We start from the raw sequence: 111156 nt of genomic DNA on the forward strand, positions 1-111156 counted from the left end.
CCGGCAGGGCAATGAGGGGCGGCGCCAACGCCTGCAGGCAACTGCCGCCTTCTCCAGGCCCGCCACGACTGTTCCGGTCCCCTCAATATCCAAGCGCCAAGCCATCCTTGCGCGGATCGGAAGCGCCGGTCAGCGTCCCCTTCTCCCAGTCGATCAGCACCACCTGTCCGCCGCCCAGCGGATGATGCGGTTCGGCAATGCGGTGGCCGCGCCGGCGCAGGCCCTCGATCGCCTCGGCGGGAACGCCACGCTCGGCCTCCACCGTGTCGTCATTGTAGAACACCCTGGGCGCATCCAGCGCCTGCTGCGGGTCCATGCCGAAGTCGATCATGTTGGTCAGCAGATGGACATGCCCGAACGGCTGGTAGCCGCCGCCCATGACGCCGAACGGCATCACCACGCGGCCGTTCTTCGTCGCCATGCCGGGCATGATCGTGTGCATCGGCCGCTTGCCGGGCGCGATCGCGTTCGGGTGCGCCGGATCGAGGCGGAAGCTCGAGCCGCGGTTCTGCAGCACGATGCCGGTCTTCGGGCCGACGACGCCGCTGCCGAACGAGTAATAAGTCGAGTTGATGAAGGAGACCGCGTTGCGGTCGCGGTCGACGATGGAGATGTAGACCGTGTCGCTGCCGGGCAGGTCCACGCGCGGCAGATGCGTCATGGCGCGTTCGCGGTCGATCTCGGCGCGCAGCCGGTCGGCATAGGCGCCGGATAGGAGCTGCTTGACCGGCACCGGAACACGGTCCTGGTCGCCGACATAGCGGTCGCGGTCGCGATAGGCCAGCCGCCCGGCCTCGATCTCCAGATGCAGGCGCTCGGCGCCATTGGGATCGAGTCCGCCAAGCTTGAAGCCCGACAGCACGTTCAGCATCAAAAGCGCCGTCAGCCCCTGATTGTTCGGCGGCATCTGGTGGATGTCGTGGCCGCCATAGGCGGTGCTGACCGGCGCCACATAGTCGCCTTTGGTCGCGGCGAAATCCTCGGCCGAATGAAGCCCACCCAATTCGTTGAGCCGGCGCACGATATCGTCGGCGACAGCACCCTCGTAGAATCCGGCGCGGCCATGCCTGGCGATGATCCGCAATGTCGCCGCCAGTTCTGGCTGCCGGTGGATGTCACCGGCCTTCGGCGCCTTGCCGCCGGGCAGGAAGATGCGCGCGGCATGCTCGTCGGCCGACAGATCGGTCTCCGGTTCGGCCCAGTCGAAGGCGACGCGGTCATGCACGACATAGCCGTTTTCGGCATAATGGATGGCCGGCGCCAGCGCCTCGGCAAGGCCCTTGCGGCCATGGTCCTCGAGCAGGCGGCTCCAGGCATCGACGGCGCCCGGCACGGTGACCGCATGCGGACCCTGCAGCGGGATGCGGTCGAAGCCTTTTTCGAGATACCAGTCGACCGTGGCCCTGGCTGGCGCCCGCCCCGAGCCATTGAAGGCCAGCACATTGCCTTGGCCTGCCGGGCTATAGAGCACGAAGCAGTCGCCGCCGATGCCGGTCGACTGCGGTTCGACCACGCCCTGCACGGCGGCGGCGCAGACCGCGGCATCCATGGCGTTGCCGCCGGAGCGCAGCATGTCGATGGCGGCAAGGGTTGCAAGCGGATGCGACGTCGCCGCAACCGCCTCCGTGGCACGAACCGGCGAGCGGCCGGGAAACTGGAAATCACGCATTCTGTCTGGATATCCCCTGGTCAGTTCTGCGAATTGGTCACTTGAAATCAATGCCGCCGCCCGAAGATCTGCGCAACCGACAACAGCACGACCGAGAGCACGATCAGGCAGGTCGAGATGGCGGCGATCGTCGGGTCGATCTGGTCGCGCAGCGCATTGAACATGCGGCGCGTCAATGTCGTGGTCTCGCCGCCCGAGATGAACAGCGAAACCACCACTTCGTCGAAGGAGGTGATGAAGGCAAACAGCGCCCCCGAAACGATCGAGAAGCGGATCTGCGGCATGGTCACCTGCCAGAAGGCGGCGACGCGGCCGGCGCCGAGGCTGCGCGCCACCCGCTCCTGGTTCATGTCGTAGGAGCGCAGGCCCGACAGCACGGTCAGCACCACCAGCGGCAGCGCCTGCACCGTATGCGCGATGACCAGCCCGGTCAGCGTGTTGTTGAGCCCGATGTGCGCATAGAGGAAGAAAGTGCCGATGCCGATCAGGATCACCGGCACGATCAGCGACGCGGTCAGCAGCGCGTTGATGGTGCCGTTGAAGCGCAGCGTGCCCCGGTTGATGGCATAGGCGGCGGCAGTGCCGAGCGGTGTCGCCACCAGCACTGTCATAGCAGCCACCTTGACCGAGACGATCGTGGCGTCGCGCCATTCCAGCGACTGGAAGTAGGTCTGGTACCAGCGTAGCGACCATTGCTGCGGCGGGAATTGCAGCAGCGTCGAATCCGAAAACGACATGATGACGATGATGATCGACGGCGCGATCAGGAACAGCAGCACGAGGCCGCCGAGGCCGTAGAGCCACAGGCGTTGCCGGTGTGAGATCGGCAGGCCGATATCCTCGCTCATCGCGAACTCCATACACCGGTGGCGCGCGCGCCGAGCAGCCACTGGAACAGGCCGAGAAGCGCCAGCGTGACCACCAGCAGCACCACGCCGAGCGCGGCACCCGCACCCCAGTTGGAATAGAGGCTGGTGGTTTGTTCCATGCGCATCGCCCACATGATGACCTTGCCGCCGCCCATCAGCGCAGGCGTGACGAAGAAGCCCAGGCAGAGCACGAAGACGATGACCACGCCCGAGGCGAGGCCGGGCAGCGACAGCGGAAAGAAGATCTGCCGGAAGGTCGCGGCCGGACCGGCGCCAAGGTTCATGCCGGCGCGCAGGCAGTCGGTGTCGATGGTCTTCATCGAGGCGTAGAGCGGCAGCACCAGGAACGGCAGCAGAATGTGCGTCATGCCGATGACGACGCCCGACAGATTGTTGGCGAGCGACAACGGCTGGCTGATGATGCCGAGATCGATCAGCCAGCTGTTGATCAGGCCCTTGCGCTGCAGGATCACCAGCCAGGCATAGGTGCGCACCAGAACCGATGTCCAGAACGGCAGGATGACGAAGATCAGGCAGATCGACGCCGCCCGGCGCGGCAGCTGCGACAGCATGTAGGCCAACGGATAGCCAAGCAGGACGCAGGCGCCGGTGACGATGAAGGCGACCTTGAAGGTGGTGACGAAGGTCTTGATGTAGGAGGCCTGCTCGAAGAAGCGCGCATAATTGGCGGCGCTCAGCGCGCCGGCCTCGTCGAACAGCGACAGCCAGAACAGCCAGCCGATCGGCACGATGATGATGGCGAAGACGAGGAACAGGCTTGGCGCCAGCAGGGCCAGCAGCCGCAGCGACTCGCGCCGTGCGTCGGCGCGCAGCGCGTGTGCGTTCAGGGACTGATCCGCGCGGGCAGTCTCTTGCATGAGGGCGGGCTGCGCGCGCATCACTCGGCCGCCACCAGGATCGTGTCCTGCGCGTCGAGGCCGAGGCTGACCGGCTGGCCGGGAGCCGGCATCCTGGCCAGCACGTCGCTGCGGCAATAGTCGCGCAATGTCAGCTGGCGGCCATCGCGCAGCACTGCGTAGCAGACGAAGCTGTCGCCCTGGTAGATGATGTCGCTGAGCGTCGCATCGAGCACGTTGACGCCGTTTGGCTGTTCGGCATTTGCTGCCAAGAGCCGCAGCTTTTCCGGCCGCACCACCATAAGGTGCTGGCCTGATGCCGGGGTCGGCGCTGCGGTGTGGATTCTGCGGTCCTCGTACCAGACGGAGCCGTTGCGGCACTCGACCGGAATGAAATTCGATTCGCCGATGAAGCCGGCTACAAACCGCGTTTGCGGCGTGGCGTAGAGGGTTTCGGGCTTGTCGAGCTGTTCGATGCGCCCGCCGTTCATCACCGCGATGCGGTCAGACATGGTGATCGCTTCGCGCTGGTCATGAGTGACATAGACCGTGGTCATGCCAAGCCGGCGATGCAGGGCGCGCAGTTCGATCTGCATGTGCTCGCGCAGGCCCTTGTCGAGCGCCGACAGCGGTTCGTCCATCAGCACGATGCGCGGCTCGAAGACGATGGCACGCGCCAGCGCCACGCGCTGGCGCTGGCCGCCGGAAAGCTGGTCGACCCGGCGCTCGCCCAGCCCCTGTAATTTCACAAGATCCAGCGCCTTCTCGACACGCTCGGCCGTCTCGGTGGCGGCGACGCCGCGCTGCTTCAGCGGAAAGGCGATGTTGTGGAAGACGTTCATATGCGGAAACAGCGCGTAGGTCTGGAACACCATGCCGATGTTGCGCTTGTGCGGCGGCGTGGTGATGATCTCGTCGTCACCGACCCTGATCGAGCCGGCATTGGCTCGCACGAAGCCGGCCAGGACCATCAGCAGCGTCGTCTTGCCGGAACCGGAAGGCCCGAGCAGCGTCAGGAATTCGCCGGCCTCGACATCGAGGTTCAGATCGCGCAGCACCGGCACGCTGCCAAATCGTTTCTCGATCCGGCGCATGCTGATCGGCAGCGCGGATGGCGCAATGGACAAGATTTTTCTCTCCTTAGAGCAATTCCAGGAAAAGTGTGAAGCGGTTTTCCGTCCGGAATTGCGTGAAAACAAAGAGATAGAGTGGTTCGACGTTTCCGAGAAACGGTGAACTGCTCTAGCCGGCAAACAAGAGGTGGCGAGGCAGGTGCTGGTTGCGCCGCCCCGCCATAAGTCTATGGCCGCAGCCTATTGCTGGATCAGATTGTTGAACTTTTCCGTCGCCTCGACCAGATTGTCGCGCCAGAATTCGGCATCCTGCAGCACCTGCTTCTTGACGTTTTCGGGTGCCGAATTGATGTCCTTGATCCTGTCCTGCGGGATCTTGCCGGTCTCGAAAGCCTTCTCGTTCACCGGGCCATTGTCGACATAGAGCGGCAGATTGGCCTGCAATTGCGGACTGACGAACATCGCCAGCGCCTTCATGGCCGCCTCCTTGTTCTTCGCGCCCTTGGGGATGACCATGCAGTCGGCGGTGAGCACGCCCTGGTCGAAGGAGAAGCTGACCGGCGCGCCTTCCTTCTTCAAGGTGCCGGCGCGGCCGTTCCAGATGCTCGCCATGTCGACTTCGCCGTCCTTCACCAGTTGCATGGCCTGGGCGCCGGAGGTCCACCAGGCGTCGACATGGCCGCGGATCTTGTCGACGGACTTCAGCGCGCCGTCGATATCGACCGGATAGACCTTGTCGATCGGAATGCCTTCGGCCAGGGCCGCGACGCTCAGCGTTTCCGTCGCCTGGCTGCCGCTCAGCGCGCGCCGTCCCGGGAATTTTTCCACGTTCCAGAAATCGGCCCATGTCTTCGGCCCTTTGTCGCCAAAAACATCGGTCCGGTAGATCAGCACGACCGAGGTGTAGGAAATGCCGACCCAGTCGTCATGGACGAGTTTCGGGTTGATGCCGCTCTTGTCGATGATGCCGTAGTCGAGCTTCTCGAACAGCCCTTCCTTCGAGCCGCGCGCGCATTCGTCGGCGCCAAGTTCGGTGATGTCCCACTTCACCGCATTGCCGGTCACTTGCAGCCGCACGTCGTCGAGGCCGTTGGTGGTGTCTTCCTTGATGGTGATGCCGAGCGCATCGGCGGTCGGCTTGAAGAACGCCTTGGTCTGCGCCTCCTGATAGGTCCCGCCCCATGAGGCGACGGTGATGGTGTCGCCCGCCATGGCGGGGGCGGCGAGCGAGGCCATGAGGCCCGCAATCGCAACAACGCTAACGCTTCTGGTCCTGTTCATTTTCGGCTCTCCAACCGGTGTTCCCATTGTTTTTGATTTCGCATGCTATTTTGTATACAATTTTGAGTGTAGCTTGGAGATCGTTGATGTCAACACCATCCGGCGCGATCGAATTTACGCGTTTCGCGCCGGACAGGTTGGAGAGGGGCGGGGTCGCCGGGGGCGTGGCAAATTGCGCCGACTGCGGCTACAGCTATGCGTGTCCCGGCTGAAAGGCCGGAGAACTGGGAACGGAACCTTGGCCAAGGAAACCAAAAATACGCTGCGCGACTCGGTCTACTCCGCGCTCAAGGCGATGATCGTGACCGGCCAGATTCCGCCGGGCTCACGCGTCACCGAAAACGACATCGCGGCGAAGCTGACTGTCAGCCGCACCCCGGTGCGCGAGGCCTTCAACCGCCTCGAGCGCGACGGCCTGGTCACCGGCCGGCCGCGCCAGGGCTATGTCGTGACCGAGTTCGACATCAACATGTTCCGCGAGGCCTTCGAGATCCGCGAGCTGCTCGACGGCCATGCGACGGAACTGGCGGCGGCTGCGGCGACGGAAGCGGACAAGGCGCGGCTGCGCGCCATGCTGGCCGAATGCGAGCGGCTGGCCGCCATTCCGGAGCGCACCAACAGGGAGAAATTCCAGGAGCTCGAGGTCGGCATCGACCTGCATCGCGTCATCGCCGAAATCAGCGGCAATGTGATGCTGCACGGCATGCTGTGCGGCATCCTCGACAAGTGCCAGCACTATGTCTGGACGGAACTGCTCTGGCTGGACGAATGGAAGATCGCCCGCGATGAGCACGCCGAAATCGTCGACGCCATCTGCGCCGGCGACGCCAGCCGAGCCGGCACGCTGGCGCGCGCCCATGTGCGCGGATCGCGTGACAATGTTCTGCGCCTGCTGCAGGCCAAGTCGGACTATCGGAATTTTCTGGCCAAGGCGTCTTAAGGGGCGAGGAGCTTGAACGAGGCCTGCCCGCCGACTGACCCTGACGACAAGCGCCTTTGAGTCTTCAGCCCTTGCGCTCCTGAAGGCTGTTGCCGCCGTCGACCACCAGCAGGGCGCCGTTGACATAGCTGGCGCCTTCCGATGCCAGGAACACGACCGCCGCGGCCACCTCGTCGGGTCGCCCGGCCCGCGCCGGCGGCGTATGCAGGGCGGCTTGCCGCTCCATCTCGCTCGACGAACCCGTTTCGATCCAGCCGGGGGCGACGGCATTGGCCGTGATGCCGCTTCTCGCCACTTCGAGCGCCAGCGTGCGTATCAGGCCGACCATGCCGGCCTTGGCGGCGGAATAGGCTGATGTGCCTTCGAAGGACACCAGCGGCCCGGTGACCGACGCCACATTGACGATGCGCCCATAGCCCGCTTCGACCATCGCCGGCAGAAACGCCTTCGTGACGAGGAATGCGGTCTTCAGGCTGACGTCGATCCCCTGATCCCAGTCGGCCTCGGTCATGGCAAGAAACGCCTTGTCGACCGAAGGCGATGCGAGCGAGCCCATGCCGGCGTTGTTGACCAGGATATCGACCGCGCCGACATCAGCCCGCAGCCGCGCGACATCAGCAGCGATGGTGAGATCGGCGATTGCGGCTTTGGCATCGATACCTTCGCGGCAAAGCTCAACGGCGCGATCGAGCACACGCCCACTGGCGCCCGTGAGGAAAACGGCATGGCCGGCTTGGCCGAGCTGCCGGGCAATGGCAAAGCCGATGCCGTCGGCCGCACCGGCTCCGGTGATCAAAGCGCGCTTGGTGCGGGTAGGAAACATGGTCAAATCAGGCTCCGCTGGTTACATGAATGGTTTTGGCGCACCGGAGAGGATGAAACTGGGCGCCGTTATGTCATTGTTACGCCTATTGATTTCTAAGATCACCTCTCGGAGCGGAGTGACGGCTTTGCGCCACAACCGGACTCTCGAGCCGATTACCGACCTGGTCTCGCACCACGGCGGACACCGCGACGCTGCCAGGCTTGGCGATGCTCTCGACACGCGCTGCAACATTGACGCCATCGTCATAGATGTCACCGTGGTCGAAGGTGATGTCGCCCACGTCCATCCCGATGCGGAACTCAATCCGCCGCTCTTCCGTCCACTACTGCGCGCGGCGTGCTAGCGAACGTCGGGCTTCTGGCCGCGCTCCTGCTACTACTCCTGATTGGCTTGAGCTGACTTTATACACGCGCGACAGCGGAAGGCGTTTCGTCCCGCTATCTCAACCATCAAATACGCCCCTCCTAACCTCCGAGAATGCTACTTCACCGGGCCACGTGTGATGGACGTGAGTTCCACGATCACGTCAAACGCCTTGATGCTCAACGTCGGGTCACCTTTCATCTCCGCAATAATTGGCCCGTCCACGAAGGCCTGCACTGCGGCGTCATTGTCGAATAGGTAGATTCCCCCGGCTTCGCTTTGGGCCTCGTTTATGATCCAGACCTTCCAGCGCAGGCCAGGTATGTCCGCGATGGGTTGAGCATATGGCAGGTTTTCTTTCTCGTACTCGGCCCTCGGCTCGTTGAGCTTGTAGTTGATTTGCAGAATTTTGGCCGACATGTCTTTCCTCCCTATTCTCTGTCGTAGGCGTTGCACGGCCACCCCGGATGAGGCTGCAACCTCGGTACGGTTTTCAAGAAAGCGGGACGATTCCCTCAAGCGCCGCATAGACCGAGGTTCGTAGCCAACGGTCCATGTTGCGGGCAAGGCCGGGGTCACCGCTCAGGAAAAGGCCGCCTCTTTCTTTCTCACGCTCGATGCTGGAACGGCCCTCCAGGATGGCCCCAAGCGAAACAACGCTGGTCTCGACGTAAAGGTCGACGTCCCGGCGGGGGTCGAGCGAGCATAGCTCGGGCAAGTCCGCGCCTGGCTCGACCACAAACCAGTAATGGGGACACTTCGGTGGGGGATCGTCGCGGAAATGGAAGCGGATGACGGCGCGCCGCCGCGGCAGTTCAGCGAGGTCGATCTTTCGCCGCACGACCCACATGAGGGTCGAAACATCTACGTCTCCAAGCGCGATTTCCGCCTCGATGTTGCATTGCGCCCATTCCGCCAGCGCGTTCATCGCCGGCTCGAGCTTGATCGACTTCTCGGTGCGGAAATAGCCGATGGTGCCCGTCGCCTCGTCCTCGACGCGCTCGACCAGGCCCAACGCTTCCATCTCCTTGAGTCGCCTCGACAAGAGGGCGGACGAGATGTTGCCCACCCCCTTGCGAATGTCATTGAAGCGGGCCGAGCCGTTCCAGAGCTCGGTTAGGATTTGGATCGTCCAGCGCGGCTCCAGGAACTCGCAGGCGCGCGAGATCGGGCAGACCAGTCCGTAAGGCCGTCGCGCCATGGCTGAGCGCTCCTTTGCCGCAGGTTAGGCCTTGCGGAGGTCTAAGGCCAGTTCACAATCTGAAGCGGAACGCTTCCGAAGCTGCCCTGGCGCCTTCCCGCCTTCTGCCGTCATGGTGATCGCCATTCGAGCATCCCGACCAACGGAGGTTACCATGACCTGGCATAACATGACGCAATCGACATTAGGCCAGACTGCACGGCGCGTGCCGGGCACTTTTCTTGATCCTCCGCTCGAACGCCTGCTGGCCCTTGTCCATGAGTGGCGGACCCGCCGCAACATAGAGCGCGAGCTTGGTCACCTGTCCAACTCCCATCTGCGCGATGTTGGCTTAACCAAAGCTGACGTCGAAGCGGCCTGCGCCGACAGCCTCGATCAATCCGCCTCTCACGCGCTCAAGAGCGCAGCGCAGAACCGCACGGGCAATTGGTGAGAAGGGAATTCCAGACGGTTCTCAAAGTCGACTGGGGTCGCGGGCGAGAATTGAGCAATTTCAATGTATTGCGAATGGCGCGCCCGAAGAGATTCGAACTCCTGACCCCCAGATTCGTAGTCTGGTGCTCTATCCAGCTGAGCTACGGGCGCGCAACAGGCCATGCTTTCCATGACCCCGCGATCCGATCGTGAACGACCGGTCGCGACGAGACGTGTTCCCTAGCGACTGAATTTCGGAAAAGCAAGCCGATCCGGCAAAAGTTTTGTCACAAGTGCCGGGCCGGCGACGGCGGCGCGGATCCCGGCGCTTGGAAACGACCAGGAAGTCGGCCCTATTCGGGGGCAAGGGAAGTATCGGACTTGAAAAGCAGCGGAAGAACACGGGACCTGGAGGCACGAGCATCGGGCGACACAGCGCCCGAACCATCATGCCGGGCGGCGCAGGCCGTTGCGGGCCTGGTCGAGCCGGACCGGCTGGTCGGGGATGGTGACCGCGAATGTGGTGCGCCCGCCAATGCTCTCGACCAGTTCCACCGTGCCGCCATGCGCGCGGATCAGTTCGTGCGCGATCGCTAGCCCAAGGCCGGTGCCGCCGCTGCGCGCCGAGCCGCGAAAGGCCGCGAACAGGTTTTCGCGCGCCTTCGGTGGCAGGCCGGGGCCGGTGTCGCTGACGGCAATGCGGCTGACGCTGCCCAGGCGCACGGCCGACACCGCCAGGCGGCGCACCAGGGCGCTTTCACTGTCTGCCGCCATCGCCTGCACCGAGTTGCGGCACAGATTGGTCAGCACTCGGAACAGCTGATCGGAATCGGCGTCGACCTCGAAAGCCGGCTCGACGGAATTGACGAACTCGATGCCCTGCTCGATGTCGAGCAGGCCGTGCACGTCCTCGACCAGCTGGCGCAGCCTCAAGCGTCGGCGCGCCGGCGGCGGCTCCTGCGTGCGGCCATAGGCGAGCACGCCTTCGGAATAGGACACGGCGCGGTCGAGCGCGCGCAGCAGTTTCGGCGCGAAGGCCTGCACGGTGGGGTCCTTGACCTGGCGCAGGCGGTCCGACATCAGCTGCGCCGAGGCCAGGATGTTGCGCATGTCATGGTTGATCTTGGAGACGGCAAGGCCGAGGTCGGCAAGGTGCTTCTGCTCGGAGAGCATTTTTTGCAGCCGTTCCTGCATCTGCGACAGCTCGCGCTCGGCAACGCCGATCTCGTCGGCGCGGGCGGCCGGATGGATGATGCGCCCGGGATCGTCGGGCGCTTCGGAGAAGGACAGCATCGAGCGCGTCATCGTCCGGATCGGCCCGATCATGATCAGGTCGATCGCGGCATAGACCAGCATTGCGGTGAACAGCGAGATCAGCAGCGAGACGAAGGCGACGTTGCGCGAATATCGCAGCATCGCATTGCGCAGGCTGTTGTCCGGCATGATCAGCTCGAACTCCTTGTCCGAGTCGCCGACCGGGCCGAAGACGCGCAGCATCCGGTCGCCGCCGAAAAACAGCGTGTCGAGCGCGCCGGTCATGCCCTTGATCATGCCGATCGAGGCGATATCGATGTGTTCGTCGACCTTCGGCGGCATTTCGGCCACCACCAGCAGCCGCGAGACGCCGCCGTCGCGCACCGCGATCGCCTTGGCGCCGATTGCCATCAGCACGTCGTTCTGGGCCGTGCGCGACAGCGAGGTGGGTTCACCCTGCACCAGCACGATCGACACCGCCGCCGCCGTGCTCAGCCGCTCCTTCAGCCAGTTCAGCCGGTAGCTGGCGATCCAGGGTAGGAAGATCAGCACTTCGGCCAGCAGCACGAAAACAATGGTGAGCAGCAGCAGCTTGGTCGACAGGCCGCGCGACAGCGGCACCGTGCGCACGATGGTTGGCTCCGCCGTGCCGATCCTTTCCTGCGCTTGTATGGTTTCGCTCATGCGGTCCATGTCTTCACAATCACTTGATCAACGCAGATTAGGCGATTACGGCTTTTTTGCCAATTTCATCCTTGGCCGGAAACATAAACCGGCCTGAACGGCGCCGGGCTTCGGCCCGACGACTCCGGATTGACTTCCAAAAGCCTTCTTTCTATAAGCCCGCACACGCTCGGGCCATTCGTCCCGGCGCGGTTTCGATCGCGCCAAAGCCGGCCCGGCAAAGCTCCTGTTACACAGTGACAGAATCAAGAAGGGCCGCACCCCGCGGTATTAAAACAAATGAAGCGTACCTACCAACCGTCTAAACTCGTCCGCAAACGTCGGCACGGCTTTCGTGCCCGCATGGCCACCAAGGGTGGTCGCGGCGTCGTCGCAGCTCGCCGCAATCGCGGCCGCAAGCGGCTCAGCGCCTGAACGGAAGACGAGATCGTTGCCCGCATCCGGCAAGCCAGTGGGACCAAATCCCAAGCGGCTTCTGAAGCGCGCGGAATTCCTGGCCGTCCGTCGTGGTGAAAAGCGACGCGGGCGGCTTTTTCTCGTTGAAGTTCTCGACCGCGGCGACGGCCTGTCGCCGCGCGTCGGCTACACCGTCACCAAGAAGGTCGGCAATGCGGTTGTCCGCAACCGCGTCCGGCGGCGGCTGCGAGAAGCCGTCCGTACGCATGCGGCAAGTGACATGGCGCCTGGCAATGACTATGTCATCGTCGGGCGTGAAGACGTGCTTACCATTCCGTTCGGCCAGTTGAAGGCCGAACTCTCCCGCCGACTGCGCGGAACACGATAGGCCAAGGGCTTTCGATGGAAAACAACCGGAACTTCTTCATCACCATCGCGCTGTCGGTGCTGATCCTGGCGGTATGGCAATATTTTTACGTATTGCCGCGCAGCGAAGCCCAGCGCGAAGCGGCCCGCGTCGAACAGCAGCGCGTCGAGGAGCAGAAGAAGGCCGCCGGCACCAATCCCGGCGCCGACACCGGAACGCCTGCCGCGCCTGGCGCCATTCCGAATGCACCCGGCACCGATGCCGTGACGCCGGCCGGCCGCGAACAGGCACTCGCCACGACCACCCGCGCCAAGATCGATACGCCGAGCCTCGAGGGTTCGATCAACCTGACCGGCGCCCGTCTCGACGACCTCAAGCTCAAGCACTACACCGAGACGGTCGACAAGAATTCGCCCGAGATCAGCCTGCTCAACCCGGCGGCACTGCCCAATGGCTACTATGCCGAGATCGGCTTCGTCGGCAACGACAAGACAGGCGCGGTGCCCGGTCCGGAGACCGTGTGGGCCGTCGACGGCAATGCGACGCTGACGCCGACAACCCCGGTCACGCTGACCTATTCGAACGACAAGGGCCTGACCTTCAAGCGCACCTTTTCCGTCGACACCAACTACATGTTCACGGTTTCAGACACGGTGCAGAATTCGGGCACGGCCGCCGTCTCGCTGTCCAACTACGGCCGCGTCACCCGTTTCGACAAGCCCGCCGTTGCCAGCACCTATGTGCTGCATGAGGGCCTGATCGGCTTCACCGGCACCGAAGGCCTGCAGGAACACAAATACGCGTCCATCGAGAAGGACAAGCAGTTCACGCCGGGCAAGTCGACCGACGGCTGGCTCGGCATCACCGACAAATACTGGGCGGTGACACTGGTGCCGACCGAGAAGCAGCCGTTCCAGCCGCGCTACGCTTATTTCGAGGACGGCCGCCATCGCTACCAGTCCGACTTCCTGACCGACCCGATCACCGTCGATGCCGGTCAGTCGGCGACGGTGGAGAGCGAAATCTTTGCCGGCGCCAAGGAAGTCGGCAAGATCAACGCCTATGCGGAAGATCGTCATATCAAGCGGTTCGACCTGCTGATCGACTGGGGCTGGTTCCACTTCATCACCAAGCCGATGTTCTGGCTGATCGACACGCTCTACAAATTCTTCGGCAATTTCGGCCTGGCGATCCTCGCCACCACCGTCATCGTCAAGGCCATCTTCTTCCCGCTTGCCAACAAGTCCTATGCGTCGATGGCGAACATGAAGAAGGTGCAGCCCAAGATGCTCGAGATCCGCGAGAAATACGCGGACGACAAGATGAAGCAGCAGCAGGCGATGATGGAGCTGTACAAGACCGAGAAGATCAATCCGCTTGCCGGCTGCTGGCCGGTGGCGCTGCAGATCCCGGTCTTCTTCTCGCTCTACAAGGTGCTCTACATCACCATCGAGATGCGGCACGCGCCGTTCTTCGGCTGGATCCAGGATCTGGCGGCACCAGATCCGACGTCGATCTTCAATCTGTTCGGCCTCGTTCCGGTCACCTTGCCGCACATGCTGATGATCGGTGTCTGGCCGCTGATCATGGGCGTCACCATGTTCCTGCAGATGCGCATGAACCCGACGCCGCCGGATCCGACGCAGGCCGCGATCTTCACCTGGATGCCTGTCATCTTCACCTTCATGATGGCGGGTTTCCCGGCCGGCCTGGTCATCTACTGGGCCTGGAACAACACGCTGTCGATCCTCCAGCAAGGCGTGATCATGAAGCGCCAGGGCGCCAAGATCGAGCTGTGGGACAATCTGATCGCACTGTTTCGAAAGAAACCGTCACCGGCGGAATAGAAGGCGCTGCCTTTGCGAAATCAAAAAAGCCCCGGTGGGGCTTTTTTGTTGGCGGGATATCCCATTCGATGCATTTCCGCTCGCCGGTGAAACTTTGGCGCGCCGCGCCTCGTAATTGCGCGTTGCCATCCTGCGGCCTGCGCTTCGGTACGCCTTGCGGTGGCCATGGATTTGCGTCGTTGCGGACCACCGCGTTTTCGCGACGCCGGCAAGATACGCTTGCCAAGACGGCTTCCGGCGCAAAGGCGCCGGTGTTTGGGAGGCCGTAGCGGCAGACCGGGGTCCTGTTGGCCTCCACGGGGCCCCGGTTCTCTTGCTTACTGGAAGGTTATGCAGGCTGCGGCTTGTGCCGGCAGACGGGATCGCCGCCAGACATCATCACTCCATGACGGCGCTGTGGTCGACCTTGGCTGGCGTCGCAGGCTTGCGCAGCAAGAGAACCAGCGGGATGGCGGCAAGCGACAGGATCATCATCAGCTTGAAGTCGTTCATGTAGCTGATAACAGTCGCCTGCAGCGTCACCACGCCGTCGAGCGCGGCCCGGCCGGCGGCGCTGTAGGGGTTCATCGCCTGGAAGATCGCCGGATTGCCGAACGCCTGGTTGTAGGGCGTCACATAGGTGGCGATGTTGGCGTGGTTGATCTGCACGTTCTGCGTCAACAGCGCGGTGACGACGGATATGCCGACGCTGGAGCCGATGTTTCGCGACAGATTGTACAGCCCTGTGCCTTCCGCGCGCCGCTCCGGCGCCAGCGTGGCGAAGGTGATGGTGGTCAGCGGCACGAACAGGAAACCCAGGCCCGCGCCCTGGATGAAGCCGGTGCTGATGATCGTCCATTGCGAGACATCAGGCGTCCAGCCGGTCATGTCGTACATCGCCCAGGCGGTGACCAGCAGGCCGGTCAACAGCAGCCAGCGCGTGTCCACCTTGCCGATCAGCCTGCCGACCAGGAACATGCACGCCATGGTGCCGAGACCGCGCGGTCCCATGACGATGCCGGCCGTCACCACCGGATAGCCCATCAGCGTCTGCAGATAGGGCGTCATTAGGGCCAGCGAGGCCAGATAGGTGATGCCGATGATGAAGATGAAGATCATGCCGACGGCGAAATTCCGGTCCAGGAAGAGCCTCGGGTTCACGAAGGTGTTGCGGGCGGTGAAGGTGTGGACGAGGAAGATGTAGAAGGCCGACGCGCAGATCAGCGCCTCGACGATGATCTCGGACGACGAGAACCAGTTGAGCTGCTCGCCGCGATCGAGGAACATCTGCAGCGATGCGATGGTGACACTGAGCATGCCGAAGCCCAGCCAGTCCAGCCTCGCCTTGAGGTCGGTCTTGGTTTCCTGGACGAACATCGACACGCCGGCGAAAGCCAGGGCGCCGATCGGGACGTTGATGTAGAAGACCCAGCGCCAGCTGACATTTTCGGTCAGCCAGCCGCCGATGACCGGCCCGAGCACCGGCCCGACCATCACCGAAACGCCGAACAGCGCCATCGCCGAGCCGCGCTCTTCGACGCTGTAGATATCGAGCAGGATGCTCTGCGCCAGCGGCACCAGGGCCGCGCCGAACAGGCCTTGCAGCAGGCGGAAGCCGACGATCTGCGGCAGCGACTGCGCGAAGCCGCACAGCACCGACGCGACGACAAAGCCGGTGATGGAGATCAGCAGGATGCGCTTGCGGCCAAAACGATTGGCAAGGTAGCCCGAAGGCGGCGTCATGACGGCCGCCGCGACGATATAGGACGTCAGCACCCAGTTGATCTGGTCGGCGCTCGCCGAAACGCTGCCCTGGATATAGGGAAGCGCCACATTGGCGATGGTGGTATCCAGCGCCTGCATGATCACGGCCAGGATCACGCAGGCGGTGATGGCGCCGCGATTGGCGATCACGCCACCTGTCGCGGACGCGCCGGTCATGACTTTTGCCCGAACCGGTTGATGAGATCGGTCACGAAGTCGGGCAGGCCGCGGGCATGGCCGGTATCGATACCGACCACGACGCTCATTCCGCCGCGCAGCGGCGGCTTGCCCTGGAGATCATCGACCGTCACGCGCAGCGGAATGCGCTGCACGACCTTGACCCAGTTGCCGGTGGTGTTCTGCGCCGGAAGCAGCGAGAAGCTCGACGATGACGCCGGGCTGATCGAGGCGACCGTGCCGTGCCAGACGGCACCCGGATAGCTGTCGACGCTGATCGTCGCCGTCTGTCCCGGCCGCACATAGGTCAGTTCGGTTTCCTTCGGCTCCGCCGCTATCCACAAATCGGTCGCCGAAATCAGTCTGAACGCCGGCTGCGAAGCCGGCAGATACTTGCCGACCTGAAGCGCGTCGACATTGGTGACGATGCCGTCGAACGGCGCCTTGACGATGGAATCGGCAAGATTACGCTGGGCGTCGTCCACCGCCGACTGGGCCTGAAGGTAGAACGGGTTCTTCTCCACGGGCTGGTTGGCGTCGCCGCCGAGCTGGGCAAGTGTCGCCAGCGCCTGCGCCTCGGCAACGGACACTTTCTGGCGGGCGGCAATGAGATCGTGCTGGGCGCTGTCGAAGGTCGCCTTGGAGGACGTGGAAGTCTTGAGCAGATCCTGCTGGCGCTGGAAAGCGGCCTCGTAATAGGGGATGTCGGCCTGCGCCTGCTCGATCAGCGCCTGCGACTGCTGGTAGCTCGCCTGCAAGGTCAACACCTGGTTGCGCACCGTTCCGAGCTGCGCCTGGGCCGCGGCAAGGGCGGTTTCGAAAGAGGCCGGCCGCAACCGGAAAAGCACCTGGTCCTTCTTCACCGCCTCGTTGTCGTGCACGTCGATCTCGAGCACGGTGCCGGAAACGTCGGTGGACACGCCGAGCGACTGCGCCTGGATGTAGGCATTGTCTGTCGTCATCACCTGGCCGCCAACAACGTAGTAATAGCCGCCGACGACAAGCGCGACCGGAAGCAGGGCAAACAGGATCGGCCGCGTCAGGCTGCGTCTGGGTTTGACCGGCGCCGGCGGCGCAACAGCGACCGTGGCTTGCCGCGGCTCTTTGGACGGAGCCTCGAGTGCCGCCGGCGCCAGGGCAACAGGTGCATCCAGTTCGTGATCGTCGATGACGGTGTTGGCTCGCCTCTGCTCGCGTTCGCTGTCCAGCCGGATGATCTGGTCGCTCGTCCGGTCGGCGGCGGGTCCGTCTTCTTCGGCGGGTTTCTTGGGTGAGGTTGATTCAACCATGTATTTTCTCCCGGTCGACGGCTGGCTGGGCGCAAGCCTCGAGCAGATTGGATTTGATGAGGGACAGAGTTTGCAGCAGATGCAACTGGGCATCCGCGGAAAGGCCGACGAAGGCCTCGTCACGCGTTTTCTGGCCATTGCTGCGCATGATTTCGATCAGCGGATGGGCTTGCGGCGTCAGGTAAAGCAGCCATGCCCTGCGATCGGCAGGATTGGGCCGGCGCTCGATGAAGCCGCGTACTTCCATCTTGTCGAGCAGCCGGGCGAGCGTGATCGGCATGATCTCGATCAGGTCGGCGAGCTTGTTCTGGTGGATGCCTTCATGCAGGGACAGATAGGCCAGCACCTGGGCGCGGGTCAGCCCCGACGCCCGCGACCGCTGCTCGAACCGCTTTCGAAGCAGGCGCGCGACATCGTGCAGCACGAAGCTGATGTTGGGTGACGATGGCATGGGAGGTACTGGGGTTTTCGGCGCGACTTTTAGTGAGCATGCTTATTATCATCATGCACATAATCCCGCTGGACGCGGTGCGCAAGACGGACTAAGTCCGCCTGGAAAAAATGACGCATGGGCTGCGACGCAACAAAAAGACCGGGTGACTGGCTGTTGCCGGGCGAGGGCATGACGATGAATTGGTTGAAGATCGCGACCGTGGCGGCTCTCGCAGCATGGCCTGGAATTGCGCTCGCAAAGGACGCCGTCAGCTGCGGTGGCGCCGCCATGCTGGGCGGGGCACAATTGAACTGCAGCCACGTCGAACCCCAGGCGCCGCCTCAGTTTTGCACCTATAGCTGGGCTCTGCACACGCTCGCCGGCGATCAGAAAATCGTCGAAGGCACCTTCATGCTGCCGCCCGGCGCCTCGAATGTCACCGTCTATCAGGGCAGCGGTTTCGACAGTGCGCTGTCCGATCCGATCGTGATCTGCCGCGGCAGCAAATGAGCAAAGCCGCCAAGGAAAGCTCGCTCGTCAACCGATTGGTGCTATAGGGCGGATCACGCTATTTTGAACAGGCGCATGCGGGTTCTGGATGCGCCTGGCGGCCATTTCTTTGACGGGCCCCAATTCTTTAACGGACATCGACATGGACGGACCCAACCCCAACATCAAGCACCCGATCCCGATGCACACCCGTGTCGGCTTTCTCAAGGGACTGGTTAACGCGCCGAACATCGAGATCGGCGATTACACCTATTATGACGATCCGGACGGACCCGACAAATTCGCCGAAAAATGCGTGCTCCACCATTATCCCTTCATAGGCGACAAGCTCATCATCGGCCGGTTCTGCGCCATCGCCGAGGGCGCGCGCTTCATCATGAACGGCGCCAACCACGCCATGTCCGGCTTTTCGACCTATCCGTTCAATATTTTCGGCCATGGCTGGGAAAAGGGTTTTGACCCGGCGACGTGGTCGAAGGAGGTTCGCGGCGACACAATTGTCGGCAACGACGTCTGGATCGGCATGGAGGCGGTGATCCTGCCCGGGGTGGAAATCGGCCACGGTGCCATAATTGCCGCGAAATCGGTGGTGACGCACGACGTGCCGCCCTATGCGATCGTCGCCGGCAATGCAGCCAAGGTGGTGAAGATGCGTTTCGACGACCGAACGGTCAGGCGGTTGCTGGCGGTGGCGTGGTGGGACTGGCCGGTGGACAAGGTCAGCCGCAACCTCGATGCTATCCGGGGCGCCAATATCTCTCTTCTGGAGGCAGCAGCTTGAACGCTCTGAACAGCAGCATAATCGGCACCGAACTGTTTACGCGAGGGTGGATCTTCATCCGCGGCGTGCCGGCAATGAAGTTCCTGCCGCCGGAAGGACCGCCGGAAATAGCCTTTGCCGGCCGCTCGAATGTCGGCAAGTCGTCGCTGATCAACGCGCTGGTCAACCAGAAGGGTCTGGCGCGCACTTCCAACACGCCGGGGCGCACGCAGGAACTCAACTATTTCGTGCCGGACGGATTTTCGGGCGAGGGCGCCGACCTGCCGCCCTTGGCGCTGGTCGACATGCCCGGCTACGGCTACGCCACCGCGCCGAAGGAGAAGGTCGACGAGTGGACCAAGCTGGTCTTCGACTATCTCAAGGGCCGCGTCACGCTAAAGCGGGTCTATGTGCTGATCGACGCCCGCCACGGCATCAAAGCCAAGGACGATGAAGTGCTGTCGCTGCTCGACAAGGCGGCGGTATCCTACCAGATCGTGCTGACCAAGACCGACAAGATCAAGGCTGCCGGCGTGCCGCGGCTGATCGAGGAGACGCTGGCAAAGATCAAGAAGCGGCCGGCGGCGTTCCCGTTCGTTCTGGCGACGTCTTCGGAAAAGGCCGAGGGCCTCCAGGAATTGCAGGCTGCCATCGTGCTTGCCGCCAATGGCGGCTAAGCATCTACACCTTGGAGCATAGCCTAGGGCTTGGCTTCGATAGCAATCGTCTGATGGCCTTCTTCCGCCACAAGCCTTTCGGTGCCGTATGCCTTCAGGAACATGCTGACGCCTGACCTGACGATGTGGTCGATCTCGTCCTGGCTCGGGGCTTTGGTGCGATAGGCGAAGATGCACTGGCGGAAGAGACCGGCCAGGCACAGTTCGGTGAACTGATAGGCGGCAAGATCGACATCGTCGATCCGCAGCAGGTCGCGCTCGATGGCGGCATTGAGAAACGCCGCGACCTTGTCGTGACCACGTTTGGGACCGCGCTCGTAGAAACGCGCGCCCATGTCGGGAATCCGGTCGGATGCGCCGATCACCGTGCGCTGCGCCTGGATCACCTTGGCCGACGTGATCTTGAGGGCCAGCACCTTGCCGAACTTCACCAGCGTCTCGCGCAGGTCGTCGGATTTGTCCAGCACGTCATACATGTTCTTGAAGATCGTGCCGCGCTCTTCCTCGATCAGCGCTTCGAACAGCTCTTCCTTGTTGGCGAAATAGACATAGATCGTGCCCTTGGAGACACCGGCCTCACGGGTGATGTCGTTCATCGAGGCGGCTTCGAACCCCTTGTCGATGAAGACACGACGGGCGCCGTCGATGATCTGGCTGCGCTTGACCGGATCCTGCCCGGCCGCCGGGCGGCCACGGCGCAAGCTGTCCAGCAGGTCGCCACACTGGTCGGTTTCAACGTTGGGCGGTGTCTCGGTCATGAAAGTCACACCTCGAAAATAATTCGAACCAACCGGTTCGATTGCCCTTGATATGGTCCTCTTTACGCGCTATGTCAACGCCCGGATCGAACCGAACGGTTCAGTATTATATTATAATTTTAGAGAGATGTCATGTCCTCGAACGCGCCGACCACAGCCGAAGTCCGTCCCTTCCCCAATGCCAAGGTTGCGCCGGCGACGGAAGCACCGCAAGTGCCTACCCAGCCCGTCTCGTCGCCGCCGGCAGAAGCTCCGGCCAAGAAGAAGCGTTCGGTGCGCTCCTTTCTGCTGCCGATCATCGGCGTTGCCTTGCTGAGCGCCGGCGCCTGGTACGGTTACGATTACTGGACCACTGGCCGCTTCATGATCTCGACGGACGACGCCTATGTCCAGGCCGACATGGCGTTCATCTCGCCCAAGATTTCCGGCTATGTCGATCAGGTGAAGGTGAGCGAGAACCAGTCGGTCAAGGCTGGCGATCCGCTGCTCGTCGTCGATGATGGCGACTACAGAATAGCCGTCGCCCAGGCAGAGGCGCAGATTGCTACGCTGAGCAAGACGCTCGACCGTATCGACGCCCAGACCGAAGCAGCGCGCGCTGCGCTGCAGCAGGCACAGGCGCAGAAGGTCGCTGACCAGGCCGCGGCTGACAATGCGGCCAAGGTCGCGGCGCGTGCCTCGCAGCTGCTCAAGACGCATGTCGGCACGCAGGCACAGCTGGACGACGCCCAGACGGCGGTGCAGCAGGCCAATGCAGCCCTTGTCGGCGCCGACGCGCAGATCGCCGCGGCGCAGGCCAATATCGGCGTGCTGCAGGCGCAGCGCGCCGAATCGGCAAGCACGCTGGCGTCCTTGCAGCTCAGCCGGGACAAGGCCGAGCGGGATCTTTCCTTCACCGTGCTCAAGGCGCCTTATGACGGCGTCGTCGGCAACCGTTCCGTGGAGCAAGGCGATCTCGTCAGCCCCGGCCAGAAGCTCGCCGTCATCGTGCCGATGGACAAGCTCTACATCGTCGCCAACTTCAAGGAGACGCAGCTTGCCCGGCTGGTTCCCGGCGAGAAGGTCAAGATCTCGGTCGATGCAACCGACGGCCAGGACTTCGAGGGCACCGTCTCGTCGCTGGCCCCGGCTTCCGGTGCCGTGTTCTCGCTGCTGCCGCCCGAAAACGCCACCGGCAACTTCACCAAGGTGGTGCAGCGCGTTCCGGTTCGCATCGATGTGCCCGCCGACGTGCTGAAGAGCGGCAAGCTGCGCGCCGGCCTGAGCGTCGTCGTCGCCGTCGACAGCCGCACCGCCCCATCCGGGTCGGCATCAGCGGCGGCATCGAACTGAGCGGCCGCCGGGGAGCAATGCCATGGCAACCGCAACCCTGACAGCAGGAGCGCCGCCGGCAAGGCCGGCTGTGCCTGACACCATTTCGACGCGGCGCGTCATCGCTTTCCTGGCGATGGTGTTCGGCATGTTCATGGCCATCCTGGACATCCAGATCGTCTCCGCCTCGCTGGCCGAGATCCAGGCCGGCCTGAGCGCCAGCTCCGACGAGATCCCGTGGGTGCAGACCGCCTATCTGATCGCCGAAGTGGTGATGATCCCGCTGTCGGGTTTCCTCAGCCGGATGCTGTCGACACGTGTGCTGTTCACGATCTCGGCGGCAGGCTTCACCGCGGCCAGTGCGCTGGCGGCGACCGCCACCAACATCGACCAGATGATCGTCTACCGCGCCGTCCAGGGCTTCATCGGCGGCGGCATGATCCCGAGCGTCTTCGCTGCCGCCTTCACCATCTTCCCGCCCTCGCGCCGCGCCGTCGTCTCGCCGATGATCGGCCTGGTGGCGACGCTGGCGCCGACCATCGGCCCGACCGTCGGCGGCTATATCAGCCATGCCATGTCCTGGCATTGGCTGTTCCTGGTCAATGTCGTGCCCGGCATCCTGGTGACGACGGCGGCCTGGACGCTGATCGACTTCGACAAGCCCAACCTCAAGCTGTTCAGCAAGTTCGACTGGTGGGGCCTCGCCGGCATGGCAGCCTTGCTGGGCTGCATGGAATATGTGCTCGAGGAGGGCCCCAACAATGACTGGCTGCAGGACCAGGGCGTGTTCATCTGCGCCATTGTCATGACCATTGGCGGGGTGCTGTTCTTTTGGCGGGTGTTCACCGCCGAGGAGCCGATCGTCGACCTGAAGGCGTTCACCAACATCAACTTCGCCTTCGGCTCGCTGTTTTCCTTCGTCATCGGCATCGGCCTCTACGGCCTGACCTATCTCTATCCGGTGTTCCTCGGGCGCATCCGCGGCTACGATTCGATGATGATCGGCGAGGCGCTGTTCGTCAGCGGACTGGCCATGTTCTTCACCGCGCCGATCTCGGGCATCCTGTCGAACAAGATGGACCCGCGGCTGATGATGATGATCGGCTTCTTCGGCTTCGCCACCGGCACCTGGTGGATGACGCATCTGACCGCCGATTGGGATTTCTACGAACTGCTCATCCCGCAGATCCTGCGCGGCTGTTCGATGATGCTGTGCATGGTGCCGATCAACAACATCGCGCTCGGCACCTTGCCGCCCGAGCGGCTGAAGAATGCGTCGGGCCTGTTCAACCTCACCCGCAACCTTGGCGGCGCCGTTGGCCTTGCCCTGATCAACACCGTGCTGATCGACCGCAATGCCTTCCACTACGCAAGGCTCTCCGAGCACGTGCAATGGGGCAGTGCCGCCGCGCAGACCAAGCTGCAGAACATGACGCTCAATTTCGAGCAGACCCCCGGCCTCGACGCGACAAGTGCCGCCATCTCCAAGCTGTCGGGCATGGTCCAGCAGCAGGCGGCGCTGCTGTCCTTCATGGACGTGTTCTTCATGCTGACGGTGCTGTTTGCGACGCTTGGCCTGTTCACCATGCTGATCCGCAAGCCGGCCGCGTCGGGTGGCGGCGGCGGCGGTGGGCACTGATACGTGGGCAGCTGTTTCGGGAAGCTCCTCCAGTCCACGCCCGAAAAGCTCTGACCGCGCAAAAAACTCCGGGCCGCAAGCCCGGAGTTTTTCGTTTCCAATTGGATCAGGTGTAATTTCCAGATATTTGACAAGCCCCGCCGTCGCGTAGGAATCGAGCGGAAGTCAAATGCCGGCAGCACGAATGATTAAAACATCTCCTGATATCTTATTTTGATGGAGACTTGGGTTCTAGCCATCTTGCTGGTGGCGTGTGCGATCGGCTGTCCATTGTGGGTTCGCGTTTGTTTGGCGAACTTACGTCGATGGTCTGAGGCTGGCGTTGTCAGCCAACGCACTGGCAACGTTTCCCGAGATACCCAGCCTGTCCGGTTCTACTACTTCCTTGCCATGATGGTGCTAGGCGCTGTGTTGCCACTTGTCGTAACAATCGCTTTGGCCGTTCGACTCATCTTCGAGTAACTAAGCCAGCAATAGAGCGGTTCTGCGTGTCCGCGAAACGATGAACTGTTCTAGGCGGTGGCGGGCTTGAAGGTCAGCGCCACGCCGTTGATGCAATGGCGCAGGCCGGTCGGCGCCGGGCCGTCGTCGAAGACGTGGCCGAGATGGCCGCCGCAACGGCGGCAATGCACTTCGGTGCGGGTCATGCCGAGCGACCTGTCCACGGTCTTGCCGATGCCGTTGGCGATCTCCTGCCAGAAGCTCGGCCAGCCGGTGCCGGACTCGAACTTCGTCTCCGACGGGTAGACCGGCAGGTCGCAGCCGGCACAAGCGAAGATGCCCTTGCGGTGTTCGTTGAGCAGCGGGCTGGTGCCGGGATATTCCGTGCCTTCCTTGCGCAGCACGTCGAACGCGGCCGGCGACAGGATGGCTTTCCACTCGGCGTCGGTCTTGGTGACCTCGAACTTTTCGGCGGCCTGCGCGGCCTGCGGGTTGCTCATGCGCAGCACTGTTGCCGCGGCCCCGACGACACCGATGGCGGCGACGCCGCTCAAAAGAAAGTCGCGACGGTTCATGACCAATTCCTCCTGTTGTCTCTTTGCCAAACTATACCGCCAACCGGAAATCAAAAGCCGGTGACGGTGGCCCTCGAACGAACACTCCGCGCCGTCCCACATCTGAACGTGGACGACGCGGAGTGCGCGGGTCAATTGCGGATCACGGGAGCGAGACCATGCAATCGACGGAGGGTCCTTGCTGCAAGTTCGCCGGCAGCAAGCCCCTTGTTACATCTTAGGCAAAAGAACCTTGTCGATGACGTGGATGACGCCGTTGGACTGCTCGACATCGGCGATCGTCACATTGGCGACATTGCCGTTCTCGTCGGTGACGGTGACCTTGCCGCCGTCGGCCTTGAGCGATAGCTCGCAGCCGCCAACGGTCTTGACCTTGTGAGTGCCGCCGTCAGCCTTGGCCATCGCGGCCACGTCCGCCCCCATCGCCTTGGCGCCGATGACATGGCAGGTCAGGATCTTGGTGAGCTTGTCCTTGTTCTCGGGCTTGAGCAGGGTCTCGACCGTGCCGGCCGGAAGTGCCGCGAAGGCGTCGTTGGTCGGTGCGAACACGGTGAACGGACCGGCGCCCTGCAGCGTTTCGACCAGGCCGGCAGCCTTCACGGCGGCGACCAGCGTCGTGTGGTCCTTCGAGTTCACGGCGTTTTCGACGATGTTCTTGTTGGCAAACATGGCGGCGCCGCCAACCATCGGGTTTTCGGCATAGGCGGCAGTGGCAAGAGCGGAAATGGCGATCGTGCCGGCGAGCAAAAGGGTGGCGTATCTACGCATGATGTCAAACTCCTCGGGTTTTTCTCTTCCCATCTTTGGGAACGCGAGGAGATACGGAGCAAAAATGCGCAAGTTTCAAAAATATTGGGATTTTTAATTTTTATGCGTAGTCCGAGAGATTTGTCAGCGCAACCGGTTGCCGGCTAACATGCTTTCCATTGGCGTGTTCGGCCAAGGATAGACTTAAGATAGTCCATTTTGAATTTGCAGGTGTGCTGAACCTTTCAGATGCCCTTCAGATCGCCCGCGGCGACCACCGGTCCAGTCGGCTGGCCGGTCGGCGAACCGCCTGCCGGCTCGAGGCTGACGGCAAGCACCGCGCCCTGGGCAAGCTTCTGCTGGGCCGCCGGCGAGACGACGATATGCGCTGTCGCGCCGGCCGGAATGACGCCCATCGAGACCGGCGGGTTCTTGCCCTCGATCATCCACAGTTCGAAGTCCTTGCCTGCGGCACGCTCACCGGAGACGTGCGACAGGCCCACTTCGTGATGCGCGGCATCGTAGACGGCGAGATATTTGACATCGCTGCCCTCGGCGGCGAGCGAGGCGACGAGGCGCGCCTGCTGCTGCTCGACCGGCGGGTTGAGGATGGGCACGGCGACGTAGATCGCCAGTGCTGCAACCGCCGCCGCGGCAAGGCCACGCCAGAAGGCCAGGCTGGACCATAGCCCGCCGCGAGATTCAGCGGGCGTGGTCACGGAAGCGGTGGACGCGAACAGGCGGCGATCGATCGCAGGCTTGATCGAAGCCGGCGGCTCGATTTCCGGATAGGCGGCAGCGAGCGGCGAAAAATTGACCTCCCAGCCGTCGACAAGGCGGGCGAAATCCGTCTCGGCATCGATGCGGCGGGAGGCGATCTGGCGTTCGTCGGCAGCCAGCACGCCGAGAACGTATTCGGCGGCGAGCAGGTCGTCGCCTCCACGTTCCGGTCCTGTGTCTTCTGCCAGCGTCATCTTTCCAGACATTCTCTGAGTTTCAACAGGCTGCGGCGCAGCCAGGTACGCATCGTGTTCAGCGGCACGCCGTGGCGCTCCGCCAGTTCGGCATAGCTTTCGCCCTTGAGATAGGCGCCCCGAACGGCCGCCGCCCGGTCCTTCTCCAGCTCATCGAGACAATGGTGGATGCGTTCGGATTCGTCGCCCGCCACCACCATCGCTTCAGGCCCCGGCGCCGGATCGGCCACGTCGAGCGCGGCATCGATATCGGCGGCAGGCTTGCGTCGCGCCCTGACGCGATCGATCGCGTGGTTGCGCGCTATCGCCACCAGCCAGGAGATCGGGCTTAGATCGGAGACGGCAAAACGATCCGCCTTTGTCCATATCTTGACGAAGACTTCCTGGAGCGCTTCTTCCGCATCTCCCCGGTCGTTCAATACACGAAGACAGACACCGAAAAGTTTCGCGCTGGTCTGCCGGTAGAGCAGATCGAACGCAGCCCGATCCTTCATCGAAGTCCGGACGATCAGCTTGGTGATGTCCTGCGGCGTCATCTCAGGCAAATTAGGCGATTGCAATGTATTTGCAACGGCGGAAATAACCTTGTGCACGCCGAAGCCTTGCATGTCGCCAGCCCGGATCCGTCCGTCGATTGCCAATGAAGTCGCCACTGGCTAGCCTGTCGGCAGTGACGGGGGGAGCGTGCATGTCGATTGAACATACATTGTGGGCGCAAGACGCAACCGGCCTCGCCGACCTGGTCCGCAAGGGCGACATTTCGGCCGTCGAGCTGACCGAAGCCGCGATCGCCCGTGCCGAGGCCACCCGCCCCGACATCAACGCCACGGCCGAGCCGCTCTACGATGCCGCGCGGGCGCGAGCGAAGACCGTCGACCGCTCGCTGCCGCTGGCCGGCGTTCCCTTCGCCATCAAGGATCTCGGCATCGCCATCAAGGGTGTGCCGACGCATGGCGGCAGCCGCATTCCGGCATGGCTGGCCGATGTCAATTCGGTGCTTACCGACCGCTATCTCGCCGCCGGGCTCATTCCGATCGTCACCTCGACGTCGCCGGAACACGGGCTGCGGCTGATGACCGAATCCAAGGCCTTCGGCATCACCCGCAATCCCTGGAACACCGGCCACACCAGCGGTGGCTCGTCGGGTGGTGCGGCGGCACTGGTCGCCGCCGGTGTGGTGCCGGTGGCGCATGCCTCGGATGGCGGCGGCTCGATCCGCGTGCCTGCCGCCTGCACCGGGCTTGTCGGCCTGAAGACGTCGCGCGGCCGCACACCGCTGACGCCCCTGGTGAGCGAAAGCTGGTACGGCATGGTGGTCGATCATGCGCATACCCGTTCGGTGCGCGATTGCGCATTGCTGCTCGACCTCACCCACGGTCCCGACCTTTTGTCGCCCTATGCCGCGCGGCCGCCGAAAGGCACGTTCGCGGCAGCTGCGGCGCGCGATCCCGGCAAGCTCAGGCTGGCCGTTTACCGCAAATCGCCGCTTGGCCTGCCGATCTCGGACGAGACGCTCAAAGCGCTCGACACGGCGGTGGCGCTTGCCCGCGAGGGCGGCCATACGGTCACGGAGATCGATCTGCCCTCTATCGGGCGCGATTTCTTCGCCGACTTCTGCAGGACGGTTGCCTCTGCCGTCGCCGGCACGATGCGTGCGGAAGCGCTGCGTGTCGGCCGTTCCGTTTCGGGCGACATCGAGCGCGCCACGCGCATGCTCGCCCGCTTCGGCGAAATGGTGTCGGCCGGCGAGACCTATGCAGACCTGCAGCGGCTGCATGCCGCCGCGCGGCAGCTGATCGCGGAGACCGCGCAGTATGACGCCGTGCTGATGCCGATCATTGCCCACCCGCCGCTCGCCTGCGGCGCCATGGATCCGAAAGGCGCCGATGAGCTCATCGAGAACCTGCTAGACAAGCTTCACCTGACGGCCTTGCTGAAGCTGAAGCCGTTCTTCGGCCAGCTGATGGACAAGAGCCTTTGGTTCACCCATTGGCCGGCGATCCAGAATGTCAGCGGCCAGCCGTCGATCGCGCTGCCGGTCCATGTCACCGACGCCGGCCTGCCGATCGGCATCCAGGCAGCGGGCCGTCCGGGCGACGAAGAGACGCTGCTGTCGCTCGCCGCGCAGATGGAGAAGATCTCGGGTTGGCTGGGTCGCAGGGCGCCGCTGATGGCGCCGTCGTGATGACGAGGTCGTGAGGCGCTCGAATATGACAGCAAAGCCATTTGCGGGCAGCGCCAATTCCCGCTAAGACGCCGCCGTCCTTACCGATCTTCAGGGAAACAAGCCGATGACGGAAATAACCGCCACCGCCGAAATGCAGGCCGCCCTGCTGTCGCGGGCGCTGCCCTACATGCAGCGTTACGAGCACAAGACCGTCGTGGTGAAATATGGCGGCCACGCCATGGGCGATATCGAACTCGGCAAGGCGTTTGCCCGCGATATCGCGCTCCTGAAGCAATCCGGTGTCAACCCTATCGTCGTCCATGGTGGCGGCCCGCAGATCGGCGCCATGCTGGCCAAGATGGGCATTGAATCCAAGTTCGAGGGCGGTCTTCGCGTCACCGACCAGAAGACGGTCGAGATCGTCGAAATGGTGCTGGCCGGTTCGATCAACAAGGAGATCGTCGCGCTGATCAACGCCGAGGGCGAATGGGCGATCGGCCTGTGCGGCAAGGACGGCAACATGGTTTTCGCCGAAAAAGCGCGCAAGACCATGATCGATCCGGACTCCAACATCGAGCGCGTGCTCGATCTCGGCTTTGTCGGCGAGCCGGTCGAGGTCGACCGCACGCTGCTCGACCTTCTGGCGCGTTCCGAAATGATCCCGGTGCTGGCGCCGGTGGCGCCGGGCCGGGACGGTCACACCTACAACATCAACGCCGACACCTTCGCCGGCGCCATTGCCGGCGCCTGCCAGGCGACACGGCTGCTGTTCCTCACCGACGTGCCCGGCGTGCTCGACAAGAACAAGAAGCTGATCGACGAACTGACCGTGGCCGAGGCCAAGGCGCTGATCAAGGACGGCACGGTGTCGGGCGGCATGATCCCCAAGGTCGAGACCTGCATCGAAGCGATCGAGCGCGGCGTCGAAGGCGTTGTCATCCTCAACGGCAAGACGCCGCATGCGGTGCTGCTCGAACTGTTCACCGAACACGGCGCTGGCACGCTGATCGTGCCCTGAGCGGCGAACGGCCGCTTGGCCGCTCGCCGCCGATCGATCAGGCGGCCTGAGGAAGGCGCGCGATGACCTTTATCTCGAAATCGAAGCCCGCCAGCCAGTTCACGCCCACCGCGGTCCAGTTCGTGTAAGGCGGTTCACCGAACGCCTTCAGCCGAACGGCGTCGATCGCCTCCCACTGCGCGGCCGGATCGGTGTGGAACGTGGTCACGTCGACGATGTCGTCGAACGTGCAGCCGGCGGCCTTCAGCACGGCCGCGAGATTGTCGAAGGCAAGCTGCACCTGCTTTTCGAAGACCGGCTCGGGCGACCCGTCCTCGCGGCTGCCGACCTGGCCCGAGACAAACAGCAAGTCTCCTGAGCGGATCGCCGCCGAATAGCGGTTGATTTCATAGAGAGCCTGCCGGCCGGCAGGGAAGATCGCATCGCGTTTGGTCATTTTCCATCCAATTAACAAGGCAGGCCGATCTCCAGAGCGATCGCGACCTGCGCTTCACACTGTCCGAGGCATTTTACATACGCCCCGTATGTGGGATGTGGATACATACGTTGCGTATGTCAATGCGCATACGTCGCGTATTTTTCTGAGATTGCCCAGAGCAGGTCAGGCGCCCGGTGAAATCGAGACGACGGTTCCGGCCGGCTTGCGTGGCGGACGCGCGACGGTCATCGATTCCTCCTCGGCGTCCTGCGGCGCACCCCAGAATTCGGCCAGTGTCGGGCCGTCTTTCACCCTGATGTCACGGACCAGAAATCCCCAGACCTCGCGGAACCAGACGCGGCGGCCCATCTGCGTGTACCAGCGCATCGAGTGGCGCTGCTCGGGATCCCTATGGAACAGGATGCGCGCCAGCGCCTTCGGCCGCGACTGCACCGCCAGCTCGATCAGCTTGACGCTGAAGAACAGCATCCACGGCTTCAGTCGCGTCATCTGCAGCACCTGGTGCTTGTAGTCCCACAGGCGCGCGTCCTGCTGAATCACCTTGCGATCCCGGGCGATGCGGAAGAACGGCGTCCAGCGATGCGGCGTCACATAGAGCGCCTGGATCTGGTCGGGGTCGTAGGCGATGAGCTGCCGGAAGCCGCGCCAAAGGTCACGAAACCCTTCATCCTCGAAGCCGGCCACCCAGGTCGCCATCGACAGGATGCCATGCAGGCGCAGCAGCCTTATCGCTTCGCGGTCGGATGAGGTGCTGCCGCCCTTGCGGATCAATTGAAGCGTCTGCTCGTCGGTGTTTTCCATGCCGAGCAGCCAGTGGATGACACCGGCCTTGCGGTAGAGATGCAGCATGTCGGCATCGCGCACGATGTCGTCGGCGCGGGTCGAGCCGACGATCAGCACCGGCACGTTCTCGGCGATCATCGCATCGAGGAAGGCGCGCCAGGCTTTCTTCGAGACCGTCGGATTCTCGTCGGCAAGATTGATCAGCTCGACGCCGTATTCGCGGTGCAGCCAGGCGATTTCTTGCGCGAATTTCACGGGATCGCGATGCCGCCAGCGGGTCCAGAAGCCGCGCTGGCCGCAATAGTTGCACAGATGCGGACAGCCGCGCGAAAACTGCATGACCACGGCCCGCTTGCCGCCCCAGTAGCTGTAATTGATATGGTCGATCAGCTCCCAGCCGACGCGATAGGCGTCGAGGTCGGCGATGGTCATGGCCGGCTGCGTAGCGAAGGGACGGCGCAGATCGTCGCGAAAGGCGATTCCGGCCACGCTCGCCGGCGGCTGGCGCATCTCCAGCGCCTCCACCAGCGCCACGACGGTCGCCTCGCCCTCGCCGCGCACGATGAAGTCGAAGGCATCCGTTGCGGTCAGAATGTCGCGCCAGTGATAGGTCGGAAAGACGCCGCCATAGATGATGATGGTCGCCGGCTCGCGCTCCTTGATCATGCGTGCGAGCAGCAGGGCGGTCGGATGCGCCGAGGTCGAGCCGGAATGGCCGATCAGGATGAAGTCGGGGCGGTCGGCGAGCGCGTTGCGCACCACACTCTCGAGCGGCATCGGCCCGAATTCGGCGTCGACGAGCCGCACCTCATGGCCGGCATCGATCAGCGGGCCGCCCAGCGCCAGCAGGCCGAGCGGCGGCAGATGATCGTCGGGCACGCGGCTGCCGATGGCGGTGTGCGGCGGATTGATCAGGACGATTTTCATGGCGGACCTCCTGGGCAGTTGGTCCGCGCAAATTGGCCGGCGATGTGGACACGCGCTTGGCCCATTTCAGCAGTTTGCGTGCAGCTTTCCCGCAAGAATGCGGGGCACCATCACCGCCTGAGGTGGGCGAGCGGCACGTGGCCGGGTCCCTTGATGTTCTGTAGCACGAGTTGGGTGTGGACGTCGCGCACGCCGTCGAGCCGCATCAGCCGGTGCATGACGAAGGCGTTGAGCTCGTCGACCGACGGCACCATGACATGCAGCAGGAAATCGTGGTCGCCGGTCATCGTCCAGCACGACGACACCTCGTCCATGCGCTGCACGGCGGCAATGAAGCTTTCGGGCGAGCCGTCGCTGTGGCTGACAAGACGCACCTGGATGAACACCTCGACCATCAGCCCGACCGCGCGGCGGCTGATAACCGCGGCAAATCCCTTGATGATGCCGGCCTCCTGCAGCGCCTCGAAGCGCCGCGCGCACGGCGTCGTCGATAGGCCGATCTCTTGTGCCAGTTCGGACACCGGCTTGCGCCCGTCACGCTGCAGGACATCGAGCATCTTGATCTCGAACTCATCGAACTGAGGCATTTTCACTCCTTGGAGATGATTTCTGAGGGAATATTATCTCGAATTCTGCCTTCGAGCCATCATCAAAATCGATTTGCCTCGGCAAATCCGGCTAGCCTTTCGGCACGTCAGCCATTCATGATTTGCGAGGGAGAAAAACCATGACGACGATGAGCGTTGCCGAATACGCCCGCGACTGCGCGGCGCAAGGATTGCGCGGCGACTACTCGGTCTGCCGTTCCGATTTCACCGTGGCGCAGGGTTATGCTTACAGCGCCGAAGAGCAGGCGGTGTGGCGCACGCTGTGCGACCGCCAGACCAAACTGACGCGCAAGCTCGCCCACCATTCCTATCTCGACGGCGTCGAGAAGCTCGGCCTGCTCGACCGCATCCCCGATTTCGAGGCGGTCAGCGCCAAGCTGCGCAAGCTGACCGGCTGGGAGATCGTCGCCGTGCCGGGTCTCATTCCCGCCGCCCCCTTCTTCGATCATCTCGCCAACCGCCGCTTCCCGGTCACCAATTGGCTGCGGACCAGGCAGGAGCTCGACTACATCGTCGAGCCCGACATGTTCCACGATTTCTTCGGCCACGTGCCGGTGCTGTCGCAGCCGGTGTTCGCCGATTTCATGCACATGTATGGCCGCAAGGCCGGCGACATCATTGCGCTGGGCGGCGACGAGATGATCACCCGGCTCTACTGGTACACGGCAGAATATGGCCTGATGCAGGAGGCCGGTCAGCCGCTGAAAGCCTTCGGCGCCGGCCTGATGTCGTCGTTCACCGAATTGCAGTTCGCCGTCGACAGCAAGGACGCCCATCACGTGCCCTTCGACCTGGAAACGGTGATGCGGACCGGCTACGAGATCGACAAGTTCCAGCGCGCCTATTTCGTGCTGCCGTCGTTCGACGCCTTGCGCGATGCCTTCCAGACCGCCGACTTCGAGGCAATCGTCGCCCGCCGCAAAGGCCAGCCGGCGCTCGACCCGGCAACGGTCTAGCTTCCGCAACAGCGTGTCGCGATCTCCCGCCCTCAATGGGGGCGGGAGCCATCGGCACTCCTATCGCCCGTTTAGAGTGTCGGACCCCTCGGCCTTCAGCCGCGCCAGCTGGTCGCGCTGCAGGCCGAGTGCGGCGTTGACGAAGCGCGATATGGTGACGAGCTCCGCGTCGCCGAAGCTGGCGATGACCTTTTCGCCTTCGCGCGCGATGGCGCCGTAGTAGCGCGCCGACAGCTCCCGCGTCGCCTCGGTCGCCTCTATCACCACCTTGCGCCTGTCCTCGAGACTGCGCATGCGCGTCAGCAGGCCGCGCGCCTCCAGCCGGTCGATCAGCGCGGTCACCGCAGCCGGCGTCAGCCCGGTCGCTGTAGCGATCGCGCCGGCCGATTGCGGGCCGCCATGGAGCAGCCCGATGCAATGGCGTTCGGCCATGTTCAGCCCGAGCCTCACCCCCACCGCTTCGTCATAGGCCTGCGTCGCATCCTGCCATTGCATGATGGCAAGGCCGATGGAGGCAGTCAGTTCTGCACGATTCTGGGTTGACGAATTTACTTCGCTCATCTAACTATCAATCTGTCTAACATTTCGACTATCGCAGCAATATGCGGCCGCACTGCCTGCAAGGCAAGAGCCGGCCGCCGACAAGGAGTGAAAAATGAGTTTGATTCAGCAGCGCGCGCCCCTCTCGCATGAGGAGGAGTTCAAATACGCCAAGCTGGCGATGGAATGGTATGGCTGGGGCTCTCCCATCGGCCTCGGCATTCTGCTCGTCTCGCTGGCCGCAGCCGCCGTGCTGGTGCGCATCGCCGTCTACGGCTTTTGAGCTATACCGCGCATCCGCCGGCGCCATCACTCGCGCCGGCGAATTTGCCGTGGGGCCGTCAGACGGTGACCACCTTGCTCAGATGGTCGCCCAGCCGGCAGGCCAGCGCGGTGATCGTCGTCGTCGGGTTGCATTGGCCCGATGTGCAGAACACCGAGGAGCCGCCGACATAGAGATTGTCCATGCCGTGCACCTTGCAGTTGGCGTCGACCACGCTCTTGCTGATGTCGGTGCCCATGCGCGTGCCGCCCATATGATGATGGCCCGCCGTCTCGTCATTGGTCGGATAGTCCTGGCCATTGCTGATCCAGTCGGCAATGCGCACCCGGCCGAGATTCTTCTCGATCAGCGTCGTGCCGAACAGTCTGAGCCCTTCGAGAAGGGTGCGATGTTCCAGCTCGGTTTTCTTCCAGTGCAGCTCGATGCGCGGTGCGCCGGCATGGTCGACATCGGTCTTCGACAGCTCGATCTGGTTGGAAGCCAGCGGCGCCTGTTCCCAGGCGACGTAGAGCTGGGCGGCGCAGCGCAGTCTCTGGCTGAGCTGGTAGGACATCCATTCCGCCATGCTGGGCGCCGTGCAGGCGAGATCGGCGATAAGGCTCTTGACCCCCGGATACGGCGTCTCGATCAATCTGATGCCGAAATTCATGATCTGCAGCCGCTCCATGGCGGCAAGCGTCGGCGAGAAAAAGGCCTCGTTGACGGCATCGACCTCGAACGCGTTGTAGTCGGCCAGGATGGCATTGCCGCCTTCGAAGGTCGGATGCTCCATCCAGTAGCGGCCAAGCGCTGTCGCATTCGGCACGACGCCGCCATTCGAGCGCTGGTTCGACCACAGAAGCAGCCGCGAATTCTCCAGTCCGCCGGTGCAGATAATGAAATAGTCGGCACTGAAGGAACCGGCATCCTGGCCGTTCGACCACAGTCTGGCGCCCGTCACGCGTTTGCCGTCGCCAGCGAGTTCAGTGACGCATGTGTTGAGCACGACCGCTATGTTCTTGGCTTTGTCGAGTTCGTCGCCGAATTTCTCGGCGAAGCGCACAGCCGGGCTCTTGATCAGCTGCACCCAGCGAATGTCGTCCGAGATCGGCATGTCCGGTCGGAAGGCCGGAAGGTCGAGAATATCGCGCACTTCCGGTAGATAGGGCTCGATGTCGGTGCGGCGGATCGGCCAGCCCGTATCGGGCACCCAGGCCTTCGGCTCGAAATCCTGTTTGTCGAGCACGCGGCACCAGCCGGCCCAGTGGTTGGAACTGCCACCCATGAACCGCAGCCGGGTGATGTCGAGATCGAAATAGAAATCGCCGACCGTGGTGCCACGGTAGAAATCCTGCGACTCGTCGCTGAACTCACGCGAGCCGGCCTCCAGCACCACGACCGGAATGCCGGCGGCGCCAAGCTTGCGGGCAATGGTGGTGCCGGCCGGGCCGGAGCCGAGGATGCAGACCTTTGGGGTGAAATTCGCGGCGCGATACGCCTCGTAGCTGTCGAAGATCATGCCAGGTCACTCCGCCTGAGGATCCAGCCATTGACCTCGACGATCTCGTTCGGGTCGGCCCGGGACGCACCGGTATGAGATGGATCGGCCCGGGATGGATCGGCATGGGAGGCATCGGCATCAGGCAGCTTGCGGAACAGCGACAAAGCAGGCAGCGCGATCAGCGCCTGCACGATCGCGCGGCGTGACATTTTTTTGATGAAGAAACTCATGACGGTCTCTCGGGTGGGGGCTTCGACAATGCGTGGCATTCCTGGAACGGCAGTTCCCGGAACGACACATGCATCGCCGCAGAAGCCAGTATCGTGCCAAGTCTGGCCGCAAAGCAGTGAAAACCCGGCTAAACGGTGCAACCGAGTGCAAACAGCGTTAGAATTTCCTTAACGAGCTGGTTGTGGCGATCGGATCACGCCGCTGCGGAGATGTCCGTATCGAGGATCGTCAGGTTTCGGCCCTGATGCTTGGCCTGGTAGAGGCGCCGGTCGGCGGCACGCATCAGGTCCGATACGCTGACATCGTCGCCGCAGACGGTGCCGCCGATGCTGACCGTGAGCGGAATGGTCCGCTCGTCGACGGGCCGGAAGCGGATCAGCTCGACTTCGCGGCGAATGCGCTCGGCGACGCGCTTGGCCTCCTGCTCGGTGGCGCCGATCAGGAAGGCGCCGAACTCCTCGCCGCCGATACGGCCGAGCACATCGCCGCTGCGCACGCCGCGCTGGATCGCGCTGGCGATCAAAAGCAGCGCGTCATCGCCGGTCAGGTGGCCAAAATTGTCGTTGATCTTCTTGAAGTGGTCGGCGTCGATGATCAGCAGCGCGCCACGATCGGACTTGCGGCGCGAACCGTCGAGCGCGGCAAAGAAGCTTTCCCGGTTGAGCATGCCGGTCATGTCGTCGCGGCTCGCCTTTTCCGCCAGGCGGCGATGCGCGGCGGCGAGCTGGGCATGGGCCCGGGCAAGCTCGCGATGCGCATTTTTCAGCCTGTCGCTTTGCCAGAACGTGCTTGCGCTGGCGACCCATGCCAGCACCAGCGGACAGAGCGTGGAGGTCAGCCAGATCGTGCGGTTGACTGGAAATCCCATCGCCGGAACGATGATCAGCGTCAGCAGGAGAGAGGCTGCGACAGAGGCGAAAGCAATGGCGGCGGATTTCAAAATTATGCTGTTCATCGCTTGCTCCCACAGGACTTGTCTCTGTGCCAGCAAGCCCTGAAGGCCACCTTTCCCGGATGCATAAAATTTGAATCGTGAGGCGATTTACGCAACCTCAACGAGCAGAAGTTGTGGATAAAGTCTCTTTCAGGATGCTTGTTTCATGTCATAAGGAGCGCATGACCACGCTCCCCGATCCCGCGCGCTTCGCCCATGTCACCGACTGGGTGTTCGATCTCGACAACACGCTCTATCCGCACCATTCGAATCTGTTCTCGCAGATCGACGTCAAGATGACCGCCTATGTCGGCGAACTGCTGGCGCTGCCGCGCGACGAGGCGCGCAAGCTGCAGAAGGAACTCTACCGCGAATATGGCACGACGCTGAACGGGCTGATGACGCGTCATGGCATCGACCCCGACGATTTCCTCGAGAAGGTGCATGACATCGATTATTCATGGCTGGTGCCCGATCCCGTTCTCGGCACCGCCATCCGCCAGCTTCCGGGCCGCAAGTTCATCTTCACCAACGGCGACCGCAGGCATGCCGAGCGCACCGCGCGCCAGCTCGGCATTCTCGAACATTTCGACGACATCTTCGATATCGTCGCCGCCGGACTCAATCCCAAACCGGCGCGCCAGACCTACGAGAAGTTCGCCGAGCTGCACGCCGTCACCGGCCACAATGCGGTGATGTTCGAAGACCTTGCCCGTAACCTTTCGGTGCCGAAGTCGCTGGGCATGACCACGGTGCTGGTGGTGCCGCGCAATTTCGAGCCGACCTTTGCCGAGATCTGGGAGCGCGACCCGACGCAGGAAGACGACGTCGATTTCGTCACCGACGATCTGGCGGGGTTCCTGACGGCGATTGTGGAGGGGAAGGAAGGGCAGGGAATTGAAGAACTGAAGAACTGAAGAACTGGGGAATCGATCCGGAGCGGGAGACAGTAACTCCCTTCATTCTTCAATTCATCAGTTCTTCAATTCCCCAGTTCTCCGATTCCCAGCCCTATTCCCCTAACTTGTAGAACCGGCTGATGATCCCCCAGGCCTCGTCGGCGGTGTCGACGAAGTCGATGATGTCCTGATCGCCCGGGCTGATCGTGCCCTGTTCGGCGAGGAAATCGAGATCGATCGCCCGTTTCCAGAAGGATTTGCCGAACAGGATCACAGGCACGCGCTCCATGCGTCCGGTCTGGATCAGGGTCAGCGTCTCGAAGAACTCGTCCATCGTGCCGAAGCCGCCGGGAAACACCGCCACGGCCTTGGCGCGCATGACGAAATGCATCTTGCGGATGGCGAAATAGTGGAAGTTGAAGCAGAGCTCCGGCGTCACATAGATGTTCGGCGCCTGCTCATGCGGCAGGACGATGTTGAGGCCGATCGACGGCGCGCCGACATCGTCGGCGCCGCGGTTTCCCGCTTCCATCACGCCGGGCCCGCCGCCGGTCACCACGACATATTCGCGGTAGTATGAAGCAGCCGACTGCTGCGAGCAGAGGCGGGCGAACTTGCGTGCCTCCTCGTAGTATTTGCTGTTTTTCTCGAGGTTCTTCCTCTGCGTCTCGTTCTTGGCCGCCCAGGCCTCGCCGCCGGGTTCGGGCAGGCGTGCGCCGCCGAACAGGATCACCGTCGAACGGATGCCGCGTTCGGCCAGGATCATCTCGGGCTTCAAGAGTTCGAGCTGCAACCTGACCGCGCGCAATTCACGCCGCGTCATGAAGTCGGGATCGTTCCAGGCGAGCCGGTAGGTCTCGGCACGCGTCTGCGGCGTGTCCGGCACGCTCTTCGACCGCTCCAGATCCTCGTCCGAATGCGGCAGCGGCGTCCATCCCGCCTTTTCCATAGGAGTCATATGTTTTACCCGTCCAGTTCTTTTCCCTTGCGCCGTCCCATGACGCACCCGCGATTGACCCTCACCAAGGCTTCACATAAGCAGGTTCCGCAAAAGTGTCCGGCGGTTTTGCGACAAGAACCTGCTACATGCAAAGACCCAGGCAGGCAAAGCCTGCCAAGGGGTCCGCGCGACTTTCAAAACAGGTTAAGGCGCAGCCCCTTAACAGCTTGGTAATGGAGCGAATTCATGTCGAAGCCCGATCTGGCGAACCTCGAAAAGACCATTGAGAAGGCCTTCGAGGAACGCGACGCGATTTCGACGGCGACGCGCGGCGAAACGCGTGACGCCATCCAGTCGGCACTCGACCTGCTCGATCGCGGCGCCGCCCGCGTCGCCGAGCGGCAGGCCGACGGCAAGTGGCATGTCAACCAGTGGCTGAAGAAGGCCGTGCTGTTGTCGTTCCGGCTCAATCCGATGGAGATCATCAAGGGTGGTCCGGGCGAGGCGGTGTGGTGGGACAAGGTGCCGTCGAAGTTCGACGGCTGGAGTGCCGTCGACTTCGAGAAGGCAGGCTTCCGCGCCGTGCCGTCGTCGATCGTGCGCCGTTCGGCCTATGTCGCGCCGGGCGCCGTGCTGATGCCGTCCTTCGTCAATGTCGGCGCCTATGTCGATACCGGCACCATGGTCGACACCTGGGCTTCGGTCGGCTCCTGCGCCCAGATCGGCAAGAACGTCCATCTGTCCGGCGGCGTCGGCATCGGCGGCGTGCTGGAGCCGATGCAGGCCGGTCCCACCATCATCGAGGACAATTGCTTCATCGGCGCGCGCTCGGAAGTGGTCGAGGGCTGCATCGTGCGCGAAGGCTCGGTGCTCGGCATGGGCGTCTTCATCGGCCAGTCGACCAAGATCGTCGACCGCGCCACCGGCGAAGTCTTCTACGGCGAAGTGCCGCCCAATTCGGTTGTGGTGGCCGGCACAATGCCGGGCAAGAACGTGCCGGGCGAGAACTGGGGTCCAAGCCTCTACTGCGCCGTCATCGTCAAGCGCGTCGATGCGAAGACCCGGTCCAAGACATCGATCAACGAATTGCTGCGCGATTGATCTTTGCGCAAAGCGAGCGCACCTTCCGCCGGCGCGACAATCGGTCGCGCTGGTTCAATATGGAGGGGTGACATGGACTGGAAATATCTGCTCACAAGCTTTGATGGTCGCATCAACCGTGGCAAGTTCTGGGCCGCGATTGGGGTTTTCATCGTCATTGGTATCGTTGCCTTTATTCTCGATGCGATCCTCGGCACACGCATCTCCACTGCCAGCGGCGCCCAGATCGGCATCATCGGCATTCTCGTCGCTCTGGCCTCGATCTATTTCGCACTCGCAGTCTACGCCAAGCGCTGGCATGATCGCGGCAAGTCGGGCTGGTGGAGCCTGATCATGCTGGTGCCTTTAATCGGTCCGATCTGGTTTCTGGTGGAATGCGGCATTCTCGAAGGCGCCAGGGGCGCCAATCAATATGGACCGGACCCGCTTGCCTGACAGATCAGATCTCACCTGGCTTTTCTTCAAAACATCGGGCCGCGTCAGTCGCGCGGCCTATTTTCTTGGCGGGTTGCTCGTCGCCATCATCCAGGCCTTTCCGCTCTACCGCTTCACGCTGGTGCCGGAAGGTTCGGCCGAGAGCAACATGTGGTCGTTCATCTTCTTTGTCGCCTTCATCGCCTCGCTGTGGTCCAACATCGCACTGGCGGTCAAGCGCCTGCACGACCTCGACAAGCCGGGCATTGCCGCGCTGATCCTGTTCGTGCCGGTGGTCTCGATCGTCGCCTTCCTTGTGTTGTGCCTGTTTCCAGGGCAGCCTGGGCCCAACCGCTATGGCCGGCGCACCAACGAGCCGGCACAACCCTGAGGGCCGATCGGACATGCGCTACCGCACGCTTGATCCGAAACTGATCGTCGAAACCGCCGAGCGGCTGGAAGCGCGGATCGCCGACCGTTTCCCCGAAGCGGGATTGCGTGGGGTCGCCGCCGAACTGGTCTCGCTGTCGCGCGATCTGGCCAAGGCGGCTCAGGCGCTGGAAGCGCCGATCTGGTGGCTGCGCGGGCTGATCATCGCCGCCGTCATCGCCGGTGCGCTGATCTTCCTGTTCGTCGGCACCATCCTGCCGCTCATCCACATCTCCCAGGCCGACGATGCGGTGCAGTCGGTGCAGGGCATCGAAGCCACGATCAACATGATGATCCTTGCCGTGCTCGGCTTCCTGGCGTTGATCCGCACCGAGGAGCGTATCAAACGCAAGCGGGTGTTTCGCCAGCTGCACGGCCTGCGCTCGCTGATCCATGTCATCGACATGCACCAGCTGACCAAGGATCCGGCGGCCCTTTCGGCCAATTTCAAGCCGACGGCGCACTCGCCGGCCCGCATCACCAATGCCGCCGACCTGGCGCGCTACCTCGACTATTGCTCGGAAATGCTGTCGATCACCGGCAAGATCGCAGCGCTGTTCGCGCAGTCGGTCAATGACGACGTGGTCATCGACGGCGTCAACGACATCGAAAACCTGGCGTCCAACCTGTCCCGGAAAATCTGGCAGAAGATCACGTTGATCGACGGCCAGCCGGCGACGCAAAGATCTGCTCCGGCGCCAGGCCCGGCGAGCCAAGCCGCTCCGCCTCCGCCGCACGCACCAAAGCGGTGATCCGCTGGACCATCGGCGCCGGCGTGCCGGCCTTTTCCGCCAGCCGCAGGACGGCGCCCTGCAAATCATAGATCTCCGTCGGCCGGCCGCGCTGCAAATCGTCCCACATCGATGAGCGCGCCTGCGGGTCGATCGCCAGCATGCGGCGCGCCAAGAGCTTGAACAGCCAGTCCGGCAGCCTGAGCACTTTCGGCAGCAGCGCCGGCCGTAGGCCGGCGATCCGCGCCGGCTCGATGCCGGACGCTTTCATCGCTGTGAGCGCCTCGTCGATCTGGCTGGCCAGGATCAGCCGCCAGCGCCGATCAGCCAATTCGGATGCCAGCGGCAGGCCGGAAAGCGCCACCAGCGCGTTGTTCAAATTCATCAGCAGCTTGCCCCACAGCACGGCCTTCATCTCGCCATGGGCTTCGACCGCAAACCCTTCGACACTGAGCAGGCCGACCAGGCCGGCGTTGCCGCCTTCGACCATCACCTTTCCGTCGCTGGCGCGGTGAACGCGCAACGGCAACTCACCGTCGGGCGACTGCACGACATTGAACGGCACCATGCCGGCCAGCACCATGCGCTGGCCAAGTCCGGCACGTAGCCTGTCGGCATTGTCGACGCCGTTCTGCAGGCTGACCACCACAGCATCCGGACGGGCATGGGCCTTGATGAGGGCTGCCATGTCCTGCGTCGCGCCGCTCTTGACCGTGACCAGGATCACGTCCGCCTGTGACAGGGCGGCGGCCAGATCGGTGGTGACGGCAAGCGCCTCCGGCTTGATCGAGCGATCGCGGCCCTCAAGGTCGCTGACCCGCAACCCACCCTGCCGCAACGCCGCCTCGATGCGCGGCCGCGCCAGCAGGATCACCTCGCGCCCGGCAAGCGCTAGGCAGCCGCCGGCATAGCAGCCGATGCTGCCGGCGCCGGCAATGACGATCCTTCGGTCCTCGTTCGCCATCCTGTCGCCCCGCATCCGGCCCGCAACTATACGACATGAAAACCATAATGTCGGCGGTATCGCCAGCCATGGGGCTGGCCCCTATGTCTGGCCGTGACAGGCCCCGCGCTTTCGACTATCGCTTTTGCCATGACGCTGCCGACCGATCCCGCCGAAAACCTTGCCGCCCTTATCCGTTGCGCTTCGGTGACGCCCACTGAGGGCGGTGCGCTGACCGCGCTGGAGACGATGCTGAAACCGCTCGGCTTCCTGGTCGATCGGCCGGTTTTTTCCGAAGACGGCACGCCCGACATCGAGAACCTCTATGCGAGGCGTTCCGGCAACGGCCCGCATTTGATGTTCGCTGGCCACACCGACGTGGTGCCGGTCGGCGACGAAGCCGCCTGGACGCATCCGCCCTTCGCCGCCGAGATCGCCAATGGCGAGATGTATGGCCGTGGCGCGGTCGACATGAAGGGCGGCATCGCCTGTTTCATCGCCGCCGTGGCGCGCCATGTCGAGCAGAATGGTGGTCCGAAAGGCTCGGTCTCGCTGCTGATCACCGGCGACGAGGAAGGTCCGGCCATCAACGGCACCGTCAAGCTACTCGAATGGGCGGCTTCCAGGGGCGAGAAATGGGATGCCTCTATCGTCGGCGAGCCGACCAACCCGGACGCGCTCGGCGACATGATCAAGATCGGCCGGCGCGGCTCCATGTCCGGCGCCGTCACCGTCAATGGCCGCCAGGGCCATGTCGCCTATCCCTTGCTTGCCGACAATCCGGTGCGCGGGCTGATGAGCCTGGTCGACGCCTTGCTGCATCCCGTCTTCGACAAGGGAACCAGGGATTTCCAGCCGACCAATCTGGAGATCACCTCCATCGATGTCGGCAACCCGGCCACCAATGTCATTCCGGCCAAGGCGATCGCGACCTTCAACATCCGCTTCAACGACACCTGGACTGATGAGACCCTGCAGGCCGAGATCCACAACCGGCTCGACCAGGCGGCCAGGCGCAAGAAGTACCGGCAGGGCAAGAAGACGCCGGTCGACTATGAGCTCGTCTGGCGCGACCGGCCAAGCCATGTCTTCCTGACCCGCGACGACAGACTGATCGAAACGCTTCGCGGCTCGATCAAGTCGGCGGTCGGCAAGGAGCCGACGCTGTCGACCTCCGGTGGCACGTCCGACGCGCGTTTCATCAAGGACTATTGCCCGGTGGTCGAGTTCGGGCTGGTCGGCAAGACCATGCACATGGTCGACGAGCGCGTCGCCATTGCCGATCTCGAAACGCTGACGCAGATCTACCAGCGCTTCATCGAAGACTGGTTCGGACAGGGCTGAGCATGCTTTCGGCAGACGAAACCCAAGCTTCGCTAACGGGCGCCTGGCGATTGATGCTCGGCAAGGCCGATGGATTGCGCCTGCTCGACCTGTCGGCCGACGGCTTCTGGAATTCCTTTTTCGCCATTGTCGTTGCCGCACCGGCGCTGATCGTCGGCTGGGTCGGCATCGCCAACGAGATCGGCGATCCCGATGCATTCGCGGGTCGCTTCAGCATGCTGGTGCGCCTGGCGACGGTCGACATCGGCTCCTGGGTGTTGCCACTGATCGCGCTCGCTTTGATCGCGCCGCGCGCCGGCATAGGCGGCCGCTTCGTCCACTACGTCGTTGCCAGCAACTGGGCTTCGGCCATCACCGCCTGGCTGATGCTGCCCTCGGCGCTGATCCGGCTTTTCCTGTCGTCCGCGAGCCAGGTTTCGAGCCTCGTGTCGCTGCTTTTGTTTGCCCTGTCGATGGTGCTGACCTGGCGCATGACCAACGCCACCATCGGCAAGGGCGCAGCGATCGGCACCGGCGTTTTCGTCGGTATGTTCATCGCGTCGCTGTTGGTGCTGTTCGGCCTGCAGACGCTGCTCGGCATCACCGTGCCGGATGATGTCGGGGCTCAGAGCCTTTCCGGGTTCGTCTCCGGGTAGAGCCTTCCAGCCTCTACCCAGGATAGAGCCTTCCGGCCTCTATCCTGGTTAGTCGACCTCAGGATAATCGACGCCGATAAGAAACAGCCCGTCGGGCGGCGCCACCTGTCCGCAGGCGGCGCGGTCGTGCGCCTCGAGCGCTGCTTTCAGGTCGGCCTCGGTCCAGCCGCCGTCGCCGACGCGCTTGAGCGAGCCGACCATCGAACGCACCTGATTGTGCAGGAAGGAGCGCGCCGAAGCCCTGACCTCGATCAGGTCACCTTGCCGCATCACATCGAGCCGCTCCAGCGTCCTGATCGGGCTGTTGGCCTGGCACTGGGTCGAGCGGAAGGTGGTGAAGTCATGTCGTCCGAGCAGGACCTTCGCCGCCTCATGCATGGCGCCGGCGTCGAGTCGCTTCGGCACCCACCACACCTTGCCCTTGTCGAGCGCGGCCGGCGCGCGGCGGTTGAGGATGCGGTAAAGATAGTGGCGGCCGGTGGCCGAGAAGCGCGCGTCGAAACCGTCGGAGACGACCGTCGCCTTCAGGATGGCGATGCGCGCGCCGGCCGCCTGCAGATGGGCATTGATGGCATCGCGCACCTTGTCGCCTGGCCACGCCTTGGCGAGGTCGACATGCGCCACCTGGGCGGTCGCATGCACGCCGGCATCGGTGCGGCCGGCGGCGCGCAGCCTGACCTCTTCGCCGCAGAATTTTTCGATCGCCTGCTCGATCGCCTGCTGCACCGAAGGCTGATCCGCCTGGTGCTGCCAGCCGGCAAACAGGCTGCCGTCATATTCGATGTCGAGGCGAAAACGCGGCATGCGGGGCGGCTATACGCTCTCGCCTAGGCGGCGAGAGCGGTGAAGGCGGAGGCGTAGACCAGCGTGCCTGCCTCTGGTGCGTCACCCCAGGCCAGCGCCTGCAGCGCTTCGCCCTGGTACTCGCTTTCGAAGTTCTCGGCACGCGTGTGGCTATAGCCGAAACGCCCGTAATAGGTGGGGTCGCCGAGCACCACGGCCAGCGTCTCGCCGCCATCCCTGAGGCGGATATGCGCCTCGCGGATCAGCGCGCCGCCAATGCCGCTGCCATGGAACGAGGGCTCCACCGCCAGCGGCGCGAGCGCCACGGCCGCGAAGGTCTTACCGCCATTCTGGACGAACAGCCGGGAAAACAGGATGTGGCCGACCACCTGGCCGTCTTCTTCCGCCACCAGTTCGGCAACGGCGTCGCCACCGGTCACCAGCGCGTCGACCAGCCCGGCCTCCGCCTGCTGGCCGAAAGCGTGTTCCTCGACGAGGCGAATGGCCTCGCGATCCCGCGGCGTCGCCGCGCGTATCGACATCATGCTCATGAGAATTTCATTCCTTTTTCGATCTTGGCCCCGCGCAGGAATTCCGACGCGGCAGCGGGCCTTCCGCCCGCCCGTTGAACTTCGACCAGTCTGATCGCGCCTGCCCCGCAGGCGACCGTCAGCCGGTCATCGAGAATTCCTCCCGACTCGCCCAAATCTTCCGAAAGCGACACGCCTTGCGATAGCGTCGAGCGAAGCAGTTTCAGCCGCTCCGGGCGGCCGCCAATTCCTATCTCGGACCAGGCGCCGGGAAAGGGCGACAGGCCACGAATGCTATTGTGGACCTCGCTCGCCGAGCGAGTCCAGTCCACGCGAGTCTCGGATTTATCGATTTTTTTGGCATAGGTCACCCCTTCCACCGCCTGGTCGGCAAATGTCAGGGTGTTCCTTTCCAGTCGCGCCAGCGCTTCCACCATCAGGGTTGCACCGACACTCATCAACCGATCATGCAGATCGCCGGCTGTCATATCGGGTTCGATGGCGCATTTTTCAACCATTCCCACCGGGCCGGTGTCCAGACCCTCTTCCATGCGCATCACCATCATGCCGCTTTCCAGGTCGCCGGCCATGATGGCGCGCTGGATGGGTGCCGCACCACGCCAGCGCGGCAGCAGCGACGCATGGCCGTTGATGCAGCCAAGCCGGGTTGCCTCCAGAACCGCCTTCGGCAGCAGCAGGCCATAGGCGACGACCACGGCGACATCGGCTTGCAAAGCGCGGAAAGCCGCCTGCTCGGCCTCGCCCTTGAGCGAAACCGGTGTACGGGTCTCGATGCCCAACCGCTCCGCCTCGCGCTGCACCGGCGACGGTGTCAGCTCCAGCCCGCGCCGGCCTGCCGCACGCGGCGGCTGCGTATAGACGGCCGCGATGTCGTGTCCAGCCTCGGCAATCGCGCGCAACGTCGGCACCGAAAACTCCGGCGTGCCCATGAAGATGACGCGAAGGGGCACGTCCCCTATCCCGCCAGCTTGCCCGGCGCCTTGTCCCTGGCCAGCTTCTTGAATTTCTTCACCACCATGTCGCGCTTCAGCTTCGAGATGTGGTCGATGAACAAGACACCATTGAGGTGGTCGATCTCGTGCTGCAGGCAGGTTGCCATCAGGCCCTCGGCCTCAATCTCCTGCAACTTGCCGTCGCGGTCGAGATATTTGACCCGCACGGAGGCCGGGCGTTCGACCTCGGCGTAATAGTCCGGGATCGACAGGCAGCCTTCCTCGTAGACGGAGCGCGCGTCGGCGCTCTCCAGGATTTCCGGGTTGATGAAGACCTGCGGCGCCGGCGTCTCGTCTTCCTTGGCGAGATCGATCACCAACATGCGCAGCGGCTCGCCGATCTGGATTGCCGCCAGCCCGATGCCGGGCGCGTCATACATCGTCGCCAGCATATCGTCGGCCAATTTGCGCAAGGGCGCGTCGACACGCTCCACCGGCTTGGAAACCTGGCGCAGGATGGGGTCGGGAAGGATGATGAGCGGCTTGATCGGCATGGCGTTCCACCTAAGACCTCCAGCGAAAAGCGTCAACCGGTGGGTCCGGGGATCGTTCACGTTTTGATCTGTGCCAGACCGCCGAATCGGCTATGCTGTCCACATGAATGATCTGAGCACTATCCTTTCGGAGCCTGTCGCCCGGCTTGGCGCCACCACGGTCACGCTCGGCCATGCGCTGGCCTTCGGCGCCTTGCTGTTTCTTGGCCTGTTCGTGGCGCTCGTCATCGCGCTGTGGCGATCGGCCAAGGCGCGCGCCGTGGCGGCCGCGGAAGCTGCCGACCATGCCCGCGACGCCGAGGCGCGGATGGCCGGCATTCTGCAATCGCAAGCCGAGATGCAGGGCCGCATGGGCGCTATCGCCGAAGTGTTCGGGGCACGGCAAGCGGAGCTGACGCAGTCGATCGGCCAGCGCCTCGACGCCATGACCGGCCGACTCGGCCAGACCATGACCGAGCAGACCAAATCCACGCATGAGAGCCTGGCCAAATTGCAGGAACGGCTGGCGATCATCGATGTCGCGCAAGGCAACATCCAGTCGCTCGCCGGCCAGGTCGTGCAGCTGCAGGCGATCCTCTCCAACAAGCAGACGCGCGGCGCCTTCGGCCAGTCGCGGATGGAGGCGATCGTCGCCGACGGCCTGCCGCACGGCGCCTACGAATTCCAGGCGACGCTGTCGAACGGCAGCCGGCCCGACTGCCTGGTGAAGATGCCGAACGGCGCACCTTCGCTTGCTATCGATGCCAAGTTTCCGCTGGAAGCCTGGAATGCCATCCGCGCCGCCGACGGCGCCGACCTGCAGAAGGTCGCCTCGCAGGCCTTCCGCCGCGACATCGAGATCCATGTCCGCGATATATCGGAAAAGTACCTGATCCAGGGCGAGACCCAGGACACCGCCTTCATGTTCGTGCCGTCGGAATCGGTGTTCGCCGAGATCCACGAGAATTTCGAGGCGATCGTGCACAAGGCGCACCGCGCCCGTATCGTCATCGTCTCGCCGTCGCTGCTGATGCTGTCGATCCAGGTCATCCAGGCGATCCTCAAGGACGCCCGCATGCGCGAACAGGCGCACCTGATCCAGGGCGAGGTCATCCGGCTGATGGAGGATGTTGCGCGTGTCGACGAGCGGGTGCGTAAGCTGCAGGTCCATTTCGGCCAGTCCGCCAAGGACATTGACGACATCCTGGTCTCGACGTCGAAGGTCACCAAGCGCGGCCAGAAGATCGAGGCGTTGGAGTTCGGCGCGCAGCCCGACGGCGATGCCGCCGCGGACGCCGCGTCACGAGCCCCGGCGGCGAAGGTCGAGCCCAGCCCGCGCGTTGCCGATTCGAAAACCGGACAGCTCAGGCTGAGGGTCGTCGAAGGCGACGAATAGAGCCGCGCTACTGCTCCTCTATGGTGGTCATGCCCTGAAATTCAGGCAGCCAGTGCAGCGCCGAGCGGTGCCATTTCTGCTGTGTCGGGATCAAATCCTCGCGTTGCCGCGCGGTCCCCACTCGAATTCCATAGACCTTGGGACCATCTCCGACCGATGTGGCGTAAAGGTGCGAACCGCAGTCGGCGCAAAAGGCCTGAGCGCGCTTGGCGCCGCTCGCCACGGTCTTGATGTAGATTTTCGGTGTACCCTTGGTGATCCGGTAGTTGCTTTCCGGCGCCGGAACCGTCACGCGAAAAGCCGTGCCGGTCAGTTGCTGGCAATCCGTGCAGTGGCAGATGTTCGTCTTTTCCGCATCGACCTCCGCCTCGTAGGTGATGGCGCCGCAATGGCAGCCGCCGTCGATTTTCATCCTGGCTCCTCCCGAAATCCGTCCTGCAATCTTTAGCGTGGCGGCGTCGCCAGGCAATGGCTGGCGGCTAGTCCAGGGCCTCTCCGGATGCCGCCTCGACCACCTTGCGCCGGCGCTCCCAGGTTCCGGTCGTCTGCGGCTTGACGAACAGCAGCGTGATCTCCGGCATTTCCTTTTTCAGCCGCGCTTCGATGCGCTCGACGCAGGCCTCGATCTCGGGCGCCGCCAGATGATCCTCGAACTCGATGCTCAAGCCGGCAACGATCTCCTGTGGGCCCATGTGCAGCGTCAGCACGCCGTTCGCCCGCTGCACCGCCGGGTCCTGCTGGGCAATGGCCAGTACTTGTTTCTGCACCTCGGGCGACGCCGGTTCGCCAAGAAGCAGGCTCTTGCTTTCACGCGCCAGGAAGATCGCGGTGGCGCCCAGGATCAGCGCGATACCGATCGAGGCGGCGCCGTCGAGCTGCGGCATCTCCAGCAGCTCCGCCGCCAATATGCCGGCGAAGGCGACGATCAGGCCGAGAAGTGCGGCACTGTCCTCGAACAACACGGTGTAGACGCTCGGATCCTTGCTGCGATGAATCGCCGCGAACCAGCCGAGCTTGCCCTTTTGCTTGCGGAACTCCCGCAGCGCCACCAGCCACGAGGCGCCTTCGAACAGCGCCGATAGCGCAAGAACGATGTAGTTCACCTTGGCATTGGCGACCGACTCGGGCGCCAGGATGTGGACCACGCCTTCATAGAACGACACGCCGGCACCGAGCGCGAAGACCAGAAGTGCAACGATGAAGCTCCAGAAGTAGAGCTCGCGGCCATGGCCAAGCGGATGCGTGCGGTCGGCCGGGCGGGCGGCGCGGTGCATGCCGTAGAGCAGCAGGCCGCCATTGCCGGTATCGACCAGCGAGTGCACGCCTTCCGACAGCATCGCCGAGCTGCCGGTGAAGAGGGCGGCGGCGAACTTGGTCACCGCGATGGCGAGATTGCCGGCGAGCGCTGCGTAGATGACTTTCTTTGAGCCGCCATGCCCGGCCATGCGGTGTTCCCCTTCAAGGTACCCAGTCTAGCGGGCCGACCGTCGAAGCTCCACAGGCATCACAACGCGCGAATCGCCCGGTCGTTCAAGGCGGCGGTCGCTCAAAAGGTTGCTTGGTAAAGACCGGCGGGTGAAAGACGTCGACTATTCGACGATCTCTTCCGTCCACACCTTGAAGCCGGCGAGCGTGCCCGGCCCGAAAATATGGGTCAGCGGCACATCCGCGGCGTCGCGGCCGGAGGCGATCAGGACGCGGCCGATGCGCGGCGCATTGTTGCGCGGGTCGAAGACATGCCAGCGGCCGCCGAGATAGACTTCCATCCAGGCGCAGAAATCCATGCTCGCCCACGGCTTCGGCATGCCGATGTCGCTGATGTAGCCGGTGCAGTAGCGCGTCGGGATGTTGAGGGCCCGGCAGAAGGTGACGGCGAGATGCGCGTAGTCGCGGCACACGCCGCTCTGTTCGCGGTAGGCTTCCGCCGCGGTGCGCGTCGGCCGCGCATTGCCGTAGTTGAAGACGATGTGGTTGTGGACGAAATCGCAGACCGCCTGCACGCGCGGAATGCCGAGCGGCGTGTTGCCGAACAGCCGCCACGCCTCGTTCGCCAGCAGGTCGCTCTCGCAAAACCGGCTGGGCAGCAGGAACAGCAGCGTGTCCGCCGGCAGGTCGCGCACCTCGTGCTGCCAGGCCATCAGGTCGCCCATCTCGAAGGTGCCGGGATCGCGGATCACTGCATCGGTACCGAAGGTGAAACGCCCGGGCGGTGCGACGAACCGGTTGCACCAATTGCCGAAACTGTCGCGATAGCTTTCGATCGGCACCGGCGGATTGGAGGTCAGGAAATCCGGCCGTTCGAGATCGGAGGCACGCGAATAGTGGACATTCAGCATGGCGATGAGCGGGGTTTCCTGAGGAAAGTCGAAGCTCATCTCGCAGCCGATGTGGATTCGCATTGTCGTCCTGACGGCCTGCCTGACGATCATCCGGCGAAGGCACGGGTTGATGCTGCAGTGCGAAAATGACCATGGCACGGACCGCCATGGTTTACGAGCAAATTAGAAACCGGTTGAAAGCGATCCGCTGACGGCGGCAGCCGTCGCTAACCCCTTGCAGTCGGGCGGTTCTCTTGTTTCACTTCACTTCCCACATCAGGAGGAACGAATCATGGCTAAAGGTGCGATGAAGGCAGGCAAGGAAGCCCGCAAGCCGAAGAAGGACGCCAAGAAGCCCGCCCCGGCTCCGGCCCTGAAAGCGCCGCCGGTCAAGGCGATGAAGCTCAAGGACAAGTAAGTCCGGCCCTATCCGCTTCGGAATAAGATTACGACCGGCAACACTGTTGCCGGTCGCTGTTGATCGAGCGCCCGAAATTCCTATATTGGCGTGGCGGGGACGACCTCGCGCTTCCCCAAAAATCCGGACGGGACGACCTGCCATTGTTTGACTGAGCGTCGGACACCGAAAATCACTTTTCGGTCCGACGCTCTGATGGAGCGTTGTCGATGTCGTGGATTCTTCTCTTTTTTGCCGGCCTGTTCGAGATCGGCTGGGCAATCGGCCTCAAATACACGGACGGCTTCTCGAAGCTGGTGCCGACCGTGCTGACCGTTGCCTCGATGGTTGTCAGCCTCACTCTGCTGGGCCTGGCGCTGAAGGCGCTGCCCGTCGGTACCGCCTATGCGGTGTGGACCGGCATCGGCACCGTCGGTACGGCACTGCTCGGCATCTGGCTGCTCGGCGAGCCGGCCACCGCGATCAGGCTGGCCTGCATCGCGCTCATCGTCTGCGGCATCATGGGGCTGAAGTTCGCCGCCTGAGCATAGCGGCAGACGAACACGTTCAGGGCCGCTGTGAGGCGACCCTGATTCTCGAAGCAGATTGCTTCGTAGCCTGGAGGCTAGCGGGCCGAGAAGCCCGGAGGCGTCCTGCCGGTGCGCTGCTTGCGCGCTGCATAACGCGCGTCGCGCTTGGCCTTGCGTTCGGCTTCGTCGGCCAGAAAACGGGCGATGCGCTCGTTCTCTTCGGATTCCCGAATCTTGGCCTCAGCCTGCGCAGCTTCCTCGGCGGCGATACGTGCCGCCTCGGCTGCTGCCTCGCGCTCGGCCTTCTCGACCGCTTCGCGTGCCAGCTTTTCCTGCTTCAGCCGGGCCTTTTCGGCCTCGCGGATTTCGCGAGCCTCGAGGATCGCCTTGCGTTCGGCCTGCCGCGCCAGCACTGCGGGATCATCCGCCGCCGGCTTTGCCTTGAAGCGCTCGAGGAGCGCCTTCTTTGCCTCGTTTGCGGCGTTGCGCCGCTCGAAAACGTCTTTTTCCCTGTAGATAGCCAAGTCCACTTCCCTGAAGTCAATTCGCGACGCTTACATACGCGCGAAAACCGAGAGTTCAAGCGCCAAAACGGCATGGCAGCCATGAAATTGTTGGCTGTTGCAGCCGGGAGACGCCCTTTCGGCCGAAACCGACATGCACTGTTCACCGTCCGCCCCTCTGGCGGCGCGGCTGGCGGATGGCTACCTCTAGCCGCAAAACCCAACATCAGGATGACATCAGATGGAACTCGGTCTCTACACCTTCGCCGACGTCAGCCCGCAGCCGGGTCCCGGCGCCATCGGCCCGCATGAGCGGTTGCGCAACCTGATCGAGGAGGTCGAACTGGCCGACCAGGTCGGCCTCGACGTCTTCGGTCTCGGCGAGCACCACCGGCCCGATTATGCCGCCTCCGCGCCCGTAGTCGCCCTGGCCGCGGCGGCCGAGCGCTCGAAACGCATCAAGCTGACCAGCGCGGTCACCGTCCTGTCTTCCGATGATCCGGTGCGTGTCTTCCAGCAATTTGCCACGCTCGACCTTCTGTCGGGCGGCCGCGCCGAGATCATGGCCGGGCGCGGCTCGTTCATCGAATCCTTCCCGCTGTTCGGCTACAATCTCGAGGACTATGACGAGCTGTTCGCCGAAAAGCTCGACCTGCTGCTTGCCATCCGCGATAGCGTGAAGGTTACCTGGTCCGGCAATCTGCGGGCGCCGATCAACGATCGCGGCGTTTATCCCCGGCCCTTCCAGGACAGGCTGCCGGTCTGGATCGCCATAGGTGGCACGCCGCAATCCGCCGCCCGCGCGGGTGCGCTCGGCCTGCCGCTGGCGCTCGCCATCATTGGCGGCGAGCCGGCGCGCTTCGCGCCGCTGTTCGACCTCTACCGCGAGGCCGCCAAGCGGGCCGGCAGTGATCCCGCAGGCCTCGCCACCAGCATCAACGTGCACGGCTTCATCGCTGAAACGACGGACCAGGCGGCCGACGATTTTTACGGCCCGCAGGCGGAAGTCATGAACCGCATCGGCCGCGAGCGCGGCTGGGGTCCGACATCGCGGGCGCATTTCGACCAGTCGCGTGGCCCGAACGGTGCCTTGTTCGTCGGCAGTCCCGAGCAGGTGGCCGAAAAGATCGTCGCCCAGCACAAGATCTTCGGCAATGACCGTTTCCTGCTGCAGATGGCGATCGGCACCATGCCGCATGCCAAGATCATGAAGGCGATCGAACTCTACGGCACCAGGGTGGCGCCGATCGTGCGCAAGGAAACGGCCAGGGCCGCACCGGCACTGGCAGCGCCCGTCGCCTGAGCCAACGGCAAGGCCTGCGGGCGCGGGCCTTGCCGGCTAACGGAACCTAGCGGCTGCCGCGGCGTTTTCCGTCGACGGATTGCACCAATTGCAGTGCGTCGCTGAGGGAATACGATGAAAGCCGAACCCGCCGCTTTGGGCGCAGGCGTTGCCGAGGCTGAAGATTCGCGCGTCGCGGCTCGCGCCGATACGCATCTGATGCGTTCACTGCTCATCGGCATCTTCCTGTTCATGGCCATCTACGCGCTCTACTTCGCCCGCGCCTTCTTCATGCCGGTCATCCTGGCTTTCCTGCTGGCTCTGACGCTGACGCCCATCGTCCGGTTCCTGCGCAAGCACGGCATCCCCGAAGTGATTTCGGCGACCCTTCTCGTGCTGTTGTCGATCTGCATCCTTGCCAGCGCCGGCTACCTGCTCAGCGGCCCGATCATCGACCTCATCAACAACACCTCGTCGATCGGCCAGCAGCTCACCGAACGGCTGGCGCAATTGCGGCGACCGTTCGAGAGGATCATGCAGATCTCGCATCAGGTCGAGCAGCTGACCGAGACGTCGCAGGAGCCGGGCATCCAGAAGGTGGCGGTGGCGCAGTCCGGCATCATGTCGGCGGCGGCCAGCAACATCCTGTCGGCGGGAACAAGCCTCACCATCATCTTCGTGCTGTCGCTGTTCCTGCTCGCGTCCGGCACAATGTTCTATGAAAAGATCATCCAGTCCTTCGCCCGTCTCAGCGAAAAGAAGCGGGCGCTGCGCGTCGTCTATGACGTGGAACGCGAAATCTCGCACTATCTGCTCACCGTCACCATCATCAATGCCGGTCTCGGCGCCGTCATCGGCCTTGGCCTGTGGGCACTCGGCATGCCCAACCCGCTGGTCTGGGGCGTCGCCGCCGCCCTACTCAACTTCCTGCCCTATGTCGGGGCGCTGTTGACCATCGTGCTTGTTGCGGTCATGGCGCTGATCAGCTTCGATACAATCGCCTATGCACTGCTGGCGCCGGCCTTCGTGCTGTTGTGCGACATCGTCGAAGGCCAGTTCGTCACACCGATGGTGGTCGGCCGGCGCCTCGAGATCAACGCCGTGGCGGTCTTCATCGCCATCGCCTTCTGGTCATGGCTGTGGGGCTTCGTCGGCGCCCTGATGGCGGTGCCGCTGCTGGTCGTCATCAAGGTGTTCTGCGATCATTTCGATGGGCTGAGCCATGTCGGCAATTTTCTCGCCGCGCAGCAGACGACCGTCGTCGAGGAGGACGACAACGCCGACACCGAACCCGCGAAAGTCTGATCAATATTTTTGAATTTGCGGCGTCGCCGGGCGCTTCCTACATGCGGTCCTGACACAGGATACCGTTCATGACCGACCTTTCCGTTCTCGACCTGTCGCCGATCATCGAAGGCAGCGATGCCTCGCAGTCGCTGGCCAACTCACTCGATCTTGCCCGTCATGCCGAGCGGCTGGGCTACAAGCGCTTCTGGCTGGCCGAGCATCACAACATGCCGGGCATTGCCAGCGCGGCGACTGCGGTCGTCATCGCCCATGTCGCCGGCGGCACGAAGACCATTCGTGTCGGCGCCGGCGGCATCATGCTGCCCAACCATGCGCCGCTGGTGATTGCCGAGCAGTTCGGCACGCTGGCCGCTTTGCATCCGGGCCGCATCGATCTCGGCATCGGTCGGGCGCCCGGCACCGACATGGGCACGGCTCGCGCCTTGCGCCGCAACCTCGAGGCAGGCGTCGACAATTTCCCGCAGGATGTCGTCGAGTTGATGGGCTATTTCCAGCCGGCCGAGGAAGGCCAGCGCATCCGCGCCGTGCCCGGCGAAGGCCAGAACGTGCCGGTCTGGATCCTCGGCTCCAGCCTCTACGGCGCGCAGCTCGCCGCCATGCTCGGCCTGCCCTATGCCTTCGCCTCGCATTTCGCGCCGGCGGAGCTGGATCACGCGCTGGACGTCTACCGCTCGCGCTTCCAGCCGTCGGAGCAGCTCGACAAGCCGCATGTCATGCTCGGCCTCAACGTCTTTGCAGCACCCACCGACGCCGAGGCACGTTTGCTGTTCACCTCGTTGCAGCAGGCTTTCGTCAATCTGCGGACCGGCCGGGCCGGCCGGCTGCCGCCACCTGTCGAGAACTATGACCGCGATCTCGATCCGATGGCCAAGACCATGCTCGGCCAGGCCTTGTCCTGCGCCGTCGTCGGCTCCCCGGAAACGGTCCGGCAAGGCATCGATGCCTTCGTGCGCCGCACCGGTGCCGACGAGTTGATGGTCACAGCGCAGATATCAGACCATGCGGCGCGGGTGCGGTCGTTCGAGATCCTGGCCGAGGCCCATAAATCGCTGTCGCAAGCGGCCTGACAGTCCTGGAACGAGATACTCCTGGCTTGGAAGGTGCGGTCCGCCTCTGCTAAAGGCAGGGCACCCTTCCGCAAGATCGAGCGCCCCCGTGAACAATGACCTTGACGCCCGCATGCAATTTGCCATCGATCTGGCGCGTCGGGCAGGCGAACTCGGCCTGAAATATTTTCGCGATCTGGAAAACCTGACCATCGAGAGCAAGGGCCATCAGGACCTGGTCTCGGACGGTGACCGCGAGGTCGAGCTCTTCATCCGCGCCGCCATTGCTGCCGATTATCCCGAAGATGGCATCGTCGGCGAGGAACATGCCTCGGTTGCCGGTTCGACGGGCTATGTCTGGGTCATAGACCCGATCGACGGAACCGCCAACTTCGTGCGCGGCATTCCGGCGTGGTGCGTGGTGATCGCCTGCGCCAGGGACGGGGAGGTGGTGGTTGGCGTCATCCATGAGCCGTCGACCGGCGAGACGTTTCACGGCAGGCTCGGCGGCGGCGCCTTCGTCAACGACCGGCCGATCAGGACCAGTGCGGCGACCAGCATTGAGGAAGGTTCTGTCGGGACCGGATTTTCAAACCGCGCCGATACCGAAAATGTCGCCGTACTGATCCGAATGCTCCTGGCCGACGGCGGCGCTTTCTTCCGCAATGCTTCCGGCGCGCTGATGCTCGCCTATGTCGCCGCCGGCCGGCTGCTTGGCTATGTCGAAGAGCACATGAACGCCTGGGATTGCCTGGCCGGCATGCTTCTGGTCGAGGAAGCCGGCGGCACGGTGGTGAAACCCGATCCGAAGACGGTGCTGCAAGAGGGAACGCTGGTCATCACGGGCGGCAAGGGGGTCTTCCCGAAACTGCACGCGCTTTGTTCGGAAGCGTTCAAGCTCTAGGATATGACAGGGTCAGGCGCTCACGCTCTGCGCAATCGCTCCGAGCGGGCGGCATGAATTGCGGATCATCAGCCGGCCCTTGAGCACCAGCTTGCGCGGCGGCGCGTCCCTGTTGCCGGCGAGACGGTCGAGCAGGAGGTTGGCCGCCTGTTCGCCGATCGCCTGCACCGGCTGAGCCACCGTGGTCAGCTGCGGCTGGAACACGTCGGACCATGGAAAATCGTCGAAACAGGCAACCGAAATGTCTTCCGGGCAGGACAGGCCGATGTCGCGGATCGCCTTCATGGTGCCGATCACCATCGGGTTGTTGGCGGAAAAAATCGCGCTTGGCCGATCATGCGAGGAAAGCATCTGCATGGTGGCATTGTAGCCGTCGATCTCGTGGAAATTGCCGAAGCGGATCAGCTCCTCCGCGATCGGCAGGCCGGCGGCGTGAAGCGCCTCGCGATATCCCGCCATGCGGTCATGCATCGGCGAAATGTCCGACGTGCCGGTGATGTAACCGATGCGTCGATGGCCAAGGTTGATCAGATAGGTGATGGCGTCGAACACCGCGCGCTGGTTGTCGAGCACCACGGTATCGGTGTCGACGCCTTCGCAGATGCGGTCGAGCAGCACGACCGGCACATTGGCGTCGTCGACGATCCCCTTGAGGATCGCGCCGTCGCCGACGCGCGCCACGATCAGCCCGTCGACCATGCGGTCGAGCAGCAGCCTGATCTGGTCGTCCTGGGTGTTCAGATCCTCGTCCGTGCAGCACAGCATGACGGCATAACCGGCCCGGTCGAAGGCCTGCTGGATGACCGAGACGACATCGGTGAAGAACGGGTTGGTGATGTGCGGCACGGTCAACCCGATGGTGCGGGTCGTGCCCATCTTCAGGCTGCGGGCGATCGCATTGCGCTTGTAGCCGATATCGCGGATCGCCTGTTCGATGCGCTGGCTGAGTTCCGGACTGACCGTCGCCGTGCCGTTGATCAACGCCGACACGGTGGCGACCGAGACACGCGCCGCCTCGGCCACATGAAGCATTGTGGGTGCGGTGGATCTGCGCTGCTTTTTTCGCCCTGACGCTGTCATTTTCGAAACGTTTCGTCACCCCTTGCTGCCAATACCTACGGAATGCCGCCTTTTTTAGCAAGAATCGAAATGCATCAAACTTCCGTCACCGGATATCGGCTTGACACGATCGAAACGTTTAGATTAGCGTTTGCGGGAAGTTGACGACGACGGAAGGGAGGCCGCCATTGTCATGGAACACGCGAGTTCCCTTTCCCCGGAGCGCAGTGCGGCGGATCGGTCAGACACCGTTCTGAGCGCCGAGCGCATCTCCAAGAGCTTCGGCGGCATCGCCGCCCTGGTCGATGTCGGCTTCGAGCTGCGGCGCGGCGAGGTTCATGCCTTGATGGGCGAGAACGGCGCCGGCAAGTCGACGCTGATGAAGATCCTCTCCGGCGTCTACACCGGCTATGAAGGCACGGTCAGCGTCGATGGCCGTTCCGTCAGCTTCGCCGGCGTGCGCGACGCCGAGGATGCCGGCATTGCCATCATCCATCAGGAACTCAACCTGGTGCCCGAACTCAGCGTCGCCGACAACATCTTCCTCGGCCGCGAGAAGCTGATCGCCGGGCTGATCGTCGACCGCAAGGCGAGCAGCCGCGCGGCGGGTGCTTTGTTGCAGCGGCTCGGCATCGAACTCGATCCGCAAGCCCGCGTCGGCGCCCTGCGTGTCGGCGAGCAGCAGCTGGTCGAGATCGCCAAGGCATTGTCGATGTCGGCACGCATTCTGATCATGGATGAGCCGACCTCGGCGCTGTCGCCGGCCGAATGCCAGCGGCTGTTCCGCATCATCCGCCAGCTTGCCGAGAGCGGTGTCGCCATCGTCTACATCTCGCATCGCATCGACGAGGTCATGCACCTTGCCAGCCGCGTCACCGTGTTTCGCGACGGGCGCCATGTGCTGACCGAGCCGATGGCCAGGCTCGACGAAGATGCGATCATTTCGGCGATGGTCGGACGAAACCTGCTCGCTTCCTCCCAGGAAGAGCGCCACTCCGGCGGCAAGATCGTGCTTTCGGTTAAAAACCTGTCGCTGTCGAAGCCCGATGCGCATGGCTGGCGCACGGTCATCGACGGCGTCGGCTTTGATCTTGCCGCCGGAGAGATCCTCGGCATTGGCGGGCTGCTGGGTTCGGGCCGCACCGAGATCCTGGAAGCGATCTTCGGCTCGAGCGATGGCCGCACCGGCGGCGAAATCCAGGTCGACGGCCGGCCTGTGGATATCCGTTCGCCCCGCGATGCGAGGCGGCTGAGTATTGCGCTGGTCACCGAGGACCGCAAGACGCAAGGCCTGCATCTGCAGGCATCGATCACGGACAATGTCGCGCTGCCGCTGGTCGGATCGCTGGCGCGCTTCGGCATCCGCTCGCTGGCCGGCGAACAGGGGCTGGCGCGGCAGGCGGTCAAGGCGCTCGGCATCCGCTGCCAGGACATCGACCAGCCCGCCGGCACGCTTTCCGGCGGCAACCAGCAGAAGGTCGTCATAGGCAAGTGGCTGGCGACCAGGCCGAGGGTGCTGTTGCTGGACGAGCCGACGCGCGGCATCGATGTCGGCGCCAAGCGCGAGATCTACGACCTGATCTTCAAGCTGGCGCGCGACGGCCTCGCCATCGCCGTCATCAGCTCGGAACTGCCGGAGCTTTTGCATCTTTCCGACCGCATCCTGGTGATGGCCGATGGCCGCCAGACAGGCATTCTTTCCCGCGATGCGGCCAGCGAGGAGGCCATCATGCGTCTCGCCGCGCCGCGCCGGACCATATCGAGACCAGCCGCATGACTGCCCTGAAACTCCTGTCCCGGACCAAGCTCTATTGGGGCCTGATCGCCATCTTCCTGATCGGCGTGCTGGGCTCGCCGATGAGTTCGAAGGGCAACAACATCTTCCTCTCCTACGGCAATCTGCTCGACGTGCTGCGCCAGGTGTCGACCACCGGGCTGATCGCCACCGGCATGACGGCGGTGATCATCACCGGTGGCATCGATCTCTCCGTCGGCTCGCTGATGGCCATTTGTTCGGTGGTCTGCGCCATGCTGCTGACGGTTCCTGGCGTGACGCCGGGCGTCGTGCTGGGCGTGCCGACCGTCGCACTGGTGGCGCTTTGCATCGGATTCGTCGTCACCCGCTTCATCTTCCAGAACCTCGCAAAATCCCGTGCCGGCGCCGATCTCGTCCGCGAGATCAGGCTGGACGGCGTTCGCGGCCTGGTTACACCTGCTGTCGTCGGTGTGGTCCTGTGCAGTCTGTCCCTGTGGTTTCTGCTGCCGCAGATCGAGCCGAAATTCGGCGTGCTCGGCGTGCTGCTGGTGGCGCCATGCGTGGGGCTGCTGTTCGGCGCGCTCAACGGCTTCATCATCGTTGCCGGGCGGCTGCAGCCCTTCATCGTCACCCTGGCGATGATGGTGACGGCGCTCGGCATTGCCCGGCTGACCGCAGGCCAGAACAATGCGGTGCTGCCGGTCTATACCGGCTCGAACGCCACCGCCGATTTCGAGATCCTGCGCTCGCTGGTGTTCGGTGTCATCCCGATGCCGGGCCTGTTCTTCCTCGGCGCCATCGTGATCTACGGCGCGGTGCTGCGCTTCACGCCGTTCGGCCGCTATGTCTATGCCATCGGCGGCAATGAGGAGGCGGCACGGCTCTCGGGTATCGCCGCCGGCCGCGTCAAGATCGCCACCTATGCCATCTCCGGGCTGCTCGCCGGCATCGCCGCCGTGCTTTATGTCGCGCAGTACCGGCAAGGCAAGCCGGATGCCGGCGCCGGGCTGGAGCTCGACGCCATCGCCGCCGTGGTCATCGGCGGCACCAGCCTGATGGGTGGGCGCGGCAGCCTCATAGGCACGTTCTGCGGCGTGCTGATCTTCGGGCTGCTCTCCAACATCCTGCAGCTCCACAACATCAATTCGAACCTTCAGCTGGTGCTGAAGGGGATGATCATCATCGGCACCGTGCTCGTGCAGGAGCGCAATGCCGGTGATCTCCTGGCCTATCTGCGCCTGCCCGGCGGGCAAGCGGCGCACAAGGAAACGGCCGCGGCAAAGCGGCCGTCGCAAGAGACACCGTCTCTCAATCTCGGAGGAAACAAAAATGAAACGACGTGACATGCTGAAGCTTGCCGCCATGACCGCGGCACTGCTGACCACCACCGCGCTCATGACCACCGGTAATGCCTTCGCCCAGGACAAGAAGTGGAAGATCGGCTTCTCGCAGGTGACGACCATCGAGCCTTGGCGCGCGCAGTTCAACAAGGACATCCTGGCCGAAGCCGCCAAGCATCCCGAGGTCGAGCTGATCATCACCGACGGCGAGGACAAGACCGAAAAGCAGGTCGCCGATGTCGAGAACCTGATCCGTCAGGAGGTCGACGCACTGCTCGTGTCGCCGAAGGAATCCGCCGGCCTGACCGGCGTCGTGCAGCAGGCGATCGATGCCAAGATCCCGGTCTTCGTGCTCGACCGCAATGTCGACACCAAGGACTACACGCAGTTCGTCGGCGGCGACAACGCGCTGATCGGCCGCGCGGCCGGTGAATATGCCGTCGAGCTGCTTGGCGGCAAGGGCAAGGCAGCCGGCAACGTCGTCGAGATTTGGGGCGGCATGGGCACCCAGCCGGCGCATGACCGCCATGACGGCTTCCATGAATTCACCGACAAGGAGCCGGGCATCAAATATCTGCTCGACCAGCAGTCGGGCGACTGGAAACAGGACCAGGCCTATAATTTGATGGCCAACGCGCTGAAGAGCAACGAGAAGATCGATCTCGTCTACGGCCACAACGACCCGATGGCCTATGGCGCTTATCTCGCCGCCAAGGACGTCGGCCGCGAGAAGGACATCAAGTTCATCGGCATCGACGGCCTGCCCAACGAAGGCGTGCAGATGGTGAACAAGGGCGAGCTGACGGCCACCTTCACCTATGTCACCCCCGGCGCCGAAGGCCTGCGCCAGGCGATCAAGTTCCTCAACGGCGAGAAGGTCGAAAAGACCATCACTCTGCCGACCGAGAAGATCACCAAGGAAAACGCCGCCCAGGTGCTGAAGGACAACGGCCTCTGAGTTTTCGCCGGGGATAAGTGCCGGCCTAAGGTCCAGGTTCTTCGTCCCAGGGACAGCTTGGCACCCTTCCTCTCCCCCGTCGATCGGGGGAGAGGTGTCGAGCGCAGCTCGACGGAGTGGGGGGTCGACCCTTGGCGCGGTGCCGGAAGATTCTTGCGCCCTGGTCCCCTTTCAATATTCGTTGGCGGCGGTTGCCAGGTGGTTCCCCCACTCCGTCGCTGCGCCACCTCTCCCCCCTCCGGAGGGAGAGGAAAGGACCTGGCCGCCGCACCTACGCCAGCTTCGCCAGCAATTTCATGAAGGTGGCGATCTCCTTGGCGGAGAGCGGCGCCAGCGTTTCCTGCGTGATCTCGCGGGCCAGCGGGATCAGGCGCTCGATGGCGTCGCGGCCTTCCGCGGTCAGATTGACCAGCAGCCGCCTCTTGTCGACCTCATGTTTGGAAAGCTCGACCAGGCCGCGCGCCTTCAGCCGGTCGATGACACCCTTTACCGTCGCCGCATCCATGGCGATCAGCGTGCCGAGCTGGTTCTGCGAGGTCTCGCCGACGTCGCGCAGCTTGGCCAGCGCCGCGAATTGCGGCGGCGTCAGATCGCCGATATGCGCGGCAAAGATCGAGACATGGCGCTGATGCGCCTTGCGCAGGATGAAGCCGACCTGCTCCTGCAAGAGGTAATCCTGATCGTCCGGCGTCTCGACCTCGACCAGCTTGAGCAGATTGTCCTCGACGCTCACCGGAGCCCGTCCCAGGCCTTGATATCCTTGGCGGCCAGGCCGCCCATGCGGTCGTGCACGCGTGGGCCGCAGGTCATGGCCAGGCAGAACAGGATCTCGTCGGGGCGCGGCCCGTCATTGATGCCGACCTCCATGGCGTCGAAATGGCTGCGCACATAGGCGGCGTTGATGTGGCCGAGCGGCACGTCGAGCTTTGAACCGAAAGCGCCGACCTTCTTCGCCGACGGTACGATCGCCTTGGCGTCGCCGAGCCGCTCGCGCATGGCGTAGCCGCCGGGCACATGCCAGAGCGCACCGTGCTCCAGCTCACCCGCCGTGCCGACGATGGCGCCCTTGCCATAGCCGTCGATCTGCTTCACGTCACCGCCAAGCGCTGCGATCAGCCGGTCGGCGAGCAACAGGCCGAGCGGCTTCAGATCGTCCATGGCGCTCTGCAAGTCTTCGACATAGCGCCCGGCGAACGGGTTTTTCACCAGCGCCATGGCGGCGGCGCGGCGGCGCGGCACCTTGGCCACCGGGCCGCCCTCGTGAAAGATCTCTTCGGTCAGAACCGCGATCTTGCGGATCGGAAACTCAGGCATGCGCAACTTCCTTCCCTGGGATTTTGTTGGGCGCGGCAAGCGCCATGGAACCACTGATGCGGGTCTGGCCGGCAAGGAACAGCGCCGATGCGGCGATAAACCCCCTGCGGCGGAAATCTTCGGCGACAGTAAGCCCGCTGTCCAGCGCCGTGGCGACTTCATCCGATGAAAGCCTGCCGACCTCTTGCGTCACCAGCCGGTCACCAAGGTCGCTGTCCGGCGCCAGCTCACGCGCCGGCACACGTCGGACGGCCGGATGGTGGGCTAGGTCGACAGCATTGGCGATCAATGTTGCGGCAGCATCGGCCTCGGCGCCGCTCCGCGCCAGCACGGTCACCGCATCCGCAATGCCCAGCGAAAACGAGCGTCCGCGCCAGCCGCTGGTGGCAACGCCGCGCACGCCATCCTCGGCGTGGATGATAATGCGATCCGCGAGACCGTGCCCCGTGCCGGCAATGGCAAGCGTCATCGACTGCCCGGCGCCGAGATGGATGGCGCTGTCGCCGCCATTGTTGACGTAGACGCGATCAAGCTTCCGTCCGGCAATCAGCGCGCCGAGTATTTCGTCGGCTACAGAGCCGGCGACGGCGGCCATCGGCGTGATGAATTTCTCCGCCAGCGGTGCGACTGCCGCCTCCATACGCCGCGCCGTCGACCCGGAGAACAGGCGGGCGCGCAACGAGGCGGGGCGGCGCAGTTCAGGAAGCTCATCAACCAGCTCGGTCAAAATGGTCTGGAACCGCGCTACGGCCTGCTCATAGGCCCGGCGGCATTCGTGCGGCTCGCCAAAAACCTCGACGATCAGGTCGATCGGCCCGTGGTTGAGATACAGCCGCTTGCCGTCCTGCAGCCAATGCGTTTGCGGGCCGTCCATCATCCGGTCTCGTTCGACGCAGCGCGGCGCAATTGCGCCAGCGGTGGCCATGGATTGCTGGCCGCGGCACCCGTGCCGCGGCGCGGATTAAAATATTCGCCGCCCTTGGCGACGATGTCCTCGACGCTGCGGATCTCGGCCTCGTAGCCTCCGAGCCTGATATAGTCGTCGCGGCGCAAGGTGAATTCGATCGGCGCCACAAGTGCGGGGGTCGGCACATAGCCGAAGGCGCCCTCCGGTACCCTGGTGACATCGACCATCAGCGTGATGCCGCCGCCCGGCCAGACATAGACCGGCGCGCCGCCGACCGTCACATAGGTGGTCAGACCCTGCACCGATCGCGTGAGGTTGACCGGGTTTTCGGTGACGCCGGCACGCAGCGAACCGCCGGCGCCGCCGATGAACAGCACGGTGCACAAAGCCGGCTCGCAATTGTCTTCGATCAGACCGACGGACTTTTGCAGCCGCTCGGGAAACGGTTTTTGGACCGGTTTCAGCTCGTCATCGAGTTCGTAATAGGCGAACTGCTCGCCGGTGGTCGACACCATCAGCAGCGACAGGCCCGGCCGCGCGCCCTTCTTGGCGTTCCACTCGCCGAGGATCGACAGCGGGTCCGAAATGCTGGTGCCGCCCCAGCCCAGCCCGGGCTCGGAGACCTTGAAATAGCGGCCCGGCGTTGAGCGGCGGCCGATGATCTTGATGCCCGTATCCTGCCAGCCCAGCACCTTGCCGGCCTGGTGCTCGGAAACGACCCCGGTGATGTGGTCGTCGACCACCACCACCTCGTCGACCAGGCCGCGCCATTGCGTGGCGAACATGCCGATGGTGGCCGAGCCGCAGCCGACACGCATGCGGTGTTCCTGCTTGCCGTCGATAACAGGCGGTTTGCCGGCTTCGACAATGATGGTGGCGCCGCCGTCGATGGCCAGCTCCACCGGTTTGCGGTTGCACAGATTGAGCAACGCATCGCAGGTCGCCCGACCTTCGGCCTTGGAGCCGCCGGTCAGATGATGCACGCCGCCCAGCGACAGCATCTGCGAGCCATATTCGCCTGTGGTGACATGGCCGATCGCCTCGCCTTGGGCACGGACGATTGCCGTCTCGGGGCCGAGATGCCGGTCGGTGTCGATCTTCACCTTGACGCCGCAATAGGAGAAAATGCCCTCGGTGACGACGGTGACGAGATCGACGCCCTCGACTTCCTGGCTGACGATGAACGGCGCCGGCTTGTAGTCGGGATAGGTGGTACCCGCGCCGATGGCCGTAACAAAACGGCGGCCGGTGTTGACCAGTTCGCCGTCCCACGCCTCGCCCTCGGCGACGAAGGGCACCATGGCGGCACCACTCTCCGCCGCATGGTCGAGGATGGTCAGCGGGTCCATCCGCACGATCCTGCCGCCGACATTGCCGTAGCGGTCGCAGGCGCCGGTGCGGCCATCGGCGATGTAGCACATCACCGGACAGGCATCGCAGCGGATCTTCTCCGCAACCAGCTTCTCGCCGGGATCATGGGTTTCGAAGCGCTCGGCAAGCTCGCTCATCGGCGTGCCTCCTTTTCGCGAATGGCGGCGCGGATACGCGTCGGCGTCGCCGGAACCTTGGTGACCAGCACGCCGGTGGCGTGGCGGATGGCGTTGAGGATCGCCGGCGCCGTCGGGATCAGCACATGCTCGCCTAGCCCCTTGGCGCCGAAGGGTCCTTCCGGATCCGGAACTTCTATCAGGATTGTTTCGATCGGCGGCACGTCGCCAATGGTCGGGATGAGGTAGTCGTGCAAATTCTCGGTACGGCCAGGGATGTACTCTTCCATCAGCGCCATGCCGATGCCTTGCGCGATGCCGCCTTCGATCTGGCCTTCGACCAGCAGCGGGTTGATCGCCTTGCCGACATCGTGCGCGGCGGTGATCTTGATCAGCTTCACCGTGCCGAGCTTGAGGTCGACCTCCAGTTCGGCGATCTGCGCGCCAAAGCCGTAGACGGCATAGGGTTTGCCTTGGCCCTTGGCATCGAGCGGCAGCGTCGGCGGGTCGTAGGTCTCCTCGGCGCGGAAGACGAAGCCTTCGGCATCCACGTCGAGCGAGGCGAGTTCGATACGGCGCGTGGCTTCGCCTTCGCGGATGACGATCGCCTGGCCGTCGAGCTGCAGGGCTGCGTTTTCGGAAACATTGGCGAAGCGCAGGATTTTCTCGCGCAAGGCGCGGCCGGCTTTTTCGGCGGCTTTGCCGGTCACAAAAGTCTGGCGCGAGGCCGATGTCTTGCCGGCGTCGGGAGTGATGGCCGTATCGGCGCTCTTCAGTTGGAATTTCTCCAGCGGCAGGCCGAGCGCGTCGGCGCAGATCTGGGTGATGACCGTGTTCGAACCCTGGCCGATATCGACGGCGCCCTGGTGCAGGATGACGGTGCCGTCGGCCGCGATGCCGACCCGGATTGTCGAAGGGTTGGGCAGCGAGGTGTTGCCGCAGCCATACCAGCACGACGCGACGCCAACGCCGCGCTTTCTATCCCTGTTGGCACTGTTGAATGCATCCGCATCAGCCGTCGCGCGCAGCCAATGCGGCTGTAGCGATTCGAGGCATTCGGCAATGCCGACGCCGGTGTCTAACCGCTGCCCGGTAACCGTTTCGGAGCCGTTCCGAAGGCAGTTCCTCAAGCGAAAGTCGAGCCGGTCGATGCCGAGCTTGCCGGCCAACTCGTCATAGAGCGTCTCCTGCATGATCGTCGCCTGCGGCACGCCAAAGCCACGGAAGGCGCCGGAGATCGGCCCATGGGTGTGGATGGCGCGGCCTTCGGCGCGATAGTTCGGCGTCGCATAGGGCCCGGAGGCGTGCACCGGCACGCGGTTGGCGACCGTCGGGCCCCAGCTGGCATAGGCGCCGGTGTTGAAGTCGCCGTCAAAGATCATGCCGGTGACAAGGCCCTCGGCATCCGCGCCGATGGTCGCTTTCATCTCGGCCGGATGGCGCTTGGTGGTCGAAATCATCGATTCGGTGCGGGTGTAGGCAAGTGCCGCCGGCCGGCCTGTCTTCAGCGCCACCAGGCCGATTAGAGGCTGCAGCGAAACGTCGAGTTTGGAGCCGAAGCCGCCACCGGTCGCGGTCGGCACGATGCGCACCTTCTCGACGGCAAGACCAAGCACCTTCGCCGTCTCGTCGCGATCCATATAGGGTGCCTGGGTGCAGGCGACGACCACCAGCGTATCGCCGTCCAGATAAGCATAGCCGGCTTCCGGCTCGATATAGGCGTGCTCGACATAGGAGGTGTCGATGGCGCCGGACACGGTGAACGCCGCGCCGGCAAGCGCCGCTTCCGGGTCGCCGCGTTCGACCAGGCCGGAGGTGAGCAGGTTCGCCGGCCGACTTTCGTGGATCAGCGCGGCACCCTCGGCCTGCGCTTCGGCAGGTTGCAGAAAATGCGGTAGTTCGCTCCAGCGGATAGGAAAATCCGACAGGTCGAGATCGAGGATCGCCTCGCGCTCGCCGGCAACCAGCGCCACCGCCTCGCCGCGAAGCCGTGAAAACCCTTCGGCCAGAGCCGGCTGGTCGGCGAACGGACCGATAGCGCCGAAACAGTTTTTTCCGGGAATATCGGCTGCGGTGAAGACACCGGCGACGCCGGGATGCGCCTTCGCCCAGCCGTCGAGGTCACCGAAGGCGAAGCTGGCGTGGTAATGCGGCGAGCGGACCACCAGCACGGCCAGCGCATCGGCCGGGAAGGAATCGCCGCCGAACTTCTCGCCGCCGGTGACCTTCGGCACGCCGTCGAGCCTGATGGGCGAGGAGCCCACGGCATTGCCCGAGATTGGCATTCTACGATCAAGGCCGAGATCAAACGATTGGTGTTGGTGCTGCCCCTCACCCTTACCCTCTCCCCGTGAAGAACGAGGAGAGGGGGCCGCCAGCGCTGGAGCTTCTCCCTTCTCCCCGTCACTATACGGGGAGAAGGTGCCGGCAGGCGGATGAGGGGCAGCGCTGCCCGTTGATGGTTCGAACCGTCCGGCATCCATCACCGCCGCAATGATCTTCCGGTAGCCGGTGCAGCGGCAGAGAATGCCGCCCAGCGCATCCTGCACTTCGGTTTCGGTCGGACTGGGCTGCTTGTCCAGCAATGCCGTTGCCGCGACCAGCAGCGCCGGCGTGCAGATGCCGCACTGCGCCGCGCCATGGGCGAGGAACGACGCCTGCAGCGCCGACAGCCGGCCATTGGCGAGGCCTTCGACCGTTGTCACGGACGCCCCGGCAGCGGACGCGGCCGACATCAGGCAGGCGCAGACGGGATCGCCGTCGACCAGCACCGTGCAGGCGCCGCAATCGCCGGCATCGCAGCCGACCTTGGTGCCGGTCAGCAGCAGTTCTTCGCGCAACACCAGGGATAACCGGCGCAGCGGTGGCACATTGACCGAGATGGCGGTGCCATTGACCTCGAAGGCGATATCGGTGCGCGCAGCGCCGAAGCCAGGCTGGCCGTTGCCCAGGTCGGACAGGGCTTCACGCACTTCAGGCTGAATTTGGCTCATGCCGCCGCCACCTCTTCGCCAGGCGTACGCCCCACAGCCGCAAGCACGGCGCGGGCAACAATCTCGCGCACTGCATCGAGCCGGTATTCGGCGCTGCCGCGCACATCGGCGATCGGTGACAGTTCGCTCATCGGCGCGGCCAGGACCGCGTCGGCAAGTCCGCCGTCCACCGGCAGCCCGCGCAGCGCGGCCTCGACGCCGGCCAGCCGCCTGGCCACCACCGAGCAGGAGCCGGCGGCGACGGCCGCTTGCCGGACAGTGCCGTTGTCGACGACCAGACGCGCCGCCACCATGGCGATGGAAATGACAAGGTAGCGCCGGGCGCCGAGCTTGACGAAAGCCGACGTGCCCATGGCGGCCGGCTTCGGCACGCGGATGGCCGTGACCATCTCGCCGGGCAGCAGAGCCGTGCGGCGATTGCCGAGAATGAAGTCGTGCATCGGCAGATGGCGTATCGCCGCCACCGAGCGCAGCTCGACCTCGGCATCGAGGACAAGCAGGGCCGGCACGCCGTCGGCGGCAGGCGACGCATTGCAGAGATTGCCGGCGACCGAGGCGACGTTCTGGATCTGCGCCGAGCCAACCTCGCGCGCCGCCTGCTTCAGCGCATCGAAAGCCGCCGGCAAGGGACGGCGGATAAGGTCGGTCCATGTCGTGCGCGCGCCGATGACGAAGTGGTCGTCCGTCTCCGCAATGCCGCGCAGCGAAGCCAGGCCGTTGATGTCGAGAACATTGTCGCGGAAGGGCTTGCTGCCTTGCGCCGGATAAAAATCGGTGCCGCCGGCAAGGATGCGCCAGGCGCCCTCGCCAAGCAAAGCGAGCGCTTCGTCGACCGAGGTGGGTTTCGCGTAACGGATCACGCTTTGCCTTCCAGAAAAGAGGTCTTCCAGAAACCGGTGTTTCCAAAGACTCTGCCGGCATCGGTCGCCGGGCAAATTCATTCGTATGCAAATGATATCAAGCCAGCAGGAATTGTCAAAGCCGGAGTTTGCGGCGGCTCGGCCGGCACGCATTTGTTACGCAGCCAGAGGTTGACGCAGCCGGCCATCTGGTCAAGTTTCTGCCTCCGGTCGCGACAGCGGCATTTTTTCACTGGAGCAAGCTCCCAAGACAACCCACAAGGAAGCCCCCATGGCCGACGAAGCGCTTGTCGTCATCGACCTGCAGAACGACTTTTGTCCGGGCGGCGCGCTGGCGGTTGCCGGCGGCGATGAGATCGTGCCGCTGGTCAACGACCTGATCCGGCGAACCGACCATGTCGTGCTGACGCAGGACTGGCATCCGGCCGGTCATTCCAGCTTTGCCTCCAGCCATCCAGGCGCGCAGCCTTATACGATGATCGAAATGCCCTACGGCCAGCAGACGCTGTGGCCGGACCATTGCATCCAGGGCAGCCTGGGCTCGGATTTCCATTCCGGCCTCGCCTGGACCAAGGCCGAGCTCGTCATCCGCAAGGGATTTCGGCCTGATATCGACAGCTACTCGGCCTTCTTCGAGAATGACCGCACGACGCAGACCGGCCTTGCCGGCTATCTCCGGGAGCGCGGCATCGACACGCTGACCCTGGTCGGCCTGGCGACCGATTTCTGCGTCGGCTTCTCGGCGCTGGACGCCGTCAGCCAGGGTTTCAAAACCACCGTGCGGCTCGATGCCTGCCGTGGCATCGACCTCAACGATTCGCTAGAGGCCATGCTGCAGCGCATGCGCGACGCCGGCGTGACGCTCGAAGACCATTTGTCGGACTGAAGGACCGTGGGGCGTCAGACAAAGATATTATGCCCGAAGGCAGAGTTATCGCCTTTGGGCAAGAACCCCCTCACCCGGATTGCCAACCGAATTGCGAAGGGCAATTCGGGGCAATCCGACCTCTCCCCGAGGGGAGAGGAGGTCGCCGGCGCCGAAGCTCGTCTCTTCTCCCCAACGGGGAGAAGGTGGCCGCGTAGCGGCCGGATGAGGGGGCCTTTTCCCCTGTGGGCAGCATGCGCTGCAATGATTGCCGCAATGCTGTTTCCGGCACAGGCCTTCGCGGCGGAGGAACACGGTCTGCCCGGCGCTGCGATGTCGCTGTGGTGGGCGCTGCCCTTTGCCGGGCTGCTGTTGTCGATCGCCACCGGCCCGCTGCTGTTCCCTCATCTCTGGGAGCATCACTACGGCAAGATATCAGCCCTATGGGCGGCGCTGGTGATCGTGCCGCTGGCATTGGCCTTCGGTGTCCCATCGGCGACCGAGGCGGTGCTGCATGCGCTGCTCACCGAATACATGTCCTTCATCATCCTGCTGTTTGCGCTGTTCACCATTTCGGGCGGCATTCTCGTTGCCGGCAACATCCACGGCACGCCGCTGGTCAATGCCGGGCTGCTGCTGGTCGGCGCGCTGCTCGCTTCGGTCATCGGCACGACCGGCGCCTCGATGATCCTGATCCGGCCGATCATCCGCGCCAACGACGCCAGGCCGTTCAATGCCCATGTCGTGATCTTCTTCATTTTCCTGGTGTCCAACATCGGCGGCTCGCTGACGCCGCTTGGCGATCCGCCGTTGTTCGTCGGCTTCCTGCGCGGTGTCGACTTCTTCTGGACGACGACGAACCTCTGGCGCGAGACGCTGTTCGTCGGCGGTGTCGTGCTGGCCGTCTTCTTAGGCATCGACATCATCCTGCATCGGCGCGAAAACGGTGCGCCGAAGATCAAGGACCCGACGCCGGACAAGACGGTGCGCCTGCGCGGCTTGGCCAACCTTCCGCTGCTGGCCGGCGTGATCGGTGCGATCTTGCTGTCGGCAACCTGGAAGCCGGGCGTGAGCTTTTCCATCTTCGGCGTCAGGCTCGAACTGCAGAATCTGGTACGCGACGCCATCATCCTGGCGCTGGCCCTGCTATCGCTTCCGCTCTCATACAAGAGCCACCGGGAAGCGAACGGCTTCAACTGGGGTCCGATAGCGGAGGTGGCGAAATTGTTTGCCGGCATCTTCATCTGCATCGTGCCGGTCATCGCCATCCTGAGGGCCGGCCATGACGGCGCGCTGGCACCATTGGTCGCCCTCGTCACTTCGCCCTCGGGCACGCCCAACGATTTCGCCTATTTCTGGCTGACCGGCGCGCTGTCGTCCTTCCTCGACAATGCGCCGACCTATCTGGTGTTCTTCGAGCTTGCCGGCGGCGACCCACGGCATCTGATGACGGAGGCCGCCTCGACGCTGGCGGCGATCTCGGCCGGCGCGGTGTTCATGGGCGCCAACACCTATATCGGCAATGCGCCGAACTTCATGGTCTACGCCATCGCCCGACATCGCGGCGTGAAGATGCCGGGCTTTTTCGGCTATATGGCATGGTCGGGCCTGGTGCTGATCCCGACATTTTTGGTCGCCGGGTTTCTGTTCTTCGGCTGATCAGCCCACGCCGACATAACGGCGAACCGCCGACGGGTCGGCGCGCAATTCCTCGACATCGACCGTCTCGCGATTGCGGCCGTTTTCGATGAAGGCAACGCGATCAGCGACCGAAAGCACCGCATCGACACGCTGTTCGACGAGGATGGTCGAAACGCCCATGTCACGCAGCTTCGACACCGTCTCGCGGATCTTGGCGATCATCGACGGCATCAGCCCTTCGGTGGGCTCGTCGAGCAGCAGCACCTGCGGCTCGAGGCAGAGCGCGCGCGCCATCGCCAGCATCTGCTGCTCGCCGCCGGACAGCGTACCGGAGCGTTGCCGCAGCCGCTGGCGCAGCAGCGGGAAGAGGTCGAGCACGTTTTCGCGCGTCGCCTTGCCCTTGCCGCGTGCCATCAGGCCGATCTCGATGTTTTCGGCCACCGTCATCTCGGCGAACAGCCGCCTGCCTTGCGGCACGTAGGCGACGCCGGCCCTGGGCACCTCGTGCGCCGGCAGTCCTGTCAATTCCTTGCCATCGAGCCTGATCGAGCCGGCGCTTGAGGGAACCAGCCCCATGATGGCCTTGAGCGTCGTCGTCTTGCCGGCGCCGTTGCGGCCGAACAGGCACAGCACCTCGCCCTTGTTCAGCACCAGGTCGAGGCCATAGAGCACCTGGACCTCGCCATAGAAGCAGTCGAGCCCCGAGATGGTGAGTGCTTGAGACTTGGCTTCAGTCATGGGGCGGTCCCCAGATAGGCTTCCTGCACCGCCGCGTTCTCGCGGATCGCTTCGGGCGTGCCTTCGGCCAGAATCTTGCCGGCGTTGAAGACAGTGATGCGGTCGGCCAGCTGCATGACGACAGGCATGTTGTGCTCGATCAGGAGCACGGTGGCGTTTTTGGCGATCTCGCGCACCAGGGTGATGAAATTGTCGATCTCGCTGTCGGCCAGGCCTTGCGTCGGTTCGTCGAGGATCAGCAGGCGCGGCTTCAGCGCCAGGCCCATCGCCACTTCCAGCAGGCGCTGGTGGCCGTAGGATAGCTGCCCGGCCGGCATGTGGGCACGGTCGGCCAGGCCCGTGCGTTCGAGCGCTGCCATCACCCCGGCACGCACCGCGCCCTTCGAGCGGCCATCGCTCAATGTCCGCTGCACCGGCAACGCTACATTGTCGTAGGCGGAGAGATTGGCAAAGACGCTGGTGATCTGGAACGTGTAGGCGATGCCCTGGCGAACCCGGATATAGGCCGGCTGGCTGGTGATATCGGCGCCGTCGAAGACGATCATCCCCGATGACGGCTGGATCCGGCCGCTGACCAGGCTGACGAAGGTGGTCTTCCCCGCCCCGTTGGGGCCGATGACGGCGCGGATCTCTCCCGGCATCAGCGCGAAATCGACGCCGTCCACCGCGCGCAGGCCACCAAAATTGCGCGACAGGCCCTTGGTGGTCAAAAGCGGCATCATGGCAGCCACCCGAGCCAGCGCTGGCGGACGCTGCCCAGAATGCCTTTGGGGAAAAACAGCACCAAAAGGATCAGCGCGATGCCGACGATCAGCAGATAGGCGGAGGTGTAGCCGCTGGTGATGTCGATGACATAATACATGAACAGCGTGCCGATCAGCGGCCCAAGCGTTGTGGCAGCACCCCCCAGCAGCACCCACAGCAGCGGCAGGATCGAATACTGCACCGAAGCGAAGCTCGATCCGACATAGCCGAACAGCAGCGCGTAGGCGGCACCCGACGCCGCGCAGATGGTGCCGGAGATGACGACGGCAGCGAGCTTGTTGGAGAAGGTGTCGTAGCCCAGCATCTTCGTCCGCTCCTCGTTCTCGCGGATGGCGACCAGCACGCGGCCATATCGGGAGCGGACAATGGCCAATGTGACGAGCAGCACGATCGAAAACAGCGCCAGCGCTGTCATGTAACGCACCGTCGGATTGGTGAGCTCGAGCGCTGTCGCGCCGAAGCTGAGCACCCGCGCCGGCTGCGGCACGACCATGCCCTGGTCACCGCCAGTCCACGTCGCGAAATAAAGAATGAGGAGATAGAAAACCTGGGCGAACATCATGGTGACGATCATGAAGGCGACGCCCGTGGTGCGCAGAGCCAGGAGACCGATCCCGAGTGCCAGGACAGCGCCGCAGGCAATTCCGCCGAGGAAAGCCAGCGGGACGTTCCAGCCGAGCTGGATGACGGCAAGGCCGGCGCCATAGAGCCCGGCGGCAAAGAACATCGCATGGCCGAGACTGAGCAGGCCGACATAGCCGAACAGCATGTTGTAACCCATGGCAAAGACCGCCAGCACCATGATGCGGGCGAGCAGGCCGTGATAATACTCCGGCAGCAGGAAGCTCAGCACGAAGAGCAGGGCGATGACGCCGAGATGCAAGGTATAGGCCTTTGCCGGCGAAGCTTCGCTCATCGCGATGCCGTCCCGAACAGGCCTTGCGGCCGGAACACCAGCACCATGGCGACCAGCAGCGTGGCGATGATCTTGGCCAAAGTCGGCGAGAAGAACATCGAGATGATGCCGTCGGACATACCGATCAGCACGGCGGCGACGACCGTGCCGCGCAGCGAGCCGAGGCCGCCGATGATGACGACGATGAAGGAGAGCAGCAGCGGATCCTGCCCCATCAAATAATGCGCCTGGCTGATCGGCACGATCAGCACCGCGGCAATGGCCGCCAGCATGGCGCCGAGCGCGAAGACGCCGCCATAGACGCGGCCGACGGGAATGCCGAAGGCTTGCGCCGTCTCGCTGTCATACTGCGTGGCACGCATGACGAGGCCGATCTTGGTGCGCGTCAGCACCAGCCAGGTCGCCAGCAGCAGGAGGGCGGAGGCGGCGATAACGGACAGTTTGTAGCCGGAATAGCCGAACCACGGCAAAAGGATGCGGTAGCTGAAAGGCGGCTCCACCGGCCGCGCCTCCGGACCGTAGAAGGTCAGCGCCAGCTGCTGGATGATGTAGAGCATGCCGATGGTGGCGACGATGGTGGCTTCCGGATTGTAGTTGAGCCGGCGCAGCACCAGCCGTTCGGCGACCAGCGCAAGGGCGCCGACGATCAGCGGCGCAATCACCAGCGCCGCCAGGAAGCCGAGCGCCGGGTGGCCGCCGATCGCGGTGGTGATCGCCCAGGCGAGCACGGCGCCCAGCATGAAGAACTCGCCATGCGCGACATTGACCACCCGCATGACGCCGAACACCAGCGACAGCCCAAGCGCCGTCAGCGCCAGCACCGCTGATGTGACGAGGCCTTCGAGGGCGGCGAGGAGGAGGTGGGGACCGAAGTGCATCGGCTATGCACCGACGGATGCGCGAGGCACCCCCCTCTNNCGCAAGGGGGGAGATTGGATCTCGTCACTGATTTCGCCAACCATCAACGCTCGCAGATGGGCGCCGCCGTACGAACTGCCGATCTCCCCCCTTGCGGGGGAGATGTCCGGCAGGACAGAGGGGGGTGCCTTGGCGCTCACGCTGCTGGAGCTAAGCTCACAGCGCCTGCGTCGTATAATCCCCTTCGGCCTCGTAAAGCCCGTCCTCGATCTTGGTCTTGTGCACGACCTTGAGCTTGCCGCCTTCGACCTTGGAGATGTTCTGGATGCCAAAACACTGGTGGATCTTGCCGTTGAAGGTCTTTGGCCCCTGAGGGTGCTCGGGGCCTTCGGCGAAGGCGGTCAGCGCTTCGGTCGCCTCGACCAGCTTAGCGCGGTCTTCGGGTCCCTTGTAGCCGGCGTCTTCCATCGCCTTCTTGACGACATAGAGCGTTTCCCAGCAGCCGAACATGTGGGCGGCGGTGGAGACGTCCTTGGGGTCGCCGACGGCCGCACCATTGTCGTCGATGCCGACAGCGGCACGATAGGCCTTTTGCGCCTCGGAATCATCGGCTTGTGCATAACGCGGCGAGCCTTCCCAGAAATGGCTGCCGTCGAGGAACTCCAACCCGGGGCTGTTGATGTCGGTGGCTTCAAGCGAATCGATGAAGCCGAACAGCTGCGGCCGGTTGGAGCCGTAGAACTCGCCGAGCTCCTTGACGAAGGTGAGCACGGCCGGGCCGACCATGACGTGGTAGATCACTTCGGTCTCGGCCGGAATCTGCGGGAAATACTTGGTGAAGGACGATTCCGTCGGCGGGATGGCGATCTGCGCGATGACCTCGGCGCCTTGCGCCTTCAGTGCCGGCGGCAGGTAGTCGCGGTGGTCGTAGCCGAAGGCGAAATCGGGGAAGATCTGCGTCACCTTCTTGCCGGCATTGGCCGCGATCCACGGCGCCATCGACTGGATCTGGCTCTTCACATCGGTGATGCCGGGCTGGAAGACATAGCGGTTGAGCTTGGTCGAGGCGACGTGGTGGCCTTCGCTGACAACGAAATAGGGCATCTTGTTTTCGCCGGCGGCGGGCGCCGAGCCGATGACGACATGCGAGAACAGCGTGCCGAAGACGATGTCGGTCTTGTGCTGGGTGGCGAACTTGCCGACCACCTCGGCGCCACGGCCGGGATCGGTGCCGTCATCCTCGATGATCACCTCGACCTGACGGCCATTGATGCCGCCGGCGGCATTGATCGCCTTGACCGCGGCGGCCGTCGTCTTCTCGTACCAGCGGCCATAGGCGGCGCCGATGCCGGTGCGGTGCGACTGGAAGCCGATCTTGATCGGCGCCGAACTCTGCGCCTGGGAATAGCGGACGAAGCCGGGGGCTACAGTGAGGCCCGCGCCCGCGGCCAAACCCTTCAGCGCCGTGCGGCGGGTGAGGGCAGTCTTGGAGAGGTCGAAAAATCCGTTCCTGTCAGCCATGTTCGTTCCCCTGTTTTTCAGTCTTGACCAACGATAAGGCGGCTTCGGCATCCTCGCTCAGAGGACGCAAAAATTGCATGTGTACAAACTAAATCACCAAAGCCTTGATGTGGCAAGCGAGCTTTCCCCAACGACATCGGGGCCGCCCTTTTCTCATCCGGCGGTCGGCGTGGCAAGCAACCAGAGGCCGAACACCGTATAGGCGATCATCAGCAGAGTGAGCGGAAACTGGCTGAGCGCGGCACGGGCAGGCTGCGGATGCAGCCGCCAGGCGAAGCCATGGGCGACGAGGACGGCGAGCACATGGCCAAGGATGATGGCGCCGGCCTGGACATTCCACAGCCACCACGCCGAGTCCGCCCCGGCAACGATGCCGGCTTCGATCTGGATGTCGGCGGTGCCGAACAGGTTCCAGCCCAGCGCGAACGGGTCGGAGAGCGCGGCAAGCGCATACTGGCCGTCGACGAGCAGCGCCGTCAGATAATGCGCGACATGGTAGGCAAGCGCGATCGGCACGATCGACCAGACCAGAAGGCCAGCCGCCTGGCCGAGCGTGTGATCGCTACCGGCGAGACGCTGGCCGAGCCAGACGGCGAGCAGGAACACCGCCGCCAGCAGCACGAATGTCAGGACGAGCCCGAAAGTGCCGCTGCCGATCAGCGCGGTGCGGCCGGGAAATTCGAGCGGGTTGATGCCGAACAGGCCGAGCCAGAAGAAGGTTTTCGACAGGCCGTCGAAGGACACCGACGACAGGGCCAGCAGCAGGAAGGCGATGCCGCTGGTCGGCAATGGCGCGGCGGCCAGCAATTTGGCGCCCGGCCAGCACAGGCCAAGCCGGCCGTCTTCGTTGCGCTCGACGATGGCGAAACGCGCCACCATCGAGAAGAAGACCGTCAGGAATTCGCCACTGGGGCTCCAGGCGCGATAACCGAACGCCAGCATGGCGAGGAAAGAGAACAACCAGTAGAGACCGGCGGCTAGGGCCAGCCGCGCCGGATCGTCGGGCGCTGGATCGATGAGTTCGAACCAGGCAAAGGCGAAGAACAGGATGACAGCCGGCCAGCAGCCCAGCCATCGCGGGAGACACCATGCCCCTTCGTTGTTTCCGCCTGACAGTCGCGAGACGAGACGCCACGGGCCAACCCAGGGGTTCAGCCATGACCAGAGATCGCCGAAGACGCCCTGCAGCAAGGTGACGCCAGCCCATAGCAGCGTCCAGATTACCAAAGGCAGTGGATTGGAAAGCGGGTCGCGGCTGCCGAAAAGGCCTGCGACGATGAGGATTGCAAAGCCGGCAAAGGATATCAGGCTGATGGCTATCCGGGAGGCGTCGCTGAAAGCGAAGAGCGGCAGGCGGCGACGCCAGAAGCGATCGAGTGACTCCGCCGGCAGCAGCGCCAGGACGAGGAAGCTGATGGCAACGGCGAAGGCGCCGCCGACCAGATAGTAGCCGGTGGGCAAGAGCAGGACAGAGGGGGGCGCTAAGGAACTCACGCTATCCAAGAGCCCCCATCACCCCTCACACCTTGACCAGTTGCTCCACGCGATCCTTCTCGCCGAAAATCCTGATGTAACGCTCGATCTCGTTCTCATCGCCGGTCGCCTTGGCCGGATTGTCGGAGAGCTTGACCGCCGGCCTTCCATTGGCCTCGGTGACCTTGCAGACCAGCGATATGGCGTCGAGGCTGTTGGTTTCGGTCGGCGCGCAGCCTTCGAAATCATTGGTGAGGTTCGTGCCCCAGCCGAAGGACATACGCACCTTGCCCTTGAAGTGGCGGTAGGTCTCCTCGATCGTTTCGACCTCGAGCCCGTCGGAGAAGATCAGCAGTTTCTGCTTGGGATCCTTGCCCTTGTCGCGCCACCAGGACAGGATTTTTTCGCCGCCTTCGATCGGTGGCGCGCTGTCGGGGCGAAAGCCCGTCCAGTCGGCCACCCAGTCCGGCGCGTCGCGCAGGAACGAGGCGGTGCCGAAAGCGTCGGGCAGCACGATCAGCAGATTGCCGCCATAGTAGCGCTGCCAGTCCTGCAGCACCTTGTAGGGCGACTGTTTCAGTTCTTTTTCCGAATTGGCGAGGGCGGCGAACACCATCGGCAGTTCATGCGCGTTGGTGCCGAGCGCTTCGAGGTCGTTGTCCATCGCCAGAAGCACATTTGAGGTGCCGGTGAACGCCTCGCCGATGCCTTCCTTCAGCGCTTCGACGCACCAGCGCTGCCACAGGAAGGAATGCCGCCGGCGCGTGCCGAAGTCCGAGATGCGGATGCCGGGCAGAGCCTTCAGCCGCTCGGTCTTGGCCCACATCTTGGCCTTGGCGCGGGCATAGAGCACGTCGAGTGCGAAAGGCCCGAACGCCCGCATGGCGGCGCGAGATCGGAGTTCGTTGATGATCGCCAGCGCCGGGATCTCCCACAGCGTCGTGTACATCCATGGCCCGCTGAAGGTCAGTTCATACTGCCCGTCGCGCTTCGACAGCTCGTATTTGGGCAGCCGGAAGCCTTCCAGCCAGGCGAGGAACTCCGGCTCGAAGATCTGCTTGCGGCCGTAGAAATTGTTACCGCCGAGCCAGATCATCTCCTTCTTGGAGAAGCGCAGCGTGCGGGCATGGTCGAGCTGTTCGCGCAGTTCGCCCTCATCGATCTCGTCGGCCAGCCGCACCGAAGTCGTGCGATTGATCAGCGAGAAAGTGGTGTCGACCTTGGGATACATGCCCCAGATCATCTGCAGCATCAAAAGCTTGTAGAAATCCGTGTCGAGCAGGCTGCGCACGATCGGATCGAGCTTCCAGGTGTGGTTGTAGACCCGCCGCGCAATATCGGTCTTAGCCATGTTTCAACACCGCCTTCGCTGCCTGCCATCCACAACCGCGACAGGCCTCATAGCATCGAATTGGCCAAAGCGCTGCCCGGTTTCAGGCTGGCCCGACAAAAAGAAAACCCTGCACGGACTGACGATCACCGACAGTCGCCGCAAGCCGCAGGCCGGTGTCAGCTCCCGGTTTTGGCGCCGATGACCCTGAGCGCCGGACGCTTGCGGCGGCTGACGATGCGGCCCGCCACCGGGGCGTCGGCGCGGCCGTCATCCCCGGCCTTCTCGGCAAACAGCCAGTCGATGAACACCTGCACGATCGGCGTCGCCCGCATCTCGTTGCGGCAGACGACATAGAAATCGTCGACCGCCGGCACCGAGAGGCTGAACGGCGCCACCAACATGCCCCTGGCCAGCAGCGCGCTTGCCGTCACGGAGTCGCCCAACGCCACGCCATGGCCATGCACCGCCGCCTCGGTCGCCATGCGCGCATCGCCGAGATGATGGCGGCGGCCCCGCTCCAGGTCCAGCGCATCGGCGGCCGCCAGCCAAGTGTGCCATTCGCGGCCGTCGTCGCCATGCAGGAAGACATGGTCGGCAAGGTCCCTGACGCTGCGGATCGGGCGGTTGTTGATCAAGGTCGGGCTGACCACCGGAAACAGTTCGAGGCCCGACCATTTGCGCATCCAGCAATCGGTCCAGCTGCCGTCGCCATAGTGCACGCAGACGTCGATGTTGGGCGCCCGCAGATCCTTGGGGTCGTTGGAGGGGATAAGCGTCAGCCTGATATCCGGATATTGCGCCATGAAACTGCCGAGCCGCGGTGTCATCCACAGCAACAGCAGCGCCGGCACGCAGGAGACTGAAAGTGTGCCGCTGCTCGCCGGCCTTGTCATACGCTGGGTGGCGGCGGCGATGCTATCGAAGGCGGTCGATACGGCAGGCAGCAGTTCGGCGCCGTGCGGTGTCAGCTTGACCCGCTGGCCGGCCCGCTCGAACAGCTTGACGCCAAGCGACTGCTCGAGCGCCTTGATCTGGTGGCTGATGGCGCCATGCGTGACGTTCAGCTCACTGGCCGCCTTGGTCAGCGAGCCATGCCGGGCCGTTGCCTCGAAGGCGCGCAACGGATTGAGGGGAGGCAGGCGTTTGGCCATGAACGTCCACGTTTATTGTGAGATTTTCTCACAGAAAACACCGTAACAATATCAATTGATTTTTCAATGCCGCTGCCAGACACTTGAGCCCGGAACAGCATCAAGACGTGAAATCTGCAGGCAGCCAGCGGGACAGCGACCCGGCCGGATGACGGTCGGTTCGCCAGGCATCACCAAAGGTCGCACTGCATCAGCCCGGCAGGAGGAGTGCAGATGGGTTACGATCGCGGCAAGCTCGACGCCTTGCGTCGCAAATATGGCGAGAGCCATGGCGGCGAAATGTTCGACCCGAAGTTCCGCAAGGTCGCCGACAAGATCTTTTCCAAGAGTGGCACGCGGCTCGCGCCCTATTCCGGCATCCCGACCTTCCTCGCCGCGCCCTACCGCGAAATATCAGCCGACAATCCGGATTTCGGCGACCTGCAGGTGGCGATGATCGGCGTGCCGATGGATCTCGGCGTCACCAACCGGCCAGGCTCCCGCTTCGGGCCAAGGGCATTGCGCGCCATCGAGCGCATCGGTCCCTACAATCACGTGCTGGAATGCGCGCCGACGCATGAGCTCAGGGTTGCCGACATCGGCGATACGCCGTTCCGCAGCCGCTACCGGCTGGAGATCAGCCATGACGATATCGAGCGCCGCACCAACCAGATCGTCGATGCCGGTGTCATCCCGCTTTCGATCGGCGGCGACCATTCGATCAGCCATCCGATCCTGAAGGCGGTCGGCAAGAAGGCGCCGGTCGGCCTGATCCATATCGACGCCCATTGCGACACCAGTGGCCTGTTCGACATGACCAAATTCCACCATGGCGGGCCGTTCCGCAACGCGGTGCTTGACGGCGTGCTAGATCCGACGCGCACCATCCAGATCGGCATCCGCGGCTCGGCCGAGTATCTGTGGGAGTTCACCTACGAGTCCGGCATGACCGTGGTCCATGCCGAGGAGGTGACCGGTCTCGGCATTCCCGCCATCATCGAGAAGGCGCGCAAGATTGTCGGCGACGGCCCGACCTATGTCTCCTTCGATATCGACAGCGTCGATCCGGCCTTCGCGCCCGGCACCGGTACGCCGGAAGTCGGCGGGCTGACGACGCGCGAAGTGCTCGAGCTGCTGCGCGGCCTCAAGGGCCTCAACATCGTCGGCGGCGACGTCGTCGAGGTGGCGCCGCAATACGACGCCACCACCAACACGGCGCATGCCGCCGCACAGGTGCTGTTCGAGATCCTGAGCCTGATGGTGTTCAGCCCGGCGATAACAGGCAAGGGAGCCTGACGTTCAGAAAAGCAAAGGCGGCCGCCGCGCTGGAGCCGGCGGCCGTATCAAACAAACAAAGCTTCCAGACAGGGGAATGACAATGACAATCCGTAAGACATTCACATCCATCGCCGCCGTGCTGATGCTTGGCACCGCCGGTTTCGGCCTTTCAATTCAGGCCGCCAGCGCCGATGCGCTGGCAGACATCACCAAGGCCGGCGCCATCAATGTCGGCGTCTTCGCCGATTTTCCACCCTTCTCCTCGGCCAGCGCCGACATGAGCCTCAAGGGCTATGACATGGATGTCGCGCAATACATTGCCGACACGCTCAAGGTGAAGCTCAATCCCGTCGCGGTCACCGGCCAGAACCGCATCCCGTACCTCAACGACCACCGCGTCGATATCCTGATGAGCGTCGGCTATTCGAAGGAACGCGAGCAGGTCATCGATTTCGCTGCCGCCTACGCGCCCTACTACATCGCCGTGATCGGTCCGGCAGCGCTTTCGGTCAAAGGCAAGGAAGACCTTGCCGACAAGTCGATCGCCGTCAACCGCGGCACGCTCGAAGACACCTCGCTCACCGAGGCGGCACCCGCTTCGGCCGACATCAAGCGCTTCGACAACTACAATTCGGTGATCCAGGCCTTCATCTCCGGCCAGACCCAGTTGATGGTCGTCGGCAACGATGTCGGCGCGCAGGTGCTGGCCAAGCAGGACGTACTGAAGCCGGAGCAGAAGTTCCAGCTTCTGACTTCGCCTTCGCATATCGGCCTCAACAAGAACGAGGACAGCCTGAAGAAGGCGGTCAACGATGCCGTCGCCAAGATGCTGGCGGACGGCAAGCTGGACGAAAGCTCGAAAGCCTGGCTGAAGACGCCGCTCAACCCCGACAACCTCAAGGATTGAGTTTCCGTGGCCTTTGCCTGGCTTCCAGGTGCTTTGGGCGACATCGCGCGCGGAGCGCTCACGACGATCCTGTTGATCGCCGTGACCACGCTTGCGGGAACGTTCCTCAGCATCCTGGGTGCAGCGGGTCGCCGAAACGGCCCGGTGCTGCTCAAGCGGGCCATCGCCTGGTATGTCGAAATCATCCGCAACACGCCGTTCCTGGTGCAGCTGTTCTTCATCTTCTTCGGGCTGCCCAGCCTCGGCATCAGGCTCGATCCGGTGCTGGCCGCCATGCTGGCGATGACGCTCAACATGGCGGCCTACACCATCGAGATCGTCGGCGCCGGGCTTGACGCCGTGCCCGGCGGGCAAACGGAAGCAGCCCTGGCACTGGGCTTGAGGCCACGCCAGGTGTTCATCAAGATCGTGCTGCCGCAGGCGCTCAAGGTGATCTTTCCAGCGCTGACCAGCCAGATCGTCATCATGATGCTGGAGTCCGCCGTCGTGTCGCAGATCGCGGTGCGCGAGCTGACCTACGAGGCCGACATGCTGCAGGCGCGCACCTTCCGCTCCTTCGAGACCTATTTTGTCGTGACGATGGTCTATCTCGTCCTGTCGATGGCCCTGCGCCGGCTGCTGGTGTCAGGCGGACGACGCGTGCTCGGGGCTGGCGTGTCATGATCGAATTCACCTTCTGGGATATCGTGCGCAACCTGCTGCTCGCCGCCCGCTGGACGGTGCTTTTGTCGCTGGCCGCCTTCATTGGCGGCGGCATCGTCGGGCTGATCGTGTTGTTCTTCAGGATCGCCAAGAACAAATGGAGCCGGCGCATCGCCTCCGGCTACATCGCCCTGTTCCAGGGAACGCCGCTCTTGATGCAGCTGTTCCTGATGTTCTTCGGCCTGCCGATGCTCGGCCTGCGCATCGAGCCGTGGACGGCGGCGGTGCTGGGCCTCACCTTCTTCGCCAGCGCCTATCTCGCCGAAATCTGGCGCTCCGGCGTCGCTGCGCTGCCATTGGGCCAATGGGACGCCGGCGCCAGCCTTGGCCTGCACTATCTGCAGGAACTGCGGCTGATCATCCTGCCACAGGCGTTTTCGATCACCCGCGCGCCGACCGTTGGCTTCCTGGTGCAACTGATCAAATCGACCGCGCTGACCTCGATCATCGGCTTCGAGGAGCTGGTGCGGACCTCCAACGCCATCAACAATGCGACCTTCGAGCCCTTCAAGGTCTACGGGCTGGTGGCGCTGATCTTCTTCGTCATGTGTTTCCCGCTGACGCAATATGCCCGTTCGCTCGAGAAACGGGCGGCGGCGCACTGAGCCGAAGGCATGTTGTGTTGACCACGAATAGCTGCCTATCGCGAGGCCCGCCGACATGACGGATTTCACTGCTATCTGGCGGCGACATCATGCTGCCGATTGGCGGAGATGAAGATCGCAAGGACGAGGCGCTCCCCGCGAACGGCGATACAAACAAAATACCCCCGTACCCGATCGTGAACCTTGGCCCGAAAGCCCGGCTTGGCTAGAGTTCTAGGCATGCTGAACGCCATTCACCACGTCGCGCTCATCTGCACCGACTACGACCGGTCGCGACGGTTCTACGTCGAACTCCTCGGCCTCGATCTGATCCGGGAGGTCTATCGGGAGGAGCGGCAGTCATGGAAGGCGGATCTGCGGATCGGGTCGGTTCAACTGGAATTGTTCTCCTTCCCTGCACCAGCGATGCGGCCGTCCCATCCAGAGGCGACAGGCCTGAGACATCTGGCATTTTCCGTGGCGAATCTTGATCCCGTAATTATGCGCCTGGAAGCCGCAGGCGTTGCCGTTGAGCCAATCCGGATCGACCCATATACAGACCAACGGTTTACCTTTTTCAGAGACCCGGATGGATTGCCGCTGGAACTCTACGAAGCCCCATAAGGAACGGTTCGCTTTCGCGACGGCGCTATGTACTGACGGTCTCATCGGTTGATGCTGCGCAGTTCGGCCTGAAGCGGTACTGACGGTGAGGCGCGTGCGCGCCAAAAATCATTCCCGCCAGAACGGCTTCGCGATCTCGGCCTTTACCTGTTTCATGGTCAGCCCGATGTCGTCGATGAGCTCCGGCAGATCCATCGCCATACGTGCCAGCTCGTGCCGGAAGTAGGCACGGTCGCGCCACGCCTTGATCAGGCTCTTCAAACTGGGCCGGCTCTGCGTGTGTCCGGCCGCCTTCGATTGCCGTTCGCTGGGGTTGAGGCGCATCGCGCCGTAGACATCGGATAGGTTGGTCAGAATCGTTCTCATGGGTGCGATCCTCGATATCAATGGCCCTGTCTGCGGGGGTATGCTGGGAACGTGAGCCTCGGCGAGGGAACGCACCATCGGTCAGATGCGGTGTTTCGCGTCCTGCATTTGTAGTATTTTGCTGCGGTAGCAGTTGAAACCATGCCGATCCGATGACAGAGAGCTTTATGGACCGCCCCGCGACGTCTTCACCGGCTGACGCGCTATCGGGCCGCGAGCGCGCGGTGGCGGAAAGATTTGCCTCGGGCCTGACCTATCGGGAGATCGGCGAGGCGCTGTTCATCGCGCCGTCGACCGTCCGCACCCATCTCGCCGCGATTTACGAGAAGCTCGGCGTCAACAACAAGATCGCGCTTGCCTCGCACATCAATGGCGCCGCACGCGCCGTGCTGGCACCCTCGCTGGCCGATGCCTCGCCGGTGCTCGCCATGTTTCCGATCGAATGCCTGAGCGGCGAGGAACGCTGGCACCGCTTCGCCGACGGCCTGTCGTCGGACATCAGCATCGATCTCGCGCGCTATGCCGATCTGCCGGTCATCGCCTTCCACACCATGAAGTCGCTCGGCAGCGCACCCGCCGATTTCGTTGCCGATGGCAAGGCGCTGGGCGCCACGTATATCGTCTCGGGCCAGCTGCGCGCCGACGACCGGCGGGTCAGGCTGACGATCGAGCTTGCCGACGCAGGCAACGGCGTCAGCCTGTGGAGCGAGCGCTATGACCGCCCCGTCGAGGACATTTTCACGCTGCAGGATAGTCTGACCGAGAGCGTCATCAACGTGATCGCCGGCAGCTACGGAGCGCTCGCCACGGTCGGCCGCAATGCGATCCGCCGCAAGCCGCCCGCTAGTCTGCGCGCCTATGATCTTTATCTGCTTGGTGTTGAACGGCAGGACACATTTAGCCGCGCCGGCATTGCCGAAGCGATTCGCCTGTTTTCACGCGCGCTGGAGCTTGACCCCACCTTGGTCAGGGCCTGGACCCAGCTTGCCTATGCCTATTCGATGGAGGCCTGCCAGGGCTTCAGCGACGATGCGCAGGGCTCGATCGAGAAGTGGCGGGCATCGGTTGAAAACGCGATGCTGCTTGATCCGATGGACAGTGCTGCCTGCAATTGCCTTGGCGATCTCAGGGGATGTCTCGGCGACTTCGAAGGAGCGGAGCGCGCGTATCGCCGCGCCTTCGAATATGGCTCCAATCACGCCGACACGCTGGCGCTGCTGGCCGGCAGCAAGGCGCTGGTTGCTGGCGATCCGGCCGAAGCGATGCCGCTCATCGAGCGCGCCATGCTCCTGAATCCGCTGGCGCCGTCTTGGTATTTCCGCATGCAGGGCCGCATCCAGTTCGCCGCCGGCAGGCATCGTGAGGCCATCGCATCGCTACGCAGGGGAGCGCTGGATTCTCCCAATGTGATCATGTTCCTGGCGCTGGCGCATGCGGCGGTTGGTGAGGCCTTGGAGGCGGCCGGGTTAGCGGCCCGGTTGCAGACCGAGTTCCCGGAGTTTTCGGTCGAACGCTTCATCGCCGGCTACCCCGTGACCAACCCAGATGCCGTCAAGGCCATTCGTCAGGCCGCAAAGCTGGCGAAACTCGGATAAGGTGGCACGCAGGGACCGGGCGGGTAGCCGTAGCCCTTCTTTCACGGCCGAGGTTCGTTCAACTTTGCCAGGAATATCCGTTACGTCATCGTGTCGGTCGCTCGAAATAATGACTTGTCCTGGATCGCGGAGGGGGATGTGACATGGTGGATTCTGATCGGATCGACAAGCTGATCGCAGCGGTGCCCCCCGCCTTGGCGCTTCGCGCCGGGTTGGACCTTGGCATCTTCACCCGGCTCGGTGGCGATGCTGCGACTGCCGACAGCCTTGGGGCCGCGCTCAATGTCGAGCCCGACCGTCTGTCGCGGCTCCTCTACGCGCTCGCCAGCATCGGTCTCCTCGAAGTCGAGGATGGTCAATTTCGCAACGGAGCCGAAGCGTCCACCTTCCTCGACGCGTCCAAGCCGACCTATCGCGGCGGCGATCATGCGCTCCTGCGCGAGCTCTGGGGAGCCGACCTGCTGACCGCGGAGTCGCTGCGACAGAACCGGCCGGCTGCGCTGCACGACTTTTCCGAAGCGGGACCTGAGTCCGCGGCGACCTTCAGCCGCATGCTCGCGCCCGGCGGGGTGATTTTCGGCCGACATCTGGCCCGGGAGATGGACCTCTCTGCGGTCGGTTCGGTGATCGACATCGGCGGGGGGGCCGGGACCATTCTCGTCGGACTTCGCGAGCGGTGGCCGCAGATTGCGGCGACGCTGATGGAACTCCCAACGGTCGCAGCGGTCGCGCCAGCTATCCTGTCGGAATACGGTGCCGACGACGTGGTTGTCGAAGAGGGGGACATAACTGTCGCGCCATCGATCGGTCGGCACGATCTGGCAATCCTGAAGGCCGTCGTCCAGGTCCTCCCGCCGGACCAGGCGCGCAGTTCGATCCTGAACGCGGCGCGTTGCCTCACACAAGGAGGCGAGATCGCAATTGCGGGGTGGGGTGTCGTCGACGACGACCGCCTCGGCCCACCTGAGGGTGTCTTTCTCAATCTCACCTTCTTGAACCTCTATCGCCACGGCGAATCGTACACTGAAGGTCAGTATCGCGCATGGATGACCGAGGCTGGATTCCGGGATATCTCCAGGTCGCGCCTGACGGACGGCTGCACCTTGTTTCGTGCGCGCCTCATGGGCTGATCGTGGCTGAATGGTTGGTTTCGGACGCAAGGCTATCCGAGGCGCCCCGACCCTATCCGGGCAGTCCTGCAACCTTCAGCGCCGAGAGCGTTCGCTTGTCCGGCGTCAACTCGGAGCGAGCCATATCTATGAGCTCGTATCGGCGAGCAAAATTCCTTTCCGACGAATGGTTGAGGAGTGCGGTCTCCGATTGGAGCCGACCCTGACATGCGGAATTGCGACCCCTCTTGAAAGCGTGCGCTTTACAAAGTGACTTTGGATGGAGAAGAGGCGCGAAGCCCCCAAAATCTCGATAACGTGTCCGCTTCGGGGCGCGAAGCTGACTTTACCACATCGAACGCGCTGGTCTGCTTTCAAGCCGATCCAACTTGAAAGCTGACCATCCGCTTGCGGCCCAAACAAGACGCTGGAATCTGTGCGCAAGCTGTCCGCTCCTGGAGCGTAGCGGCTTTTCGGACGAGCGGCTTCGAATGTCCGTTTCCCACACTTTGCGATCTTCATTTGCGAGCGTCGCTTGCTGGAGTTGCGTTGGACAGTCGGAGGCCAATGGTATTTTTAATGAGACGCTAATATACATAGACGCCCGAAGGAGCAGCGTCTGCCAGATACTTGAGGAATGCCATGCGGAGGTTCATCTTCACGGCAATGTGTATCGTTGCGGCAACGGCCGCTAGCGCCCACGATTGGTACGAAGACAAGATAGACCCGCAGACGAAATTCAAGTGTTGCGGCGGTTCTGATTGCCGCGCCATACCTCGCTCTTCGGTGCGGTTAAGGGTCGACGGTGGCTACATTTACTTGCCGCATAATTTCATCATCCCACGGGACCGTGTACAGGAATCCCCGGACGACCAATACCATATCTGCGAGAATGCCTACGTCGTAACCAATCAGCTGTATTTGCGTTGTTTTTTCGCACCTCGTGCCAAGATCTCTCTGCTTCTCCCACGTTGAGTTACATGCTGCGCGTCGCCGAAGCGGTGGCCGCTTTGCCTTCAATGCTCGAACACGAGCGGCGGCGCGAGCCGATCACGCCGCAGCCAGCGCGCCAGCAGCAGCGCCGCAACCACGGCCAGCCCCGACGACAGGCCGATCCAGATGCCGACGCGTCCGCCGGCTGCATCAACGACCGACTTGCAAGAGCCATCCCTGAACAGCGCGCTCAATCACATGTATCAGCCGTTTTCAGCGCTTCCGCGCGGTAAGCTTTGTCTAACACGCCGACCCGTCGGACAGAGGCGTAGAACCGTGGGTAGTCGCCCGAACACAGGTCGAACAGGTGCAGAAACGCCGGAACCTGTTCACCGTACACAGCAGTCGCGGCGAGCTTTGCGTTGTTGATCGGGGCATCGAACCAGGCATCGTATCCCCGGTATCGGCCCCAGCGTCTGTCGCGCATGTGTCGGTAGCGCATCCGCAGCCGTTCAATCGCGGCCGTCTTTGCGGCCAGCTTTTGCTCCGAGGTACCGGAGCTGGAGTAGACTTGCCTTAACTCGTCGCGGGTCTGCGACACCAGCGCAAGAAATTCAGCTTTGCGCCTCCGGGCAGCTTCGTAGCGGCGCAATGCGGCGGTATCGCCAGCCGCGCGCAGCCATTTTCTCACGCCGGTTGTTTCGACGGCGACAGCGAACGCCTCATTGAATGCGGAATCGTCGTGCACGTAGACGCGCTGGTGGGCCAGTTCATGGAAAACCAGCCCTGCAAGATAGGTTTCATCCTGGCCGAGCATCGTGCTTAGCAGCGGGTCACTTGACCAGCCAAGCGTGGAATATGCAGTGATGCCCGTCACATAGACGTCCATGCCCTGTCCTTGAAGTTCGACAGCGGTTTCGTTCGCAGACTTCTTGGAGAAGTATCCCCGGTAGGGCACGCAGCCGAAAACGGGAAAACACCATGTTCGCGGCGTCAGCGAGAATTCCGGCGCGGCGAAGACAGCCCATGTCACCGAGTCCCGACCGATATCAACGTAGCTGCGGTAGCTATTGTTGTCGGGCAGCGCCAGCTCATCTGTTGCGAACTGTCGTATGGCGCTCGCCGATTCCATTCGGGCGCGCAATGCCTTCGGCGTCGAAGGATCTTCGATCAGTTTTCCGACATCCTTGCGTGCCGTCATGATCTGCAGATGACCCTTCATGGATTGCGCGTAGTAGGAAATACTGGTGCAGCCGGTCACGCCGGACACCACGATCACAACGGCAACCCATCGAAAGAATGCGCGCATCACGATTTGCCCAAAGCAGTGCTCACCCGTTCCGATAGGGTCGCGATTGCCTCAGGTCTCTCAAGCAGTCGCATTGATTTGATCGAGATCTATAGCTTTCTAAAGAACCCGGACAGAATATTCGGACCTACTTCTCCGGGCCGCAGTCTAATCCCGTCCTCGAAGCAGTTCAGCGTCACGCATTGGAAGCCGGCATGTGCGAGGAGTGCCACCAGCGAGTTACGGTCGAAGTGGTGCAGGTGCTCGTTGGGAAGACGCATACGCCACGTCCGGAACCACGCGTCACCTTCCGTGCCGAGTTCGCGCCAGCGGCAATAGGGGACGGCGACGGCCAGGTAGCGGGCCTGAAGGCCGGTGAGAAAACCCAGATCCGGGATGTGCTCAAGCACGTCGAACATGGCGACGAGATCCCACGAGCTGGCGAGCGCCTCATCCCAATCGACAAAGCGGACGTTCTTGGGCAGCGGAAACCTGGCGATGTCGCAGCCGGCGCAGTCGGCGACCCCGGTTATTTTCGCGGCTTCGACGAATGTGCCCGTGCCATATCCAATCTCCAGCACGGACCGAGGGATCTCGCCGGTGAGTCCCAGCACCCAGCCAAGTCGCTGATATCCGAGCTTGATGGTCCGGTCACTCAAATCCTCGTAGTAGGAAATGTATTTCTTGTCGTACTCGATCGGGGTGAAGTCGATCTGGTGGATCACGCCAAACCGGTCCAGCTCGTAGTTGTCCAACATTAGCGTGCGGCCTCCGGATTCCAGTTTCTTACATGGCAGAGCTAAACCAACGCAACCAGACAACTGAGCGGTTCCGGTATTCGGGCGGTAGCGGATCGGCGGCTTTAGCCATGTGGCTCCCAATCACGGACGGTCAGGTTACGGCCCCATATTGAGACGTTCATCGCTTCGGGACTAAGCGTCGGCCTATGGCGCGTGAAGGCGCCAGAGTGGCGCCTATGTTTCCGGCGCCGATGATTCCAATCTTCATTGGTATGTCCTTCGCGACTGTTAGATGTTGCTGATGCCGACGTCAGACCGGCAGCCCGAGCTGCTTTCGCAGGCTTTTGTCGAATGCGGACGCGGGGACGAAGCGGCGCAGGAGACTGACCTGGCGCGCCATTTTTCCCGCCGCATAGCGTTTCTTGGGAGCGGGATCGATCGCAGCGGCCAAAACCGTCTTGGCTACCAGTTCGGGCGCATCGCCTTTTTCCATCGATTTCCGCACGGCTACACTCATGCCAGCGCGCGCGGAGTGATAAATATCAAGCAACTGATCGGGAGCGGCGAGATTGTCCTCGAATGACGTACGGGTATAGGCGGGCTCCACCAACGAAACGCGAATGCCGAACGGGCGCAATTCGTGATCGAGCGATTCGGAATAGCCCTCGATGGCATGTTTGGTCGACGCGTAAAGCGCGAAATAGGGAGCGGGGATGAACCCCTGTACCGAACTCAAATTGACGATTCTGCCCTTCCCTTGGCGTCGCATTGCCGGCAACACCGCGTTGGTCACGCGAAGGACGCCGAAGACGTTCACGTCGAACAGCGCCTGAGCCTGGGCGGTCGAGGACTCCTCCGCGCCGCCAAACAGACCCATGCCGGCATTGTTGACAAGCAGGTCGATGCGTCCGGCCTTGGCCAGAACGTCATCGACCATTTTCGCAACGGACGCGTCGTCGGTCACGTCGCAGGTCAGCATGGTAACGCCGTCGGATTGGTTGGAGGCTCCACGACGGCTGGTTCCGAATACGCGAAAGCCAGCGCTTAGCAAGGCTTCGGCGGTAGCCCGCCCGATGCCGGAAGATGCCCCTGTCACCAGAGCGACGCCAGGATTGGTCTTGTTCATGGAAATCATTTCTTTCTTCGTGTTGGATCGGAGTTGGAGAAGCATGAAAGGTCGGTGTGAAGGGTGCCAATCATTAGCGCCCCTGGCCCTCGCGTCGGGCCGCCGGGGCAGTCCAGCGCCTGAACAAGGCGCTGGCATTCACGCCTCCAAAGCCGAAGCCATTGGAGATCGCGTACTCCATCTCCATTGGCCGGGGCTCGTTTGCGACGAAGTCGATGCCATCGGCGGCCGGATCGGGAGCGCTCAGGTTGAGTGTCGGCGGCGCCACCTGGTCCCGGAGCGCCAGGATCGCGAAGATGGCACCAAGCCCCCCGGCCGCGCCCAACAGGTGTCCGGTCGCCGATTTTGTTGCGCTGACGGCTATCGCGAAATCGCGCCCGAACACGCTCTTGATCGCTTCGATCTCACCCAGGTCGCCGACTGGCGTGGAGGTCGCATGCGCATTGAGATGACGAACCTCGCGCGGCGAAATCCCTGCCTGGGCAATCGCGATCTCCATGGCCCGGCGCGCACCGTCGCCGTCCTCGGGACCAGAGGTGACGTGGTGGGCATCCGCCGTCGTGCCGTAGCCGACGAGCTCGGCGAGCGGTTTTGCGCCGCGCGCCAGCGCATGGCTCAACGCCTCGATGACCAGCACGCCGGCTCCTTCTCCCATGACGAAGCCGTCCCTCGATGTGTCGAAGGGGCGCGAGGCTTGAGCCGGCGCCCAATTGAAGCCGGTTGAGAGAGAGCGTGCCGCAGCAAACCCACCGAGACTGACTATGTTCATGCATGCTTCCGTTCCCCCGCACACTGCGATGTCGGCTTCGTTTGCGCGGATGAGACGAGCCGCGTCGCCGATCGCCTGGATGCCGGCCGCACACGCCGTCACTGGTGCGCCCAATGGACCTTTGAAGCCATGACGGATTGAGATGTGGCCGGCTGCGAGGTTCACCAGGAAGGACGGCACCGTAAAGGGCGACAGGCGGCGGGCACCACGCAGGTCGACCGTGCGCACCGCCTCGGTGATGGCGGGGAAGCCGCCAACCCCTGAGGCGATGATCGTTGCTGTGCGCAGGCGATCCGTTTCCAAGGCAGGCTTCCATTTCGCCTGTGCAAGCGCCTCCTCTGCAGCAGCCAGCGCAAAGAGAATGAACCGATCCACCTTGCGCTGATCTTTTGCGGACAGGACGCCATCAGGATCGAAGCCAGCGTCCGGATCTTCATCCAAGGAGGGAACCACGCCGCCAATCTTCGCCGGCAAGTCTCCCGCGACATCGTCAGGAAGCCTGCGGATGCCCGAACGACCGGCCAGCAGGCGCGACCATGACGCTTCGACATTGGCGGCAAGGGGCGTGACCGCTCCCATGCCTGTGACAACAATCCGTCGCATTTATTTTCCTATCAAGTTGAGTGCGGCGCCAGCACTGCGCACGCCGTTCAAGCGCGGGCTGCTTTGCGAACCTGATCGGTCGCCGCATCCAGAAAAGCTTGCGCAAGATCGGGATCGTTGACGACGCGCGAGAGGAGGACCGCGCCGACCATTGTCGAGAGAATGGCCTTGGCCTTGCCTTCGGACTCCTCACCATTGGTCTCGGCAATGAAACGGCCGAGGATCTCCAGATGCTCGTTGATGCCTGCTTCGAACGACGCTTTCACGTCCTGGCCCTGTCTGGCGGCATCCGAACCGAGTGCCACGATCGGGCATCCGTCCATCCTTTCTCCGCGATGGCCCATGTTGAGATAGAAGGAGATCACTGCTTCGAGCGGATGCTCAGGGCTTGCAGCAGTTGCCGCCGACCATCGGTCGGTGGCGCTCTCCATAGCCCGCCTGGACGCTTGAGCTGCCAAGTCCTCCTTTGACTCGAATTGCTTGTAAAAGGCGCCCTGCGTCAGCCCCGCACCCTTCATCAGATCCTTGAGGCCGATGCCGTCAAAGCCGCGCTCGCGAAAAAGGCGGCTTGCCACATTGATGACGGTCTCGCGGTTTTCCGCGGCTTGAACGCGACTCACTCGCATCGTCGATCTCCTTTTTTGATTGCGTTCGTAATCTATAATCGATATAGAGGTCGAACGCAATCTATTTTGAGATGAGGCGACGAGCGTGAAAAAGAGAACCGTTATCGTATTGGGATCGACCCTGACGGCGATGTCATGGGCGGCGGCATTCGCGACGCTTGCTACTCCCGCGCAGGAAGCCCCTTTGGTGACCGACCCAAGGCAGGAAGCACCATTCGTCAGACTTGTTTCGGCTGCGCCGGTCACCGAATCAGAACGTGGCTTCACCGGCATCATTGGGGCGAGGGTGCAGAGCAATCTCGGCTTTCGGGTTCCCGGCAAGATCGTGGAACGGTTGGTGGACGTCGGTCAGGAGGTCAAAGCCGGTCAGCCGCTGATGCGGATTGACGATACCGATCTGCGCCTTGCGCTTTCGGCGAAACGCAACGCCGTTGCGGCTGCGCGGGCAACAGTCGCTCAGACACAGCCGGATGAACGGCGATACGCCAGTTTGCTTGGCAGTGGGTGGGTCACACCGCAGCGCTACGAGCAGGCGAAGGCTGCGATGGATACAGCCCAAGCGCAACTTGCCGCCGCCGAAGCCGACGCACGGGTCGCCGAGAACGAGGCGGCCTATGCAGTCCTGTTGGCGGACGCGGATGGAACGGTGGTTGAAACGCTTGGCGAGCCGGGGCAGATCGTCGCTGCCGGCCAGCTCGTGATCCGGACCGCCAAGGCCGGCCCGCGCGAAGCGATTGTCGCGCTTCCCGAAACGATCCGGCCGGCGATAGGCTCGGCGGCAGAGGCCAGCGTGTATGGTGGCGATGAGCGTCGTTACTCGGCGCATCTGCGGCAGCTGTCGGACTCCGCCGATGCCCAGACCCGCACGTATGAGGCGCGCTATGTGCTCGACGGCGAGGCTGCCGCGGCACCGCTTGGCGCGACGGTAACCATTCGGCTCGCAAGCCAGGTGAAACAGCCGGAGGTCCAGGTGCCACTGGGAGCCGTGCTTGATGACGGCCGCAAGACCGGCGTTTGGGTGTTGGACAGCGCCACCTCAACCGTACACTTTCAGCCCGTCCAGCTTGTTCGCGTTACCAGCGAAACCGCTGTGATCTCCGGTTTGAACTCCAACGTTCCCATTGTGTCGCTCGGCGCCCACCTCCTGCAGGAAGGCGCTCTCGTTCGGACTGAGTCCGAAAGCGGGAGCAACTGATGAGCTTCAATCTTTCCGCGATCGCCGTTCGCGAACGCGCCGTCACCTTGTTCTTCATCCTCCTGCTGGTGGCTGCCGGAGCCTACGCCTTCCTCATGCTCGGCCGGGCCGAGGATCCGAACTTCACCATCAAGACCATGACGGTCACGACGGCGTGGCCGGGCGCGACGGCGCGAGAGATGCAGGACCTCGTTGCCGAACCGTTGGAGAAGCGGCTTCAGGAGCTGACCTGGTACGACCGGGTGGAGACGACCACACGGCCAGGTTACGCGTATATGACGGTCACGCTGAAGGACAGCACACCGTCATCCGTCGTGCAGGAGGAGTTCTACCAGGCTCGCAAGAAGCTCGGGGATGAAGCCCCCAACCTGCCGCCCGGCGTCTTCGGCCCCTTCGTGAACGACGAATATTCGGATGTGAGCTTCGCCCTTTATGCGCTGAAGGCCAAAGGCATGCCGATGCGGGAACTGGCGAGGCAGGCGGAGGTGATCCGCCAGGACCTCTTGCACGTGCCCGGCGTCAAGAAGATCAACATCCTTGGTGAACGTCCCGAACAGATATTCGTCGAGTTTTCCTACGCCAAGCTGGCAACCCTCGGCGTGTCGGCACAGGACATCGTCGCTGCCTTGCAGCGGCAGAACACCGTCACGCCCGCAGGCTCGATCGACACCCTGGGGCCGCGGCTCTTCATTCGGGTCGACGGCGCCTATGACAGCGTTCAGGCGATCGCCGACACGCCGATTGTCGCTGCGGGGCGGACGCTGAAGCTCTCTGACATTGCCGAAGTCAGCCGCGGCTATGAAGACCCTCCGACATACCTCATCCGGCGTCAGGGCGAGCCTACCATCATGCTTGCGGCGGTTATGCAGGAGGGCTGGGATGGTCGCGCGCTCGGCAAGGCACTGGAGGACAAGACCGCCGCGATCACACAGACACTGCCGCTCGGCATGACGCTCGACAAGGTAAGCGACCAAGCCGTCAACATCACCTCGGCGGTTGACGAATTCATGTTGAAGTTCGCGATGGCGCTCGGCGTCGTGCTGCTGATCAGCCTGCTCAGTATGGGCTGGCGCGTCGGCATCGTCGTGGCGGCTGCCGTCCCTCTGACGCTCGCCGTCGTGTTCCTCATCATGCTGGAAACCGGCCGGTTCTTCGACCGCATCACGCTCGGCGCCCTCATCCTGGCGCTTGGTCTTCTCGTCGACGACGCCATCATCGCCATCGAGGTGATGGTGGTGAAGATGGAAGAGGGCATGGACCGCATCAAGGCGGCGGCCTACGCGTGGAGTCACACCGCGGCGCCGATGCTATCTGGAACCCTGGTGACGATCGCCGGCTTCGTGCCGGTGGGTTTTGCGCGATCGACGGCCGGCGAATACGCCGGCAACATCTTCTGGGTCGTGGGGTTCGCCCTCATTGTCTCATGGATCGTCGCGGTGGTCTTTACGCCCTATCTCGGTGTCAAGATGCTTCCCGCGATCAAACCGGTCGAAGGCGGTCACCACGCTATTTACGACACGCGAAACTATCGACGTTTGCGGCGGGCCATCACGTTTGCCGTGCGCCATAAGTTGGTAACCTGCGGTATCGTTGGCATCGCCTTCGCGCTTTCCGTCGTCGGCATGGGCGCCGTCAAACAGCAGTTCTTCCCGACATCCGACCGCCCCGAAGTGTTGGTGGAGGTTCGCTTGCCTGAAGGTGGTAGCATCGAGACAACGACCGCTGCGGTCGAGAAGCTCGAAAATTGGCTGGACAGACAGCCCGAGGCCAAGCTCGTCACGAGCTATGTCGGTCAGGGCGCTCCGCGCTTCTTCTTCGCAATGGCCCCGGAGCTTCCTGATCCCGCTTTCGCCAAGATCGTCGTGCTGACCCCGGACGCCGAGGCGCGTGAGGCGTTGAAGAACCGGCTCCGAGAGGCGGTGGCGCAGGGGCTTGCACCCGAGGCGTATGTCCGCGTTACGCAGCTCGTGTTCGGCCCCTACACGCCGTTCCCGGTCGAGTTCCGGGTCATGGGACCCGATGCCACACAACTCTACAGCATTTCCGAAAAGGCCCTCGACATCATGCGGGGCGTCCCGGACGTGCGACAGGCCAACCGCGACTGGGGCAATCGCACGCCCGTGCTTCGCTTTGTCCCGGATCAGGATCGACTGAACCTCATCGGCCTCTCGCCGGCGGAGGTGGCTCAGCAACTGCAATTCCTTCTCACCGGCATCCCCGTTACCCAGGTCCGCGAGGACATTCGCAATGTCCCCATCGTGGCGCGCAGCGCCGGCGGCGAGCGGCTGGATCCGGCACGTCTGGCGAATTTCTCACTCGTGAGCCGAGATGGCCGCTCGATTCCGCTCGACCAGATCGGGCATTCGGAAATCCGTCAGGAGGAGCCAATCCTGAAGCGCCGTGACCGCACGCCCGTTGTCACGATCCGCGCGGACATCAATGAGGCGACCCAGCCCCCGGAGGTCTCCAAGCAGATCATGAAGGCCCTTCAGCCGCTGATCGCGTCCCTTCCGGTCGGCTATCGCATCGAAATGGGCGGATCGATCGAAGAGGCTGAAAAGGCCAACACCGCGCTAGGCAAGGTCTTCCCGGCTATGATAGCCGCCATGTTGATCGTCATCATGCTGCAGGTGCGATCCTTCTCAACGATGTTCATGGTCATGCTGACGGCGCCGCTTGGCCTTGTCGGCGTCGTGCCGATGCTGCTCATCTTCAACCAGCCCTTCGGGTTCAACGCCATTCTGGGCATGATAGGACTGGCCGGCATCCTGATGCGCAACACGCTGATCCTGACCGAACAGATCAAGGAGAACCGTGCTGCCGGCATTGATGACTATCACGCTGTCATCGAGGCCACGGTGCAACGCACACGGCCCGTCATTTTGACCGCGCTTGCCGCCGTGCTCGCCTTCATCCCCCTCACGCACTCCGTCTTCTGGGGGTCAATGGCCTATACGTTGATCGGCGGAACGGCGGCCGGCACGGTGTTGATCCTGCTCTTCCTTCCGGCGCTCTACACCGCGTGGTTCCGGATCAAGCCGGATGAGATCCATGAGGTTTCGACGCAGGAACCGGAACTGCGACCAGCCATGGCTGCCGAGTAGGAAGGACATAGCGGCCGCCGGGCTACCGGCGGCCGTTCTACTCTTAGTGACCGAAGGCGACTGACGGCACGATCCGGTCCCGCCGCAGCCAGCGCGCCAGCAGCAGCGCTGCCACCACGGCCAGCCCCGACGACAGGCCGATCCAGATGCCGACGCCGTGCAGGCCGAAATGGAAGGCGAGCAGCACACCGAGCGGCAGGCCGACGCCCCAATAGCCGATCGCGGCGTAGATCATCGGCACCTTGGTGTCATGCAGGCCGCGCAGCATGCCGGCGGCCACCGCCTGCGCGCCGTCGAAGACCTGGAACAGCGCGGCAAAGGCCAGGAACGACACGGCAAGCGCGATCACCCTGGCATTGGCCGGGTTGCTCAGATCGATGAAGGCGCTGATCAGCGGATGCGGCCACAGGATCATCACCAGCCCCATCAGTGCCATGAAGGAGACGCCGATGACAAAAGCGGTCCAGCCGGCGCGCGAAACGCCTTCCGGATTGCCGGCGCCGTGCGCAAGGCCGACGCGCACCGTCACCGCCTGGTTGAGGCCAAGCGGCACCATGAAGCTGATCGAGGCGATCTGGATGGCGATCGCGTGCGCGGCCAGCGAATCCGCATCGATCAGGCCCATCAGCAGGGCCGCCGCATTGAAGATCGTCACCTCGAAGGCGAGAATGCCGGCAATCGGCAGGCCGAGCCGCAACAGGCCCTTGAAGCGCGGCCAGTCGGCGCGCCAGAAGCGCCCGAACAGACGGTAACGGCGGAACTTCTTCTCCAGCATCACCACGACAGCCAGGCCGACGAACATCAGCGTGCTGGACAGCGAGGTGGCAAGGCCCGACCCGGCAATGCCCATCGGGGCGACGCCGAGATTGCCGAACATGAACACCCAGTTGAAGAAGACGTTGCAGGCAACGGCGACGAAGACGATGACCAGCGCCCAGCCCGGTCGCTCCAGCGCCGAGATGAACGAGCGCAGCACGATATAGCCGTAGAAGGGCAGCACCGCCCATTCGAGCCAGCGCAGATAGATGCCGGCCTGATGGGCCAGCACCGTGTCCTGGCCCATGGCCAATAGAATGGCTTCACCGTGCCAAAGCACGAGCCAGATCGGGATCGAGATCAGGATCGCCAGCCACAGGCCCTGGCGCACGGTGCGGCGCAGGTCGCGCACCGAATAGCGGCGGCGGCCGAGCTCGGTCGCGATCATCGGCGAGGTCGCCAGCATCAGGCCGAGGCCGAAGATCAGCGGCATGAAATAGAGGTTGGCGCCAAGCGCGCCGCTGGCCAGCGTATCGGGCCCCAGACGACCCATCATCATGACGTCGGTGGCCGTCATCGCGGTCTGCCCGAGATTGGTCAGCACCATCGGCCAGGCGAGCGCCAGCGTCGCCCTGATTTCCTGACGCCAAAGATTTTCCGGCGCGCGAGCGCCGGCTTCGATCGCAGACATTGTTCCGCTCTTTCCAGGTACGGCACGTCGGCAAGGAGCCGGAAGCCGCATTTCAAACGGCAAAACCTTCGGTTTCGCGGCGTTTGCGTCAGCTTTTGTACGAAACGCGACATGAAGGCAAGAGAGGACGGGCGGGAACGGATTGAGCCAGGGATCGGCTCCGTCGCTCTAGCGGATCGCGTCCAGCATCTGCCGCTGGCGATGCATCTCGAGGAAAACTCTGTAATCGCGGTCGAAACGCCCGGATGATTTCGGGTTCGACGCGCGTGTCCTGCCGCCTTGCTGCATGGCAAGACAGGCCGCATTGAGGTCGGGAAACAGCCCGGCCGCGGTTGCCGCGACCATACCGGTGCCAAGCAGCACCGCCTCGTCGGCCAGCGGCTCGATCACCGTGCAGCCGGTGGCGTCGGCATAGAGCTCCATCAACAGCGGGTTCTTGGTGTGGCCGCCGGTGACATGCAGCGTATCGATCAGGTAGCCGTTCTCGTTCAGCGCCTCCAGCACGTGGCGCACGCCGAGCGCGATGCCGACGGCGGTGCGCCAGTAGAGCTTGCACAGGCTGTCGAAGGAGGAGTCCAGCGTCAGCCCGCTGACGACGCCGACGGCGTGCGGATCGGCGAGCGGCGAACGGTTGCCATGGAAATCCGGCAACACATGCAGCCTTGCGGCAAGGTTCTCACCTTCGGAGGCGCGCAGTTCGGCGACACGCCTGGCGATCTTTGCATGCATGGCGGCATCCGGCTCGCCGCCGGCGCCGTGCCAGCGGATGATGTGGTCGAGCAGGGCGCCGGTTGCCGACTGGCCGCCTTCCGACAGCCACAGCCTCGGCAGTGCCGCGCCGTAGTAAGGACCCCAGACACCGGCGAAAGGCTGCGGGTCGGGCGACATCGCCATCACGCAGCTCGACGTGCCGGCGATCAGCGCCAGATGCCGGCCGATGTCCTGTTCGTCTCCGGCGAAACCGCCAAGCACGCCAAGCGCGCCGGCATAGGCATCGATGACACCGGCGCCGACCCGGCATTTTTCGCTCAGGCTAAGCTCTGCCGCCGCTTGCGCCGTCAATTGGCCGATATCGGCACCGACCGCGCTGGCCCGCTCCGGCAGATTGCCATGCTCGAAAAGATCGTCGAGGCCGACGAGCGCGAAGAAGTCACGCCGCCAGCCGGTTTCTTCATGCGCCAGATAGGTCCATTTGGCGGTCAACGTGCATTGCGAACGAGCCAGTGAGCCTGTCGCTTGCCAGGTCAGGAAATCGGTGAGATCAAATAAATAGCCGGCTTCATTCCATGTCTGGGGCAGGTTGCGCTTCAGCCACATCAGCTTCGGCGTCGCCATTTCCGGCGACATGACGCCGCCGATGTAATTCAGCACGGCGTGGCCACTTGCCGTGCATTCATCGGCCTCTTCTATGGCGCGGTGGTCGAGCCAGACGACGGTGTCCCAGCGCCTTTCGCCTGACACCGAGACGCTGAGCTGGCCGCCTTGCCGATCCCGCACCACCAGCGAACAGGTGGCGTCGAAGGAGATGCCGACGACATCCTCGGCGGCAACGCCGGCCTTTTCGCGGGCAGTGCGCACGGCGGTGCAGACAGCCGACCAGATATCGCGCGAATCATGCTCGGCGTGATCGGGCCTCGGCCGGTTCATGGCAATCGGTCGCTCGGCGCGGCCGAGCAAGGTGCCCGTGGTGTCGAGAATGCCCGCGCGAGCGCTCCCGGTGCCGACATCGACCGCGCAAACGAACTGTTTCGTCAAGATGCTCTAACTCTCGCTCCCAGGCCTGCAATCAGATCGGGCAATTGCAGCATGTCAGCGAATATAAAGTCCGGTTCACTCGACGCAAGCCGCGCTTTCAATGTCGGGTTGCCGGCATGCGAGCCGCCGGTGAAGGCAAACACGCGCATGCCCGCCGCCCGCGCGGCAGTGATGCCGGCCGGGCTGTCCTCGACGACGAGGCATTTGCGCGGATGGGCCCGCATGCTGGCGGCGGCGTGGAGGAACAGGTCGGGCGCCGGCTTGCCGTGCGGCACCATGGCGGCGCTGAACAGATGCGGCTCCATCAGCCCGAGCAATCCGGTGACGTCGAGCGCGTAACGGATGCGGTCGAGCGTGCCCGAGGACGCGACGCAGAACGGCAGCCCCAGCCTCGGCAGCATCTCCTTGACGCCGGCGATGGGCTTCAGTTCCTCGCGGAATTTGCGCATCAATTCGACGCGCATCGTGGTCAGGTGCTGGTCGGTGATCTCAAGCCCGAACTCGCGGCCGAGGATCTCGCGCACGCTTTTCATGCTCTTGCCGAGGAAGTGCTCGTAGGCGGCATCCTCGCCAATGCTGCCGCCGGCAAGCTTGATCATGCCGAGAAGCTCCGAGACGGAGAGCGCCTCGCTGTCGACCAGCACGCCATCGCAGTCGAAGATGACCAGTTCAGGCGTCATGGCGGCGAATGGCTCTCAGAGCTTGCCGGCGAGGTAGCGCGTCAGCGTCGCGCGCGTGCCGTTTGCCCACAACACGTTGAGCGCATGGGCGAAGGCCTCGACGAACGCCGTCGTGCGGCCGACATCGCCATAGATGTCCTCCATGGCAAGCCAGGCAGCGGGCGCATCCTTTGCCGCCTTTGCCGTTGCCTGCAGCCGGTCCCAGCTCGGGTCGTTGGGCTCGATGACGGCGCCGCTGTCCGTCGTGCCGTAGCAGTAGCGGCACCACAATGCCGATTCCAGCGCCAGGCCGGCGACGCTTTTCCCGGCCTTCAGGCGATCGGCGATGGTCGGGATGATGAATTTCGGCTGGCGATTGGAGCCGTCGAGGCAGAGCCGGCGCACCGTGTCGCCGATCTTCGGGTTGGAGAAGCGGCTCTCGATGAGCTGGTAATAGTCTTCCAGAACCGTGTCCGGCACCGGCGGCACGGTCGGAATGATTTCGTCCCGTTCGAGCTTGGCCAGAAAACCGCTCACCAGCGGCTCCTGCATCGCCTCATGCACGAAATGAATGTCCATCAGGCCGGCCGGATAGGCAATCGTCGCGTGGCCGCCATTGAGGATGCGGATCTTCATCAATTCGTAGGGGGCAACGTCTTTGACGAACTGCACCCCGACCTTTTCCAGCGGCGGACGGCCGTCGGTGAAATGGTCCTCCAGCACCCATTGCCGGAACGGCTCGCAGAACACCGGCCAGTTGTCCTCGAGGCCAAAATCCTTGGCGAGGATGCCGCGTTCGCGGTCGGTGGTGGCTGGCGTGATGCGATCGACCATGCCGTTCGGAAAGGCGACATGCTCGCTGACCCAGTTCGCCAGATCCTCGTCGATCAGACGGGCCAGACCAATGACGCCGTCGGAGGTGACATGGCCATTGTGAGGAATGTTGTCGCAGGACATCACCGTGAACGGCACGGTGCCCTCGTCACGGCGGCGCACCAGCCCGGCAAGGATGATGCCGAACACCGTCTTCGGTGTGGCGCCCGGTTGGGCGTCGGCAACGATGTCGGGATGGGTCGGGTTGAACACGCCGGAGGCCGGGTCGATGAAATAACCGCCTTCGGTGATGGTCAGCGACACGATCTTGATGGCCGGGTCGGCAAGCCGTTCGATGATGCCGGCCGCATCGCCAGGCATCAGGAAGTCGATCATGGCGCCGGTGACGCGGGCGCTCATATGGCCGCTATCCTGCTCGACCACCGTGGTCAGCCAGTCCTGCTCTTCCAGTTTGCCGCGACCGATCTTTTCACCGTCGAACACGCCTGCGCCGATCAGTGCCCAGTCATGGCCGATGCCCGCATTGAACAAATCGTCGAGATAGACGGCCTGATGCGAGCGGTGAAAATTACCGACGCCGAAATGCACGATCCCGGCCTTGAGCGTCGCGCGGTCATACTTCGGACCGGCGACCTCAGTGGGCAGCCTGGAGAGGTTTGAAGACGAGAGTTTCACGATCATCTGTTTTACCCTTTGGCCGGGCTTCGGCCTTCGTTATGCCCTCTCCCCGTCTTCACGCGGAGAGGATAAGGGGCCTCAGATGTCGGCCTCCGCTCCCCGCGGAGGTACGAGGAGCAGAGGCCGTCCCCGCCCTCAACTCATCCACTGGCCGCCATCGACATTGTAGGTCTGGGCGACGATGTATTCGGCGTCGCTGCTGGCGAGGAAAACCGCCATGCCGGTGAGGTCCTGCGCCGTGCCCATGCGGCCATAGGGCACCGCCTCGCCAACCAGTCTCTTCTTCTCGCCCTTCGGCCGGTTCTCATATTTGGCGAACAGCGAATCGACGTGATCCCAGTGCTCGCCGTCGACGACGCCAGGGGCGATCGCGTTGACGTTGATGCGGTGCTTGATCAGATCGAGCCCCGCCGACTGGGTCAGCGAGATGACGGCGGCCTTGGTGGCGCAATAGACGCCGACCAGCGCCTCGCCGCGCCGTCCGGCCTGGCTTGCCATGTTGATGATCCGCCCGCCCTTGCCGCGCGCGATCATCGAGCGGGCGGCAGCCTGCAGCATGAACAGCGTGCCGGCGACATTGACGGAAAACAGTTTGTCGTAGCTTGCCTTGGTGATCTCGACGATCGGTGCCAGGTCGAACAGAGCGGCGTTGTTGATCAGGATATCGAGGCCACCGGTCTTCGTCTCGGCGGCTTTCACCGCCGCCTCGATCGAGGCGAGGTCGGTGACGTCGAGTTTGACCGCATAGGCCTTACCGCCGATCTCGGCGGCCGTCTTCTGCGCCGCCTCGAGATTGATGTCGGCGATGGCGACGGTGGCGCCTTCGCCGGCATAGGCTTCCGCGAAGGCTCTGCCGATACCACGGGCCGAACCCGTGATCAGCGCGGATTTGCCGGCCAGTCGCATGCTCACATTGCCTTTCCGTCGGCACCGAAGCGATGCAGCTTGGCCTTGTCGGGCGTCAGATAGATGGTGTCGCCGTGACGGACGGCGAGTTCGCCGTCGGCGCGCACCGTCAGCGGACCGACGCCATCGGCCTGGACATGCAGGAAGGTGTCGGAGCCGAGATGCTCGGCGACGCCGACGGTGGCATTCCATTCGCCCGTCGTGGTCGAGATCTCCAGATGCTCGGGGCGGATGCCGATGGTCTTGGCGCTGTATTTGGCAGCCGGCGCACCTTCGATCAGGTTCATCTTCGGCGAGCCGATGAAGCCGGCGACGAACAGGTTCTTCGGCGTCTTGTAGAGCTCCATCGGCGAGCCGACCTGCTCGATGTTGCCGGCGTTCAGCACGACGATCTTGTCGGCCATGGTCATGGCTTCGACCTGGTCGTGGGTGACATAGATCATGGTCGTCTTGAGCTGATGATGCAGCTCGCTGATCTCCAGCCGCATGGTGCCGCGCAGTGCTGCATCGAGGTTGGACAGCGGTTCATCGAACAGGAAGGCGGTCGGCTGACGCACAATGGCACGGCCGATGGCAACGCGCTGGCGCTGGCCGCCGGAGAGCTGGCCGGGCCGGCGTTCGAGGTAGTTGGTCAGGTTGAGCACGCGCGCCGCGTCTCCCACCTTCCTGTCGATGGTCGCCTTGTCTTCGCCGGCCATCTTCAGCGGGAAGCCGATGTTCTTGGCCACCGTCATGTGCGGATAGAGCGCGTAGGACTGGAACACCATGGCCAGCTTGCGCTTGGCCGGTGCCTCGCCGGTAACGTCGCGGCCATCGATGTTGATGGTGCCGCCGCTGGTGTCCTCGAGGCCGGCGATAAGGCGCAACAGCGTTGACTTGCCGCAACCGGACGGGCCGACGAAGACGACGAATTCGCCATTCTCGATCACCAGGTCGAGACCGGGGATGATTGACGTCGCTCCGAAGGATTTGGAGACGTTCTTGAGCGTGATGTTTCCCATGGTTTCCTCCCCGAGGGGTTATTTTCGCCGATTGCTTCGGGCAAATTCCGTTACTTCACCGCACCAAATGTCAGGCCGCGCACCAGCTGCTTCTGGCTGAACCAGCCCATGATCAGGATCGGCGCGATGGCCAGTGTCGAGGCGGCCGAAAGCTTGGCCCAGAACAGGCCTTGCGGGCTGGAAAACGAGCTGATGAAGGCGGTCAAGGGTGCGGCTTCCGTCGTCGTCAGCCGGATTGTCCAGAACGCCTCGTTCCAGGCCAGGATGATGTTGAGCAGCATCGTCGAGGCGATGCCCGGCACCGCCATCGGCGTCAGTACATAGACGATCTCGTTCCACAGCGAAGCGCCGTCCATGCGGGCCGCTTCCAGGATCTCGCCCGGGATTTCGCGGAAGTAGGTGTAAAGCATCCACACCACGATCGGCAGGTTGATCAGCATCAGCATGATCATCAGGCCGATGCGGCTGTCGAGCAGACCTGTGTCGCGGAAGATCAGGTAGATGGGGAACAGCACGGCAACCGCGGGCATCATCTTGGTGGACAGCATCCACATCAATATGTCCTTGGTTCGCTTGGTCGGCGAGAAGGCCATCGACCATGCGGCCGGTATGGCGACCAGCAGGGCCAGGATGGTCGAGCCGACCGAGAGCAGCACCGAGTTGAAGAAGAACTTGAAGTAGCCGCTCTGCGCCTGAACCTCGGAATAGCTCTCAAACGTCCCCGACGGGATGATGCTGAAACCCTGGATGGCTTCCTGCTCCGACTTGAACGAGGTGATGATCGTATAGAGGATCGGGAAGAAGATCAGCAGGGCGACGATCCAGGCGGCAACGGTCGCGATTGTCTTGTGCTGGGTGGTGACTGCACGTGCCATCGTATCCTCCCTTACTTGTCCAGGTTCTTGCCGACGGCGCGCATGGCGAAGAAGGCAACGATGTTGGCGAGAATGACGGCGATCACACCGCCGGCGGATGCCTGGCCGATTTTGAACTCCAGCAAGGCCTTCTGGTAGACGAGGAAGGGCAGGTTGGTGGAGGCGTATCCCGGACCGCCATTGGTGGTGACGAGGATCTCGGCATAGACCGACAACAGGAAGATCGTCTGGATCAGGATGACGACGGTGATGGCGCGCGACATGTGCGGCAGCGTCAGATAGATAAAGCGGCTGACGAAGCCGGCGCCGTCCATCTCGGCGGCCTCCTTCTGCTCACCGTCGAGCGACTGCAGCGCGGTCAAGAGGATGAGCGTGGCGAAAGGCAGCCATTGCCAGGCGACGATGATGATGATCGCCAGCATCGGATGCTGCCCGAACCAGTCGATCGGCTGGGCGCCGAAGAAGCGCGCTATGTCGGCAAACACCCCGTATTGCGGGTGCATGATCATGTTCTTCCAGACCAATGCGGCCACCGGCGGCATGACGAAGAACGGCGAAATGACGAGGATGCGGACTATGCCTTGGCCCCACATCGGCTGATCGATCAGCAGGGCCAGCAGGATGCCGCCGATCACCGTGATCAAAAGCACGCTGACCACCAAAGTGAGCGTGTTGAGGATCGATTGCAGGAAGGCCGGGTTGGAATAGAACAGCGCGTAGTTCGAGAAGCCGACGAAGCCGTCTCGTATCGGATTGAGCGGATTGTACTGCTGGAAGGAGAACCAGATGGTGATGACTAGCGGCACAATCATCCAGACGAACAGCAGCACGACAGATGGTGCCATCATGAAGCGAGCAAGCGAACGGGTCTGCTGAGTAGCCATGACGGTCACCCTTCAATGGTCAGACTGAATTTTCAAAAGGCGTTAAAGGCGGCCGCCCGAACTGGGAACTCGGGCGGCCGTTGCCGGTCAAGGAGGCGACCGGCATTCGGCACCGGGAGGAGCCTTACTTGATGTATCCGCCTTCGGTCATTGCCGCGGTGGCAGCGTCCTGGGCCTGCTTCAGGGCATCATCGACGCTCGACTGGCCGGCAAGAGCCGCCGAGAAGAGCTGGCCGACGGTGGTGCCAAGGCCCTGAAATTCAGGGATGGCGACGAACTGGACACCGACATAGGGCACCGGCTTGACGGTCGGATGCGTCGGATCGGCGGCATTGATGGAGTCGAGCGTCATCTTGGCGAACGGAGCCGCCTTCTGGTACTCGGCATTGGCATAGAGCGAGGTGCGCGTTCCCGGAGGAGCGCTGGCCCAGCCTAGCTTGGAAGCGACGAGCTCGGAGTAATGCTTGCTGGTTGCCCAGGCGACGAACTTCTCGGCCGCGTCGGTCTTCTGCGTACCGGCCGGAATGGCCAGCGACCATGCCCACAGCCAGTTGCCGCGCTTGCCGAGACCGTTGTCAGGCGCCAGCGCATAGCCAACCTTGTCGGCAACCTTCGAGCTCTTCGGGTCGGAGACCATGGATGCGGCGACCGTGGCATCGATCCACATGCCGCACTTGCCCTGCTGGAACAGCGCCAGGTTTTCGTTGAAGCCGTTGGACGAGGCGCCCTCGGGGCCGTCGGCCTTCATCAGGTCGACATAGAACTGCAGCGTGCTCTTCCATTCGGGCTGGTCGAACTGCGGCTTCCAGTTCTCATCGAACCAGCGGGCGCCGAAGGAGTTCGACATGGCGGTGAGGAAGGCCATGTTTTCACCCCAGCCGGCCTTGCCGCGCAGGCAGACACCGTTCACGCCATTGGCGCGGTCGGTCATCTTGTCGGCGGCCTGCTTGATGAAGTCCCAGGTCGGCGCATCGGGCATCTTCAGCCCGGCCTTGTCCATCAGGTCCTTGCGGTACATGACGAAGGAGCTCTCGCCGTAGAAGGGCGCGGCATACAGCTTGCCGTCGACCGAAAGGCCGCCGGCGATGGCCGGCAGGATGTCCTTGGCGTCGTAATCGTCGCCGAGCTTGTCGAGCGGCAGCAGCCAGCTCTGCTTGGCCCAGATCGGAACTTCATAGGTGCCGATGGTCATCACGTCATACTGGCCGCCCTTGGTGGCGATGTCGGTGGTGACGCGCTCGCGCAGCACGTTCTCTTCGAGCGTGACCCAGTTGAGCGTGATGTCGGGGTTCGCCTTGGTGAAGTCTTCCGTCAGCGTCTGCATGCGGACCATATCGGCATTGTTGACGGTGGCGATGGTGATGGATTCGGCATGAGCGGCGAACGCAAGCGCGCTGGCCGACAACAAGCCCAGGGTGAGCGTGCGAAGTTTCATCAAATTCCTCCCTTGAACCAAGATGAGCATTTGCCTTGGCTTTGGGCAATTACTCACTTGGAGTTAATTATGTCAAGTCGGATTCGATGCTGCAGCGCAGCACTCGGCGAGGCCGGCGGACATTGGGTGGGTGGAAATTTCTAAGACAAGCCGCGCCCCGCGCCGGACATCAGACGACCGGACAGAAAGGCTGCGCTATGGAATGCGGCTGCCGGAGCGTTTGCCTGTCAGCAGGCGATCTCGGCCAGCAGCCAGTCACGGAAGGCGCGGATCTTCGGCACGGTGCGGCGCGCCTGGGGATAGACCAGCCAATAGGCGTGTCCGTCGTCGCCGACCAAATCGAAAGGCTGCACCAGGCGGCCGTCGGCGAGCTCCGCCTTGAACAGCGCCCTGGTCAGGATCGCCACGCCATGGCCGGCGATTGCCGCATTGGCCTCATAGGCCTGCGCGCCCATGCTGCTGCCAGGGCGTCTGGCAAGATCGTGCGAGTGCACGCCGGCCGCCGAGAACCACTCCGTCCACCAGATGTCGCCGGGATCGAGGATCGGCAGCCGCAAGAGATCGGCCGGTTCGTTGACACCGCCAATGCTTGCCGCGAGCTTCGGGCTCAGCATCGGTGTGAAGTCGGCATCGAGCAGCTTGTGCGCTTCCAGGCCCGGCCATTTGCCGCCGCCCGAGCGGATGGCGATATCGGTATCCTCGCGGGCAAAGTCTGTCAGGCGGCTCGACGTCTCCAGCCGAACGGCAAGTGCGGGATGCGCGATCTGGAACGATCCCAGCCGGTGCGCAAGCCAGTTCGAGGCAAAGGTCAGCACGGTGGTGACGCACAGCAGCCCGTCAGCACCGCCACGCGCCGCGGCATAGGCCTGGCCAAGGATGGCAAAGGCTTCGCCGACAGCGGGCGCGAGACGTTGTCCCGCCTCGGTCAACACGATCTGGCGTGGCCGGCGCAGGAATAGCGGCGCGCCGACGCGTTCCTCCAGCACCTTGATCTGATAGCTGACCGCCGCCTGCGTCATGCCGAGTTCGCCGGCGGCCTTGGTGAAGGAAAGATGCCGCGCCACCGCGTCGAACACCCTGATCGCCTGCAACGGAGGGAGTTGCGAAACCTGTCGCGAGCTGAGATCAGGCATAAGGCCTCCTTATGGGCCATAACAGATGTTCGATTGGCGAAGGCGGCCGGCAAGACCGACATACAGCGTCAACCCATCATTCGGGTTCAGGATAGCGGAGGTTGACGATCATGACCATGGCGCAGCAAAAATGCACTCCCACCCCGGATCAGCGTTGGGTTTCGTGGCTCACGGACGGATTTGGCTGGTTCGCGATAAAAAAGCGGGCACATCTCGACATCAGGGACCTGTCGCCGCATCTGCAGCGCGATCTCGGTTTCCTCGATGGCAACGACCCATTCGGGCGGCACGAATAGCCCGACTGATGTTATCGCAAAATCAGGTGAGGTTCCCGGTCAGATGCTGGCCAGCAGGGCGGCGGCGGTCCGTTCATCGGTGATGAGGCCGTTGATCAGCCGCCGGTTGGCGGCCGCCAGGATGCCCGGCAGCTTTCGCTCGCCCATCGCCAATGCGATGACCAGCGATTTTTCGCGCGACGGCAGCGACGCCGACGACACCCGGTCGTTGGTGATGCCCTCGATCATGCGGCCTTCGCGGTCGAACACCCAGCCAACGATCTCGGCGATGCCGCCGGCCTTCTGCAGCGCCTTCAATTCGCTTTCCGAAATGAAGCCGTCCTCATAGAGCGGCGCCTTGGGGCCGAGATCGCCAATGCCGATGAAGGTGACGTCGGCCTCGGCGGCCAGCGCCAGCGTCGGCTGGATCATCGGCTGGTTGAGCAGCATCTCGCGCTCCTCCGGCGAAGAGGCGATGACCGGCAGCGGCATCGGGAAGGACCGCGCCTTCACCCTGTCGGCCATGGTGAAGATGACGTTGTAGAAGGCGGCCGAGCCGTCCGGCGAGATGTTGCCCGTCAACGACACCACCTTGTGCTGCGGACATTCCATCGGCGGCAGCTGCTCGATCGCCGCCTTCAGCGTGCGCCCGGTGCCGATCGCCATGACGATCGGCGTCGGTGAGCGCAGCCGCCGCTCGATCTCGGCGGCAGCCGCCTCGGCGATGCCGATGGTCGTGGAAGACGAATTCGGATCGCTCGGCACCACCTCGACCAGGTCGAGCGCGAAGCGTGATCGCAACCGCGCAGCCAGATCAAGGCAGTTGGCGATCGGATGATCGACGCGAACCTTGATCAAGCCCTCCGACACGGCCAGCGACACCAGCCGCTGCGCCGTCTGCCGCGAGATGCCGAGCGTGGCGGCAATCTGGTCCTGTGTGTTGCCGGCAACATAATAAAGCCAGCCGGCGCGCGCCGCGTCGTCCAGCCTGTTGCTGCCACCATCCTGCCGGGTATTCACGTCCTGCCTCCCGAAGCCGCCGGTCATGAGAGCGGCCCACGCCTACTTTCGCAGGGAACGGCCCGCTGCGCAATTGTCAATCTCCAGGGCAATTGCTTGCACCCACCGGCGCAGGCGGGGCCAAATTTCCTTCTTCCACGATGTCGGTGTCAGGTAAAGAAGCGCGGTTGCGGTCCCGACAGGCGGCAGGTTCTTCGGTCCCGAAGGTTTATCTCCCGGCGCAAACCCTTTAAGGGATCGCAAAAAGGAGCGCTGCATGACACCGAAAGCGGTTTTCTGGGATATGGACGGCACGCTGGTCGACAGCGAACCGCTGCACGAGGCAGCCCTGGTGGCCGCAATGCGCAATGTCGGCCTCGTGCCGCCTGATGATCTGCATGAGCGCGTGCTCGGCGTCGCGGCCTGGCCGGTCTACGAGATGATGCGCGACG

112 protein-coding genes and 1 tRNA gene (1 of these 113 only partly in view) are annotated in these 111156 nt (G+C 63.5%); 45 read left to right on the forward strand and 68 right to left on the reverse strand.

The genetic code is table 11. The features are described 5' to 3' along the window. Window positions 1–82: 82 nt before the first annotated feature. The 5 genes from ggt to FCU66_RS09550 all read right to left on the reverse strand — a co-directional run bounded on the left by ggt (window position 83) and on the right by FCU66_RS09550 (window position 5749). Window positions 83–1669, reverse strand: coding sequence for a gamma-glutamyltransferase (ggt, locus tag FCU66_RS09530; protein ID WP_136616093.1), 1587 nt, complete (start codon window positions 1667–1669; stop codon window positions 83–85). A gap of 47 nt (window positions 1670–1716) precedes the next feature. Next, window positions 1717–2517: an ABC transporter permease gene (locus tag FCU66_RS09535; RefSeq protein WP_136616092.1), complete on the reverse strand. Its 801-nt coding sequence runs from the start codon at window positions 2515–2517 to the stop codon at window positions 1717–1719. Then, window positions 2514–3437 carry an ABC transporter permease gene (locus FCU66_RS09540; RefSeq protein WP_136616091.1) on the reverse strand — a complete coding sequence of 308 codons (924 nt, stop codon included), beginning with the start codon at window positions 3435–3437 and terminating at the stop codon, window positions 2514–2516. The genes FCU66_RS09535 and FCU66_RS09540 overlap by 4 nt, the downstream gene beginning before the upstream one ends. Next, window positions 3437–4522, reverse strand: coding sequence for an ABC transporter ATP-binding protein (locus tag FCU66_RS09545; RefSeq protein WP_136616090.1), 1086 nt, complete (start codon window positions 4520–4522; stop codon window positions 3437–3439). The genes FCU66_RS09540 and FCU66_RS09545 overlap by 1 nt, the downstream gene beginning before the upstream one ends. 186 nt (window positions 4523–4708) lie before the next feature. Further along, window positions 4709–5749 carry an ABC transporter substrate-binding protein gene (locus FCU66_RS09550; protein WP_136616089.1) on the reverse strand — a complete coding sequence of 347 codons (1041 nt, stop codon included), beginning with the start codon at window positions 5747–5749 and terminating at the stop codon, window positions 4709–4711. A gap of 238 nt (window positions 5750–5987) precedes the next feature. On the opposite strand from FCU66_RS09550, the gene FCU66_RS09555 reads away from it, so the two are divergent. Continuing rightward, window positions 5988–6689 (forward strand): GntR family transcriptional regulator, encoded by a 702-nt coding sequence (locus FCU66_RS09555; RefSeq protein ID WP_136616088.1) that lies wholly within the window; start codon window positions 5988–5990, stop codon window positions 6687–6689. A 64-nt stretch (window positions 6690–6753) separates the two neighbouring features. On the opposite strand, the gene FCU66_RS09560 is transcribed toward FCU66_RS09555, so the two are convergent. Next, window positions 6754–7512 carry an SDR family NAD(P)-dependent oxidoreductase gene (locus FCU66_RS09560; RefSeq protein WP_136616099.1) on the reverse strand — a complete coding sequence of 253 codons (759 nt, stop codon included), beginning with the start codon at window positions 7510–7512 and terminating at the stop codon, window positions 6754–6756. Here FCU66_RS09560 and FCU66_RS42765 point away from each other — a divergent pair. Continuing rightward, window positions 7511–7858, forward strand: a complete 348-nt coding sequence (locus FCU66_RS42765) for a hypothetical protein (protein WP_425462845.1) — start codon at window positions 7511–7513, stop codon at window positions 7856–7858. The genes FCU66_RS09560 and FCU66_RS42765 overlap by 2 nt on opposite strands. A gap of 137 nt (window positions 7859–7995) precedes the next feature. Here the strand turns inward: FCU66_RS42765 and FCU66_RS09570 are convergent, their stop codons facing one another. Beyond that, complete coding sequence (locus FCU66_RS09570; protein ID WP_168991714.1) at window positions 7996–8298, reverse strand: YdhR family protein; 303 nt, start codon at window positions 8296–8298, stop codon at window positions 7996–7998. A 73-nt stretch (window positions 8299–8371) separates the two neighbouring features. Then, a complete protein-coding gene (locus FCU66_RS09575; protein WP_136616085.1) occupies window positions 8372–9079 on the reverse strand; it encodes a winged helix-turn-helix transcriptional regulator in 708 nt (235 codons plus the stop codon). A 154-nt stretch (window positions 9080–9233) separates the two neighbouring features. Here FCU66_RS09575 and FCU66_RS09580 point away from each other — a divergent pair, with 154 nt between their 5' ends. Further along, window positions 9234–9512, forward strand: coding sequence for a DUF1127 domain-containing protein (locus FCU66_RS09580; protein ID WP_168991713.1), 279 nt, complete (start codon window positions 9234–9236; stop codon window positions 9510–9512). 75 nt (window positions 9513–9587) lie between these two features. Here FCU66_RS09580 and FCU66_RS09585 read toward each other — a convergent pair. Continuing rightward, window positions 9588–9664, reverse strand: a tRNA-Arg gene (locus FCU66_RS09585). A 276-nt stretch (window positions 9665–9940) separates the two neighbouring features. Next, window positions 9941–11431, reverse strand: a complete 1491-nt coding sequence (locus FCU66_RS09590) for an ATP-binding protein (RefSeq protein WP_136616083.1) — start codon at window positions 11429–11431, stop codon at window positions 9941–9943. 279 nt (window positions 11432–11710) lie between these two features. On the opposite strand from FCU66_RS09590, the gene rpmH reads away from it, so the two are divergent. Genes rpmH through yidC form a run of 3 tightly spaced genes read left to right on the forward strand, consistent with a single transcriptional unit; the run spans window position 11711 to window position 14041 of the window. Continuing rightward, window positions 11711–11845 carry a 50S ribosomal protein L34 gene (gene rpmH / locus FCU66_RS09600; protein ID WP_008833937.1) on the forward strand — a complete coding sequence of 45 codons (135 nt, stop codon included), beginning with the start codon at window positions 11711–11713 and terminating at the stop codon, window positions 11843–11845. A 16-nt stretch (window positions 11846–11861) separates the two neighbouring features. Next, on the forward strand, window positions 11862–12215 hold the full coding sequence (gene rnpA, locus FCU66_RS09605; RefSeq protein WP_111545239.1) for a ribonuclease P protein component: 354 nt from the start codon (window positions 11862–11864) through the stop codon (window positions 12213–12215). 14 nt (window positions 12216–12229) lie between these two features. Beyond that, the gene (yidC, locus tag FCU66_RS09610; protein WP_136616081.1) at window positions 12230–14041 is read left to right on the forward strand and encodes a membrane protein insertase YidC; all 1812 of its coding nucleotides are present in this window, start codon (window positions 12230–12232) and stop codon (window positions 14039–14041) included. A gap of 378 nt (window positions 14042–14419) precedes the next feature. On the opposite strand, the gene FCU66_RS09615 is transcribed toward yidC, so the two are convergent. Genes FCU66_RS09615 through FCU66_RS09625 form a run of 3 tightly spaced genes read right to left on the reverse strand, consistent with a single transcriptional unit; the run spans window position 14420 to window position 17701 of the window. Beyond that, window positions 14420–15961, reverse strand: coding sequence for a DHA2 family efflux MFS transporter permease subunit (locus FCU66_RS09615; RefSeq protein WP_136616080.1), 1542 nt, complete (start codon window positions 15959–15961; stop codon window positions 14420–14422). Beyond that, a complete protein-coding gene (locus tag FCU66_RS09620) occupies window positions 15958–17250 on the reverse strand; it encodes an HlyD family secretion protein (protein ID WP_136616079.1) in 1293 nt (430 codons plus the stop codon). The genes FCU66_RS09615 and FCU66_RS09620 overlap by 4 nt, the downstream gene beginning before the upstream one ends. After that, on the reverse strand, window positions 17243–17701 hold the full coding sequence (locus tag FCU66_RS09625) for a MarR family winged helix-turn-helix transcriptional regulator (protein WP_136616078.1): 459 nt from the start codon (window positions 17699–17701) through the stop codon (window positions 17243–17245). Before FCU66_RS09625 ends, FCU66_RS09620 begins: the two co-directional genes overlap by 8 nt. A gap of 177 nt (window positions 17702–17878) precedes the next feature. On the opposite strand from FCU66_RS09625, the gene FCU66_RS09630 reads away from it, so the two are divergent. The 3 genes from FCU66_RS09630 to yihA all read left to right on the forward strand — a co-directional run bounded on the left by FCU66_RS09630 (window position 17879) and on the right by yihA (window position 19630). Continuing rightward, window positions 17879–18193: a hypothetical protein gene (locus FCU66_RS09630; protein ID WP_136616098.1), complete on the forward strand. Its 315-nt coding sequence runs from the start codon at window positions 17879–17881 to the stop codon at window positions 18191–18193. 142 nt (window positions 18194–18335) lie between these two features. Next, window positions 18336–18974: a CatB-related O-acetyltransferase gene (locus FCU66_RS09635; protein ID WP_168991712.1), complete on the forward strand. Its 639-nt coding sequence runs from the start codon at window positions 18336–18338 to the stop codon at window positions 18972–18974. Further along, window positions 18971–19630 (forward strand): ribosome biogenesis GTP-binding protein YihA/YsxC, encoded by a 660-nt coding sequence (yihA, locus tag FCU66_RS09640; protein WP_136616076.1) that lies wholly within the window; start codon window positions 18971–18973, stop codon window positions 19628–19630. Before FCU66_RS09635 ends, yihA begins: the two co-directional genes overlap by 4 nt. A gap of 23 nt (window positions 19631–19653) precedes the next feature. Here yihA and FCU66_RS09645 read toward each other — a convergent pair whose 3' ends face one another. Then, the gene (locus FCU66_RS09645; RefSeq protein ID WP_136616075.1) at window positions 19654–20388 is read right to left on the reverse strand and encodes a TetR/AcrR family transcriptional regulator; all 735 of its coding nucleotides are present in this window, start codon (window positions 20386–20388) and stop codon (window positions 19654–19656) included. A 132-nt stretch (window positions 20389–20520) separates the two neighbouring features. Between FCU66_RS09645 and FCU66_RS09650 the strand changes: the two genes are divergently transcribed. After that, a complete protein-coding gene (locus tag FCU66_RS09650; protein ID WP_136616074.1) occupies window positions 20521–21720 on the forward strand; it encodes an HlyD family secretion protein in 1200 nt (399 codons plus the stop codon). Window positions 21721–21742: 22 nt separating this feature from the next. Then, window positions 21743–23338, forward strand: coding sequence for a DHA2 family efflux MFS transporter permease subunit (locus FCU66_RS09655; protein ID WP_136616073.1), 1596 nt, complete (start codon window positions 21743–21745; stop codon window positions 23336–23338). A 512-nt stretch (window positions 23339–23850) separates the two neighbouring features. On the opposite strand, the gene msrB is transcribed toward FCU66_RS09655, so the two are convergent. From msrB to FCU66_RS09675, 4 genes are all read right to left on the reverse strand, one after another. Then, entirely contained in the window at window positions 23851–24354 is a 504-nt protein-coding gene (gene msrB, locus FCU66_RS09660; protein ID WP_056592801.1) for a peptide-methionine (R)-S-oxide reductase MsrB, read from the reverse strand. A 210-nt stretch (window positions 24355–24564) separates the two neighbouring features. Continuing rightward, entirely contained in the window at window positions 24565–25122 is a 558-nt protein-coding gene (locus tag FCU66_RS09665) for a fasciclin domain-containing protein (protein WP_136616072.1), read from the reverse strand. A gap of 224 nt (window positions 25123–25346) precedes the next feature. Continuing rightward, entirely contained in the window at window positions 25347–26075 is a 729-nt protein-coding gene (locus FCU66_RS09670) for an anti-sigma factor (RefSeq protein ID WP_136616071.1), read from the reverse strand. Continuing rightward, window positions 26072–26611, reverse strand: coding sequence for a sigma-70 family RNA polymerase sigma factor (locus FCU66_RS09675; protein WP_136616097.1), 540 nt, complete (start codon window positions 26609–26611; stop codon window positions 26072–26074). The genes FCU66_RS09670 and FCU66_RS09675 overlap by 4 nt, the downstream gene beginning before the upstream one ends. A 152-nt stretch (window positions 26612–26763) precedes the next feature. Here FCU66_RS09675 and FCU66_RS09680 point away from each other — a divergent pair, with 152 nt between their 5' ends. Together FCU66_RS09680 and argB are read left to right on the forward strand one after the other, a co-directional pair. Next, window positions 26764–28260 carry an amidase gene (locus FCU66_RS09680; RefSeq protein WP_136616070.1) on the forward strand — a complete coding sequence of 499 codons (1497 nt, stop codon included), beginning with the start codon at window positions 26764–26766 and terminating at the stop codon, window positions 28258–28260. A 106-nt stretch (window positions 28261–28366) separates the two neighbouring features. After that, a complete protein-coding gene (argB, locus tag FCU66_RS09685) occupies window positions 28367–29260 on the forward strand; it encodes an acetylglutamate kinase (protein ID WP_013528489.1) in 894 nt (297 codons plus the stop codon). 37 nt (window positions 29261–29297) lie between these two features. Here argB and FCU66_RS09690 read toward each other — a convergent pair whose 3' ends face one another. From FCU66_RS09690 to FCU66_RS09700, 3 genes are all read right to left on the reverse strand, one after another. Beyond that, window positions 29298–29696 (reverse strand): RidA family protein, encoded by a 399-nt coding sequence (locus FCU66_RS09690; RefSeq protein WP_136616069.1) that lies wholly within the window; start codon window positions 29694–29696, stop codon window positions 29298–29300. Window positions 29697–29861: 165 nt separating this feature from the next. Then, window positions 29862–31409: a magnesium-protoporphyrin IX monomethyl ester anaerobic oxidative cyclase gene (bchE, locus tag FCU66_RS09695; protein ID WP_136616068.1), complete on the reverse strand. Its 1548-nt coding sequence runs from the start codon at window positions 31407–31409 to the stop codon at window positions 29862–29864. A gap of 110 nt (window positions 31410–31519) precedes the next feature. Then, window positions 31520–31996: an Lrp/AsnC family transcriptional regulator gene (locus FCU66_RS09700; protein ID WP_109667301.1), complete on the reverse strand. Its 477-nt coding sequence runs from the start codon at window positions 31994–31996 to the stop codon at window positions 31520–31522. Window positions 31997–32136: 140 nt separating this feature from the next. Here FCU66_RS09700 and phhA point away from each other — a divergent pair, with 140 nt between their 5' ends. Continuing rightward, the gene (gene phhA / locus FCU66_RS09705; RefSeq protein ID WP_136616067.1) at window positions 32137–32973 is read left to right on the forward strand and encodes a phenylalanine 4-monooxygenase; all 837 of its coding nucleotides are present in this window, start codon (window positions 32137–32139) and stop codon (window positions 32971–32973) included. 60 nt (window positions 32974–33033) lie between these two features. On the opposite strand, the gene FCU66_RS09710 is transcribed toward phhA, so the two are convergent. Beyond that, complete coding sequence (locus FCU66_RS09710; protein ID WP_136616066.1) at window positions 33034–33534, reverse strand: MarR family winged helix-turn-helix transcriptional regulator; 501 nt, start codon at window positions 33532–33534, stop codon at window positions 33034–33036. Between the two features lie 94 nt (window positions 33535–33628). On the opposite strand from FCU66_RS09710, the gene FCU66_RS41045 reads away from it, so the two are divergent. Then, window positions 33629–33796, forward strand: a complete 168-nt coding sequence (locus tag FCU66_RS41045) for a hypothetical protein (protein ID WP_164548546.1) — start codon at window positions 33629–33631, stop codon at window positions 33794–33796. A gap of 58 nt (window positions 33797–33854) precedes the next feature. Here FCU66_RS41045 and FCU66_RS09715 read toward each other — a convergent pair whose 3' ends face one another. The 3 genes from FCU66_RS09715 to FCU66_RS09725 all read right to left on the reverse strand — a co-directional run bounded on the left by FCU66_RS09715 (window position 33855) and on the right by FCU66_RS09725 (window position 36462). After that, window positions 33855–35294, reverse strand: coding sequence for a GMC oxidoreductase (locus FCU66_RS09715; protein WP_136616065.1), 1440 nt, complete (start codon window positions 35292–35294; stop codon window positions 33855–33857). Further along, window positions 35291–35506: a hypothetical protein gene (locus FCU66_RS09720; RefSeq protein WP_136616096.1), complete on the reverse strand. Its 216-nt coding sequence runs from the start codon at window positions 35504–35506 to the stop codon at window positions 35291–35293. Before FCU66_RS09720 ends, FCU66_RS09715 begins: the two co-directional genes overlap by 4 nt. Before the next feature lie 194 nt (window positions 35507–35700). After that, window positions 35701–36462 (reverse strand): GGDEF domain-containing protein, encoded by a 762-nt coding sequence (locus tag FCU66_RS09725; RefSeq protein WP_136616064.1) that lies wholly within the window; start codon window positions 36460–36462, stop codon window positions 35701–35703. Between the two features lie 161 nt (window positions 36463–36623). Between FCU66_RS09725 and FCU66_RS09730 the strand changes: the two genes are divergently transcribed. Continuing rightward, window positions 36624–37358: a pyrimidine 5'-nucleotidase gene (locus tag FCU66_RS09730; RefSeq protein WP_136616063.1), complete on the forward strand. Its 735-nt coding sequence runs from the start codon at window positions 36624–36626 to the stop codon at window positions 37356–37358. 94 nt (window positions 37359–37452) lie between these two features. Here the strand turns inward: FCU66_RS09730 and FCU66_RS09735 are convergent, their stop codons facing one another. Then, complete coding sequence (locus FCU66_RS09735; protein WP_136616062.1) at window positions 37453–38298, reverse strand: LOG family protein; 846 nt, start codon at window positions 38296–38298, stop codon at window positions 37453–37455. A gap of 228 nt (window positions 38299–38526) precedes the next feature. Between FCU66_RS09735 and dapD the strand changes: the two genes are divergently transcribed. The 4 genes from dapD (at window position 38527) to FCU66_RS09755 (ending at window position 40976) form a co-directional block, all read left to right on the forward strand. Then, complete coding sequence (gene dapD, locus FCU66_RS09740; protein ID WP_136616061.1) at window positions 38527–39381, forward strand: 2,3,4,5-tetrahydropyridine-2,6-dicarboxylate N-succinyltransferase; 855 nt, start codon at window positions 38527–38529, stop codon at window positions 39379–39381. Window positions 39382–39453: 72 nt separating this feature from the next. Next, on the forward strand, window positions 39454–39816 hold the full coding sequence (locus FCU66_RS09745; RefSeq protein ID WP_136616060.1) for a DUF805 domain-containing protein: 363 nt from the start codon (window positions 39454–39456) through the stop codon (window positions 39814–39816). Then, on the forward strand, window positions 39809–40186 hold the full coding sequence (locus tag FCU66_RS09750; protein WP_024502086.1) for a DUF805 domain-containing protein: 378 nt from the start codon (window positions 39809–39811) through the stop codon (window positions 40184–40186). The genes FCU66_RS09745 and FCU66_RS09750 overlap by 8 nt, the downstream gene beginning before the upstream one ends. Window positions 40187–40199: 13 nt before the next feature. Next, window positions 40200–40976 carry a hypothetical protein gene (locus FCU66_RS09755; protein WP_136616059.1) on the forward strand — a complete coding sequence of 259 codons (777 nt, stop codon included), beginning with the start codon at window positions 40200–40202 and terminating at the stop codon, window positions 40974–40976. On the opposite strand, the gene FCU66_RS09760 is transcribed toward FCU66_RS09755, so the two are convergent. Then, complete coding sequence (locus FCU66_RS09760; RefSeq protein ID WP_136616058.1) at window positions 40876–41919, reverse strand: 2-dehydropantoate 2-reductase; 1044 nt, start codon at window positions 41917–41919, stop codon at window positions 40876–40878. The genes FCU66_RS09755 and FCU66_RS09760 overlap by 101 nt on opposite strands. A 129-nt stretch (window positions 41920–42048) precedes the next feature. Between FCU66_RS09760 and dapE the strand changes: the two genes are divergently transcribed. Beyond that, window positions 42049–43242: a succinyl-diaminopimelate desuccinylase gene (dapE, locus tag FCU66_RS09765; protein ID WP_136616057.1), complete on the forward strand. Its 1194-nt coding sequence runs from the start codon at window positions 42049–42051 to the stop codon at window positions 43240–43242. A gap of 2 nt (window positions 43243–43244) precedes the next feature. Beyond that, window positions 43245–43877, forward strand: coding sequence for a transporter (locus tag FCU66_RS09770; RefSeq protein WP_136616056.1), 633 nt, complete (start codon window positions 43245–43247; stop codon window positions 43875–43877). A 48-nt stretch (window positions 43878–43925) separates the two neighbouring features. Here FCU66_RS09770 and truA read toward each other — a convergent pair whose 3' ends face one another. From truA to def, 4 genes are read right to left on the reverse strand one after another with little or no spacing between them, the layout of a single operon-like run. After that, window positions 43926–44681: a tRNA pseudouridine(38-40) synthase TruA gene (gene truA, locus FCU66_RS09775; protein ID WP_136616055.1), complete on the reverse strand. Its 756-nt coding sequence runs from the start codon at window positions 44679–44681 to the stop codon at window positions 43926–43928. A gap of 23 nt (window positions 44682–44704) precedes the next feature. Further along, window positions 44705–45211: a GNAT family N-acetyltransferase gene (locus tag FCU66_RS09780; protein ID WP_136616054.1), complete on the reverse strand. Its 507-nt coding sequence runs from the start codon at window positions 45209–45211 to the stop codon at window positions 44705–44707. Further along, a complete protein-coding gene (gene fmt / locus FCU66_RS09785) occupies window positions 45208–46161 on the reverse strand; it encodes a methionyl-tRNA formyltransferase (protein ID WP_136616053.1) in 954 nt (317 codons plus the stop codon). Before fmt ends, FCU66_RS09780 begins: the two co-directional genes overlap by 4 nt. A gap of 5 nt (window positions 46162–46166) precedes the next feature. Beyond that, window positions 46167–46697, reverse strand: coding sequence for a peptide deformylase (gene def, locus FCU66_RS09790; RefSeq protein ID WP_136616052.1), 531 nt, complete (start codon window positions 46695–46697; stop codon window positions 46167–46169). Between the two features lie 103 nt (window positions 46698–46800). Between def and FCU66_RS09795 the strand changes: the two genes are divergently transcribed. Next, window positions 46801–48072 (forward strand): DNA recombination protein RmuC, encoded by a 1272-nt coding sequence (locus FCU66_RS09795; RefSeq protein WP_136616051.1) that lies wholly within the window; start codon window positions 46801–46803, stop codon window positions 48070–48072. 7 nt (window positions 48073–48079) lie between these two features. Here FCU66_RS09795 and FCU66_RS09800 read toward each other — a convergent pair whose 3' ends face one another. The 3 genes from FCU66_RS09800 to FCU66_RS09810 all read right to left on the reverse strand — a co-directional run bounded on the left by FCU66_RS09800 (window position 48080) and on the right by FCU66_RS09810 (window position 50471). Then, complete coding sequence (locus FCU66_RS09800) at window positions 48080–48484, reverse strand: GFA family protein (protein ID WP_136616050.1); 405 nt, start codon at window positions 48482–48484, stop codon at window positions 48080–48082. Window positions 48485–48551: 67 nt separating this feature from the next. Beyond that, window positions 48552–49517 (reverse strand): cation diffusion facilitator family transporter, encoded by a 966-nt coding sequence (locus FCU66_RS09805; RefSeq protein ID WP_136616049.1) that lies wholly within the window; start codon window positions 49515–49517, stop codon window positions 48552–48554. A 144-nt stretch (window positions 49518–49661) separates the two neighbouring features. Next, window positions 49662–50471, reverse strand: coding sequence for a transglutaminase-like domain-containing protein (locus FCU66_RS09810; RefSeq protein ID WP_136616048.1), 810 nt, complete (start codon window positions 50469–50471; stop codon window positions 49662–49664). A 211-nt stretch (window positions 50472–50682) separates the two neighbouring features. On the opposite strand from FCU66_RS09810, the gene FCU66_RS42520 reads away from it, so the two are divergent. After that, the gene (locus FCU66_RS42520) at window positions 50683–50808 is read left to right on the forward strand and encodes a hypothetical protein (protein ID WP_013528464.1); all 126 of its coding nucleotides are present in this window, start codon (window positions 50683–50685) and stop codon (window positions 50806–50808) included. Between the two features lie 209 nt (window positions 50809–51017). Next, entirely contained in the window at window positions 51018–51332 is a 315-nt protein-coding gene (gene sugE / locus FCU66_RS09820) for a quaternary ammonium compound efflux SMR transporter SugE (RefSeq protein ID WP_013528463.1), read from the forward strand. An 80-nt stretch (window positions 51333–51412) separates the two neighbouring features. On the opposite strand, the gene FCU66_RS09825 is transcribed toward sugE, so the two are convergent. Next, window positions 51413–51841, reverse strand: a complete 429-nt coding sequence (locus FCU66_RS09825) for a DUF6481 family protein (protein ID WP_109667244.1) — start codon at window positions 51839–51841, stop codon at window positions 51413–51415. Window positions 51842–52061: 220 nt separating this feature from the next. Here FCU66_RS09825 and FCU66_RS09830 point away from each other — a divergent pair, with 220 nt between their 5' ends. From FCU66_RS09830 to FCU66_RS09845, 4 genes are all read left to right on the forward strand, one after another. Then, window positions 52062–53123, forward strand: a complete 1062-nt coding sequence (locus tag FCU66_RS09830; protein WP_136616047.1) for an LLM class flavin-dependent oxidoreductase — start codon at window positions 52062–52064, stop codon at window positions 53121–53123. Between the two features lie 114 nt (window positions 53124–53237). Next, on the forward strand, window positions 53238–54407 hold the full coding sequence (locus tag FCU66_RS09835) for an AI-2E family transporter (RefSeq protein ID WP_136616046.1): 1170 nt from the start codon (window positions 53238–53240) through the stop codon (window positions 54405–54407). 68 nt (window positions 54408–54475) lie between these two features. Continuing rightward, window positions 54476–55477: an LLM class flavin-dependent oxidoreductase gene (locus tag FCU66_RS09840; RefSeq protein ID WP_136616045.1), complete on the forward strand. Its 1002-nt coding sequence runs from the start codon at window positions 54476–54478 to the stop codon at window positions 55475–55477. 88 nt (window positions 55478–55565) lie between these two features. Then, window positions 55566–56360, forward strand: a complete 795-nt coding sequence (locus tag FCU66_RS09845) for an inositol monophosphatase family protein (protein ID WP_136616044.1) — start codon at window positions 55566–55568, stop codon at window positions 56358–56360. 12 nt (window positions 56361–56372) lie between these two features. Here FCU66_RS09845 and FCU66_RS09850 read toward each other — a convergent pair whose 3' ends face one another. Continuing rightward, window positions 56373–57392: a LacI family DNA-binding transcriptional regulator gene (locus FCU66_RS09850; protein WP_126067169.1), complete on the reverse strand. Its 1020-nt coding sequence runs from the start codon at window positions 57390–57392 to the stop codon at window positions 56373–56375. Between the two features lie 220 nt (window positions 57393–57612). On the opposite strand from FCU66_RS09850, the gene FCU66_RS09855 reads away from it, so the two are divergent. The 3 genes from FCU66_RS09855 to FCU66_RS09865 are packed head-to-tail and all read left to right on the forward strand — an operon-like array spanning window position 57613 to window position 61473. After that, on the forward strand, window positions 57613–59196 hold the full coding sequence (locus FCU66_RS09855; RefSeq protein WP_136616043.1) for a sugar ABC transporter ATP-binding protein: 1584 nt from the start codon (window positions 57613–57615) through the stop codon (window positions 59194–59196). Beyond that, window positions 59193–60518: an ABC transporter permease gene (locus FCU66_RS09860; protein WP_136616042.1), complete on the forward strand. Its 1326-nt coding sequence runs from the start codon at window positions 59193–59195 to the stop codon at window positions 60516–60518. Before FCU66_RS09855 ends, FCU66_RS09860 begins: the two co-directional genes overlap by 4 nt. Continuing rightward, complete coding sequence (locus tag FCU66_RS09865) at window positions 60505–61473, forward strand: substrate-binding domain-containing protein (protein WP_136616041.1); 969 nt, start codon at window positions 60505–60507, stop codon at window positions 61471–61473. The genes FCU66_RS09860 and FCU66_RS09865 overlap by 14 nt, the downstream gene beginning before the upstream one ends. A gap of 271 nt (window positions 61474–61744) precedes the next feature. On the opposite strand, the gene FCU66_RS09870 is transcribed toward FCU66_RS09865, so the two are convergent. Genes FCU66_RS09870 through FCU66_RS09895 form a run of 6 tightly spaced genes read right to left on the reverse strand, consistent with a single transcriptional unit; the run spans window position 61745 to window position 69034 of the window. After that, entirely contained in the window at window positions 61745–62206 is a 462-nt protein-coding gene (locus FCU66_RS09870) for a MarR family winged helix-turn-helix transcriptional regulator (protein ID WP_136616040.1), read from the reverse strand. Next, window positions 62203–62787 (reverse strand): amino acid synthesis family protein, encoded by a 585-nt coding sequence (locus tag FCU66_RS09875; RefSeq protein WP_136616039.1) that lies wholly within the window; start codon window positions 62785–62787, stop codon window positions 62203–62205. Before FCU66_RS09875 ends, FCU66_RS09870 begins: the two co-directional genes overlap by 4 nt. Next, window positions 62780–63661 carry a UPF0280 family protein gene (locus FCU66_RS09880; RefSeq protein WP_136616038.1) on the reverse strand — a complete coding sequence of 294 codons (882 nt, stop codon included), beginning with the start codon at window positions 63659–63661 and terminating at the stop codon, window positions 62780–62782. Before FCU66_RS09880 ends, FCU66_RS09875 begins: the two co-directional genes overlap by 8 nt. Continuing rightward, window positions 63661–65202 (reverse strand): 6-hydroxynicotinate reductase, encoded by a 1542-nt coding sequence (locus tag FCU66_RS09885; RefSeq protein ID WP_136616037.1) that lies wholly within the window; start codon window positions 65200–65202, stop codon window positions 63661–63663. Before FCU66_RS09885 ends, FCU66_RS09880 begins: the two co-directional genes overlap by 1 nt. Continuing rightward, the gene (locus FCU66_RS09890; RefSeq protein WP_246093840.1) at window positions 65199–68174 is read right to left on the reverse strand and encodes a molybdopterin-dependent oxidoreductase; all 2976 of its coding nucleotides are present in this window, start codon (window positions 68172–68174) and stop codon (window positions 65199–65201) included. The genes FCU66_RS09885 and FCU66_RS09890 overlap by 4 nt, the downstream gene beginning before the upstream one ends. Then, window positions 68171–69034 (reverse strand): FAD binding domain-containing protein, encoded by an 864-nt coding sequence (locus FCU66_RS09895; RefSeq protein ID WP_136616036.1) that lies wholly within the window; start codon window positions 69032–69034, stop codon window positions 68171–68173. Before FCU66_RS09895 ends, FCU66_RS09890 begins: the two co-directional genes overlap by 4 nt. 271 nt (window positions 69035–69305) lie before the next feature. Here FCU66_RS09895 and pncA point away from each other — a divergent pair, with 271 nt between their 5' ends. Together pncA and FCU66_RS09905 are read left to right on the forward strand one after the other, a co-directional pair. Further along, window positions 69306–69920, forward strand: a complete 615-nt coding sequence (gene pncA, locus FCU66_RS09900; RefSeq protein ID WP_136616035.1) for a bifunctional nicotinamidase/pyrazinamidase — start codon at window positions 69306–69308, stop codon at window positions 69918–69920. A 243-nt stretch (window positions 69921–70163) separates the two neighbouring features. Further along, entirely contained in the window at window positions 70164–71558 is a 1395-nt protein-coding gene (locus tag FCU66_RS09905; protein ID WP_246093841.1) for a sodium:proton antiporter, read from the forward strand. Here the strand turns inward: FCU66_RS09905 and FCU66_RS09910 are convergent, their stop codons facing one another. From FCU66_RS09910 to gcvA (FCU66_RS09945), 8 genes are all read right to left on the reverse strand, one after another. After that, the gene (locus FCU66_RS09910) at window positions 71559–72278 is read right to left on the reverse strand and encodes an ABC transporter ATP-binding protein (RefSeq protein ID WP_136616034.1); all 720 of its coding nucleotides are present in this window, start codon (window positions 72276–72278) and stop codon (window positions 71559–71561) included. It lies immediately after the preceding gene. Beyond that, window positions 72275–73000: an ABC transporter ATP-binding protein gene (locus tag FCU66_RS09915; RefSeq protein WP_136616033.1), complete on the reverse strand. Its 726-nt coding sequence runs from the start codon at window positions 72998–73000 to the stop codon at window positions 72275–72277. Before FCU66_RS09915 ends, FCU66_RS09910 begins: the two co-directional genes overlap by 4 nt. Then, the gene (locus FCU66_RS09920; protein WP_136616032.1) at window positions 72997–73959 is read right to left on the reverse strand and encodes a branched-chain amino acid ABC transporter permease; all 963 of its coding nucleotides are present in this window, start codon (window positions 73957–73959) and stop codon (window positions 72997–72999) included. The genes FCU66_RS09915 and FCU66_RS09920 overlap by 4 nt, the downstream gene beginning before the upstream one ends. Beyond that, window positions 73956–74837 carry a branched-chain amino acid ABC transporter permease gene (locus tag FCU66_RS09925; protein WP_136616031.1) on the reverse strand — a complete coding sequence of 294 codons (882 nt, stop codon included), beginning with the start codon at window positions 74835–74837 and terminating at the stop codon, window positions 73956–73958. The genes FCU66_RS09920 and FCU66_RS09925 overlap by 4 nt, the downstream gene beginning before the upstream one ends. A gap of 196 nt (window positions 74838–75033) precedes the next feature. Next, entirely contained in the window at window positions 75034–76338 is a 1305-nt protein-coding gene (locus FCU66_RS09930) for an ABC transporter substrate-binding protein (RefSeq protein WP_136616030.1), read from the reverse strand. 153 nt (window positions 76339–76491) lie between these two features. After that, a complete protein-coding gene (locus FCU66_RS09935) occupies window positions 76492–77832 on the reverse strand; it encodes a hypothetical protein (RefSeq protein ID WP_246093842.1) in 1341 nt (446 codons plus the stop codon). A 25-nt stretch (window positions 77833–77857) separates the two neighbouring features. After that, window positions 77858–79162, reverse strand: a complete 1305-nt coding sequence (pncB, locus tag FCU66_RS09940) for a nicotinate phosphoribosyltransferase (RefSeq protein WP_136621074.1) — start codon at window positions 79160–79162, stop codon at window positions 77858–77860. Between the two features lie 158 nt (window positions 79163–79320). Further along, on the reverse strand, window positions 79321–80295 hold the full coding sequence (gcvA, locus tag FCU66_RS09945; RefSeq protein WP_136621075.1) for a transcriptional regulator GcvA: 975 nt from the start codon (window positions 80293–80295) through the stop codon (window positions 79321–79323). A gap of 213 nt (window positions 80296–80508) precedes the next feature. Between gcvA (FCU66_RS09945) and speB the strand changes: the two genes are divergently transcribed. The 5 genes from speB to gloA2 all read left to right on the forward strand — a co-directional run bounded on the left by speB (window position 80509) and on the right by gloA2 (window position 84369). After that, window positions 80509–81570, forward strand: a complete 1062-nt coding sequence (gene speB, locus FCU66_RS09950) for an agmatinase (RefSeq protein WP_136621076.1) — start codon at window positions 80509–80511, stop codon at window positions 81568–81570. Window positions 81571–81652: 82 nt separating this feature from the next. Beyond that, window positions 81653–82459 carry a transporter substrate-binding domain-containing protein gene (locus FCU66_RS09955; RefSeq protein ID WP_136621077.1) on the forward strand — a complete coding sequence of 269 codons (807 nt, stop codon included), beginning with the start codon at window positions 81653–81655 and terminating at the stop codon, window positions 82457–82459. A 6-nt stretch (window positions 82460–82465) separates the two neighbouring features. Continuing rightward, a complete protein-coding gene (locus FCU66_RS09960) occupies window positions 82466–83122 on the forward strand; it encodes an amino acid ABC transporter permease (RefSeq protein WP_136621078.1) in 657 nt (218 codons plus the stop codon). Further along, on the forward strand, window positions 83119–83766 hold the full coding sequence (locus FCU66_RS09965) for an amino acid ABC transporter permease (RefSeq protein ID WP_136621079.1): 648 nt from the start codon (window positions 83119–83121) through the stop codon (window positions 83764–83766). The genes FCU66_RS09960 and FCU66_RS09965 overlap by 4 nt, the downstream gene beginning before the upstream one ends. Before the next feature lie 219 nt (window positions 83767–83985). After that, window positions 83986–84369, forward strand: coding sequence for an SMU1112c/YaeR family gloxylase I-like metalloprotein (gloA2, locus tag FCU66_RS09970; protein WP_136621080.1), 384 nt, complete (start codon window positions 83986–83988; stop codon window positions 84367–84369). A 108-nt stretch (window positions 84370–84477) separates the two neighbouring features. On the opposite strand, the gene FCU66_RS09975 is transcribed toward gloA2, so the two are convergent. After that, the gene (locus tag FCU66_RS09975) at window positions 84478–84735 is read right to left on the reverse strand and encodes a DUF1127 domain-containing protein (RefSeq protein WP_246093843.1); all 258 of its coding nucleotides are present in this window, start codon (window positions 84733–84735) and stop codon (window positions 84478–84480) included. 167 nt (window positions 84736–84902) lie between these two features. On the opposite strand from FCU66_RS09975, the gene FCU66_RS09980 reads away from it, so the two are divergent. Both FCU66_RS09980 and FCU66_RS09985 read left to right on the forward strand, forming a co-directional pair. After that, a complete protein-coding gene (locus FCU66_RS09980) occupies window positions 84903–86330 on the forward strand; it encodes a LuxR C-terminal-related transcriptional regulator (RefSeq protein ID WP_246093844.1) in 1428 nt (475 codons plus the stop codon). Window positions 86331–86473: 143 nt separating this feature from the next. Further along, window positions 86474–87460: a methyltransferase gene (locus tag FCU66_RS09985; protein ID WP_136621082.1), complete on the forward strand. Its 987-nt coding sequence runs from the start codon at window positions 86474–86476 to the stop codon at window positions 87458–87460. A 995-nt stretch (window positions 87461–88455) separates the two neighbouring features. Here the strand turns inward: FCU66_RS09985 and FCU66_RS41050 are convergent. The 6 genes from FCU66_RS41050 to FCU66_RS10010 all read right to left on the reverse strand — a co-directional run bounded on the left by FCU66_RS41050 (window position 88456) and on the right by FCU66_RS10010 (window position 93524). Further along, window positions 88456–88626, reverse strand: coding sequence for a hypothetical protein (locus FCU66_RS41050; protein ID WP_168992100.1), 171 nt, complete (start codon window positions 88624–88626; stop codon window positions 88456–88458). After that, window positions 88623–89681 carry an aminopeptidase gene (locus tag FCU66_RS09990; RefSeq protein WP_136621083.1) on the reverse strand — a complete coding sequence of 353 codons (1059 nt, stop codon included), beginning with the start codon at window positions 89679–89681 and terminating at the stop codon, window positions 88623–88625. The genes FCU66_RS41050 and FCU66_RS09990 overlap by 4 nt, the downstream gene beginning before the upstream one ends. An 89-nt stretch (window positions 89682–89770) precedes the next feature. After that, entirely contained in the window at window positions 89771–90418 is a 648-nt protein-coding gene (locus FCU66_RS09995; RefSeq protein WP_136621084.1) for a class I SAM-dependent methyltransferase, read from the reverse strand. A 292-nt stretch (window positions 90419–90710) separates the two neighbouring features. Further along, window positions 90711–91526, reverse strand: coding sequence for an oxidoreductase (locus FCU66_RS10000; protein WP_136621085.1), 816 nt, complete (start codon window positions 91524–91526; stop codon window positions 90711–90713). Between the two features lie 73 nt (window positions 91527–91599). After that, window positions 91600–92898, reverse strand: a complete 1299-nt coding sequence (gene fabF, locus FCU66_RS10005; protein ID WP_136621086.1) for a beta-ketoacyl-ACP synthase II — start codon at window positions 92896–92898, stop codon at window positions 91600–91602. Window positions 92899–92945: 47 nt separating this feature from the next. Further along, complete coding sequence (locus FCU66_RS10010) at window positions 92946–93524, reverse strand: TetR/AcrR family transcriptional regulator (RefSeq protein WP_136621117.1); 579 nt, start codon at window positions 93522–93524, stop codon at window positions 92946–92948. A 130-nt stretch (window positions 93525–93654) separates the two neighbouring features. Here FCU66_RS10010 and FCU66_RS10015 point away from each other — a divergent pair, with 130 nt between their 5' ends. Beyond that, the gene (locus FCU66_RS10015) at window positions 93655–94719 is read left to right on the forward strand and encodes an efflux RND transporter periplasmic adaptor subunit (RefSeq protein ID WP_136621118.1); all 1065 of its coding nucleotides are present in this window, start codon (window positions 93655–93657) and stop codon (window positions 94717–94719) included. Further along, a complete protein-coding gene (locus FCU66_RS10020; RefSeq protein WP_136621087.1) occupies window positions 94719–97823 on the forward strand; it encodes an efflux RND transporter permease subunit in 3105 nt (1034 codons plus the stop codon). Before FCU66_RS10015 ends, FCU66_RS10020 begins: the two co-directional genes overlap by 1 nt. 43 nt (window positions 97824–97866) lie before the next feature. On the opposite strand, the gene FCU66_RS10025 is transcribed toward FCU66_RS10020, so the two are convergent. From FCU66_RS10025 to gcvA (FCU66_RS10070), 10 genes are all read right to left on the reverse strand, one after another. Further along, window positions 97867–99270 (reverse strand): MATE family efflux transporter, encoded by a 1404-nt coding sequence (locus FCU66_RS10025; RefSeq protein WP_136621088.1) that lies wholly within the window; start codon window positions 99268–99270, stop codon window positions 97867–97869. 168 nt (window positions 99271–99438) lie between these two features. Further along, complete coding sequence (locus tag FCU66_RS10030; RefSeq protein WP_136621089.1) at window positions 99439–101025, reverse strand: FGGY-family carbohydrate kinase; 1587 nt, start codon at window positions 101023–101025, stop codon at window positions 99439–99441. Continuing rightward, window positions 101022–101705 (reverse strand): HAD family hydrolase, encoded by a 684-nt coding sequence (locus FCU66_RS10035; protein ID WP_136621090.1) that lies wholly within the window; start codon window positions 101703–101705, stop codon window positions 101022–101024. Before FCU66_RS10035 ends, FCU66_RS10030 begins: the two co-directional genes overlap by 4 nt. A gap of 15 nt (window positions 101706–101720) precedes the next feature. Then, a complete protein-coding gene (locus FCU66_RS10040; RefSeq protein ID WP_136621091.1) occupies window positions 101721–103199 on the reverse strand; it encodes a mannitol dehydrogenase family protein in 1479 nt (492 codons plus the stop codon). Window positions 103200–103331: 132 nt separating this feature from the next. Further along, window positions 103332–104102, reverse strand: coding sequence for an L-iditol 2-dehydrogenase (locus FCU66_RS10045; protein WP_136621119.1), 771 nt, complete (start codon window positions 104100–104102; stop codon window positions 103332–103334). 2 nt (window positions 104103–104104) lie between these two features. Beyond that, complete coding sequence (locus FCU66_RS10050) at window positions 104105–105103, reverse strand: ABC transporter ATP-binding protein (protein WP_136621092.1); 999 nt, start codon at window positions 105101–105103, stop codon at window positions 104105–104107. Between the two features lie 50 nt (window positions 105104–105153). Beyond that, window positions 105154–105978, reverse strand: a complete 825-nt coding sequence (locus FCU66_RS10055; protein ID WP_136621093.1) for a carbohydrate ABC transporter permease — start codon at window positions 105976–105978, stop codon at window positions 105154–105156. 11 nt (window positions 105979–105989) lie between these two features. Continuing rightward, window positions 105990–106862, reverse strand: a complete 873-nt coding sequence (locus tag FCU66_RS10060) for a carbohydrate ABC transporter permease (protein ID WP_127397763.1) — start codon at window positions 106860–106862, stop codon at window positions 105990–105992. 124 nt (window positions 106863–106986) lie between these two features. Continuing rightward, window positions 106987–108297: an ABC transporter substrate-binding protein gene (locus FCU66_RS10065; protein ID WP_136621094.1), complete on the reverse strand. Its 1311-nt coding sequence runs from the start codon at window positions 108295–108297 to the stop codon at window positions 106987–106989. 227 nt (window positions 108298–108524) lie between these two features. Continuing rightward, a complete protein-coding gene (gene gcvA, locus FCU66_RS10070; protein ID WP_136621095.1) occupies window positions 108525–109430 on the reverse strand; it encodes a transcriptional regulator GcvA in 906 nt (301 codons plus the stop codon). Window positions 109431–109540: 110 nt separating this feature from the next. On the opposite strand from gcvA (FCU66_RS10070), the gene FCU66_RS10075 reads away from it, so the two are divergent. Next, the gene (locus FCU66_RS10075) at window positions 109541–109726 is read left to right on the forward strand and encodes a hypothetical protein (protein WP_136621120.1); all 186 of its coding nucleotides are present in this window, start codon (window positions 109541–109543) and stop codon (window positions 109724–109726) included. A gap of 39 nt (window positions 109727–109765) precedes the next feature. On the opposite strand, the gene FCU66_RS10080 is transcribed toward FCU66_RS10075, so the two are convergent. Next, the gene (locus FCU66_RS10080; protein ID WP_136621096.1) at window positions 109766–110725 is read right to left on the reverse strand and encodes a sugar-binding transcriptional regulator; all 960 of its coding nucleotides are present in this window, start codon (window positions 110723–110725) and stop codon (window positions 109766–109768) included. A gap of 256 nt (window positions 110726–110981) precedes the next feature. Between FCU66_RS10080 and FCU66_RS10085 the strand changes: the two genes are divergently transcribed. Further along, a protein-coding gene (locus FCU66_RS10085; RefSeq protein WP_136621097.1) for an HAD family hydrolase crosses the window boundary here: on the forward strand, window positions 110982–111156 show its beginning. Its footprint extends 458 nt past the window's final position; only the first 175 of its 633 coding nucleotides appear in the window; its start codon is at window positions 110982–110984; its stop codon lies beyond the right edge, outside the window.

The sequence above is a fragment of the Mesorhizobium norvegicum genome (genome assembly GCF_004919685.1).
Classification (GTDB): Bacteria; Pseudomonadota; Alphaproteobacteria; order Rhizobiales; family Rhizobiaceae; genus Mesorhizobium; species Mesorhizobium norvegicum.

Bases quoted from the DNA above. Each gene is read 5' to 3' on its own strand.
- FCU66_RS09745 (WP_136616060.1), top strand. From the start codon at position 39,454: ATGGACTGGAAATATCTGCTCACAAGCTTTGATGGTCGCATCAACCGT.
- FCU66_RS09800 (WP_136616050.1), bottom strand. From the start codon at position 48,484: ATGAAAATCGACGGCGGCTGCCATTGCGGCGCCATCACCTACGAGGCG.
- FCU66_RS09955 (WP_136621077.1), top strand. From the start codon at position 81,653: ATGACAATCCGTAAGACATTCACATCCATCGCCGCCGTGCTGATGCTT.
- FCU66_RS09805 (WP_136616049.1), bottom strand. From the start codon at position 49,517: ATGGCCGGGCATGGCGGCTCAAAGAAAGTCATCTACGCAGCGCTCGCC.
- FCU66_RS09980 (WP_246093844.1), top strand. From the start codon at position 84,903: ATGGACCGCCCCGCGACGTCTTCACCGGCTGACGCGCTATCGGGCCGC.
- FCU66_RS10035 (WP_136621090.1), bottom strand. From the start codon at position 101,705: ATGACGCCTGAACTGGTCATCTTCGACTGCGATGGCGTGCTGGTCGAC.
- FCU66_RS09715 (WP_136616065.1), bottom strand. From the start codon at position 35,294: ATGATCTTCGACAGCTACGAGGCGTATCGCGCCGCGAATTTCACCCCA.
- FCU66_RS09885 (WP_136616037.1), bottom strand. From the start codon at position 65,202: ATGAGCGAGCTTGCCGAGCGCTTCGAAACCCATGATCCCGGCGAGAAG.
- msrB (WP_056592801.1), bottom strand. From the start codon at position 24,354: ATGAACCGTCGCGACTTTCTTTTGAGCGGCGTCGCCGCCATCGGTGTC.
- sugE (WP_013528463.1), top strand. From the start codon at position 51,018: ATGTCGTGGATTCTTCTCTTTTTTGCCGGCCTGTTCGAGATCGGCTGG.
- FCU66_RS09995 (WP_136621084.1), bottom strand. From the start codon at position 90,418: ATGTTGGACAACTACGAGCTGGACCGGTTTGGCGTGATCCACCAGATC.
- FCU66_RS09925 (WP_136616031.1), bottom strand. From the start codon at position 74,837: ATGCACTTCGGTCCCCACCTCCTCCTCGCCGCCCTCGAAGGCCTCGTC.
- FCU66_RS09890 (WP_246093840.1), bottom strand. From the start codon at position 68,174: ATGAGCCAAATTCAGCCTGAAGTGCGTGAAGCCCTGTCCGACCTGGGC.
- FCU66_RS10000 (WP_136621085.1), bottom strand. From the start codon at position 91,526: ATGAACAAGACCAATCCTGGCGTCGCTCTGGTGACAGGGGCATCTTCC.
- FCU66_RS09755 (WP_136616059.1), top strand. From the start codon at position 40,200: ATGCGCTACCGCACGCTTGATCCGAAACTGATCGTCGAAACCGCCGAG.
- FCU66_RS09795 (WP_136616051.1), top strand. From the start codon at position 46,801: ATGAATGATCTGAGCACTATCCTTTCGGAGCCTGTCGCCCGGCTTGGC.
- FCU66_RS09580 (WP_168991713.1), top strand. From the start codon at position 9,234: ATGACCTGGCATAACATGACGCAATCGACATTAGGCCAGACTGCACGG.
- FCU66_RS09975 (WP_246093843.1), bottom strand. From the start codon at position 84,735: ATGAGAACGATTCTGACCAACCTATCCGATGTCTACGGCGCGATGCGC.
- FCU66_RS09965 (WP_136621079.1), top strand. From the start codon at position 83,119: ATGATCGAATTCACCTTCTGGGATATCGTGCGCAACCTGCTGCTCGCC.
- rpmH (WP_008833937.1), top strand. From the start codon at position 11,711: ATGAAGCGTACCTACCAACCGTCTAAACTCGTCCGCAAACGTCGGCAC.
- FCU66_RS09725 (WP_136616064.1), bottom strand. From the start codon at position 36,462: ATGAACAGCATAATTTTGAAATCCGCCGCCATTGCTTTCGCCTCTGTC.
- FCU66_RS09625 (WP_136616078.1), bottom strand. From the start codon at position 17,701: ATGCCATCGTCACCCAACATCAGCTTCGTGCTGCACGATGTCGCGCGC.
- FCU66_RS42520 (WP_013528464.1), top strand. From the start codon at position 50,683: ATGGCTAAAGGTGCGATGAAGGCAGGCAAGGAAGCCCGCAAGCCGAAG.
- FCU66_RS09665 (WP_136616072.1), bottom strand. From the start codon at position 25,122: ATGCGTAGATACGCCACCCTTTTGCTCGCCGGCACGATCGCCATTTCC.
- FCU66_RS09635 (WP_168991712.1), top strand. From the start codon at position 18,336: ATGGACGGACCCAACCCCAACATCAAGCACCCGATCCCGATGCACACC.
- truA (WP_136616055.1), bottom strand. From the start codon at position 44,681: ATGCCGCGTTTTCGCCTCGACATCGAATATGACGGCAGCCTGTTTGCC.
- FCU66_RS09690 (WP_136616069.1), bottom strand. From the start codon at position 29,696: ATGACCAAACGCGATGCGATCTTCCCTGCCGGCCGGCAGGCTCTCTAT.
- pncA (WP_136616035.1), top strand. From the start codon at position 69,306: ATGGCCGACGAAGCGCTTGTCGTCATCGACCTGCAGAACGACTTTTGT.
- gcvA (WP_136621095.1), bottom strand. From the start codon at position 109,430: ATGCCTGATCTCAGCTCGCGACAGGTTTCGCAACTCCCTCCGTTGCAG.
- FCU66_RS09735 (WP_136616062.1), bottom strand. From the start codon at position 38,298: ATGACTCCTATGGAAAAGGCGGGATGGACGCCGCTGCCGCATTCGGAC.
- FCU66_RS09570 (WP_168991714.1), bottom strand. From the start codon at position 8,298: ATGTCGGCCAAAATTCTGCAAATCAACTACAAGCTCAACGAGCCGAGG.
- bchE (WP_136616068.1), bottom strand. From the start codon at position 31,409: ATGAAAATCGTCCTGATCAATCCGCCGCACACCGCCATCGGCAGCCGC.
- FCU66_RS10055 (WP_136621093.1), bottom strand. From the start codon at position 105,978: ATGGCACGTGCAGTCACCACCCAGCACAAGACAATCGCGACCGTTGCC.
- FCU66_RS09620 (WP_136616079.1), bottom strand. From the start codon at position 17,250: ATGGTTGAATCAACCTCACCCAAGAAACCCGCCGAAGAAGACGGACCC.
- FCU66_RS09905 (WP_246093841.1), top strand. From the start codon at position 70,164: ATGATTGCCGCAATGCTGTTTCCGGCACAGGCCTTCGCGGCGGAGGAA.
- FCU66_RS10065 (WP_136621094.1), bottom strand. From the start codon at position 108,297: ATGAAACTTCGCACGCTCACCCTGGGCTTGTTGTCGGCCAGCGCGCTT.
- gloA2 (WP_136621080.1), top strand. From the start codon at position 83,986: ATGCTGAACGCCATTCACCACGTCGCGCTCATCTGCACCGACTACGAC.
- dapD (WP_136616061.1), top strand. From the start codon at position 38,527: ATGTCGAAGCCCGATCTGGCGAACCTCGAAAAGACCATTGAGAAGGCC.
- FCU66_RS09875 (WP_136616039.1), bottom strand. From the start codon at position 62,787: ATGCCTGAGTTTCCGATCCGCAAGATCGCGGTTCTGACCGAAGAGATC.
- FCU66_RS09865 (WP_136616041.1), top strand. From the start codon at position 60,505: ATGAAACGACGTGACATGCTGAAGCTTGCCGCCATGACCGCGGCACTG.
- pncB (WP_136621074.1), bottom strand. From the start codon at position 79,162: ATGGCTAAGACCGATATTGCGCGGCGGGTCTACAACCACACCTGGAAG.
- FCU66_RS09990 (WP_136621083.1), bottom strand. From the start codon at position 89,681: ATGCGCGCATTCTTTCGATGGGTTGCCGTTGTGATCGTGGTGTCCGGC.
- phhA (WP_136616067.1), top strand. From the start codon at position 32,137: ATGACGACGATGAGCGTTGCCGAATACGCCCGCGACTGCGCGGCGCAA.
- dapE (WP_136616057.1), top strand. From the start codon at position 42,049: ATGACGCTGCCGACCGATCCCGCCGAAAACCTTGCCGCCCTTATCCGT.
- FCU66_RS09920 (WP_136616032.1), bottom strand. From the start codon at position 73,959: ATGAGCGAAGCTTCGCCGGCAAAGGCCTATACCTTGCATCTCGGCGTC.
- fabF (WP_136621086.1), bottom strand. From the start codon at position 92,898: ATGCGACGGATTGTTGTCACAGGCATGGGAGCGGTCACGCCCCTTGCC.
- FCU66_RS09910 (WP_136616034.1), bottom strand. From the start codon at position 72,278: ATGACTGAAGCCAAGTCTCAAGCACTCACCATCTCGGGGCTCGACTGC.
- yidC (WP_136616081.1), top strand. From the start codon at position 12,230: ATGGAAAACAACCGGAACTTCTTCATCACCATCGCGCTGTCGGTGCTG.
- FCU66_RS09540 (WP_136616091.1), bottom strand. From the start codon at position 3,437: ATGCGCGCGCAGCCCGCCCTCATGCAAGAGACTGCCCGCGCGGATCAG.
- FCU66_RS09590 (WP_136616083.1), bottom strand. From the start codon at position 11,431: ATGAGCGAAACCATACAAGCGCAGGAAAGGATCGGCACGGCGGAGCCA.
- FCU66_RS09770 (WP_136616056.1), top strand. From the start codon at position 43,245: ATGCTTTCGGCAGACGAAACCCAAGCTTCGCTAACGGGCGCCTGGCGA.
- FCU66_RS09645 (WP_136616075.1), bottom strand. From the start codon at position 20,388: ATGACCGAGACACCGCCCAACGTTGAAACCGACCAGTGTGGCGACCTG.
- FCU66_RS10025 (WP_136621088.1), bottom strand. From the start codon at position 99,270: ATGTCTGCGATCGAAGCCGGCGCTCGCGCGCCGGAAAATCTTTGGCGT.
- FCU66_RS09850 (WP_126067169.1), bottom strand. From the start codon at position 57,392: ATGCTTCATGTGGCCGAGGCGGCGCGTGTCTCGGTCGCCACCGTGTCG.
- FCU66_RS10050 (WP_136621092.1), bottom strand. From the start codon at position 105,103: ATGGGAAACATCACGCTCAAGAACGTCTCCAAATCCTTCGGAGCGACG.
- FCU66_RS10015 (WP_136621118.1), top strand. From the start codon at position 93,655: ATGTCATGGGCGGCGGCATTCGCGACGCTTGCTACTCCCGCGCAGGAA.
- FCU66_RS09860 (WP_136616042.1), top strand. From the start codon at position 59,193: ATGACTGCCCTGAAACTCCTGTCCCGGACCAAGCTCTATTGGGGCCTG.
- FCU66_RS09710 (WP_136616066.1), bottom strand. From the start codon at position 33,534: ATGAGCGAAGTAAATTCGTCAACCCAGAATCGTGCAGAACTGACTGCC.
- ggt (WP_136616093.1), bottom strand. From the start codon at position 1,669: ATGCGTGATTTCCAGTTTCCCGGCCGCTCGCCGGTTCGTGCCACGGAG.
- FCU66_RS09835 (WP_136616046.1), top strand. From the start codon at position 53,238: ATGAAAGCCGAACCCGCCGCTTTGGGCGCAGGCGTTGCCGAGGCTGAA.
- FCU66_RS10045 (WP_136621119.1), bottom strand. From the start codon at position 104,102: ATGCGACTGGCCGGCAAATCCGCGCTGATCACGGGTTCGGCCCGTGGT.
- def (WP_136616052.1), bottom strand. From the start codon at position 46,697: ATGCCGATCAAGCCGCTCATCATCCTTCCCGACCCCATCCTGCGCCAG.
- FCU66_RS09730 (WP_136616063.1), top strand. From the start codon at position 36,624: ATGACCACGCTCCCCGATCCCGCGCGCTTCGCCCATGTCACCGACTGG.
- FCU66_RS09630 (WP_136616098.1), top strand. From the start codon at position 17,879: ATGAATTGGTTGAAGATCGCGACCGTGGCGGCTCTCGCAGCATGGCCT.
- FCU66_RS09700 (WP_109667301.1), bottom strand. From the start codon at position 31,996: ATGCCTCAGTTCGATGAGTTCGAGATCAAGATGCTCGATGTCCTGCAG.
- FCU66_RS09535 (WP_136616092.1), bottom strand. From the start codon at position 2,517: ATGAGCGAGGATATCGGCCTGCCGATCTCACACCGGCAACGCCTGTGG.
- FCU66_RS09615 (WP_136616080.1), bottom strand. From the start codon at position 15,961: ATGACCGGCGCGTCCGCGACAGGTGGCGTGATCGCCAATCGCGGCGCC.
- FCU66_RS10020 (WP_136621087.1), top strand. From the start codon at position 94,719: ATGAGCTTCAATCTTTCCGCGATCGCCGTTCGCGAACGCGCCGTCACC.
- FCU66_RS09675 (WP_136616097.1), bottom strand. From the start codon at position 26,611: ATGACGCCGCAGGACATCACCAAGCTGATCGTCCGGACTTCGATGAAG.
- FCU66_RS09670 (WP_136616071.1), bottom strand. From the start codon at position 26,075: ATGACGCTGGCAGAAGACACAGGACCGGAACGTGGAGGCGACGACCTG.
- FCU66_RS09760 (WP_136616058.1), bottom strand. From the start codon at position 41,919: ATGGCGAACGAGGACCGAAGGATCGTCATTGCCGGCGCCGGCAGCATC.
- FCU66_RS09830 (WP_136616047.1), top strand. From the start codon at position 52,062: ATGGAACTCGGTCTCTACACCTTCGCCGACGTCAGCCCGCAGCCGGGT.
- FCU66_RS09930 (WP_136616030.1), bottom strand. From the start codon at position 76,338: ATGGCTGACAGGAACGGATTTTTCGACCTCTCCAAGACTGCCCTCACC.
- FCU66_RS09575 (WP_136616085.1), bottom strand. From the start codon at position 9,079: ATGGCGCGACGGCCTTACGGACTGGTCTGCCCGATCTCGCGCGCCTGC.
- FCU66_RS10010 (WP_136621117.1), bottom strand. From the start codon at position 93,524: ATGCGAGTGAGTCGCGTTCAAGCCGCGGAAAACCGCGAGACCGTCATC.
- argB (WP_013528489.1), top strand. From the start codon at position 28,367: ATGACGGAAATAACCGCCACCGCCGAAATGCAGGCCGCCCTGCTGTCG.
- FCU66_RS10060 (WP_127397763.1), bottom strand. From the start codon at position 106,862: ATGGCTACTCAGCAGACCCGTTCGCTTGCTCGCTTCATGATGGCACCA.
- FCU66_RS09880 (WP_136616038.1), bottom strand. From the start codon at position 63,661: ATGGACGGCCCGCAAACGCATTGGCTGCAGGACGGCAAGCGGCTGTAT.
- FCU66_RS41045 (WP_164548546.1), top strand. From the start codon at position 33,629: ATGAGTTTGATTCAGCAGCGCGCGCCCCTCTCGCATGAGGAGGAGTTC.
- FCU66_RS42765 (WP_425462845.1), top strand. From the start codon at position 7,511: ATGGTCAAATCAGGCTCCGCTGGTTACATGAATGGTTTTGGCGCACCG.
- FCU66_RS10040 (WP_136621091.1), bottom strand. From the start codon at position 103,199: ATGATCGTGAAACTCTCGTCTTCAAACCTCTCCAGGCTGCCCACTGAG.
- FCU66_RS09655 (WP_136616073.1), top strand. From the start codon at position 21,743: ATGGCAACCGCAACCCTGACAGCAGGAGCGCCGCCGGCAAGGCCGGCT.
- FCU66_RS09780 (WP_136616054.1), bottom strand. From the start codon at position 45,211: ATGAGCATGATGTCGATACGCGCGGCGACGCCGCGGGATCGCGAGGCC.
- FCU66_RS09680 (WP_136616070.1), top strand. From the start codon at position 26,764: ATGTCGATTGAACATACATTGTGGGCGCAAGACGCAACCGGCCTCGCC.
- FCU66_RS09720 (WP_136616096.1), bottom strand. From the start codon at position 35,506: ATGAGTTTCTTCATCAAAAAAATGTCACGCCGCGCGATCGTGCAGGCG.
- FCU66_RS09985 (WP_136621082.1), top strand. From the start codon at position 86,474: ATGGTGGATTCTGATCGGATCGACAAGCTGATCGCAGCGGTGCCCCCC.
- FCU66_RS09915 (WP_136616033.1), bottom strand. From the start codon at position 73,000: ATGATGCCGCTTTTGACCACCAAGGGCCTGTCGCGCAATTTTGGTGGC.
- FCU66_RS09650 (WP_136616074.1), top strand. From the start codon at position 20,521: ATGTCCTCGAACGCGCCGACCACAGCCGAAGTCCGTCCCTTCCCCAAT.
- speB (WP_136621076.1), top strand. From the start codon at position 80,509: ATGGGTTACGATCGCGGCAAGCTCGACGCCTTGCGTCGCAAATATGGC.
- gcvA (WP_136621075.1), bottom strand. From the start codon at position 80,295: ATGGCCAAACGCCTGCCTCCCCTCAATCCGTTGCGCGCCTTCGAGGCA.
- FCU66_RS09855 (WP_136616043.1), top strand. From the start codon at position 57,613: ATGGAACACGCGAGTTCCCTTTCCCCGGAGCGCAGTGCGGCGGATCGG.
- FCU66_RS09560 (WP_136616099.1), bottom strand. From the start codon at position 7,512: ATGTTTCCTACCCGCACCAAGCGCGCTTTGATCACCGGAGCCGGTGCG.
- FCU66_RS09840 (WP_136616045.1), top strand. From the start codon at position 54,476: ATGACCGACCTTTCCGTTCTCGACCTGTCGCCGATCATCGAAGGCAGC.
- FCU66_RS09810 (WP_136616048.1), bottom strand. From the start codon at position 50,471: ATGCGAATCCACATCGGCTGCGAGATGAGCTTCGACTTTCCTCAGGAA.
- FCU66_RS09550 (WP_136616089.1), bottom strand. From the start codon at position 5,749: ATGAACAGGACCAGAAGCGTTAGCGTTGTTGCGATTGCGGGCCTCATG.
- FCU66_RS10075 (WP_136621120.1), top strand. From the start codon at position 109,541: ATGACCATGGCGCAGCAAAAATGCACTCCCACCCCGGATCAGCGTTGG.